The sequence below is a fragment of the Microcoleus sp. PH2017_08_TRC_O_A genome, assembly GCF_020738665.1.
Taxonomy (GTDB): Bacteria; Cyanobacteriota; Cyanobacteriia; order Cyanobacteriales; family Microcoleaceae; genus Microcoleus.
On record NZ_JAEQCE010000006.1, the window covers coordinates 1 to 87,684 of the forward strand.

The window sequence follows — 87,684 nt, forward strand, 5'->3', positions numbered from 1 at the left end:
TATTCCTGTAGTTTTAGGACTGTGGACTAAAATTACTAACGTAGATGTCTAACATTGACTACTTTTGGGTAGCTTTGTCCAGGTTTTTACGAGCGGTTGGTTAACCAATATCTTCGATTGACATCCAGATATTTGTAAGCCAACCCTTCCCACGCGCTAGATCGAGTGCTTGTGGCTCACCCGGAGCAACTCAAAACTATCGATACTATCCGTTCAAATACTCGTCCACTTCTTGAGCCCGCTCAAAACCTCTCCGCACGCAATCTCCCAAAGCCACACCGCCAAAGTAGTTGGTGCACAAATACAGCCCCGGCAAAGATTTTAAGCCCCGATCGATCTGTTGCAGGCGATCGAAATGACCCAAATTGTACTGAGGAATCGCCCGCTTCCAAATTTTCACAGTCAACACTTTCGGCTGCGCCGCCTCCGGCTTCAGCAAAATCTGAGACAAATCTCGGTGCACCTCCCCAACAATTTGTTCGGCGTCAAGATTGCCAATTCCCGAATCAGTAGCCCCGCCGATATAACTGGTGAGAGTTTGCCAGCCCGCAGGCGCGCGATCGGCAAATAAACTCGATGTCCAAATCGTCCCCAGAGTGCGAATTCCCTGCCCCCTCGGAATTAAATTTCCAAATCCCACTAATTTACCCTTGAGATCCGACATCGGATATGCCAATACAACGGAGGCAACCGTAGGATAAGTAAAAGCTTGTAAAGCGCTGCTAACGGACGGTTGCAGAGGCTCCAACAACTCGGCTGTAACATAGGCCGGTGTTGTCAAAACTACGGTTCGGGCCTCAACTTCCTGCTGTCCGTCGGGCGTAGAAAATACAGCTATGTAAGTGTCGCGTTCCGTGCGATCGAGTCGAGTCAGGTGCCAGTTGAGTTTCAGTCGATCGCCCAAGTTCGCAGCGATCGCCTCTGGCAGAGCCTGCAACCCCCCTTTAAACGAACCCAACTCCCCCGGCTTAGTCTTCGGAATATTCGGGTCTGCAACAGTCTTTAGCCCCCCCTTGGTAAGGGGGGGTTGGGGGGGTCTTTTCCTAGCAGAAAGCAGCGCCCCCGCCACCAGCCCGCCACCCGCATCAGCCATCTTTGTTACCCGGCCAAAAGCAGCCGCCGCGCTAAGTTGTTGGGGATCCCCCGCATAAACCCCAGACACAAAAGGTTCCACCAAGCGCTGCATCACTTCCTTTCCCAGATGACGGCGGAAAAATTGAGAAACAGTTTCCTCATCACCCTGCTGCGAAAGTTGAGAACCCATTGCCGGCCCCACAAACCCCAAAGCCCCGAACAGCGCCCGCAGTTTCCCCGGAAAACTCAGCAACTGAGACTGAATCATCGCCCCAGGAGTCATCGGCACCGGTTGCAGCTTCTTTTCCCAATAAACATAACGAGGCAATTTGCGATCGGCAAAAATCAACTCCTGCTTCAAACCGACATCCACAGCCAACTTCAGCAACTCCGGCGTCGGCGAAAAACTATTCGGGCCCTCCTCCCAGAGAAACCCCTCCCCTGTCGCAGTCGTGATATTCCCGCCCACACGTCCCTGACTCTCAGCCACCAAAATCGCCCGTGGCGATGCACTCGTTGCTTCTTTTTGAAGTGCGTGCGCCAAACTCAAACCGCTAATCCCCGCACCCACAATCAAGGTATCTAAAACTTCCATGTTACATATATAAAAATATCGCAATCTTTATGTTACATGGGTTTGCACGGCTTTCGCTCTTTGCTGGGCATACCGCAAAACCGCTTGCAGATTAACGAATTGGGAATTGGGAATTGAGAATCGGGAATTGGGAATTGGGAATCGGGAATCGGGAATCGGGAATCGGGAATCGGGAATTGGGAATCGGGAATCGGGAATTGGGAATTGGGAATCGGGAATTGAAAATCGGTAAATTCTCCCGTATTTCTAAAGCATTTTTCTCAAAAATTGTCGATTAATCTTCCCCTCTCCCCCTCTCCCCCTCTCCCTCTCTTTAACTAAAAAGGACTTACATTATTGCTGTGCAAGTCTTGAGGCGATTGAAACAGAGTTTCCAGATAAACCCTGGCAGCTTGGCGGTAGCTGCGGGAAGCTTCCGGCGTACCGCTATCGGCATTCTGCAACAAAAACAGCGACAGGGAGGCGGAGAATACTCGATCGAGATCCCATTCGGGATGAGTTTCCAGGTAAATTTTGAGAGAATCGTGCAGCGTTTCGGGAATTTCGGCAAAAATACTGACTGTTGGGTTCATCATTTTTTAGTCTCGCTAATAAATTGAAAATAGAACCCCCTTTTCGGCCGGATACAGGTACAGGCACAGCCGAAATCAGAGCGCTTTTTTTAGGTCGGTCGCATCATTGTGCGTATCAATAGGTGGGTTTGTCAATGTTGCAAAATATTACAAACTCCTTTATGTAAAAAAAAGATTTACGCAAAAATAAGCCTTTTGAGGCTTTTTTGTTACATAAGTTTACATATGAGAGGTTTATATCAGGGATTTGGCAAGAGGTTAACGAAATCCCCAATTCCGCAGCAAGATCCGACCGTACCGTTAATTTCTGTGGAAAACTTTTTGAAATCTGTGGAAAACCTCAGACTTGCCTGTGGAAACGCTGTGGAATGTTGAGGGAAAAGTCAGGGAAAAAATAAGAATTGCAAAGGCGATTAATGGGTCATGGGTCATGGGTCATGGGTCATGGGTCATTGGTCTTTTCAGGCATTTTCGCCCGATCGAGCCCGATCGAACTTGCACCCCCGACCCGACAATATAGCCTTTCTCAAAAAGATGAGGTACATAAGGCATAGGCCTGGAGTGGCTTCCGTGGGCATACTTTACTTTTTCGAGAACCGCCATAGCCTTTCGAGCGCCAAACGCCAACAGTCATTTTATTTTTGAATCTGAAATTTATCTTTTACTTGGACTGATGGCTGATTGTCAATTAAGGAAATTAATTCGGCTGACTGAGCGCCACTAAAAACAATAAAAGTTTATAAATTTTCAGATTTTTCTTTGAATTTACTAGAACATAGCATTGATTTCCAAAGATAGGGACACCGACCAGCAAATTTAAAATTAATGTCGGTATATCCTTCTGTAGTCAATAATTTAGTCAGGGTCTTTACTGAAAAGAATTTAATGTGTCCGTTGTCCCAAAGCACGGTAAAATGTTTTTCTAACTTGCCGGAAATAGCTAATATCAGGTTTTTTAAATAGCCGTGATAGGGTGTGGAAATAATTAGCATCCCTCCCGGCTTTAGACATAATTTGGCATTTTTAGCCAGTTCTTTCGGATAAAGTAAGTGTTCGATTACTTCAATGGCTAAGACAACATCAAATGAGTTCAGCATATCGGTATCGGGGAGTTCATAAATATCTGCTTGGATAAACTGACACTCTGGGAAACTTTGACGGGAGATGGCAATTCCGGGTGCAGAAGTGTCAACGCCGACAACTTCGCAGCCGTACTCTGCGATGACGTGACTGAGGCTGCCATTGCCACAGCCGAGATCCAAAACTCGGAGTTTTGTCGGGCTGGCATCCTGAAGTGTCGCCAGCATTTCTAGAAGGGGAGATACCAAATAAGCGTGATGATATCTGGGACGGTTGTTTGTGTAATAATACGTATAATTGGTGGAGTTTTTTTTCATCGCTCTATGAGACTATTGTCGAGGTCGCAAATTGACGTGGCGTGGATGCACTGTTTGGGCTAATGTTCGTCAGAATTACGGTTGTGAGAGTCGATCGGCGACTCGATCGTCTCATTGTTTGACAGGTAAATTATTGTTACCGCATCAATCCTATGTCACAAAAAATCTTTCCCAGGGTGCAAAATCTCGCATCGCCCATTTGATGGGGTATCCCTCGAAGGCATTCGCGACCCAAAGTGCGATCGAGCCAGAAGTCTCTCTCGATCGCTAGCCCGAGACACAAGTTTTTGCCTCTTACCTTCGGTCGCAACCGTGCATCTATGCCATTCTACCTTCAACCCACTGCCGTCTGTCAGCCTGAAAGATTTTACCCCTGGGCGATCGGCTGCAAATCGAGCCGAGAATTGAAAATGGAAGTGTGATTCAAATCACAGCCATTTGCCCAACAAATTGCTGAGCATCTTTAAGTAAAGACTGGTCACCAGACGTGCAAAATTTCTGCCTAAATCCCTCAAATCTCCGTATCTCGCTCCCATTATTGCAGCCATTCATCCAATTTTTGTCTCAGACGGTTGTGCCAATCCCCTCTCGCCTTTATTTTCGATCTCACACCTACTTTTACATTGGCTTGTAGTGGAATTTTATCAAATGGTTCTTCATTGTGTGGGAGGAAACCTAATCTATTGTGCCTTTTGAAAGTCATTGACATTTTCTATTAGCTGTTGATATATTTGCAGATATACCTGCAAATAGGGTAAAACAATGTACAGTCTGAAACAAGAGCTAAAACTGAATAATAAAGAACGCTCTTTGCTAGATGGCTGTGCAAGTTTGGCGAGGCTTGTTTATAACTTGCGATTATCCATACTAACCCAGTCATGGCAATTTGAAGAAATCAAAGCCAGTGATTCTCAACAATTAGCTGATATTCAGAAAGTCTTTACCAATCAGGTAAAAATCAAGCCTGAGTATGCTTGGATAAAAGGCTATCCATTAGCTATCTATCCATCAGCACTGAATAATTTAGGTAAAGCTATCCAAGGGTGGCGACTAGGTAAATCAGGCTTGACTCGATTCAAATTTAAAAAGAAAGGTGATAGTTTCACCAGCAAAAACAAATCAGGAGTATATCCTGCAAAGGGTGAAGCAATGATGCCATTTACTAATCGCCAAGTCCGACTCAAGAGGAAGCAAAGCACAATCCCTGGTTTGGAAAAATTCAGACTCAAGCAACCAATAGCATTTGTGAGTTATAGCAAAACATTCACTATCTCTAGGGCAGCAGACAAAGGGTTGGTCTCCTGGAATCTGCCTGTTGATGACAAAAATTTACACAGAGTGCATCAAGTTCAGACTGTTGGTGTTGACTTAGGTGTCAAATGCTTTGCCACGTTGTCAGATGGCTTATTCACGATCGCACCACAAATCCTGAAAATATCAAAAATCAAGTCGATCAAGAATCGGTGGTACAACCGCAACCAGAAATCAGGGAACCGTACTCAAACAATTAGAGCATCTAACAATGGCTGGAAATACTACCAAAAATTACCAATAAAACCCGCAGATATTGCTAACCTCAGACGAATTTTGGGGCAAAAAAAAATAACAACTGATATTATCAGCCGAAAATACTACCAGATTCGGATTGAAGACCTCAATATCTCTGGCACGATCGCTAATCAAAAATTAGCGATCGACCTGGAGAGCTTAGGTATTGATGAATTCCGCAGAATTTTGACCTACAAAGTGGCATTTTGGGGAACCAAGGTAGAACTGGTTGACAGGTGGTCTCCTTCGTCTAAAACCTGTTCTTGCTGTGGCAATATTCAGCAAATGCCTCTCAAGGAACCTGTATATAGCTGCGATCGATGTGGTGTTTCCCTCAATTGCAATCTAAATGCAGCAATAATTCTGGAAAATGCCCGCCAGAGCATTGTACCTGAGGCAAGCGCCCAATTAAGGCCTGCGAACAACAAGATGCCGTCATCCTTGGTTGAAGCAGGAAGCAAACGTCAATTTAAGCCAAATGCTTGATTTGAGTAAGTTTTGTGTTGCACACTTAGAATCGAGATTACTACAGTGGCTTCTATAATTGTGTTTAAATGTTGTTTTGAAGCTGTGTTGTCTGGTCAGCAGGGCACCCTAGACCGATTCGCGCTTTCCGTCTGGTTGATTGCACTATGGTCGCTGTTGGTGTTGCACCTTAATTTTGATATGTCCTATGGTTAAGTTAGGTCAATCCTCCTTTCGCCGTATTTTACTGTCGCGGATTTTGTTGCTCAGCGTACCTGTTCTACTGGTGGGGGAGTATGTTACCTATCGCAAGGCACGCTCGACGCTTCTGGAAACTGCTCGTCTAAACTTGACAGAAAGTGCAGTCAGAAAAGCAGAAACTATTGAACAGTGGTCGAAATCGCTGAAGTCCAATCTGATCGGCGCTTCGGAAAACTCAATGTTGCAGTCTGTAGAGCCGAAGGATTATCAAAAGTTTATCGCGCAATTAGGGCAGCGGTTGCCAGCCCAGGTTGATTGCTTGCAATTGACTAATGTACAGACAAATCAAGTGATAGCTAGCACTTGCGGGCAGCAGCCGATTCAGTCGCTACCTGCCAAGTTTTGGCCGCCTGTGCAGCAGCAGCAAACTCTGCTGGATGACAAGAGCGTTTACATCAGTCTGTCGTGGCCTCTCCAGCGACAGGGAAAAGCCAGCAGCAAGAAGGTGGCTTCGGGTGGTGAGGATTTTCCAGATGCGAGTAAAGAAGCTCGCGACAGCCAAGTTAGTTTGGTGCTGAGCGCTCCAGTTTACACTCGTCGGGGCAACACCCGGCAGTTGAGTTATGCTTTGAGTTTGCAGTCGGCCCTGCCGGTGCAAACCAGTGCTCCGAAGGGTTCTCTAGCTGGCTATACGGTGGCGATCGACCAAGATGGGACGATTTTGGCGCATCCGAATATCAACCGCGTGGGCCGCAATATCGATGCTGAGGCAGATGCCGATCGACTAAAAAGTATTCTCAGAAGGGCGATGGCTGGCGGACAGGCTTTTCTCCACCTATTTTCCTTTGAAAGAAATGGCGTAGAGTTGCTAGCAGGATACGCTGCTATCCCGAGTCCTTCAACTAGAAAGGAGAACAGCAAGTGGATTATTTTAGCTGTCTCTCGTTTAGATTATGCTCTGTCAGGTTTGGAAGAAATTCAGCAAGTTTTATTTAATTTAATTGTGGGTTTGGTTGCTGCTAGTATCATCGCGACTTTATATCTGTCTCGCGACTTAGCGCGTCCTTTGGAAAAACTGAGAGACTACGCGCAGACAGTGGATACAGCAGAAGCGCCCCTAGCAGTGCCGGAAAATTTTCAAATTAGAGAATTTAATCAACTATCAGAAGCTCTCAACAGCATGGTGCAGCGCCTCAGAACCTGGGCAGGAGAATTGGAAATCGCAACCAAGGAAGCGCAAGTTGCCAATCAGTTAAAAAATGAATTTTTGGGAAATATTTCTCACGAATTGAGAACGCCACTCAACGGAATTATTGGTTTTATTCAAATTGTGCGTGACGGCTACTGCGATGACCGAGATGAAGAGATGGAGTTCTTGCAGCGCGCCCATGACTCTTCAATGCAATTGCTCAATATTATTAATGATATTTTGGACATTGCTAAAATAGAATCCGGCACTTTCTCCCTGATGTTAGAAGTAGTTGATATTACTCAGGTACTTGAAGACGCGATTGATTTGCAAGCGGCTCAAATTGAGGAAAAAGGTTTAAAATTAAACTTGCCACCTGCTCACGATCCGATTATTGTTCATGCGGATCCGGAGAAGCTAAAACAGGTATTTTTAAACGTGTTGAGCAATGCCGTTAAGTTTACAGAGTCGGGCAGCATTAGTATATCTGTGCGGTTAGAAGCCAGGACTAATTCTGGTAGTTTTAACGGGAGTGTGCCGGAAAATGCGTTAGCGCAGCCCTCGGAGAGGATCGGCAACAACACCCAAAGCGATTGGGTTGTGGTGACAATTAAAGATACCGGAGTTGGTATAGATCCCGAGCAGCAGCAGAAATTGTTTCAACCTTTTGTGATGGCGGATGGTTCTACAACTCGCAAGTTTGGCGGTAACGGTTTGGGCTTGGCTATCTCCCGAAGGATCATGGAATCTATGATCGGAAGCATTACCCTGCACAGCGCGGGTGTGGATCAAGGTACTGCGGTGATGATTTCTTTGCCTGTCAATCAGCAGTCAAGTTTTTATTTTCACAGCCCGGACTTGGTAAAGGAAAAGGGAAATTTCAAAAGTTATGACTGATATAGCAGTTCTCCAATAGATTGGGAATTGGGAATTGGGAATTGGGAATTGGGCATGGGGCATAGGGCATGGGGCATAGGGCATGGGCCAAACAGGTCATGGGGCATTGGGAATTGGGAAGAAGGCCCGCGCAGGGAATTGGTTATTAGAAAAATGACTAACAAGTAACCACTAACTATTACCCATTATCCTATGCCCATTATCCTATGCCCTATGCCCTATTACCCATTATCCTATGCCCAATGCCCTATGCCCTATTACCCATCTATGCCCTATGCCCCATGACCTGTTTGCCCCATGCCCCATGCCCTATGCCCTATTCCCAGTCGTACCTCATATGGGAGATCGAAAGGCTATATGTCTGGTTAATTATCCTTAATCAAAGGTTCGCAGTGAGGATGTTAGTTATGAGATTTTTATGAGGAATAAGTTATACCAATAAAAAAACCTTGCTACAATACTCTTAGTTAAGTTGGTTTACTCAAATATTGTGGCTGGTGCGTCGCTCGCTCAATTTTCTGTTTTTTTTCGGTACTATGAATGGCGACACACCCTACGAATATTGTTGCATTAATTCTTCAAATGGGTATTACTCACTAGAAACCAATTTTAGGGCGATCGTTCCAACGGACACGATCGGATTTTCTTAATCTAAAATGGTATCAGGGGTTGTCCGCCAAGTTCGAGGGATTTGCTCAAAGTGCCCAGAATGCGGATTAATTCGACGGAAGCCGCACCGGAAGAGCTAGGACAAGGGGTATTTGTTTGCACGCAGTTGAGGAAACGATCGCACGCTCGCCGCAGTGGCTCTGCTGGTTCTAAATTTAAGACTTCCCGGTACCTGAGACTTGTGGGTGGCGAAAGTGCGATCGCACTTTCGCCAAAATTATCCTCATCGCCCCCCCGATTTGAACCACCACGCTGCAAAATTAGAGGAGTTTCCGGCGACATTTCATCAAAAATCAAAGTTCCCAAACTGCCAACAACTGTTAACCGCCGCTGTTTGTCAGGATTTAGCCAGCACAGGTGAATGAATGCTTGAAATCCGTCGGGATAAGTCAGCGTTACCCAAACTAAATCTGCTAATCCTTCTGCTTGATTTATTGCTTCTTCCCCCTGACTTTTGACTTCTGACTTCGGAAATACAGTACCAGTCGCCCTGACTTGAATAGGGGTTTGTTCCAGCCAAGTATTGAAAATAGCGATATCGTGAACGGCCAAATCCCAAAGGGCATCAACATCATGCCGCACGGGTTCAAAATGGGTGCGCTGGGCGTAACCGTAGCGCAAGGTTCCGAGTTGATGCTGCTGAATAATCGTTTGGCCGCGATCGACTGCGGGATGAAACAGATAAGTGTGATCGACGAAGAGTTGTCGCTGCTGTTTTTGGGCTAATTTACAGAGTTCTATTGCTTCACTGAGGTTGAGGGCGAGGGGTTTTTCTACTAAGACGTGGTAGCCTTGTTGCAGCGTGGCGGTTGCGAGGGTGTAGTGTGTGGAGGCTGGAGTGGCGATCGCCACAGCATCTAGTCCCGGCAATGCTTCTATTTGTGACCAATCGGTAGCTAGAATCACCGAGGGATGCAGATGAAACTGTTTTTGGACAGCCACCAATGAATCTCGATTCGGGTCTACCACCGCTAAAACTTCGCTGTTGGGATGTTCGAGAAAGTTGCGAATTAGGTTAACTCCCCAGCGTCCGGCACCCAATACAGCTATTCCGATTTTCATTGATGATAATTTCAAGAATCGCACACCCATTATAGCATTATTGGTAATAATTGGATCTCTTTGAATCCTAAAAAATGCCAATTCCAATCCCCAATCCCCAAGGGTGCATCTGGTTTTTGAAGAGGGTGAAGCATGACCGCATATAATTTATTAGTTATAATCTCATATTGACGGAGGTCATGCGATCGCCCCTACAAACATATTTGCTTGCACAAGCCGCTGCACCCAATCCCCAATTACCAATTACCAATTACCAATTACCAATTACCAATTACCAATTACCAATTACCAATTACCAATTACCAATCCCCAATCCCCAATTACAACTGTCAACTGTCAACTGTCAACTGTCAACTCACTACTGACTAATTTATTGAAAGCTGCCTGAGCCGCTGCTTGTTCGGCCGCTTTGATCGATCGACCTTTTCCCTCTGCTACCAACTCTCCCTGAATGTGAACCTCGGCGGTAAAACGATCCTCGCCGCCCTGAACTGTCCCGGTTTCTCGCACGCTATATTTGGGCAAAGTTTTATATTTGCCTTGAGTCAACTCCTGGAGGGCAGCTTTGTAGTTTTGGCGGGCGGGATCGCTGCGAATTTCCGCCGCTAGGCGCTGAAAGTGAGGATCGAGCCAAGGGCGAACTAATTCTAACGTCTGGGCACTCAAATAAAGGGCGGCTAGCAAGGCTTCCAAAGAATCTGCCAGCCTGGGCACTGCGCCTGTTTTGTCCGAGGCGGCGCTGCTGGAAACGATTAAATAGCGATCGAACCCGTAACTGTCAGCGATTTTAGCAAGGATGCGATCGCTCACCAAGATCGATCGAATAGCAGCAAATTCCCCCACCGCACAGTCAGGATAAATTTCAAACAACAATTCCGAAGCCGCCAGCCGCACCACAGCATCGCCGACAAACTCTAATTGCTCGTAATTTGCCTTAGCAGACGCACTAGCATGAGTCAAAGCTAAATCTACAAGATGCCATTTGATCGAAGCATCCTTCGGTAGCCCCAATTTTTCAATTAATATTTCAAGTTGCTTTTGGCGACCTGGATAAATCATACGATTTTAGATTTTAGATTTTAGATTTTAGATTTTAGATTTTAGATTTAGGATTTAGGATTGGGGATTGGGGATTGGGGATTGGGGTGCATCTGGGTTTTGCAAATATGTTTGTAGGGGCGAAGCATGACCTCCGTAAATATGAGATTATAACTAATAATTTATATGCGGTCATGCTTCGCCCTCTTGAAAAACCAGATGCACCCTAGGATTGGGGATTTAGGATTGGGGATTGGGGATTGGGGATTGGGGATTGGGCATTTAGGATTTTATTATAATTGCGAATTTCCTTTGCTGATGACTATCCAGGTTTAGAGCTTGTATAAAGTAGCATGAATTGTTGAAAAGAATATCAAATTCATTTTAAGAAAAAAGCTTGTCATTACAAAACCAAATGTTCCGTTACCCAAATATTTGTGCGGGTGCTGATGGGCGAACCTTACCGAAAAATTGGAGGGGAAAAAGTCGGACATAAGCCGGGTTCTGTTCTCTCAACTGCAAGCAGTTTTCGAGGGCAGTTATCTATCTGGGACGCCTGTTACCAGACGCCTCAAGCGGTACCAAAGAACGGAACCGGTAAAAAACCAACCATAGTCCCTCCGACCTTGCTCCCAACCGGGGTTTACCTAGCCAGCACCTCTCGATGCTGCTGGTGCGCTCTTACCGCACCTTTGCACCCTTACCCCTAACACTTTGCGATTTTTGACGATCGATTTTTGATGCAATCTCCAATCTCCAATCTGCAATCTCTAAATGGGGGGCGGTATCTTTCTGTGGCACTATCCTCACGATCGCTCGCACTGGGCGTTACCCAGCAAGTTTGGTTTTTCGGGAGCCCGGACTTTCCTCAGACTAGCTTTCGCTAATCCGCAACCGCCTGCGCCTACTTTTTCCCCAGATTTATTGTACCTGAACCGAAGCATCTCCCATTAAAATAAATCAGAGCTAACAAACATATCAACACCCTCTCCCGAAAAATGTCCTGGGTGGCGATCGCATTCTATCGAATTCCTGGGTTCAGTCATCCTTAAGAGTAGAAAAATTCTCAAACCATCCGCGCCGCCAAAAGAAGTAAACTAAAGTAGAGGCGATCGCTAGCATCAGCCCCCAACAAAGTGGATAGCCAAAATACCAATTCAGTTCCGGCATATTCAACGGTGATTTCTCTGTATTGAAATTCATCCCGTATACTCCCGCCACAAAAGTAAGAGGAATAAAGATACTCGAAATCACCGTCAGCAATTTCATGATTTCATTCATTTTATTCCCCACTGAAGACAAGTAAACGTCCATCAAACCCGAAGACAACTCCCGATAAGTTTCCACCATATCCATCACCTGCACCGTGTGATCGTAACAATCGCGCAGATAAATTCGCACCTCAGGACTAATCAAATCGCTGCTATCGCGAATCAAAACATTAATTGCATCCCGCTGCGGCCAAATGGCGCGGCGCAGCGTCAGCAATTCTCGCCGGATTTTATAAATTTTTTCAAGAGTTTTTCGCGTTGGGCGCACCACCACTTCATCCTCTAACTCTTCAATCCGCTCTCCGTAAACTTCTAATACAGGAAAAAATCCATCTATAATCGAATCTAGGAGAGTATAAGCCAGATAATCTGCTTTGTGCTTGCGAATAGTTCCTTGTCCTTTGCGAATGCGAACTCGCACCGGGTCAAAACAATCATAATCCGGTTCTTCTTGAACAGTTAGTAGGTAATGCTTGCCCAAAATAAAACTTACTTGTTCTTTATGAAAATTATCTGAATTTGGTTTAATCATCACCATCCAAGCAATGATTAAAAGGTGTTCTTCATAGTCTACAACTTTCGGTCGTTGAGGAACATTAACTACATCTTCCTGAGCCATAACGTGCAAATTAAATACTTCGCCCATTTGTCTCCAGGTTTCTTTGTTTCCCAATCCCAACATATCCACCCAAGAAACAGATTCTGTATCTAAATAGGCAGCAGCTTCTCTAGGATTTGCCAATTGGACTCGGGTAGCTCCTGTCTCGCAATAGTCAATTAATACAATCTCAGGAGGTGGCGCATCGGGTTCTAAATCGAGAGTTCCCGGTAGCGCTCCCGGATCGTCATAAAAATAGTCAACGTAGGAATCATCATCATCTTTAATTGGTTTGGTGACGGCACTAGAAGTATGTATGCTTTTGTATACCATGTTGATATTCCTTACTTTTAGTATCTTTAATTAGGTTATCATTTTTTTTGGATAATTACCAATTAAATCTGGCATGAATAAGTTTGAATGTGACTTATTAGGGAGGTATCGAAAACCAGTTTTTTTTGTATAATTATCGCAGCCAAATAAATGTTTTATAATAAATCTGTTGTTTTGCCTCCGCTATATTAAATAACCAATCACCAATCACCAATCACCAATCACCAATCACGGGTGCATCTGGTTTTGGAAGAGGAAGAGGGCGAAGCATGACCGCATATAAGTTATTAGTTATCATCTCATATTGATTGCGGTCATGCTTCGCCCCTACGGATATATTCGCCTTGCGCCAGATGCACCCCCAATTACCAATTACCAATTACCAATTACCAATTACCAATTACCAATTACCAATTACCAATTACCAATTACCAATTACCAATTACCAATTACCAATTAATTACCAATTACCAATTACCAATTACCTTTGCTTAATAGGAATCTCGATCGCAAATTCAGTGCCACCACCGGGCGCGGAAATACAGTCCAGCTTGCCCCTGTGTCTTTCCACCACAATCTGATAGGAGATAGACAGCCCCAAACCAGTACCTTTACCGACTGGTTTGGTAGTAAAAAACGGGTCAAATATCCGAGATTTAACAGACTCTGCCATTCCCGACCCGTTATCCGAAATTGCGATCGCCACTCGATTGTTATCCAACACCTCCGTGCGAATCCGAATCAAAGGAAATGCGTCACAAGCCAAAGGTAAAGTAGGAAAATTTTGCCGTTCCCCATCCGTTGCACTCGCGAATTCCAATTTTCTATTTCTAACATTTGCCAAAGCATCAATTGCATTACTTAGTATATTCATAAACACTTGATTTAACTGTCCGACATAGCACTGTATCGGTGGCAGTATTCCATATTCTTTGACTATTTCAATCTGGCGATTTTTACCATTTTCTTTGATTTTGTGTTGCAAAATTAACAGCGCGCTGTCAATTCCTTCGTGAATATCAACACGCTTAATATCAGATTCTTCCAGCCGGGAAAAATTTCGCAAAGACAGAACAATTTCGCGAATGCGATCGGCTCCATTTTCAATTGAATTCAGCAGGTTCGGGAAATCCTCTTGCATAAATTCTACTTCTATTTCTTGAGCAAAATTCGCGATTTCCGTCACTGGTTGCGGGTAATTTTTTTGATACAAACTACACAGTTGCAGCAAATTTTTTGCATACTCGTTAGCGTGAATAATATTGCCGTAAATAAAACTAACAGGATTATTGATTTCGTGAGCAATTCCGGCTACTAGCTGTCCCAAACTCGACATCTTTTCTGCTTGAATTAATTGAGCTTGAGTCCGGCCTAATTGTTCCAAGGTTTGCTCTAGTTCGCGATTTTTATCTTTTAATTCTGATTCGGCTTGTTTGCGCTTGGTAATATTGCGGGCGATAACTATTGCCTGATTCGAGTTAAAAGGTAGCAATCTCGCTTCATAGGTTTCTTCCCCAGACGGCATGGATAGGGAATACTCTAGACTAACTGGAGTTCTATTTTTGGCAACTTCCAGTAGAGCCTGTTCTAGCTGGCTAGCGGCGGTTGTTGGCAATATATCGGTCACTTGTTTGCCAAGAAAAGAGTCGGAATTCAGGTACAAATCCCCTGAATTTCCTGACAAATAATCCAAAATAATGCCGTCAGCATTGAGGCGGAAATACAGATCCGGCAATGCTAGAAAAACAGATTCCAACTCAGAAGTTTTTTGGCGCAATGCTTCTTGGGCGTAGTAGCGATCGCTAATATCCAAAATTACCCCATCCAAACAGGAAACGCTCCCATCGGCGTCGAACACTGGAGAACCTTTATCCCACACCCATTTAACGGTGCTGTCTGCTGCTAGCAAGCGGTATTCTAAATTATAAGACTGTTTATTTTCTATTCCTTGCCGAATAGTTGCTTCTACTTTTGCCAAATCTTCGGGGTAAATAATGCTAGCAAAAGTTCTGCCTTTGCTGTCCAAACGCGAAATAAAATCCCCAGCCGGGTAGCCCGCTATTAAGTAAATTGCCTCGCTAATAAAACTTGTTGAAAAATCGCACTGCCAGCGATAAACCACCCCGGGAATATTAGCAACCAAAGACCTAAATCTGGCTTCACTCCTACGCAAAGCTGCTTCCGATTCATGGCGTTTTGTAATATCGTTAGTAAAACCTAGCACTGCAAATATATTACCTTCAGTATCGCGCAGAGGGACTTTTTTGGTATCTAAAATATGTATTGAACCATCAGCAACTGTTGCGGCATCGCAGGGATTGTGGATGATTTCGCCTGCCAGTACAGCAGAGTCGTCTGTGCGAAATCCTCGGATATTTTGTGCGGAATTTCCAAATACTAGCTCTTCTGAGAATCCTAATTCTAAATCTGATTTGCCAATTATTTCTTCGACTGTTTTACCGATCGCTTCGGCTAAACTGTTGTTGGCCAAAATGTAGCGAAATTGTTTATTCTTGGCAAAAATCCAGTCACTGGTTTTGTCGATTACCGTCCGCAGAAGTTGTTCCGAACGTTCGGTTTGTGCCAATGCTACTTGCAGTTCTACTTCCAGGCACTTGCGATCTGTAATGTTTTCAAATGCCACGCCTACGGAGTTGTTAGGTAACGGAAAAGCTTTAATAGAAAAAGCACGAGTTATTTTTCCCGATTCGTCGCTGTCAATATCTTCAACTTCTACAGCTTTTTGGTTGCGAATTACTTCAGCAAATGCTTGGGGAATGTTTTTCGATCGCAAATGCGGAAAAATCTCGTCGATTGTCATGCCCAAAACGTCGGCCATTTCTAGCCCGGTAAACCGCGTAGCAGCGGGATTCGAGGCGATCGCCCTCAAGGTGCTATCATCGTCTATATTTTCCAAATGGTAGACGTACAAACCAATTTGCATATTCTCGACAATTTGGTCGTAGAGGCGCACGCTTTCGTCTACCTGCCTGCGTTCGGTGATATCTTCTGTAATCCCCAAAACGTACTGAGGCTCGCCCTGAGCGTCGAGAATTGGCACTTTGCGGGTGTGCAGTATTCTCATACCTTTGTGGCGAGTTTGGATCGGCTCTTCGGCTATTTCTTTAACCAGAGATTGGTTGTGATGGCTGGTCAATATTTCCCTGTCTTGAGCGGTAAAAACGTCAGCTTGCTCTTTCGGGTAAATATCGTAGTCATTTTTGCCGATCGCCTCTTGAGATGTCACACCTGCGATCGTTTCCCCCGCCTTATTCCACAGCACGAATTTTAGCGAAGAAGCATCTTTAGCAAAAACTCCCAACGGCAGATTTTCTACTACGGAATTGAGGAACCCTCTAGCTGATTTTAATTCAGCTTCTGCACGCTTGCGTTCGATGCCTAAAGCGATGACATCGGCAACGGATCCTAAAGTTTCTTCAAAGGGTACTGTCAGCGACTGGTGGCTGACAATTACCATGACTCCCACTAGCCTTTCTTCGACAATTAAAGGATAGCCGGCGAAGGTAAGAATTTGCTTGGGGATTTGGCAATTTCCCCGATTGTGACTGCTGTCGATAATTGCTAATTGCGAACTGTGTGCTGGCGTGGCTTCCCCGCATTCTTGCTCCTCTAGCCCCAAATGATTCAGTTCAAATCGGCAGTCAAATAGTGGTTTTTGCTGTTCGGCGATCGAGTTAACCTTATTTTGAATAAATCTAGCAACCTCGTCTGTGCGGCTGTAGATTCCAGAGGTTGCTTGCAACTCGCAAATATTGTATTGAGAGTTAAAAGTCCAAATTTCAGCAGAGGCGACATCGAGATTTCGTACCATTGCCTCGCAACAGGGAAGCAGGATATCTTGAGGGTGTTTGGTGAGGGCAATACCGACATCGGCTACCATTGCTGTGAGGCGAGAAGCTTGGGCTTTTTCTGCTTCCAGCCGTTTGCGATCCGTGATATCTTCCACCAAAGAAAGCACTGTAAAAGTGTCGCCGCTGCGAATAATCGAGTTGAACCAACGACACCAAATAACTTGTCCGCATTTGGTTTTATTTTGATTGATTGAAGTATTGCCGTTACCGGAGGCTAGTTCGAGTTCGATCGCACTTACAGCCTCTCGATCGTCCTCGCAAACCAAATCCAAATCGCCGAAATGCTTGCCCAGCATATCATCGGAAGTCCAGCCAAATATTTCTTCAGCACGTTTCGACCACTGAACGATCCGAAAATTCTCATCCCAGCCTACCATTGCCAGGGGACTGTTAGCTGCATTCAACCACAGTAAATGATTCGAGCGACGCAACTGTTGAGTTTTCTGCTGCTGCCAGCGGTAGTGCCTGGTTATATCTCTACCGACACCCAACACCCGCATCTGATTGTTAGCGACATCCAGCGCTGGCGTGTAAGCCGTTTCGTAAATTTTAATCCCGCCATCTGCCGCCGTCACCTCGTGAATTGCCAGCTTTTTTTCCCCTGTGATAAATACTTGTTGCAGGCAGGAATCAATCTGAGAGATTATATTTTTTAGAGCTGTATTATTGGGATATAATTTCAACAATTCCCGATTCGTTTTGTTGACTGCTTCAGCCGGATCCAATCCCATCCAAGCAGCAGCTACAGGATTAATCGATATGTACTTTTGCTGTCGATCGCACTCTAGGAAAGCATCAACAGAGTCAGAGAAAAAAGACTGTAACGAGTTGATAACTTCCTGCATGGGTATTTTTTGATCACTTGCAAGTTAAGCTTTAAATTTTTCCTAAAGTTAGTTTAACTCACTCAAATATTTTTTCGCACTTTACTGCTGGCGTTCCCGGTACAATTTTCGGCCCGTTCCCTATAATACAAAAAATTTCAGGAAATAGTATGTTTTGGAATATAACTTAATTAGAGCATCTGCTCTTTTTTTCAACAAGACGCATCGGATACAAAAGGAGAAGAGGGAGGGGGAGAGGGAGATGGGGAGAGGGGGAGATGGGGAGAGGGGGAGAGAGGGAGAGGGGGAGAGGGGGAGATGGGGAAAGAGGCGTTTGCTTGGAAAAATCTTTAATAGCTTCAGGTGGGCAGTGCGCACCCGAAAGACGCTAGAGACATTTTTGGGATCAAAAGCCAGCAGTCACCAGGCAGTTTTTAGCTGCTAACTGATGACTGATGACTAATAACGTTCGCTCGGGAGCATCTCATTTTTGCAAAAAGCATTTTTTCTTTCAGTGCTGTCCCCGCTCGCGTGCTTTATAAAGCACGCGAGCGGGACAGCACTACAAATGCAAAACCCAGATGCTCCCCGTTCGCTCGGGGGGGGGACGTTCGCACTAATGACTGATGACTAATGACTACATCATGCCCATGCCGCCCATGCCGCCCATGCCGCCCATGCCGCCCATGCCGCCCATGCCGCCCATGCCGCCCATGCCGCCCATGCCGCCCATGTCGCCCATGTCGCCACCAGCTTTTTTCTTCTCGGGTTTTTCGACAATTACAGCTTCAGTGGTCAAAACCATGCCAGCAATGGAACCGGCATTTTGTAAAGCCGATCGCACTACCTTAGCCGGATCGATAATTCCAGCGGCAATCATATCTTCGTAAACGTCGGTGAGAGCGTTGTAGCCAATGTTCAGCTCGCTAGCCCGCACTCGCTCGATCGCGATCGAACCTTCAACACCGGCATTATCAGCGATTTGACGCAAAGGTGCTTCCAAAGCTTTTGCAACCAAATCAGCGCCAATTTGCTCTTCAGCGTCTAAAGTGCTTCTGATGGCATCAATTTTTGTAATCAGGTGAATCAGCGTCGTACCGCCTCCAGCGACGATACCTTCTTCCACAGCAGCTTTAGTAGCGTTGAGGGCGTCTTCAATGCGGAGTTTGCGATCCTTGAGTTCGGTTTCGGTAGCTGCGCCTACTTTAATTACAGCAATACCGCCAGCAAGTTTGGCAATGCGTTCGGTTAATTTTTCCTTATCGTAGTCAGAATCCGTCGCTGCTAGCTGCTTGCGGATTTGCTCGATCCGTGATAACACGTCTGCTTTGTGTTCGTCGCCAGCGACAATGATGGTGTTTTCTTTGTCGATCGTAATTTTGCGGGCGGTACCGAGCATTTCTAGTGTTGCGGTATCAATGCTGAGTCCGACTTCTTCAGAAATCAGTTGACCGCCGGTCAGAACGGCGATATCTTGTAGCATGGCTTTGCGTCGCTCGCCAAAACCAGGAGATTTGGTAGCTGCGATATTCAATACACCGCGTGCTTTGTTGATGACCAAAGTTGCCAAAGCTTCACCTTCAATATCTTCGGCGATAATGATCAGCGGTGAACCGGTGCGGGCAACTTTTTCAAGAAGCGGAATTAGTTCTTGAATGGAGTTAATTTTTTTGTCGGTAATCAGGATGCGAGCGTTTTCGTACTCAACTTCCATGCGATCGTTGTTGGTGACGAAATACGGGGAAAGATATCCGCGATCGTACTGCATCCCTTCGACAACTTCCAATTCTGTCAACAGAGATTTCGACTCTTCAACAGTAATGACGCCATCTTTGGTGACTTTTTCCATTGCTTGAGCAATCATGTCGCCGACTTCTTCGTCGTTACCGGCGGAGACAGTGGCGACCTGAGCAATGGCAGATCCTTCGACTGGTTTCGCTAATTTAGCGATTTCTAGGACTAAATGGGCGATCGTTTTTTCAATCCCGCGGCGCAGTGCGACTGGATTGGCGCCTGCTGCGACATTCTTCAAACCTTCGCGAATGAGGGATTGGGCAATCACGGTAGCGGTGGTGGTGCCGTCGCCTGCGATATCTTTAGTTTTGGAGGCGACTTCTTGAATTAAGCGAGCGCCAGCATTTTCTAGAGGATCTTCGAGTTCGATTTCCCTAGCAACGGTGATACCGTCGTTAACGATTTGGGGAGTGCCGAATTTCTTTTCGAGTAGGACATTCCGGCCTTTGGGGCCCAAGGTAATGCGGACTGCATCGGCGAGTTGATTGACGCCGCGTTCCAGTGCCCGCCGAGATTTGTCGCTAAATGCAACTATTTTGGTCATGTTTGTCTCCTTGCGCTTACATTAGCAAATTTAGCACTCTCTGACTCTGAGTGCTAAGTCGATCGACTTTAGATTGTAGCGTGTCCCTCAGAAGTGTGGGGCTGGCGGGGGCGGATTTGGGGAAAAGGGCGGGCCCCAACGGTGGCCCAGGACACGTCACTGCCGTGTCCCTACATACCCGCTGTAGGGACACGGCACTGCCGTGTCCTCATAGATATAATGTGGTTTGTGACATATCGCCCGATCGGATATTGGAGTGCCCCCTGTCAACTGTCAACTGTCAACTGCTATACGCATCAACGGTTAAATTCGGTACTAACTGTCAACTGTCAACTGTCAACTGTCAACTGTTATACCTATGGCTCGTTATTCTCGACTGCAAAAACTCATTTCTTATATGCGCCCGCACTGGAAACCGACATTCTGGGGCGTTTTTTCCTTATTAATTGTCAATGCTGTGGGCGTTTACATTCCCCTACTGATTCGGAATGCAGTTGACACACTCCAAGTGGCGACTAAATTTGACCAAGTTTTCAACTACGTGATACTGATTCTCGTACTAGCTTCAATCATGTGGGGAATTCGGATGGCATCGCGGATTCTGCTGTTTGGCGTCGGGCGTCAAGTAGAATTTGACCTCAAACAGCAAATATTTAATCATTTATTAACATTAGAACCGTCTTATTTTGCTGCCAATACTGTAGGGGATTTAATTAATCGCGCTACTTCCGACTTGGACAATATTCGCCGCTTGGTGGGTTTTGCAGTGCTGAGTTTGGCGAATACAGCCTTTGCTTATGCTTTGACTTTGCCGGTGATGCTGGGGATTAATGTACGGCTGACGCTGTTGGCGATCGCAGTTTATCCATTAATGCTAGTTTTGGTACAGTTATTTAGCGACAAACTTCGCATCCAGCAACTAGCAGTCCAAGAAGAACTATCGGCGATGAGCGATTTAATTCAAGAGGATATGAGCGGAATGTCCGTAATTAAAATCTATGCTCAAGAAGAAAACGAACGTCGAGCTTTTCGCGATTGTAACGCCAAGTTGCTATCAGCAAATTTGACATTAGCCCAAACTAGAAACTTTATTTTTCCACTACTGGGCGGTTTAGCCAGCATCAGTTTGTTGGTACTACTTTCAGCAGGTGGCGGAGCAATTGCTAAGGGCGAAATTAGCATCGGCGATTTTGTGGCATTGCTGATTTATGTCGAGCGTTTGGTATTTCCGACGGCGCTGTTGGGTTTCACCATTACTGCTTACCAGCGCGGAGAAGTCAGTGTCGATCGCATAGAATCAATTTTGACTGTGGAACCGCAAATTAAGGATGCTCCCGATGCAGCGGACTTGCCAACTCCTGTCAAAGGTGAAATAGTCGCTCGCAATTTGAATTATACCTATCCAGGCGCTAAGATACCCGCGCTCAAAGATGTCAATTTTACCATCAAACCGGGCGAAACAGTCTCGATTGTTGGGGCGATCGGTTCTGGCAAATCAACCTTGGCTAATGCCCTGCCGCGCTTGCTGAATATCGATGCGGGTGAGTTGTTTGTAGACGGGCAGGATATTACCGAGGTGAAGTTGAGGGAGTTGCGCGGGGCGATCGCCTACGTGCCCCAAGAAAGCTTTCTGTTCGGTACTACCATCAAGAATAACATCCGCTACGGCAATCCTTTAGCAGAAGAACCCCAGATTGAAGCAGCCGCCAAACAGGCACAAATCCACCCCGAAATCCTCAACTTTCCGCAACAGTACAAAACAGTTGTCGGCGAGCGCGGCATTACCTTATCCGGCGGACAAAGGCAGCGAACAGCACTAGCTAGAGCCTTGTTAGTTGACGCTCCCGTGCTAATTTTAGATGACGCTCTTTCCAGCGTGGACAATCAAACTGCTACCGATATTTTGCAGAACTTGGCAACCGGAACCGATCGCAAAACCGTAATTTTTATCTCGCACCAAATGTCAGCAGCCGCGAGTGCCGATCGCATATTCGTCATGGAAAAGGGAGAAATAGTGCAAAGCGGCACTCACGCAGAATTGGTAAAGGAAACAGGGCTTTATCAGTATTTGTGGAACCAGCAAAAACTAGAAGAATTGCTGCACTGACAGGTTCGTAGTGAGGACTTTAGTCCTTCTTCATCCAGGTTCGTAGTGAGGACTTTAGTCCTTCTTCATCCAGGTTCGTAGTGAGGACTTTAGTCCTTCTTCAGACAAAGGGAAAAGGACTGAAGTCCTCACTACAAACTGAAGCGTAGTTAACTTAGTTATTTATCAAACATAGTCGTGGAAAATCAAAATCCCGATCCTTCAAGCCTCTCCAGCAACACTGATTCACCGGGAAATAGTCCCATCAAAATAATGCCCCTAGGTGACTCAATTACCGATGGATACTTCGTACCAGGAGGATATCGCATCGATTTACAGCCTGCAATGGAGAATCGAGGCTATGCTATTGAGTTTGTCGGTTCCCTAAGCAATGGCCCCGATACCTTACTCTCTCAGCATCACGAGGGACATTCCGGTTGGCTGATCGAACAAATTTGCGATCGGGTTGTGGAGTGGCTGCAAACCTTCCAACCCGATATTATTTTGCTCCTCATCGGCACCAATAATATCGGACAATGGTATCAAGTAGAAACTGCAAGCTATCGCCTCAACCAATTAATCGATCGCATTTTTGAAACTGCACCCAATGTTAAACTCTTTGTCGCTGCAATTCCGCCAATGTCTGAACCCACCTTAAATCAGCGAGTTAAACTATACAATCAAAACAGCGAGGAGTTAGTCAAGGAAAAACAACAAGCAGGGAAGCCCATAGATTTTGTTGATTTATATAATATCCTCAGCCTTGACGATCTCCCCGATGGCGTTCATCCCAACCGAGAAGGATTTCGGAAAATTGCTGGTGCTCTTGAAGCTTGTCTGTCAGCGCACCTAAGTTAACAAATTCCTCGTCTGCGATTCCACGCAGTCTACAATCGTCGTCAAGAAAAATAGTATAATGAATATATCTAGTCCACCCCAATAATCCCCAATCATGCTCGCAGAAGCAAACGCCACACTCTGGCCTAGTCTAATAACTGTTTCAGCATTAATTCTATACTTCGTTGTTACCATCAACGTTGGCAGAGCCAGATTCAAATACAAAGTTTCTCCCCCGCAGATGACAGGAAACCCGGACTTTGAACGAGTAGTGCGAGTTCAGCAAAATACCCTAGAGCAAATGATTCTATTTTTGCCCTCGCTATGGCTGTTTTCGCAATTTGTCAGCCCAATTTGGGCAGCCGGTATCGGTGCAGTTTGGATAGTTGGACGCATTTTGTTTGCTTGGGGTTATTACCAAGCGGCGGAAAAACGAGCCGCAGGATTTGGTATTAGTACCTTAGCTACTTTAACTTTGCTTGGCGGTTCATTGATTGGCATCATCATGTCCCTGGTAAAAGTTTCACAGCTATAATTTATATTAGTAGGGTGCGCCGCGCGCACCTTTTTATGTAAATCTAACTCTTTCAATCTCGTTCAGGAGTCAATATGTCTGAAACTAACAAACCTGTATTTCAAATTAACCAGCAACTTTTTCAACAGCTTACCGAGTGGCAACAAAAACTCGCACTAGAAGATGAATTAGCCAGCGAGTCAGAAGACGAGAAACCAATAGAGGTAAAAAGTCCTCCCGATAGTGATGAACAGCATTCTCAAACCAATAATTCCTAGCTTGTGGCTGGCAGTATTCTTTTTTGTATTTCCGGCTGCTGTCTCGGCTCAATCGTTGACAATCAGCCAAGTTCAACAAGTTAATAGCGGTTTATTTCGTTCTAACTCTCAAGATTTCTTCGAGCAAGGAAATCGCCAACTGGAACGGGAAATCGCAGCTTTGTTGCGAAAAAATGTTGCTTCCGAAGGCAAGATTCTGGAGATTGATGAAAAATTGCGCTCTCAGCTTTGTCGGGAAGATTTTTTAATCTCCTCGCGGTATCATGATACAATCAGTGCTGCTGAGATTGCCAGTTTTCAGCCAAAATTAAATGAGATTTGCAGGCAGAAATAAAGTCAAAGTGAGGTCAAGATTAAAGTTTTAGCGTTAATGGATAAAGAAGTAATGACTAAATTGAAACTAGCGCTGCTGGAAGCGAAAACGGTGGCTCAGTTGGCTGCGATTATTATTGATTACACTCATGAGGAAATGATGCTAGTTTTTGATGAGCTGGAATGGGAACAGCAGGCAAAAATTAAGGATATTTGGAAGAGTGTTTGAGGGATGGCCTGTTTATAAAGTTGTAGGTTCCAGCACCGGACACGGCATTGCCGTGTCCCTGCGGATATCGCGTAATGCAGCCCTACTTTTTGGGAAGCGATTCGAGACACAATTGACGGAAATGATCGCCGCGTTGCTCGAAGCTTTGGTATTGATCGAAGCTGGCGCAAGCTGGCGAAAGCAGTACGACTTTAGCTTTGTTTTGTTTGCCTAATTCTGCGGCTCTGGGAATGGCTCTTTCCATTGTTTCGACGATTTCCCAAGCGTTATAATCTGCTTGTTCTAGCCGATCACTAAAAAGGCCCGCTGCATCCCCAATTAACAGCACTGCAACAGCCTTCGCCTTGATTGTATCAATCCAAGCATTATCATCGCCCTCTTTGGGATCGCCGCCCGCAATCAAAATCGCCGGCGCGCTGACAGCAGCTAACCCGACTTGCGCTGCGTCATAATTAGTCGCTTTGCTGTCGTTGATGAAATCTATGCCTTCCCAGGTGCGGATGTGTTCGAGGCGGTGCGCCACTCCGGGGAATTTCGCGATCGCCCGGGCGATCGCACTTTGATCTATCCCTGCCAAATTAGCCGCTGCCACAGCCATCAACAAATTTTGCAAATTGTGTTCGCCCACCATCCGCAAAGACTCAGCAGGCAAAATTTTCTCGCCTTGAGCAATTACCCAACCGTCTTCGATGTACGCTCCAAAAGCGTGTTTTCCCAACAAATCTTTTTCACCTTTAACACTCGTCCAACACGCATCCGGCCAAATGTCAACTCCTTGCTGTCGCAAACCAGGATCGTCACCGTTGATGATTTGCAATTCCGAATTTTTCAGCAAATGGGCTTTAATGTTGTAGTAATTTTCTAAAGTTTTGTGGCGGCTGAGGTGATCCGGCGTCAAAGTCGTCAAAACTCCGATGCGCGGCGCTACCGACGGCGATGATTCTATCTGATAGCTGCTGATTTCTGCGATTACCCAATCCGGCGGTTTCTCGGAAGCAGCTAATTCGCACGCAGCATAACCAATGTTGCCACAAGCGGGAGCATGAAGCCCTGCTTCGGCAAAAATCGCAGCAATTAAAGCAGTAGTTGTAGTTTTGCCGTTAGTACCAGTAATTGCTACCCAAGGAGATTTGAGATAGCGCCACGCGAGAGCCATTTCTCCGATTGTTTCAATTCCCAATTCTCGGGCGCGTACTAATGCTGGAATATCCCAGGGAACGCCCGGACTTACTACTACTAATTCTATGGATTTGTCAGGTTCAAAAGATTTACCTAACTCTAGATTGATGCCTTCGTTAGCTAGTTGCTGTTGTTGTTCGAGTAGGTTTGGGGCCGATGAGCGATCGCTCAGCGTTACTTCCCATCCTTCGCGTTTGAGCAGTCTGGCGGCGGCAATCCCTGATTTTCCTAATCCAATTATATGAGCGATCGGCATACGTTATGTGTGTGATGGAGCGAATTTCCCTGGTTTTCTAAGTTTATATCTTAACCTTGCATGAATTTTTGCCTATTGGCCATTATGCTTAATTTACGAAAAAAGGTATGTTGTTGCGCTTAAGCGCTCTTTCATCTATGTATGAAAGGGGAGTATCTCAGTTTTGCATTTATTATAGTGCGAGCACCTCAAAGAAAAAATGCTTTTTACAAAAATGAGATGATCCCGCAGGAAAGAGCGCTGAAGCGCAACAACGTACCTTAAAAATTTAAAATCGATTGACGATCGCCCCAAAGTCAGCCAACACCCGCGCGTGATTCCGCAACAAACCCAGTAAATTCAAGCGATTGCGCTTAATTTCCGGGTCAGAATCCATCACCAAAACGCTTTCTGGCCCGTCAAAAAAGCTGCTCACAGCCGGAGCAATCTCCGTCAAACTATCTACCAACTGTTGGTAATTGCGAGTTTGCTTCGATAGCAGCGTTTGCGGCACTAACTGCACCACAGCATCGTAAAAAGCTTGTTCGGAAGACTTTTGAAATAACTCGGGTTTCACCGCCGTTTTCGGTTCCAATTCTACCTTATCCAAATCACCTTGAGCCGCCAAACGAGTCGAACGGTTGACTGTTTCGTAAATCAGATCCAAAGTCTTGTCATTGCGGATTTGTTGCAGGAAAATTGCTCTTTCCAGCGCGTCCAACAAATCTCTCAATGCTCGTTCAGTATATTCTGGGTCGTTTTCTCCCAAAACTGCATTCACCAAATCATAATCTACATTCTTTTCTTCTTGCAGCAAAGTGCGAATTCTTTGCAGGAAAAACTCGTATAATTGCGATAGCAACTCCGCCGATGTTTGGGGGCGCACCGCGGTAAATTCTGCGACAACTTCTGCAAGTAGTTGGTGCAAATTGATTGGCAACTGAGCCGCCCAAATAATGTTAGTTATTGCATTGGCGGCGCGGCGCAGGGCGAAGGGATCGGAGGAACCAGTCGGCAGCATTCCTAAGCCGAAGATGCTGACTAATGTATCTAATTTGTCAGCGATTGCGACAACTTGACCTGTGAGAGTTTGCGGCAAATTATCGCCCGCACCTTTGGGCAAATAATGCTCGAAAATTCCTGTTGCTACGGCTTCCGGTTCGCCGCAAGCTAAGGCGTATTTCTGCCCCATAATTCCTTGCATTTCGGGAAATTCGTAAACCATTTGGGTTACAAGGTCGGCTTTGCAAAGCAATGCTGCTCTTTCTATGTAAGCTTGTTCTGCGGCGGTGATTTGCAGTTGCTTGGTGATGAGAGAGGCAATCTTGCACAGTCGATCGACCTTGGCGCGCACTGTACCCAAATCTTCCTGGAAAGTGACCGTCTCCAACTTTGGCAAATAATCCTCTAGAGGCTTTACCAAGTCTGCTTTGTAGAAAAACTGACCGTCTGCCAATCTCGCCCGCACGACTCGCTCGTTACCTGCGGCAATAATCGCCGATTTTGCCGGATCGCCGTTGGAAATTGTAATGAAATAGGGTAGGAGTTCGGGGAATTCTGGGCTTTTGAGAATTGGAAAATAGCGCTGGTTGGTGACGATAATTGTGGTGATTACTTCCGGCGGTAACATCAAAAAACCGTCGTCAAATTTGCCGACTACGGCGTTGGGCCATTCTACTAAGTCGGTGACTTCTTCTAACAAATCTTCGGTAATGTCGGCGTAACCGCCTTGTTTGGTGGCGGCGGCTTCTACTTGTGCTTGAATTTGGATTTTGCGCTGTTGTCGATCGACTTCCACGCCAGCAGCCCGCAGACACTCGACATAATCCTCGGCTTGCGGAATCGAGACCCCCCCCATCTCCGGTGTAGGGGGGGTGTGCAACACCCGATGTCCTTGGGAAATGCGATCGCTCTTGACGGTATCTGAACCGCTGACCAATGCGATCGGCAGTACAGTATCATCAAACAGCGCTACGATCGATCGAATCGGGCGCGGAAACTTCAAATCTCCGTCAGCCCACCGCATAAATCTTTTGCCTTCTAACTTGTTAATCCACTGCGGCACAAGTTCGACCAAAATATCCGCCGTCATCCGCCCCGGAATCTGTTTGAGAACAAACACAAAATCGCCTTTATCGGTAGCGCGAACTTCCAAAGCATCGATTTCTACGCCTTGTTTTTTCGCAAAACCTTCGGCTGCTTTCGTCGGTTTGCCATCTTTAAAAGCCGAACTTGCGGGCGGCCCTTTTACCTCTTCTTCTCTGTCTGATTGCTTAACTGGCAGTCCTTTAACAAGAACGGCCAAACGCCTCGGAGTTGCGTATACATTAATTGATTCATTTGTCAAAGATTGTTCTGCCAGAGTTGCAGGTACGAGTTCCTGCCACTGTTGGACGCTGCCTGCGACAAAAGATGCGGGCAATTCTTCGGTGCCGAGTTCTAATAAAAAGTTAGGCATATAGAAATTGTGAAGTGAGGGAGCTACGGATTGGTAATGGGTAATGGGTAATTGGTAATTGGTAATCGGTAATTGGTAATCGGTAATCGGTAATCGGTAATTGGTAATTGGTAATTGGTAATTGGTAATTGGTAATTGGTAATTGGCTGGTGAGTGCGTTAGTTGACCTAAAATTTTTACATAACAAAGTTTGGTGTTTTTGTCAAGAGGCAATTCATCTCCCGATTCGATCGTTACAAAAGTTATGGATCGGCCGTCAAAATAGCCTGGAATTGCGATCGCGATAATAACATCACAGAATTATTTTACCGGTCACAGGTCTGATTAGAGCTAAAAAACACTCAAATGATCAGCATAGCACTTAAAATCGGGGGTGAAAGATATTCTCAGCAGCTCATGACCTTGGCGGAAAGACTAGCAGAAGATTGGAAGTCGCGACTCGAACAAGATTGCCCCGACGAGAGCTCTAGCACTCGCGAGAGTGTTGTTCGCTGGCTGTTGGGAGACAAGCCAGAAAGATTTGACACTCTAAATCCGACTCAACTCGCTGTCGCTTCTGGGGCGATCGACTTTTTATATCGAATTTTGCAGCAGCGCTATCTGGGAGTAGCGCCAGAAAGAGCTTACCGCAACTTGATCGGGCGCCTGGGCGGTTTGGTGGTGCTCCGGCAAAAAATCCAAGCGTGGGTTTCATTGAGTCGCGACAGACAGCGCAGTGCGGTAGAGGTACTGCAAGAAGTGATTCAGGAAATGCTGAATTCCGATCGCTACCTCCAGCAGCAAGTCGCCTGGATTGCCGAATGCACAACAGATAAGCGCTTGCGAAATGCTTTGCTGCTAGCGAGCACAGAAGAATACTGCTTGCGGCCGATCCGCAACCAGCCGCTGCTGGTGTACCGCTTCGTCAACTACCTGCGGCGTTCCCAGCGGGGCGGGTTGACGCAAGTCCCGGCGGGAGATTGGGTGCGGCTGGTGTCGGAACAGGTTCTGCCTGACGATACAGACGAACCGCTCAGCTTGCTAGACGAACAGGCGATGTCGGATTATCGAGAACATCAAGCTTGGGAAGAACGGCAAACTCAGCGGCAGATTGTCCAACAAGAATTTGAGAATTACTTGACTGCTGAAGTCGATCCGCTGGCTTCGCGATGGCTGCGGCTTTACCTGCAAGGCCGTTCCCAAGAGGCAATTGCTGAGGATTTGAAGGTGCCAGTCAAACAAATTTACCGCTTGCGAGAAAAAGTCAGTTACCACGCGATTCGGGTGTTTGCAGTCAAACAAGCACCAGAATTAGTCGCTAACTGGCTGGAAATTTCGCTCAAAGAACACAGTTTGGGCTTGACTCCCGCCCAGTGGCAGCAATATTTACAAGATCTCACGCCGGTGCAGCGACAGTTGATAGAATCGCTCAAAGCAGGGAAAAGTGTAGAGACGATCGCCTCTGAATTAAAGTTAAAAACCAATCAAGTCATCGGCGAGTGGAGCAAACTCTATTTAGCTGCTCAATCCCTCCGAAACGAGTAGATTGGTAATGAGTGGCGGGCGAAGCGTAGCGGAGGGAATTGCTAATTGTTAATTGGCGGTAGGAATTTTCCGAATTCGCGCTACAAATCAATTCCCGAACAGCCAGATTTGCTGCGAGTTTCCCCGTGGAAACCGCGCGATCGAATCAGGTAATATCGATCGGGATATCGCGCGTGCTGCCGCGATCTCACCCAAAAACGGATACCGTCCCACGTACTTAAATCGCGCTGATCCCCAAATTTTAGACCAAAGATCCACATCCCAGATTCATCTAGAGGAGTCAATCTCAAATCTCAAATCTCAAATCTCAAATTGACTGACGCTCGCGATCGGGGATGCTCACCGTGAACTTTGTGGAGTAAGATATTAGTAGGACGATCGACTCTTCAGGATTTTTTAACCAATCCTCAGTTCAGCAGTTGCACGTCAATCATCAGTTCTGGTGTATCTGTCATACTTGGGCATTCAGACAAAATTCTATCTTTGCCAGCCATAGGAATCAATCTTGGGCGATAAATGATAGTTAGTCGATAGTCCGCCCGCGATCATCTAGTTGTCAATCTTTCTGTAGAATTTGAGACTGGAATACAGAAGAGAGAAAATTCTGAGACCCAATATTTTTCTTTCATAAAAGCTTCCGGGTTTCAGATGCCTAGCTACGTCAGGGAAGTTGCATGGTTTAATTTTATAAATCAGGTTGGTATAGCGCGATCGCGCTTCCGACTACAGAGAAGCTAATGGTACATACATCTTCAACAGACTCGGCGACTACAATGGACTCCGATCGAATATTTCAACTAATCGATACAGTTGTTCCCTTTGAAGCTTGCCTTTACTATCAAGTTTTGCCTTTATCTCTAGAAGGCAATCTATTTAAATTGGGCGTAGTCGATGTGCAAGATGACTCCGCTTTGGACTACGTGCAGCGGATTTTAGCATACATGAATTGCTCGGTGACAACGGAGCAAATTGCCCCGGAAACTCAGCGTTCGATGCTCTCAGCTTACTTGCTCCACGGGAACCAAGTCAGAGAACCCAGCCTGACAGAAACCACACCAGCCCCAACACCGATACCAGCCCCAACACCAATAAATCCCGCACCAACAACATCAAGCTCCGAAGCAGACACCCTGCTGTCTGTACCCGAACCCTCCATTCGGGTTCCCGATCGGTTGAAACCTCCCGATGCTGAGGTTTTGCTGACGCCGACAGAACTTTCGGTTTTGGATGTCGAGGCCGTGCACTTGTCAAGCCCCGTCGAAGTTTTGGCAACTTTACCCGCGCCCCAACTGCTGCAAGAATTGCTCGGTAGAGTGCTCGTAGACGGTATCGGTAGGCTGTTTTTTGAGAGACACCAGTCCCAAGGTAGGATTCTTTGGAGTCAAGACGGCGTTTTGAAATCGATCCTCGAAGGTCTCTCTCCCTTCCTGTTTCAAGAAGTCATCGACGAGTTGAAACGGCTGACAGATATGCCTGTTTCCCCGGTGGAACATCCCAAACAAGTCGAAGTAGAACGCATCTATGGAAAAACTCATTTGCTGTTGCGCTTGCGAGTAATGCCCGTGGGTGGCAAGGAAGAAGCAACGCTGCAAGTCTTGCGGGGAGCAGCTTTGAGGTTTTACCAGCAGCAGCAATTGTCTACTCTGAGTCGAGATGCACTGCAACTGGCCAAAGAATTGCAGCGGAAAGTGAATCAAATTCGCGATCGCACTCGGCTTTCTCCTTTACCTTTGGAAGGTTTACCCGCTTTGGAACAAGTTGTCAGAAATGTTGACGACCAACTTGAAGCTTTGATGCAAGAACAGAATCCCGAGGATTTCTAATTAGAAATAGTTGTAAGTTTTGAACTTTCTTTAACTCAAATCTAGCCCGATCAAATAAATAACAATAATTAGGTTCGTAGTGAGGAATGCGAGTCCTTCCTTATCCAAAATCTGAAGAAGGACTCGCATTCCTCACTACAAACCTATGTGAGTGCAGTTGTGCGATCGCACCTAAGATGAACCGTGCTCGAAAATCTTATCGTACTGCAACAAATCCAAACTTACAAAAACTGGCAAACACCCAAAACATTGCTGTGCAACTTCCCAGCGTTCCTCTCGCTGCAACATAGCAGTCAACTTTTGTTTAGCGCCCAGCAAATATCGGACATCGTTAGCAGCGTAGCTCAATTGGTCATCAGAAAGATGCTCGGAATTTCCCCAATCCGAACTTTGAGAAGTTTTATTGAGTTCTACTTTTTCCAACTCTTGGATTAACTCTTTAAGTCCGTGTCTGTTAGTATAAGTTCTGGCTAACTTGCTAGCTATTTTTGTGCAGAAAACAGGTGCAATGTCAATACTTAAATTGTAACGCATTGTTGCCAGATCGAAGCGCGCAAAGTGAAATACCTTCTCAATATTTTCAGCTTCCATGAGCTTTTTCAAATTTGGCGCCGCCGTCTGGCCTTTAGCAATCCGCACCGCCGCCACTTTACCTTGCGGATCGCACAACTGCACCAAACACAGGCGATCGCGCCAGGGCATCAAACCCATCGTTTCCGTATCAACGGCGATCGCCTCCGCCGTCAAATAATAAGATAGCAGATCATCGGAGATATCGCGATCGCACACTTGAAAATCTGGAAATTCCATTCTTGGTTATTGGTAATCGGTAATTGGTAATCGGTAATTGGTAATCGGGCATCGGTAATCGGTAATCGGGCATCGGTAATCGGGAATCGATAATTAATCTTTCCTTCTTTCCTCTTCCTTCTTCCTTCTTCCTTCTTCCTTCTTCCTTCTTCTTATCGACTACGGACAAAAAGCTGAGTAAAATAATACTCCCCTTTGGCATTTTTGGCAATCGCAATACCAGTCAAATTAAATTGACTCTCGATATTCTTGCGGTGGCCCTCACTTTTAATCCAACCCTCAACAGCATTGCCAACCGGGTCGCTGTAGCCAAAATTGTAAGCAACATTTTCAGCTACACTTTGATAGGGAACAGTAATTGCTTTCGCCCGCCCTTCAAATCCATCGTGGCTAAATTTAACTTTCCCACTCGCCATATTTTCGCTGTGAATTCTGGCTATCTGACTAATTCGCGGATCGACAGTCAGCGGCGGCAACTTTTTCGAGGCTCGATATTGATTGATCTGTTGGTTAACAGCTTTTTCTAACTCAGCAATTGAACTCGTAGCAGCAATATTAGTATTCATGGAAGTTTCTGGGAGCGATTGTGTAGGAATGAGTTGAGTACAATTAGGTAGGATTGCCAGGAATCCTAGAGACATTAAAATCAAAGGTTTGTACATGAACTATTAAAGATAAAGAAGACCGGGCGGTTGAAACCGCGGCTACACAGACAAAACCCGCCTCCGCGGGTTGAAGAACGGATGATGAAAATTACGTTATCTTCTAAGTCGGCGGAGGCGGACATCATTTATATAGACGCGGTTGAAACCGCCGTCTGACCATTCCTACAGGGCGATCGCCCGAAATTCCGGTAAACTAGATATTCAGAACCTTCGCCACAGTGTTCACATCTTTATCACCGCGTCCCGAACAGTTGAGGACAATGCGCGGATTACCGGTTAGCTGCGGACAGAGAGTCTCCAAATAGGCGATCGCGTGAGCAGTTTCCAAAGCCGGAATAATCCCCTCCAACTGCGACAACCGTTGAAAAGCATCCAAAGCTTGCTGATCGGTTACACTGTAATATTCAGCCCTACCAGCATCCTTCAAATAACTGTGTTCCGGCCCCACACCAGGATAATCCAAACCCGCACTAATCGAATGCGGCTCGATGACTTGACCCTCATTATCCTGCAACAAATAACTCATAGCCCCGTGCAGAACACCCACAGTTCCCTTAGTCAAAGTAGCAGCGTGTTTATCGGTATCCACACCTTCTCCCGCCGCTTCAACACCAATTAACCGCACAGTTTCTTCCCCAACAAACTCATGAAAAAGACCCATAGCATTAGAACCGCCGCCCACACAAGCTAATAAGATATCTGGCAAACCATTCCACTTTTCTAGACACTGACTGCGAGTTTCTTGACCAATAATCGCATGGAAATCGCGCACCATCATCGGGTAAGGATGCGGCCCCGCCACCGAACCAAGAATATAATGAGTTGTTTCAACATTTGTCACCCAATCGCGAATCGCTTCAGAAGTCGCATCTTTCAGCGTTCCCGTACCCGCCGCCACGGGTCGCACTTCAGCACCCATCAAGCGCATTCTAAACACATTTAAAGCCTGTCTTTCCATGTCATGAACGCCCATGTAGACAACGCATTCTAAACCGAAACGAGCGCAAACAGTGGCAGTAGCAACGCCATGTTGGCCAGCACCAGTTTCAGCAATTACGCGCTTTTTACCCATGCGTTTTGCGAGCAATGCTTGAGCCAAAGCATTGTTAATTTTGTGAGCACCAGTGTGGTTTAAATCTTCGCGTTTGAGGTAAATTTGGGCGCCAGTGCCGTCTGGTTTAGCATAATGCTCCGTGAGGCGTTCGGCGAAATACAATGGGCTGGGGCGGCCGACATAATCCTTAAGTAATCCTTGAAGTTGCTGTTGAAATTCCGGTTCGCTGCGGTATTTGTGAAAAGCCGCTTCAAGCTCAAATAAAGCCGGCATCAGGGTTTCGGGGACATATTTGCCGCCGAATTTGCCGAATCTACCGAGGGAGTCGGGGCGTTGGGCGGTGGTTTCGGTGGTTTCTGTGGTGAGACGCAGAGGTGTGACAGTCACGGACTTTGTGGGGATAAGGGGACAGATTTTATTATATCTAGTGGATGTGGCGGGGCGGTGGGCGATCGGGTAATTTTGCGAGGGCTGCCAAAAATCGCTAGGATGGCGGAAGTTCGTTGGAGCCTTCGAGATATTGCCCTGTAAGGGTTTCAGGGATTTTTTCTGTAGATGAGAGGTTGTTTGTACAGAGATTTTTGGGAGTCCTCGCAAATAGCCTCTGGACACGTTGCGCTGTATGGGGTTTATAATCGAGGGATCCCCACTCGCTGGGGAAACTAATTGAATGGAAACTAGAATCTCCCGACCTTTACTTTTGGTAGGTTGACGTGTTCCCGCTCGCTGGGGAAACTAATTGAATGGAAACTTCGTAATGGTGAACAATTATGAATTCAAATCAGCAGTTTCTGCAAAATTTATACGATGCTTTTAACAAACGCGAAATTGAAACAATCATCTCGTTGATGCGCCCAGACGTGAAATGGGCGAACGGAGTGGAAGGCGGTTTCGTTTATGGACGCGATGCGGTGCGCGAATATTGGACAAATCAATTTAAGGATATTCAACCGGAGCTTGAAACGTTAAAATTCGAGACTGACGAAAACAATCGGAACATTGTCACCGTTCATCAAATTATTAAAGATTTGCAATGCAATGTGCTTGCGGATGCAACAATTCATCAAATCTTTACCATTGAGGATGGTCTGATTTGTCTTTATGAAATTGGCGAAACCGAAACAATAGAGGAGATGATTCAAAAGACAAAAAGTTCCAACTAGCAATGATGTCCTTGGGCGGGGGCGGGTTTTACAAATAATATTTAATACCAACAAACAATCTACATAAACCCGCCCCCTTATGCAATATGTTAAAATTATTGAAGAACGCAACAGTTGACTCATTCAATCGTAGTAAACTAAAAGCGTAGACCTACAATTCTCACTTCCTTTAGTTATTGTTACACAACAGGAAACCAAAATCGTGGATATCGACATTCGTTATAAACCTTCCTTTGCCACAATTTTTCTTACACTCGAACCTGGAGAAAGCATTATTGCTGAATCAGGAGCGATGATCGCAATGGATGCAGCACTCACAATGAAAACAGAATTTAATGGAGGTTTTTTGTCAGGTGTATTGAAAAAGTTTTTTGGTGGTGAATCGCTGTTCGTCAATCGATTTATCAATCCAACACGGCAGTCTCTCCAAGTCGTTCTTTCTCAATCTACAATCGGAGATATTGCCGAAGCTCAAGTCTATGAAAATAACCTCTGTTTTCAACCCGGTGCTTATATTGCCAGTACCCCCGATATCAAATTAGGCGTGCGCTGGGCTGGATTTGCCAGTTGGTTTTCGGGAGAAGGCTTATTTAAATTGCAAGCCAGCGGACAGGGAACAGTATTTTTTGGTGCCTATGGTGGTTTGACTAGCAAGCAAATCAATGGTGACTTCATTGTCGATACAGGGCATTTAGTAGCTTACGAATCGGGAATGAAAATGTCGATAAAAATGGCAGGCGGATTATTAGGTTCGATTACATCCGGGGAAGGGTTTGTGAATAAAGTGACGGGTAAAGGAACAATTTACTTGCAATCCAGAAGTATCGATGGTTTGGTGCAATTTTTATCAAGTAAAGTTTGACTTGCGAGCGAATATATCCATTACCTACTACCAAATATGAAAATTGAACTTTTACAACAACCCGACAGCACGATCGCCCGAATCACTCTAAATGTCGGTGAAGAAATCGTTGCTGAGGCAGGTGCAATGGTGGCGATGAGTGGCAATCTACAAGCAAGTACGACATTGCGCCAAGGCAAAGGTGGCGGTATTTTCGGCGGACTCAAACGCATGATTGCCGGAGAGTCGCTATTTTTAAGTGTATTTCGATCGCCAACACCGGAAAATACCTTGTTTTTAGCACCCAAAATGTTGGGCGATATGCTGCACTATCAAATGGGCAAAAGTGGCTTAGTAGTACAAGCAGGTTCTTATTTAGCTAGCACACCAGATGTTAATATTGACTTGGGTTTTCAAGGCTTCAAATCGATGTTTTCTGGAGAAAGTATTTTCTGGCTAGATATGGGGGGTCAAGGAGATGTACTATTGAGTTCCTTCGGCGCAATTTACGAAGTTCCAGTCAAAGGAGAATACATTGTTGATACAGGTCATATTGTCGCCTTTGAGAAAAGTTTAAAGTTTGAAATTACTAAGCCCCCAGGAAGTAGTTGGGTGAGTGCATTTCTCGGTGGAGAAGGTTTAGTTTGTCGATTTAAAGGTAACGGTCGCCTGTTCTGTCAAACCCACAATACCATAGCATTCGGTCAAGCCGTCGGCAATCGTTTACCTCCCAGGTAGCAAGCGTGGAGACTCGCGATATGCAAAACATAAACGGAGATTGCTTTCATAAAAGGGTGCATCTGGTTTTTGAAGAGGGCGAAGCATGACCGCATATAAGTTATTAATTATAATTTCATATTGATTGCGGTCATGCTTCGCCCCTACAGACATATTTGCCAAACTGAAATACACCCTCATAAAACATCGCATTCATGTAAAGTGTTCCTCGCAACGATCATTCTAACTGAACGTTATTGAGCTATCAACTGCCAACTGTCAACTGTCAACTGCCAACTGCCAACTGTCAACTGTCAACTGTCAACTGTCAACTAACTTATATGCCTAAAAACATCTCATATACAATCGAACATTCTCCATCCTATGCCCAACTAAAACTCAAAATTCCTGCCAACCAAACGGTGTTGGTAGAATCTTCGGGAATGGCAGCAATGGATAGTCACATCACCCTGAAATCAAAAGTCAAAGGAGGTTTGATGAAAGGCCTCACGCGAATGTTAGCAGGTGAGTCTTTGTTTATCAGCGAATTTACTTCGCCGGAACGTTCTGGAATACTTTACGTTTCCCCTGGAGTTCCTGGCGATATTCAACATTATCACCTCGATGGCAATAGCTTGATGCTGCAATCTTCTGCTTTTGTGGCATCGAGTTCTACTGTAGACCTTGATACTAAATTTCAGGGATTAAAAGGTTTCTTTAGTGGCGAATCATTGTTTTTTCTCAAAGCAACTGGACAAGGCGATATCTGGTTTAATTCCTATGGCGCAATTCTGGAAATTCCAGTCAATGGAAGTTATATCGTGGACACCGGTTATATCGTTGCCTTTGAGGATACGCTGAAGTATGATGTTGAAGTCCTGGGCGGACTATCCTGGAAAAATTTGAGAACGGGAATTTTAGGTGGAGAAGGCTTAGTTTGTCGTTTCAGTGGACAGGGGAAACTGTGGATACAGTCTCGCAATCTGTTTCCTCTGATTAATTTTTTAAATCCCTTCCGACCGACAAAGAACAATTAGTTTGGTGCTTTTATATACAGCATATTCCATGTATATTTGGTACACACAATTTTGGGAAATTCCGTGTAAGGTGCGTCGCCATATAATCTGCCACTGCTATTCAATAACTCGTAGCGATGCACCCTACAAACTCACGCAAGTCAATCCAAAATCTAAAATCTAAAATCTAAAATCGAATGACCGATCGCAATCCACCCACAAGCAACAGGCAACTGCTAACCTTATTAGGAATCTTTTTAGCATTAGGATGTTTATTGCTTTGGGGAAGCCTCAAACTGGTAGATGGGCTGATTTTATTAATTCCCCCCGAACTCGAACAGCGCTTGGGGGCGTTAGTTATCCCAGCTTATGAAAGTCTTGCGGAATCTTCTCCAGCACAAGATACCCTCAATCAACTTCTCGATCGCCTGGAAACTAAATTACCTAAACAAAAAAATATCGATCGCAATTATCGCCTACTTTACATTCCCGATGATACTGTAAACGCGCTAGCCTTACCTGGAGATACAATTGTTGTTTATCGGGGTTTAATAAAGCAATTGGAATCGGAAAACGAGTTGATGATGATCTTAGGTCATGAGTTGGGTCATTTCGCCAATCGCGATCATTTGCGGGGAATTGGACGGGGATTGGCGTTACAGTTTGTGGTGGCGGTGTTCGTAGGCGATGGAGGTGGGTTGGTGAATGTTGCTACTGCGATCGCTTCCAATTTAAGCAAAGCCCAATTTTCTCGTAGTCAGGAAGCCCAAGCCGATGAATTTGGCTTACAACTGCTGGTTTCCCATTACGGGCACGCAGCGGGCGCAGCAGACTTTTTCCAGCGATTAGCGCGAAAATCTGGTCTAGATATTGCTTTGTTATCGACTCATCCGGCACCTGGCGATCGCAGTTTAACGTTAACACAAACGATCGCCCAACGCCGCTATCCGATTCAAGAGCGATCGCCTTTACCCGCAACACTCAAAAGCGATCGATAACAATCAGACACTTAATAATTCCCGCTCTCCCTTGATGGGCTAATACAATAGGTATAATATCAGAGTCTCAACGAGCGATCGCAACCTTACACCAATCCACTAAAACTAGAAATACCCTTCAACAGTTGACAGTTGACAGTTGACAGTTGACAGTTTGAGAGCGACCTCTACCTAGAAGGAAGAGGATTGGAGTAATGAATAGTCTGATTTGTATTTCTCCCGAGCAGGCTTGGGGCTTTCAACCAATTATTTCTGGTAAAAAAAGTTCAGGCAGTATAACATATGGCAGCATCCAAGCGCAAAAATTCTGACAACAAAACAACCGACGGTAAACGAGTAGTTTACTCTGAGTTTGGTAACTACGAAAACTCGGCTGCTCTCGAACGAGGAACCCCGGAAGTTCCCCAGAATCAACAAACTTTGAAAGTAGAAGCATCCCGAAAAGGACGCGGTGGCAAAACAGTTACAGTCATCAGCGGATTTCAAGAAAAACCCGAAACTTTAGCAGATTTAGCCAAGCAGCTAAAAGCCCAATGCGGCACAGGCGGCACAGTTAAGGATAATGAAATTGAAATTCAAGGCGAACACAAGCAAAAGCTACTCGAAATTCTCAAAAAATTGGGCTACAAAGCTAAAATTAGCGGAGGTTAATTGGGTGCATCTGGGTTTTGAAGAGGGCGAAGCATGACCGCATATAACTTATTAGTTATAATCTCATATTTACTGCGGTCATGCTTCGCCCCTACAGATATATTTTCATGCGCCCCAGATGCGCCCGGTTAATTTCTGTTATTCTTCCCTCTTCCCTCTTCCCTCTTCCTTCTTCCCTCTTCCTTCTTCCTTCTTCCCTCTTCCTTCATTTTATGTACACTCGACCCTTAGCCCGTTTGATCGAACAATTGCAGCGCTTGCCCGGAATCGGCCCAAAAAGTGCACAGCGACTCGCTTTACATATTTTAAAGCGACCGGAAGAAGACGTGCAAGCCCTAGCTCAATCATTGATTGATGCCAAAAAACAAGTCGGTTTTTGCAAAGTATGCTTTCACTTATCCGCTGAACCTGTTTGCGAAATTTGCCGCAACACTAACCGGGACGGTTCTACTATTTGTGTTGTGTCAGAATCCCGCGATGTAATCGCCTTAGAAAAAACGCGGGAATACATCGGCAAATATCATGTTGTCGGCGGTGTCATCTCGCCGATGGATGGAATTGGCCCGGAACAATTGAACATTCAGCCATTAGTCCGCCGCGTCAGCCAGCAAAAGATCGCTGAAGTTATTATTGCGATTAGTCCTAGCGTGGAAGGCGAAACTACTACTCTTTATATCGGTCACTTATTAAAGCCTTTTACCAAGGTTACGCGAATAGCTTTTGGTTTGCCGATGGGGGGAGATTTGGAATATGCTGATGAGGTAACTTTGGCTCGTGCTTTGGAAGGAAGGAGGGAATTGGATTAGGTGAATTGAAAGAGAAGAGAAATGAACCGCGAAGACGCTAAGGACACGTTCGGCGAAGCCGTTCCCGAAGGGTAGGAAGATGGGAGAGAAGAAAGTGCGATTGCTTTATTGAGGTTCGCAATGACAATTTTGTAAAAAAGGTTAAACTGAATAAAGTTACTGAGAGTGAAAAATATGACTCAATTCGATCGCCCTTTAAGCTACCCCACAACCCGCAAAGCCGAGCAAACAGACGATTACCACGGCGTCCAAGTATCCGACCCCTACAGGTGGCTGGAAGACCCGGATTCAGAGGAAACTCAAGCCTGGGTGGAAGCTCAAAACGCAGTCACTTTCGGCTACCTCAGCCAAATTCCGGCGCGGGAAAAAATCAAACAGCGCCTGACTAAACTGTGGGATTACGAGAAATACGGCATACCTTTTAAACAGGGCGATCGCTATTTTTACTACAAGAATGACGGTCTGCAAAATCAATCCGTACTCTACACTTTAACATCTCTCGACGGCGAACCAAAAGTATTAATTGACCCGAACACTCTCTCAGAAGACGGAACCGTTGCTCTCGGCGGCATAGCTCTCAGCGAAGACGGCCAACTTATGGCCTACGGTTTGTCAATTTCTGGCTCGGATTGGCAGGAATGGAAAGTTCGCGATGTGGAAACTGGGGAAGATTTATCAGACCATTTAAAATGGCTGAAATTCTCAGGTGCAGCCTGGACTCACGACGGTAAAGGTTTTTTTTACAGCCGCTACGATGAACCCAACGAAAAAACCAAACTCGAAGATGTTAACTATTACCAAAAGCTATTCTATCACAAGCTCGGTACTCCGCAATCTGAAGATGTATTAATTTGCGATCGCCCTGACCAAAAAGAATGGGGATTTAGCGGTGGTGTTACGGAAGACGGCAAGTATTTGATTATATCAGTCTGGCTCGGCACTGACCCGCAAAACCTGATTTTTTACAAGGATTTAACCGCGCCGGAATCAAGCATTGTCGAACTGATTAACAAATTCGAGGCTGAGTACAGTTTCATTGATAACGAAGGCTCATTGTTCTGGTTTCAAACCGACTTGAATGCACCGCTGGGCCGCGTAATTGCGATCGACACTAACAACCCTCCTCCTTCATCCCTAGCGGGCGCTGACACCCCCCTGAATCCCCCCCTTACCAAGGGGGGGTTCACCGAAATCATCCCCGAAGCAGCCGAAACCCTGGGAGGCATTAGCCTTCTCAACAATCAATTTGTCGCTTCTTACCTGAAAGACGCCTACACTCAGATTAAAATCTTCAACTTAGATGGCTCTTTTGCGCGAGAAGTAGCCTTGCCGGGAATTGGTTCGGCAGGAGGTTTTGGCGGCAAGCGGCACGACACCGAAACCTTTTATGCTTACACCAGCTTCACGACTCCGAACACAATCTACCGTTACAATATGCTGACTGATGAAAGTAGCATTTATCGGCAGCCAAAGGTTGATTTTAATCCAGAGGATTACGAGACAAAACAAATATTTTATCCCAGCAAAGACGGTACGCAAGTACCGATGTTTGTCACGCACAAAAAAGGCTTGCAGCTAGATGGCAATAACCCCACTTACCTGTATGGTTATGGTGGTTTTTCTATCTCGCTGACTCCAAGTTTTTCTCTTAGCAGGCTGGTTTGGTTGGAAATGGGCGGAGTTTATGTGACAGCTTGTTTGCGGGGTGGTGGCGAGTACGGCGAATCGTGGCACCAAGCTGGGACAAAGTTGAAAAAGCAAAATGTGTTTGATGACTTTATCAGCGCTGCGGAATGGTTGATCGAGAATAAGTATACCAAACCTGCTAAATTGGCGATCGCAGGTGGTAGCAACGGCGGCTTATTGGTGGGGGCTTGCATGACTCAGCGGCCAGAATTGTTCGGTGCAGCATTGCCCGCCGTCGGCGTCCTAGATATGTTGCGCTTCCATAAGTTTACCATTGGTCATGCTTGGGTTCCTGAATATGGTTCGTCGGACAATCCCGCAGAGTTTCCCACAATTCACGCCTATTCTCCGCTGCACAATCTGAAAGCGGGAACTGCTTATCCGGCGACAATGATTACAACTGCGGATCATGACGATAGAGTGGTTCCAGCCCACAGTTTCAAGTTTGCTTCGGCTTTGCAAGCAACGCACGCAGGAGAAAAACCCGTGTTAATTCGGATTGAAACAAAAGCGGGACATGGGGGTGGCAAACCTACCGCTAAAGTCATTGAAGAATTGGCAGATGAATGGGCTTTTTTGGTGCGCGAACTCGATATTAACGTTTAACCAGCGCGGGATTGGGTGCGCCTATTCCCTAGGCGCGCACCCGCACTCCTCTCTTCAACTGCTGGTGAACACCACTTACCTGATGGTATGATCTGACACATCTTTTGCTGCTAACCTGATGTTCAATGTGGAAATTGTGCGATCGTTTCATGGCCTGTGGCTGCGGACAACCGATCGCTACAGCATAAATTAGTGTAACTTGTCAACTCCCACTTGTCTTAATTTGCCTGACATTCTGTAACTTTTTGTATGGTTTAGCCTTGGTTCTGAGCTTTTTAGAGATGAAACCCTATTAAGTAAAGTTCGTGGCAATGTCAACTCCCACAAGTAGTAAATCCAAGCTACAATCAAAAAATTTTCTAATTCTCGGAAACGTTTTTTTCAGTGGATTTACGGTCAAGATTTCAGAAAAAATTACACTCCCAACTGTACTGAGAAGCATCCCGTTACCGGAATCACTGCCTTTTTGTCAGCAATACGTAAGTAAGTGCCGATCGCAATCTCAAGGTTATGGGATTAATTTCTTTTCAAGAAAAATACTTGAGTGGCGCAATCAAAACCAGATAATGCTTGCATATCTAAGGGTGTAGTGATTTATTACCTAGGTTAATGCGCGAAGCTGATACAGCATTGTCTATCCAATCCTTCCCTCACATCTTAACTTCAACAAAACACGTAAGTGTTTAATTTATTTCGTAAATATAATTTACAGTAAATTTATATTTCCGTGTATATCGAATGTTCTCAAAGGGGGTAGTTTAAAACTAAGTAACTAAATCAGCGAACTATGAAAACGAGCCCCAATACGTCGAATGTGTCAGCCGTAAAAATACGCAAATCTACTAATATTACCACTACCAACAACTTATTTTTTAAGCCAGCAAACTCTACAGCGTATCTAGAATCGAAAACATATCTAGTCGTTGTTGACTCCCGAGTAGAAAACTACGAGGAATTGATCCGTGGAGTCAAACCCGGAAGCGAAGTATTGGTGCTCGATCCAACCAGAGATGCGATCGCACAAATCACCGAATTTTTGGGGCATTACCACAGCATCAACAGCCTGCACGTAGTTTCTCACGGCCGAGAAGCAGCAGTCGCGATCGGTCGGACAGAACTGAATATTGATAACCTAGAAACCTACAGCAGTCAATTGCAGCAGTGGGGAAAAGCCCTTAACAAACCCGGTAGCATTTTACTTTATGGATGTAACGTAGCTGTCGGCGAATCGGGCATTAAATTCATACAAAAACTCAGCGAATTAACTGGAGCAAATATTGCTGCTTCTAACAACTTAACTGGGAGTGCAGCACTAGGCGGCGACTGGGAATTAGAAATTACCACAGGACAAATCGATGCCGAACTAGCCTTTAAACCAGAAGTCTTAAAAACCTACAATCATGTCCTCGGAACATTAGTTACCGAAAGCTTTCAAAATCCCACAGCATTAGGGCCTTGGATCTACGGAACTAGCGGCGGTGCAATTCAACCGGGATTAACCTCAGGTAGCGGCCCCGGCATCATTCCCAGTTTAGGGCTGGGCGATCCTCCGGGCAGTGGCGCTTTAAGATTAACATCGAATGCGAACAACCAAGCAGCTTTTGTCATCTACAACAACCCAATTTCTTCGACTGACGGCATCAGAGTTGCCTTTGATTTATTTGCCTATGACGGCACCGGTGCCGACGGCATTAGTTTCTTCTTAATTGACGGGGCTGCTACACCAACTCAAGCAGGTGGATTCGGCGGTTCTCTCGGTTATGCTCCCAACAACAGTTCTGGTATACCGGGGATTGTCGGAGGTTATTTAGGTGTTGGATTTGACGAATATGGCAATTTTTCAGATCCGAGTGAAGGGCGTTTAGGTGGCCCGGGATCGATACCTGATGCGGTAGGAATTAGAGGCAGCCAAACCGGAGAATATAAGTTTTTAACTAACAATGTAATTCCCGGCGGCATAGATAATCCTACCGTTACCGATCGCACTCTTGCCAGAAAAAGAGTTCAAATTACTTTACAACCGTCTACTCCCACAATACCCAGCCGTTTTTTCGTTAACATCGACTTAAACGGCGACAACTTATTTAACGGCCCGGGCGAAAGTGCGATCGACATCCCAAATTTGGCGGCTGTAAATGGCACAATTCCGCCGACTTTCAAATTTGGTTTTGCTAGTTCGACAGGGGCAGTGACCAACATTCACGAAATTCGCAATCTCAGCGTTGAAACTGTCACAGCACCTACCATCTCAGCCGATATTGCCACGGTTAAAACTGGCCCCGCATTTGCCCTACCCAACAGCAGTATTACTTACACCATTACGTCCACCAATAACGGGCCCAACGACGCTACCAACGTCCTGATTCAAGATCCCCTGCCTCCGGGCTTAACTTTCAGCAGCGCCGATAATGGTGGGATTTTCAACCCGACAACGCGGAGTGTCAGTTGGCCAGTGATTTCGACTCTGGCTAACGGTGCCAGCGTTACCCGCAGTATTACCGTGACTGCACCTGCCACAATCGGATCGGTAACTAACCTGGCATTTAGCAGCAGCAGCACTTTCGATCCCAACCTGATTAACAACACCGGTGAAGGGGTAGTATCTCAAGCTACAACTGCGATCGTTCCCGCTACAGCCGACATCATCACCTCAAAAACAGGCCCGACAACAGCCGTGGCTGGATCGACGGTCACCTATACAATTACCTCACAAAACAGCGGGCCGAGCAGCGCTACCAATGTGACGGTAACAGACGCTTTGCCCGCAGGCTTAACTGGAGTGACAGCCTCCGACGGGGGCAGTTACAATCCTGCCACAGGTGTTGTCACTTTCCCGGCGATCGCAACTTTGGGCATCGGTGCGGCTAACGCCGTCAGCCGCACAGTCAGCTTCAGTACCCCAAATACCGGCACTGTCATCGACATTGCCAGGAGTACAGCCGAAACTCCCGATCCCAATAGTGCCAACAACAACGGCACGGCTGCGATCGCTCAAGTCAGCACCACGATAACGAGCAGCGCCGACGTAGTTACCACCAAAGCAGGCCCGGCATCTGTCACGCCCGGAGCCACTGCCACTTATACGATCACCGCCCAAAACGTCGGCCCTTCGGCTGCCGCCAACGTTTCCATCACCGATACCCTGCCTGTGGGCTTAACCGGAGTGACAGCCTCCAACGGCGGCACTTACAACCCAGCCACAGGTATTGTTAGCTGGACGGCGATCGCAAGTTTGGCAAGCGGGGCAGCCAACGCCGTCACCCGCACAGTCAGCATTGTTGCTCCTGCCAGCGGCACAGTTGCCAACACCGCCAGAAGCACCTCCGACACCGCCGATCCCAATACTGCCAACAACAACGGCACGGCTGCAAACGCGCAAGTCACCACCACGATCACTCCCAGCGCGGACGTAGTTACCACCAAAGCAGGCCCGGCATCGATCGCGCCGGGAGCCACTGCCACTTATACCATCACCGCCCAAAACGCCGGCCCTTCCAGCGCCACCAACGTCGTCATCACCGATACTCTGCCTCTGGGGTTAACGGGAGTGACAGCTTCCAACGGTGGCAGTTACAACCCTGCCACAGGTGTTGTCACTTGGACGGCGATCGCAAGTTTGGCAAGCGGGGCAGCCAACGCCATCACCCGCACTGTCAGCGTTGTTGCTCCTGCCACTGGCAGCGTTGTCAACACTGCCAGAAGCACTGCCGCCACCGCCGATCCCAACAGTGGCAACAACAACGGTACGGCTGCGAACGCTCAAGTGACAACTGCGATCGTTGCCGCGAACCAACCTCCGGTAGCCAATAACGCCAACAGCGCGATCGCACCCAGCAGCACCGTTTTACTGACCGGATTGGGAGGCACAGATCCCGACGGGACGATCGCCTCCTTCACCATCAACACCCTACCGCCAGCAGCCCAAGGAACCTTGTTTCTGGGCAATCCCGCGTCTGGGGGAATTGCCGTCACAGCGGGTCAAACTCTCACACCCGCTCAAATCAATCAATTATTTTTCCAAGCGACCAACTCCTTTGCCGGAGCGAACTTCACCTACAGCGCTACCGACAATCAAGGCCTCACCAGTCCCGGCACCGCTACCGTCTCTGCGGTACTGCCGACACCCAACAAACCTCCTGTAGCCAACAACGCCAACATCAGCCTACCTCCGAACAGCACAGCCAACATTGTCGGACTCGGAGCAACCGACCCCGACGGAACGATCGCCTCCTACACAATCAACACCCTGCCGACAGTCGCTCAAGGGGTGCTATTTTTAGGCAATCCCGCCTCTGGGGGAATTGCCGTCACCGCAGGTCAAATTCTCACGCCCGCTCAAATCAATCAATTATTTTTCCAATCTACAGGCACTTTTACCGCAGCCAACTTCAGCTACAGCGCCACCGACAATCAAGGCGCTACCACCCCCGCCAGCGCTAGCGTTGCCGCCGCCATTCCAGTACCATCGCCAACACCCGCACCGGTCAACAAACCTCCGGTTGCCAATCCTGTCAACAGCAGCCAGCAGCCCAGCAGCACCGCTTTATTGACCGGATTGGGAGGCACGGACTCCGACGGGACGATCGCCTCTTTTACGATTAACACCGTGCCACCTGTCTCTCAAGGGCAGCTATTTTTAGGCAATCCCGCCAGCGGAGGCGTAGCGGTGACACCCGGCCAAGTTCTGACTCCGGCACAGATTCAGCAACTATTTTTGCAAGCCACAGGCAACTTTACGGGAACCAACTTCAGCTATACCGCCACCGACAACGGCGGTGCCACCAATGCTGCTACCGCAACTGTAGCGGCAATCCCTCTGCCAGTGCCGACACCAACTCCTGCACCGGTGCCGACACCAACTCCTGCGCCAGTGCCAACACCGACTCCTGCACCAGTGCCAACACCGACTCCTGCACCGGTGCCAACACCGACTCCTGCACCAGTGCCGCCTCCCAACCAGCCGCCAGTTGCCACAAATGTCAACTTCACTGTTCCCCCCAACACCAGCCCGCGAGTTCCGGGATTGGGAGGAACTGACCCCGACGGGACGATCGTCTCTTTCACCATCAACAGCCTGCCCCCATCAGACCAAGGACAGGTATTTTTAGGAGATCCTGCCAACGGAGGCGTTCGACTCACACCCGGTCAAGTTCTGACTCCGGCACAGATTCAGCAAATATATTTCCAAACGACGGGCAGCTTTACGGGAGCCAATTTCACCTACAGCGCCACCGACAATCAAGGCGCAACCAGTCCCGCCAATGCTACAGTTACCGCTTTGGTTCCGGTGCCGAACCAACCGCCAGTTGCCACAAATGTCAACTTCAGCACTCCGCCCAACAGTAGCAGGTTAGTCACGGGATTGGGCGGAACCGACCCCGACGGATCGATCGCCTCTTACACCATCAACACTTTGCCACCGGCAGACCAAGGAGTCCTATTTTTAGGAGATCCGGCTTTGGGCGGAGGCGTTCGCGTCACAGCCGGCCAAGTTCTGACTCCCGCACAGCTTCAGCAAATATTTTTGCAAACGACGGCCAACTTTACAGGAGCGAATTTTAACTACAGCGCTACGGACGATCGCGGTGCTACCAGTCCCGCTAATGCTACAGTTGCTGCCATAGCTCCAGCTCCGGCACCGACTCCAACTCCGACTCCGACTCCGGCGCCAATTGTTCTCAACCAACCTCCAGTTGGCATAAATGTCAACTTCAACATTCCGCCCAACAACAGCGTGCGGGTTCCAGGATTGGGAGGAATTGACCCCGACGGGACGATCGCCTCTTTCACAATCAACACTTTGCCACCGGCGAACCAAGGAACACTGTTTTTAGGAGATCCTGCTAACGGTGGGATAGCGATCGCACCCGGTGAAATTCTCACTCCCGGACAGATTCAGCAACTATTTTTCCAAACGACGGGCGAATTTACGGGAGCCAATTTCACCTACAGCGCCACCGACAACCGCGGGCTGATTAGTCCCGGCACCGCTACTGTTGCTGCGATTCGCCCGACGACCAACTTACCGCCATTGGTGAACAATGCTAACTTCAGTATTGCTCCCAGTGGCAGCGCCCAGGTTCCGGGATTGGGAGGCAGCGATCCCGACGGGTCGATCGCCTCTTACACCATCAACACCCTGCCCCCAGCCAACCAAGGAGTTCTATTTTTAGGAGATCCAGCCAACGGCGGCGTTCGCGTCACACCAGGCCAAGTCCTGACTCCGGCACAAATTGAGCAATTATTTTTCCAAGCCACAGGAAGTTTTACGGGAGCCACTTTCAGCTACAGCGCTACAGACGATCGCGGCGGCATTAGTCCCGCTACCGCTACTGTGGCTGCAATCTTGGGGCAGGTGGCGCCAACACCAACCCCAATATCAAATCCGATCGCCGAACCAGATACCGACTGTCTGTGCGAACCCATTGTAGAAAAACCAGGAATTAACTTTGCACCGCCGCCACCAGCGCCCGGAGTTCGATTTGTCCGGCCAATTTCGCAACTGGGAGAGGGACAAACCACCAAAGGTACAGACGGCAATGACTCGATCGCAGACAACAAAGGCAACCAAAAAATCGTCGGTTTAAAAGGGAACGACCTGATTTTAGGCAAAGACGGCGCCGACGAAATTTACGGCAATGAAGGCAATGACAGGATTTTTGCGGACACTGACACGGATATTGCTTACGGCGGCGAGGGCAACGATATCATCCATGCCGGCAAGCAGAACGACTGGATTGCAGGCGACTTAGGCTCTGACACCCTGTTTGGAGATGAAGGTGCCGATACGATTTTGGGAGATAACGGCCGCGATAACTCTAGCAGCGCTGCGGACGATCGCGATTTGATCTTCGGAGGTAACGGCGCAGACATCATTAACGGCAACGAAGGCGACGATACCATCCATGCCGGCAAAGGTAACGATCTTGCCCTTGGAGGCAAAGAAAATGACATCATTTCGGGCCAAATCGGCTCCGATACGTTGATTGGGGGCACCGGCAATGACACCTTGTTTGGCGGTTTCAACGGCAACACAGACTTCGATTCCCAGGGACGCGACTTGCTCTATGGAGGCGACGGCAACGACTTCCTCAGCGGCCAAGAAGCCAACGATACCCTGGTTGCAGGCAAAGGTAACGATCGCGCTTACGGAGGTAAAGGCAATGACCTAATCTACGGTCAATTAGGCTCTGATACCCTCTACGGCGGCGCAGGCAACGATACTCTGCTAGGCGACAAAGGCGGTTCCAACTCAGTTAACGGTGCTAGCGAAGGAGATTTAATCTTTGGCGACACCGGCAACGACATCATCGCCGGTGGCAACGGCAATGACACCGTGCAAGCAGGCAAAGGCAATGATTGCGTTTGGGGCGGCAAAGAGAATGACTTGATTTGGGGCGAATTAGGCTCCGATACCCTTGTCGGCGACAGTGGCGATGACACGATATACGGTGGCGCTCGCAGTCGAGCTCAAGATATCAACGGCCAGGACTTGATCTTTGGCAACATTGGTGCTGACGTACTCTTCGGCGATGAAGCTGACGATACCATCAGTGGCGGTGAAGGCGATGACAGCATTTACGGCGGTAAAAATAACGACCTCATCCACGGAGATCTTGGCAACGACAAGATTTACGGCGGTGACGGGGGCGATGAGCTCTGCGGTGGCGAGGGCAACGATACCATTTATGGCGATCGCTCCGATAACCGGGCTGTCTCGGTGGGCGCAAACGACCAGCAAGACTGCATCAATGGCGATGCTGGCGATGATTTGCTCTACGGCAATGAAGGGGAAGATACCCTGAATGGAGATGCTGGCACCGATACCCTAATTGGCGGTAAGGATAACGACTTGCTCAATGGGGGTGATGGTGATGACTGGCTGTTTGGTGGCTTGGGCGACGATACTTTAATCGGAGGTATTGGGAGCGATCGATTTGTCTTGGGTGCTGACAGTGGTACTGATACTGCGATCGGTTTTGAGGCCGGTGTCGATAAGTTTATTTTGATTGGCCTGAGTTTTCAGGAGTTGCAATTGAGCACCACTCCCGAAGGTACGTTGCTGCGAGTCGCAGGAACCGATCGGGTTTTAGCGAATCTGGTGGGGATTAATGGGGCGATCGGATCCTCGGATTTCCTGTCATCAATTATCTTGCCTTCTTAGGGTGAGAATTGGCGGCGAAAGTCCCCTATTCTCATAAGAAAACGCCACAGCAACTTACAAGTTCTGTGGCGTTTCGATAATTTTCAATAATCTAAAACTCGACTGTAGCAAGGTTTGTAGTAAGGACTTTAGTCCTTCTTGCTTGCAAGGTTTGTAGTAAGGACTTTAGTCCTTCTTACTTGCAAGGTTTGTAGCAAGGACTTTAGTCCTTCTTGCTTGCAAGGTTTGTAGTAAGGACTTTAGTCCTTCTTACTTGCAAGGTTTGTAGTAAGGACTTTAGTCCTTCTTGCTTGCAAGGTTTGTAGTAAGGACTTTAGTCCTTCTTGAATGTGGGCTAAAGTCCTCACTACAAACCAAATTCGATCTGATAGAACTCAGAAGTTTACTTGCACATGATCAAGTTTCCAGCCGAGATGAATCCCGGAACAGGGGCTGAAATCTCAACCCAATTGCGGTCTTCTCCATTCTTATCTTTGACTAACTGGAAATTCGGCACAAGCGTTACTTGACCGTTAGCGGGTACGCCGCCTTTAACTGTCGCAGTCTTTGAAGGCTCCGCACGAATAGCCAGACCTTTCGGTGCTACGCGAGGTTCTACTTGGCGGCACAGGCTGACGGGGCCCGTTGTTGGTGCGGGTGTTGGCGCAGGTGCTGGCGCAGGTGCTGGCGCTGGTGTTGGCGCAGGTGCAGGTGCTGGTGCAGGTGCTGGTGCAGGTGCAGGTGCAGGTGCAGGTGCTGGTGCTGGTGCTGGCGCTGGTGCTGGCGCTGGTGCAGGCGCTGGCGCTGGCGCTGGTGCAGGTGCTGGTGCAGGTGCTGGTGCAGGTGCTGGTGCAGGCGCAGGTGCAGGTGCTGGTGCTGGTGCTGGACTTGGGGAAGGAGCTTGACTAATTGTGCACGAAGCTAAATTAGCCTCGTTGTTCGGGTATCCGGTAGCTATATACCCTTTTACGGGAGCGGTAATTTGAATCCAGAGGCGGCCGTCGGAGGCTTTAACAGAAGTAGCGCCTTGGAACAGCGTTACCTGAGTATTCATGGCTACACCGCCAACTCTCACGGATTTGGGGTCTGGGTTCTGGCGAACTGTCAAACCTTCTTTGGGAGTTACTTTGCGGCAAAGGGTGTCAGCTTGGGCGATTTGAAAGGTGGCGCTATCTTCAAAGGAAATTTTTTCAGCATCCTGACTGGTAGTGGATGCTGGTGAGGTGGCAACACCGATCGCAGTCGCCTGCACACTTCCGGCTACAATGGCGATCGCACCCAGCAATGCAGCGGGTTTGTTCCAGCAATTCAAGTTTTTCATCCGTTCAACTCCTCAATCTAATCAAAACCATTATCTTTATTGCTGGTCAATATAGCAAAAAAAGCGATTTGTCTTCCAGAAAAATACTGTCTATAACAGAATACTGCCTGCAAGTCAATTTTTATTTGTATAAATTAATGCAGCGTAAGATTTAAGCGAGGAAAAATTAAGCTGCTGCACCTGTAAATTGCTCGTTATGGTAGAACCCGAGAAGGCGAGAGGGAGAGAGGGAGAGGGGGAGAGGGGAAGAGTCAACCGTCTACAGTTCACATGTGTGGCAGGCGATCGCACTTTACCTTAAAATTACCGCAAAGAGCGCCAATCGCTAGCATTAGTTGAAGTCCCCTAATCGCGGCTGTGGAGTCAATTTTTGAATAGCAAATAACAAATCTAAAATAGAGTGTTGAATCCCCAAATCTCGGCTGTGGAGTCAAATCTCAAATCTCAAATCGACTGACGTTTTTTGCTTCAATCTATCAAAAGACGGATTTATTCTAAGAAGTGGGCGCAGGATAACCTCTATCTGGAGAATGGTTTAGCCGATCGCCCAAATCGAGTACAAATAGGATGTTATATCTCATTTTGTATTCTATGAAACTGAATTATTTTACCAAACGGCTTTCGACGGTAGGGCGCTGGATAGCTGCAACTGTGCTTTGCGTGTCAGCGATGGCATTTGTTTGGCAGGGTGCGTTTTTCTCGAACACCGCAGCAATGGCCTCTCCTACTGTAAGCTCGATCGCAGCAGCAGATATAGGCGATAAAGTTCAAGACAAAGCCAGCACAGATACCGGAAGAGCCAAGAACTTCATCCGAGATACAGAAGAGAAGGTGAAGGAAACAGCCAAGACAAATGCTGCTAAAGTCGATCGAGCATCAGAAGATGGTAGTGTAGTCGAGCGCAAAGCCAAGAAAGATGCAGCTACAATTGAGAAAAGAGCAGAAGAAGATTCAGCTCGCACACAGAAAGCAGTAGATAACACAAAGAATGCTGTGGAGCGCGCTGTTGACAGTATCAAAGGTGCTTTTAGCAAGTAGAAAATAAATCATACTCAGTAGGTTTGTAGTGAGGACTTTAGTCCTTCTTTTCCCGAGGACTTTAGTCCTCACTACAAACCAAGATGACCGCGCTCGCTCTCTTCGGACAGGATATTAGGTTTTTTCGCCTTGTCAGGTCGATCGAAACTCAAAACATCGATCTACATTAACCAAAACCCCTACAGTCAGAGTAAAACCCAGGGCGGTTTTATTGTCGTCAGACAAATTAGGTACGTTGTTGCGCTTCAGCGCTCTTTCTAATATTAGCTAAAGAGCGCTGAAGCGCAACAACGTACCTTCAGAGTAAAACCGACCTCAAGCCACTACTTAAAACTGCCGCAAAAATCGTAAATCGCTAGCATAAACCCGGCGAATGTCATCAATTTCATAAAGTACCATAGCGAACCGCTCCACCCCAAAACCGGCTGCAAATCCAGTATACTTTTCTGGATCTAAACCGACTCCTTTAAGAACATTAGGATCTACTACACCGCAGCCCAAAACTTCCAGCCATTTGCCGTTCCACTGCAAATCAACTTCAGCAGAAGGTTCTGTAAACGGAAAGTAACTCGTGCGGAAACGAATCGGCAAATCTTGCCCGAACATTTGTCGCAAAAACTCTTTAATTGTGCCTTTCAAGTCAGTAAATGTCAGATTTTCACCAATAGCTAAAAGTTCAATTTGGTGGAATACTGCCGCGTGAGTAGCATCAACAGTATCGCGGCGGTAAACGCGGCCGGGTGAGACAATCCGAATCGGCGGTTTGTGCTGTTCCATGTAGCGAATTTGCACCGAGGATGTTTGAGTCCGCAGCAAGTCGCCACCGGGCAGGTAAAATGTATCTTGCATATCCCGCGCCGGGTGATCGGGCGGAGTGTTCAGCGCCTCGAAGTTGTAATAATCTGTTTCCATTTCCGGGCCGTTGGCGACGGTATAGCCCAGGCCGACAAAGATATCGAGAGCGCGGTCTATGACGGCGTTTAAGGGGTGAATTCTGCCTTGGGGGCGAAAAATCCCCGGCATGGTGACATCGAGGGTTTCTGAGGCTAATTTGGCTTCAATTTGGGCGTTTTGGAGGGCGGCGCGCTTGTCTTCTAAGTCGGCTTGTAGGGCTTCTTTTACAGTATTGGCGATCGCGCCTACTTTTGGCCGCTGATCGGCTGACAGTTTCCCCATCATGCCTAAAATTTGAGAGAGTTGGCCTTTTTTGCCTAGGTAGCCGACGCGCAACTGTTCGAGTTGTTCGAGGGTATTCGCAGTTGCGATCGCACTTTTGGACTCTTGGCCCAGGGTTTCTAGTTGAGTTTCAATGTCGCTGAGCTGGACAGTCATTTTGATTTTAGATTTTAGGTTTTAGATTTTAGATTGATGGCGATTTTGGGCCAAGCTGAGTTTAGCGCAATTTTGGTGTGGCTGACTTGTAGATTTTAGATTGATCGCTGGGGAGCATCTCATTTTTGTTTGCAAAAAACATTTCTTTTTACAACAGTGCTGTCCCCGCTCGCTTGCTTATAGAACCAAGCGAGCGGGGACAGCACTGTTAAAAGCAAAACTGAGATGCACCCGGTGGCTGCTTAATGCGTAATAGGTAATAGATAATTGCAAGTAAAACCGATCGCCCTACTTGAATCTAGTTTAAGATTATTCTCAGGCCTCTAAAAATTTCAATGAAACTTTTAATTAGCAACGACGACGGCATCTTTGCACAAGGCATCCGCAGCCTCGCCAACGCTCTCACCGCCGCCGGTCACTCTGTGAGCGTTGTTTGTCCCGACAGAGAGCGCTCCGCTACCGGACACGGCTTGACATTGCACCAACCCATTCGCGCCGAAATTGTCGAATCTGTTTTTGATCCCGCCGTCAAAGCTTGGGCTTGTTCGGGTACTCCCGCCGACTGCGTTAAACTAGCTTTGTGGGCTTTACTTGACAAACCGCCCGATTTTGTCCTTGCTGGCGTCAACCACGGGCCGAATTTAGGCACGGACATCATCTGTTCGGGGACGGTTTCGGCTGCGATGGAAGGAATTATGGAAGGCATTCCCAGCATTGCTTTCAGCCTCGCCAGCTATACTTCGCAGGAATTTGGGCCGGCAGTGGATTTCGCTGTCACCTTGCTACGACAGTTGGAAAAACAGCCAATGCCAAAACCGACACTGTTGAATGTCAACATACCAGCAGTCTCACAAGCAGAAATTACCGGAGTTGCGATCGCCCGTCAAGGCATTCGCCGCTATTTCGACATATTTCAAAAGCGCACCGATCCGCGCGGCAAAACTTATTATTGGCTGGCTGGGGAATTGTTAGAAGATGTGGAAGAAACCTCCGAATCGGCAGTTTGGCATGATATTCCTACAGACGTACAAGCTATTCGCGACAATAAAATTACCGTTACTCCGCTGCAATACAATCTCACCTGTGTTCCCGATTTGCACTCGTTACGAGATTGGCAATTTGAAAGTTTTCCCAAGCAGTGAGCTCCGATCGACCCGATCGCCGCTGTAAACTAGGAATTAAGGATAAAGTGCCTATGAAGGTATATGCCCTAGGCGTTAACGCAGGCTCTCAATTGGTTGTTGGTTTTTTACTCAAGAAAAGCAGTTATGAACGCTCCCACCTATAACACTCATTCTGTCACTTGCCCGATTTGCAACCGTTCCAGCGTCGTGGGCCCAGTCGGAATGGTCAGCGGACTATTCACCTGTCCCCACTGCCATTCTCATATGGTAATTAGCTGGAGCGGCCATTTTGTCCGCGATCCTTTTAGTCTCAAACAACTGACGGTGGGAAAGATGCTCAGGCGCGAGAGCAGGCCGTTAGCTCGCCTTCAGCGGGACTTTGGGCTGGGCAAGCATTTTCCGTTACTGGCAATTTTGGGAAGCGTGGTATTTTTGGGATGTGCGATCGCAGCTACAGAACAATCGCTACCCCGACAGAGTTCATTTCAAGGATTTTTAGAGTGGGTGAGCGGAACTGGCAATTCCCAAGATGTCTCACCTTAACATTTCAACATAAATTGTGACAGATATTACTGGTAAATATCTATTCCGTTAGGTAGAGATAACGAGAGAATACTTACGCATTCCGACTGCTGGAAACCGGGTTTTTAGGGTTTTGATTGGCTGTAACGAAGTTTTTTTGTGAAAAACCCGGTTTCTGATTAGGTGTGCCTCAGTTCTAGCAGTTTCAGCTTATACCAATTCTCATAAGTAGGGCTACTTTTAAGAATTGGTAATTTTTCGTTAGTTTCATCTACTTATACTCAGGCTGCGGACTGAAGTCCGCACTACGAACGAATCTTACTGCGGTTAATTGAGCCGGCACGAGATGATTTAATAAATCTTGGATTGATAAATTAACCGCAGATATAGGTAGATAAACGCAGATAAACGCAGATAATTTCAAGAGAGGAGAGTGCATGAATACAATCTTTTTAACTGAGCAATTAATTGAGAAATTCCGCAATTTTTCTAACCGCTGCTTCCAAAATTTCAGGTGACTCAACTAAGGCAAATCGCACGTAGCCTTCTCCTGATTTCCCGAAACCGGCGCCGGGGGATGCTGCGACTCCTGTACTCTGTACTAGCTGAGTGCAAAATTTCACCGAATCCGACGCCCAAGGTGCTGGTAGTTTCGCCCAAACGTACATGGTGGCGGGGGGTACGGGCACTTCCCAGCCGATCGCCCTTAGCGCATTTACAAAGGTATCCCGGCGTTTTCTGAAGGTTTCGACGCTGGTGGTGACGCTATCTTGGGGGCCCGTTAATGCCGCGCTGGCTCCGTTCAAAATCCCTAGATATTGGTTGAAGTCTACGGCGGCTTTTACTTGTCGCAGGGCTGTAATTAGTTCGGGATTGCCGATCGCATATCCAACTCGAAAGCCTCCCATATTGTAGGATTTTGATAGCGTGAAAAACTCGATCGCCACACTCTTATCTCGATCGGCTTGAAAAATCGACGGCGCCATCAATTTACGAAATTCCTGGATATCGGAGGGCGGGCACGCACCATCCACCGCCCCTACGGAATCGTCAAACACCAAATCGACATAGGGGAAATCGTGAACTAAAACGAGCTCGTGTTGGCGACAAAAATTCACTGCTTTCTCAAAAAATGCCAGCGGGGCGATCGCAGTTGTAGGATTGTGAGGATAGCTCAAAACCATCATCTTCGACTGAGCCAAGACGGGCATCGGAATATCTTCAAAAACAGGCAAAAACTGATTTTCTGCTAGTAGGGGCATCGGGTAAATTTGACCGCCCGCCAAATACACACCTCCCGCGTGGGAAGGATAGCCCGGATCTAGCAGCAAAGCAAAATCTCCGGGGTTGAGCACAGCTAAAGGCATATGCGCGGTGCCTTCTTGGGAACCAATTAACGGCAGCACTTCTGTTTCTGGATCGACCCAAATCCCAAATTTTTGCTCGTACCAGGAAGCTGCTGCTTCCCGGAAAGAGCGGGTTCCGTTAAACAGTAAATAGCCGTGGGTGCTAGGATCTGATAGGGAATTGGCGATCGCATCTGTAATGTGAGCAGCCGCAGGCAAATCGGAAGAACCCAGAGACAAGTCGATCGCATTTTGTCCGGCGGCTCTTGCTAGAGCTTTTGCCCGATCCATATCGGCAAATACATTAAATTTTAGGGGTTGTAAACGTTTGGCAAATTGCATATTTTTTGTATTTTTCTTGATATTAATCAATCATTTAAAATTGCTGAAAACTGATTATTTTTGATGTTTTTCAGACATTTTTTTTTAACCGCAGAGAGCGCAGAGGGCGCAGAGGAAGAGAGAGATTGAAGAGAAAGGAGAGATGTTGAAAATTTATTGGGGATGGATCTAGTTGTGGGTGGGGAGTTGGAAACTCCCGAATCATTTCAAAATTTTATAAGTGACCTTCTAGCAAACCGAGCAATGTTTGTTTGGTAATAGCTCCTTCGTGGGAAAGGACTACTTCGCCATTTTTAAACAGTCTGAGTGCTGGAACTCCTTCTACTTTATACTGTTTGACAGTAACAGGATTGGGGTCAATTTCCATTTTAACCACTTTTAGGTCGCTGTAGTTGGCAGCCATCCAGTCGATCGAGGGCGCGATGAGTTTGCAAGGCCCGCACCAAGATGCCCAAAAATAGGCAAGCACTGGTTGCTCTGCTTTCAGGACTTCTGTTTCAAATTTTTCGTCGTTAATGACAATTACACTGTTGCTCATGGTTGTACGATGATTTTTCCTGATTATTTTTAAAGCACGGGCGGGCGTTAAACTTGCACCAAATTAAAAGACAGGCACAAAAAACTGTTTCTAATTTTAAAACATCCTGCGAACTTATTGAGTATAAACTCAGGAATGGGGACTGATGGCTAATTCTGTATGGCGTTTAATTCCGCTGCTGTCCGCGTCTGGTAGGGTGCAGATGGCGATCGACAAATGGCTGCTAGAAAAGCATCTAGCGGGGAAAAATCCGCCAACTCTGCGATTTTACACCTGGGCACCGACGGCGATTTCCTTGGGCTACCACCAGCAGCGCTGGCCGGAATTTTGGCAGCAGCTATCTTGGGAGGGACAGCCTCTGGAGTTGGTGAGACGCCCTAGCGGTGGGCGCGCTGTGCTCCACCAAGGGGATTTGACTTATGCAGTTGTGGCGTCGGGATTTGAGAGCAGCCGCTTGAAAGCTTATCACACTATATGCGAGTTTTTGATTGAAGGTTGGCGGGCGATCGGTGTGGATTTGCACTACGGGGAAGCTGGGCGCGGTTACATTCACAATCCCAATTGTTTTGGTACGGCGACGGGTGCGGATTTGGTGACGGTTGATGGCTGCAAGTTAATTGGTAGCGCGCAATTGCGCCGTGGTGATGCTATTTTGCAGCATGGTTCGATGCGTTTGCAGCCGGATATTGGTTTGTTTTCTCAGGTTTTTGGGGAGGAATTAATTCCTGTGAAATTACCTCTATCTGAAGGGAGAGATGATTTGATTGCAACTGTAATTGATGCTTTGAGTGCGGCGGCTTGTCGCTGTTTTGATATTGATTTGGAGGTGCGGCCACTTTCGGAGGAGGAATGGGAGGATATTTGGGAATTGACTCAAAAAAAATCTATTTGTTGATAGCTGAAAGAATTCTATAGAATTTAATCTGTAATCTCCTACAGGTCGATGCCGTGAAATTGTCGATTTTTTTGAGGGATTGTTGGTGGCGACGCACCCTACGAATACTGTTACTAAGAGGGCTGAAGCCCAACAACGTACCTCATCTTTTGGGAACAGCCAAGATGGCCGTTCCACAAAAGATTTTTGGTATCATGCTTGTGGGGTGGGCGCTCTTGGCAACACCCAAAAAGTTAAATTTAAATGCTGTAGAGCTTATGGTTTTGGCTCAGTTTGCACTTGGACGATCGGCTGTTTGGCAATTTTGGTCAATTTCACTGCATCTAGCAAGCTTTCCCAATCAGCATCCAGCATTGTATCCGAAGGGCGATCGCGACGAGCAGCAGCTAAATTGCTGAGAGCATCTTGCCAAATCCCATTTTCAGCATAAATAGCTGTTTTCCGCCGCGGATCTGCCTTTTCTAATTCACTGCGGATATCTGCACTGAGATCAACTCGCCGTATAGTACCAATTTCGAGCAGATCGGCAGATCTCTCTTCAGCCTCGCAAATCACTGTAAAATTCCAAGTGTATTTTTTGCCTACTTCCAAGGGAGGCACATTCTTGTTAGCGGGGATACTAACGCCGATTACTCCTGATAAATTGGCAACTTTGAGAGTCTGTTTATAAATCTGCTTGCCGCTTGGATCTAGTAGGATAAATTCGGCTGATTCCGCCCTTGTTGGAGGCAAGTAGAAAAAGAATGTTGGATATTCGGAAACAGTTCGTGAGATTTTATTTTGAGGGACTAAGCCTGTGAGATTTATTGCATTTAGCTCGCTGTTGCGACAGTTACCGCGCGTCGTCGATCTGGGCGATCGAGGGGGCGATTGCTCCATATCTTCACGGGGCTGAGCGAAGCGCGGCCCTCCCGGTACAGTATTGCGCGGCTGGCCCACATTATCTGGCGTTGGCTGTCCCACACTTGCAAATTGGCAAGCATTAAATGCTCCTATCAACAATATGGAACTAAAGACGAGGGATTTTAGTGTAAATTTAGTCATTTTTTTTCTAGGATTTGCATGATGTTTGTAAGATATGTTGTCTATTTTTACTTGGACGATCTTTCTCCTCCCAAGACGCGATAGACATTAACTTTTTGCTCCCTGCCTTTTAAAGGTAAAGCTCCCCAAGATTCTACCTCAAATTTTCCTTGAATATGCACTAAGGTTTCTTCGGCAATTAAAATGCGGCAGGTGTCCTCTTGCCGATCTTTTTCACAGCTTTCCAGGCGAGAAGCGATATTGACACTATCGCCGATTACTCCATATTCTAAACGGGTTTTGCCTCCCAAACTGCCCACCATTATCGGCCCTGTAAAAATTCCGACTCGCATTTTTGCCGACGGCAAACCGCGATCGATCCAACTTTGATTCAGGGCTGGTAAGCACGCACTTATAGCTAGGGCGCAAGATACCGCAAGGCGAGCATCTTCGGCAATTTCTTCGGGAGTTGTGCGGGGGATAGGAACACCAAATACAGCCAGCATTCCATCTCCAGTAAATTTATTAATCACCCCATGATGTTTTTGCACTTCCTCGGCCATTGCTGATAAATATTCATTTAACCAAGGCATTACTACTTCTGGGGATAATTTTTCGGAAATAGTGCTAAAGCCCTGTAAGTCTGTCAGGATCATTGTAGCAGTTAGTCTTTGCCCCGGCAATAGGCCCGACTGGAGGAGATGGACGCGCTCTTTCCACAGGGCATTGGCGATCGCCGGTGAGGTTTGCTGTCCTAATAATTTCATCACAATTTCTTGCTGCTGCTTTGACTGCTGGTACTTGTATGTGATGATAACTGCTGGGGCGATCGAAAGTGCTAGTGTCGGTGAGGCCAGTGATATCCACCCCTGTTGAGTGAATAGAAAAAATGTGAATCCCCATAATATGCAGCCAAGCGCGATCGCGCTGACTATGAAATTGATCGTATTTTCTAGCCGCCAAGCTAAACAGCCGCCAACTGCTCCCCAAACAGCTATCCAGAGCATTTCTTGCCATTCATCCCAAAACCAAAATAGATTTTTGCCATCTAAAGCTGCGTTAATAATTTGGCTAGTTGCCGCTGCATGAATAAAGACTCCAGGCATCATGCGGTTGTCGCTGGCAGTGGCGCTGTAAGGGGTAGAAAAGACATCTTTTGTAGTTGGGGCTGTAACCCCGATTATCACTATTTTACCCTTCACCAATTCGGGGTCTAGTTTTCCCTCCAAAACTTGAGTGAGTGTCACGGTTTTTGCCGTATTTTCAGGAGAGCGATAATTGAGCAAGATTTGATAGCCTCCAGTGTCAATTGTCTGATAACCTCCTGAGTCCGATCGCAGTCGCGAAAAGACTGTGTTTCCTGCTTTTATTTCTTGATCTTTTGTGAGTGTTGAAGGAATTTTTTTACTGTCAATATATTTGAAAGCCAGCCGGAGCGCAAATGAGCTGAGAGTGGATTGTCCGTTGGAACGAAAGATCAAGCTCCGGCGAATTATGCCGTCTGGATCGATTACTAAATCGTTAAATCCTATCCGTGCTTTGGGTATGTTGGGAGGTGGTAGAGCGCGATCGTACTCTGACTTGCCGATGAAAGTAATCGGGATGAGTTTGGGGTTTGTGAATTGAGCTGCCAATTCTGCGTTTCCTGGTTCGTAGGGGATATCGCGGATTATATCCAGACCAATAGCGACGGGTTCGAGACGCGCTATGGAGGCGATCGCCTTCGCTAAAACTCCATCAGAGATTGGCCATTTCTTAAAAGTATGAATGTCCAGTTCTGTGACTGTCACTACTAGCAACCTCGGGTCAGGGCCTGCATCGGGGCGCAACTGTACCATCAAGTCAAAAGCCTTCAATTCCAAGGGCTGCAACCAACCTAAATGTCGCACTCCTAAGAGAGTTCCTGTCACGACAATGCAGGTGACGGCAAGAGGTTGTAAATCAGCGAAGGGTAAGGAAAAACTTAACTTTTTCCAACTACAACGTTTCTCTCCCAATTGATGAAATATCTTAAAAAGATTGGGCATAAGAATTTTTGTTTTAACCATCTTGGACAAAAAAATGTGCTATGTAGGCGGTCATAATTAACAGAACAATACCGTGGGTCATAAGTTCCTGACAGCAAGGAAATTAGCTTTTTAGGTTGAGTTTATTTATGCACGCCTATTTAGCAGAAATAATTGGTTTAAAGCCTCTCCCCCCATCGGGATAACTTTAAAAAAAGAAGACTATTCATTATTCCAATTCTCTTCCTTCTAGGTAGATGTCGCTATCAAGCTATCAAGCTATCAAGCTATCAAGCTGTCAACTGTCAACTGTCAACTGTCAACTGAATGAAACCTGAAATTGTGACTAATCTGGATTATTGATGCCCCATTTTAAATTAATTTTCTTGTACGGTTTTAGCGATCGCACTTAACTGCAATCCCTGCGGATAACTGTTTTCTTCTTTGCTGTGCTTGATATCAGCTTCGGAAATCTTGGGTTTGAGGTATTTTGCCATAACTTTCATCACGTCGCCCCGATCGATCGTCCCTACGACTGCACCAATGGACGAAAGGACGAGGATTCGCGGGAGTTGGCGGGCTTCCATGCTGTTAATTACTTCTGCAATGGATGCTTTTTCGGAGACTGTGGGGGTTTTTTCCAGGGGTTGCAAAATGTTGTGCAAAGTCTGAATTTGCCACTGACTGCGCTCTGTGCAGCGGATATCGTCGATCGACACTAAGCCCAAATCCCGCCCGTTGGTCGCAGCGATGTAAAATGGAAACGGATTGACTTCTAGCAAATAGCGATCGGCAAATTCTCGCAAACTCAAATTTGCATCGACAACTCGAAACTCGCGGCTCATTGCATCGGCGGCCTTAGTTTTGAGCAGCGCTTCTTGCAACGAAGTAAAGCGACTGTAGCTACTAGCATTCCGAATCGCAAAAGAGCCGATCAGCGCCATCCACAAACCGCCGTACTGGCGCGCTAACAAACATAAACTGACACCGAAAGCAACAGCCAACCAACCCAAAATTTGTCCTGTTTTTGCAGCCCAACGCACGCCGGCAAATCGAGAACCAGTGATTTTCCAAATTGCTGCTTTTAAAACTTGTCCTCCGTCCAAAGGCAGCCCGGGAATCAAGTTAAATAATCCCAAAACTAGATTGATTACTGCTACTTTTTCTGTAATAATTGATAGCAAACTTGTCTGGGGGAAAACTTGAGAACCCAAACCGAGGATTAAAAACAGCGCAAAGCTGACGAGAGGGCCAGCAATAGCTACTTGAAAAGCTTGACCCGGAGTTTTTGATTCAGAGTCGATCGAAGCTACTCCGCCAAATAAGAATAGAGTAATAGAATTAACTTTAATGCCTTGCGACATCGCCGCCAAGCTGTGCCCTAATTCGTGCAACAGTACGGAAGCAAATAGTAGCAAAGCTATTGCGAACCCGGCACTCCAGGAGAGCGCAGATCCCCACAATCGGTAACTGCTGGCGTATTCGCGGGTTGCTAGGGCTAAAATTATAAACCACGAATAATCTATGAGTAGCGGGATGCCAAATAAAGAGCCGATTCGCCAACCTGTCTGCATGAAAGTTTCCTGGGAAAGGAGAGGAAGAATGAATTTCTATTATATCTTTTCAAACCCTTGCCTTTCCCAAACCGTGATTTTTAAAGCACTCCGGCGTTACCCAAGCCCAAGATTACTCCTGCCCCGAGCAAGTGGCCCAAGCTGGTTGTGGCCAGCAATTCTGGGATGCCGAAGCCTTTGAACATTCCAGGGACTGCAACGGGTAAAGCTGGGCCCTTGCCTCGGTTTTGTTTGTTGATGCCGTAGTAGCCGATCGCGATCGCCAGCAAGTTGCATATAATCATTGTCAGTCCTACCATTGGTGTCCACTCCACCGTTAAGGCAGTGGCAGATGGTACGGCTAACAGCAAAGATGAGTTAATCATGTTTATATGCTCCGGATTTCACAGATTAATTGATTTAGAAAATTATAAAAAGTATTTTGCATTAAACTAAGATTTGTTTTAATAGTTAACAATTCGTTTATATTTTGATACAAATTCAGCACAGAGGAAAAAGAGTGCGGGTAAAAATTTGCGGAATCACTAAATTAGACCAGGGAATGGCGATCGCCCGTTTGGGAGCCCAAGCTTTGGGGTTTATCTGCGTACCCGCTTCCCCGCGCTATGTCAGCCCCGAAACCATTCGCCTGATTGTCGAACAGTTGCCGGAAAATGTCGATCGCATTGGCGTGTTTGCAAATACCACAATAGAAAATATCTGTCAAGTAACGGCAGAGTCAAATTTAAGTGGGGTGCAACTGCACGGAGATGAAACAGCGGAATATTGCGATCGGCTGCGCGAGTTTTTGCCGGGAATTGAAATTATCAAAGCTTTGAGAGTTAAGAGTCATGAAACGTTAGCCACCGCTGCAATTTACGCCCTGCGTGTCGATACTTTACTGTTGGATGCTTACCATCCGGCTCAACTTGGCGGTACTGGCAAAACTATAGATTGGATGATGTTAGCAGAGTTTAAACCAGCTTGTCCTTGGCTGCTGGCGGGCGGCTTAACACCGGATAATATTTTAAATGCGATCGATCGCGCGATCGGCAATAACTTCAGCGGTGTTGACCTTTCGAGCGGCGTAGAAATAGCGCCGGGAGATAAAGATTTGACCAAAGTTGCTCAGTTATTCGATCGATTAAAAGCTTTAAAATAAACGGTAGTATCTCATTGTTGTAAAAAGCATTTTTTGTGTTTGAGTGCTGTCCCCGCTCGCTTGTTGATAGAACCAAGCGAGCGGGGACGCTCGCACTATAAAAGCAAAACTGAAATGCTTCCTTTTCTCTCTTTATTCTCGCTTCTTCCCTTCGACTTGCTAGCACGCCGCCTCACCCACGCTTTTTTAACTATTCCCGATTTCACCGATTGGCTGGTTGTAGCTCTGCTGGTGCTAGTTTATAGCGCGATCGCACTTCCCATCGGTTTTTGGTCGGGATTTATCAAAGTAGACGTGCAAACCTCCGGGCCGATAATTGCGGGCGTGCTCGCGGGCTGTTTGTTAAGTCCGGGGCTGACTGAGGAAGTTTTTTTCCGCGTGTTAATGCTCCCGCACGCTTTTGAGAACCCTTCTGGGCTAATGCTGTGGTTTTGGGGATGCTCCAGTTTGGTGCTGTTTGTAGTTTACCACCCGCTCAACGCACTGACTTTTTATCCGATCGGTCGATCGACCTTTATCAGAAAAATGGGTTTAAAACCCCGTCCTTTTAGGACGGCTTTGTGCTAAAATAGAGAAGTCTACAGGCTCAAGACACGTTGAAATAGCTACGATGAGAGCGTACCTAGACAGTTCCGAGGGGCAATGTTTAACTACATCCCTGAAGACAATAAGCTTTAGGCTTGAGTACAATGAAACATAGTCGCCACAGGGCATTGGGAGACTCTAAACGGACGCAGAGCGAGGGTAAGACTACTTCGGTAGCACATTGCTGTGAAGCGTCAAGGAATCCTCGCTCCTTCAGGACGAGGAGGTATGTCAAGAATCCCGTGTTTTTGCTACTCGCCGCTGTTTTGGGAGTAGCGTGCTCCATCGCATACCTGCTCATCGGTTCCATCTGGCCTGCGGTGGTGATTCACTGGCTGGGAGTGACAGTCTGGCTGCTGCTCTTGGGCGGTTATAGGAGGCTATATGGGTGAATTACCCAACTCTCACCTTGCGGTAGAGAGTGGGCTTCCAGCTTCCACCGCAACAGCATCCGAAAGAACCGAGATTCTTCCGGGTTGACTTACATTGCGTCCACTGGCAGTAGCGCTGATTCCCAACGCCAAAAACCGCAAGCCTTCGTCTCTAATGTTTAGCGCTGCGTTGATATCTCTATCATTCACAGAATCACACTTAGGACATTTCCATTGGCGTATTTTCAAATTCATTTTAGAAACTTTGAACAAGCAATGGTTACAAGTTTTGGAGCTAGGAAAGAATCGGTCAATCTCTAAATAGACCTTGCCTTCTGCCTCGGCTTTATACTTAAGCATTGTTCCAAACATTCCCCAGCCAGCATCAGAGATAGCTTTGGCTAGGCAATGGTTTCTTACCATTCCTTTGATATTTAGATCTTCTACTACAATTACTTGGTTTTCGTTGACTATCTTGCGGGATAGCTTGTGCAGAAAATCCTCACGCACTCTTTTGATTTTAGAATTCACCTTGGCTACTAACTTCCGGGCTTTATTCCGTCGGTTACTGCCTTTGACTTTTCGGTTTAGCTTCTGTTGCTTGCGCTTCAGATTTTTACGATGTTTAGCGGTTGCTTTAGGATGCTTGTACTTAGAGCCGTTAGACGTGACCAAGAAATCAGTTAGCCCAACATCTAAGCCAATTGCTTTTCCTTCGAGATTAGCATCTGGAGTGACAATTTTATCATCAACAAGTACCGATGCAAAATACGAACCATCTCGGTTTTGGGATACCGTTACAGTTTTGATCGTGCCATCATACTGGCGATGAATCTTGGCTTTGACTTCACCAATAATCGGAAATTTTATAGTGTCCTCCAGAATTTTCACATTCTGGGGATAGCTGACAGATTGCCTGTTGTGCTTGGATTTGAAGCTAGGAAACCCACCACGTTTCTCAAAGAAGTTTTTGTAAGCAGTTGATAGATTCAGTGCTACTACTTGCAAGCTTTGTGAGTATGCCCCATCTTTCAACCAAGGGTATTCCTTCTTGAGCGCTGGTAGCATACCTTGAATAGCCAATCTGCTCAATCCCTTACCCGTTTCCTTGTAGGTTACTTGGCTCTTATTCAAACTATAGTTCCAAAACCATCGACAACAACCAAAAGCGCCAGCAAAATACTGTTGCTGGTGGGCGCTGGGATAGATTCGGAACTTGTAAGCTTTCGGCATTTATCGGCTATCGGCATTTCTGGTAAAAAATTAACACAAGGATTTTGCGGTTGTCAATAAGTTGGCTCGTTTTCTCATCAAGCCTCAAACCTCAAACGCTGCGCGTTGTGCGGCTCGGCTGTAATCGTCAACTCGCTCGCCTTTGAGCCCGACGCTCACGGATTGTACAGGTAGAGCGCGGGACTTCCCGGCTGTATGGTTAAATTGTAAAAAGTCCAGCATCACTATATTGTCCGGAGGAGCTCAGTTGTGGAAATCATAGGAGCGATCGTAGGTTTTTTGGCGGGGATAGCAGCGGCTTACTGGTTAGTGGAAAAGCGGTTGCACAAGCAAAAGCAAGAACACTTGCTGCAAACTCGCAGAATAGCTCAGGATATAGAACTAGCTCAGATATCTCGAATGCAACAAACTACCGAATCTCCACACCGAGAAGGAGAAGATCGGTTTAGAAGCGCTACTGTTGAACACGAAAATTTACTCAGACAAGTTACAACTCAATACGAAAATCAGATTCAACAAGTTGCGACTCAATACGAAAATCGACTCCAACAAGTTCTAGCAGAACGCGATCGGCTCCAACAAGTTGCAGGCGCCCACGAGCAGCAGATGCGACAATTCACCCAGGAATTAGAGGCCGCTCACAATGCTAGGCTTCAGGAAAATATACAATCTTTGCAAGCCGAACACGAACGTCATATACTCACACTTTCTGACGAATTGCATGACAGTTATCAAGCTCAGATGGATGAACATTTTCAAAACCTGCAAAAACAACACGAAATTCAATTGAGACAAGCTGCCTCGCAATATGGGAACAGCGAAGTTGACATACAATCAACGACGGAGGCTTTGCAACAGCAATACGAAAGTCAGTTGCAAGCCGCTCACGAGCAGTTTCAAGCTCGCGAAGCTCAGATGCAAGCTACTATCAGGTCTTTGCAAGAGCAATACGAGAGTAATGTACAACAACAAGAAATCCCGGAGCAACAGTTCAGTCAGTTAAATCCAACAGAATTTACATCGGATTTACCACAACAAGAAGTTTGGCAAGAAGAACCATCAAGTGAGTTCAATCAACCTGAGTTCAATCAACCTGAGTTCAATCAACCTGAAGTTGAACAAGAGTTAAATTACACAGAATTTTCCGAACCACAATCAATTGATTTAGAACAACTCGAAATCAGACAAACGCTTGAATCTCCCAGACAAACACCAAACTACTCATCGGTGGCGCAGTTGATGGGATGCGTTCAAAGTCAGGACACAGAAACTCGCAAATTTGCAGCGTCTGCTTTAGGTAAAATGGGTGCGGCTAATGCTTTGAGAACCGATGGTCAGCGAGCCATAGAAACCTTGGGTAAATTAGCTCAAGATTTCAACCCGGAAGTGCGCGAAGCTGCTGTGGAAGCACTAGCAATGATTAAGTCTGAAAAAGTGATTCCGCTCTTGCAAAGAGCTTTGCGAGATACAGATAGCGGTGTGGCCAAATCGGCAAGTGCGGCGCTCAATAAGTTTAAGTTTTACCCGCGCACTCCGGCGGTGAAACCGAAACTGATGGATATCAAGAAACCAAAGCGTTAAGCAGTTACGAGCCTAAATATAGCAATTTTCAATTGCCTAAAACAAATTAGGTACGTTGTTGCGCTTCAGCGCTCTTCATAAATATCAGGAAAGAGCGCTGAAGCGCAACAACGTACCTTTGTACCTTTATCGTCAACTGTCAACGAAGAGGGCGGGCACGGGGGCACCGCCCCTACAACTATCAACTATTTAAAATCGCTGTTTTGTACCGAGTACAAATTTGATTTCCCCGTCATCGCTGACACCCATATCCAAGCGAATTAATCCCAAGGACGATCGCACTCTAACACCCAAACCAACACCCGCCCCAGTCCCAGGTTTATCCCTGACTACCGCCGGTTTTCCCAACACGCTGTCACCCGTTCCCAAATCCGACGCAAAATCAACAAATATCACGCCACCCACATCCCTACCAACCGGAAACCGATACTCGCCGGAAGCCAAAAAATAACTCCGCCCGCTGCCAATTTCCCCGCCGTCGTAACCCCGCACAGAATTGCGGCCGCCCAGGCGAAACGCTTCCGTCGGTGGCAAATCTCCAATTACCGTCCCCCCTTGCAGATTAAAAGCCAACATTTCTGGCAAAGCTTCCGACTCGCTGATGCCCAGCAAAGTTACTGGTACATATTGTATATAATTTGCTAACAGTCGGTTGCTCACAATGTTGCCGCGTCCGAGAGGTATCGACTGTTCTGTACTGAGGCTGAGAATCGAGCCGCTGGTTGGGTTGAATGGATTGTTTCGCCGATCGAGCGTAGCGCCAAAAGAAACAGTATACAATTCGTCAACACCCGCACCGCTGAATGTGAGAGGATTGCCGAGTACGTCCCGGCGGGCAAGATTTAAATTGCGATCGCGCGTGCTGATATTGGTATAATTCAGTCCCAAAGTTCCCCGCCAATCGCCCAAAGGCCGCGTAACAGCGAGATTTCCGCCCATCCGAATTTCTCGAACTCGATCGCCATTGGGCAAATTAATATCCTTGTTGAAAATTTCCGAGATTCTGCGATCGCCAAAAGCTCTCACACTGTATCCCAAACGGTCATCGGCCGCAACGTAAGGGCTGACAAACCGCACATCGTACTCCACACCTCGGAGGCTGGGCTGAATTTCCACCGACAACCGCTGGCCGTTTGTGCCGAAAGTGCGATCGACATAGGAAAGAGGAACAGCCACACCAACATCATCACTCAAAGTGACACTCGCCCCAACAGAACGAGCCGATCGCTCTTCGACATTGTAAATTACATTAATATCCGTCCCAACTTCTTCAGTAGAAACCGTCACCTTGTCAAACAATCCCAACTGTTGCAACTGTTGTAAATCGAGTTGTACAACTTGCTGGCTGTAATTATCCCCCACCTTGAGTTTGAGCTCGCCTCGGATAAAATCTTCCGAAATTCTCCCCTTAATCGGATTCCCTTTTTTATCAACAGCTTCGCCTCGGGAATTAACAAAGCGAATTTTCACCTCTGCAACGTAAACGCCCTCAACATTTCTCCCTTGACTGATTGGTAGAGTACCGCCTAGCTGTTGCGCGTTGCCGTTGACTGCTTCCGGGATTTCGGCTTTGGTGGCGATCGTCCCCGCAGTTGGTAACAGAGATGTAAAATCTTTATGGCGATCGTCCTGGGCTGAGGGCGATCGAACTTCAGGAGCAACAGCAATCTCATCAGATGTTGGCAAATCCCGCACAATTGCACTCACCTCATCGGATTGATGAGAACTTAAGACTGAAACCGATAATAAATGTCGCTTGTAGTCGAGTCTAGATCCCCCTAAATCTCCCTTAATAAGGGGGACTTTGAGAATATCTCTTGTCCCCCCCTGATTAAGGGGGACTTTGAGAATATCTCTTGTCCCCCCCTGATTAAGGGGGACTTTGAGAATATCTCTTGTCCCCCCCTTATTAAGGGGGGTTAGGGGGGATCGAGACTCGGCTACAAACAAGAGAGACGGTGGGTTTGACGTTAAGTTATCACCAATTACCTCATCCTCCTCCCTCTGCGCCTCTGCGGTTCCTTCTCTAACCTCCACCTCAGTCGGTACGACACCCAGATCGATCGCCCGCGCCGCCAATTCCCCACCAGCCACCTGCGCCAAACTCAAAAATGCAATAATCGGAATTCGCATAAACATAAAACTAAAGCATACTCAACGCATCTTACTCAAATTCGGTTCTCCTGCCTATTCCGCAACAACAAACCCGGTATTTTTGAAGATACCGGGTTTCTGGGATGCCCTGAAAACTTGGGGGAAAATCGATCGCGGGCGATCGTAACAATTGGGAAACCGAAAAATTCTTTAAAGAGATTGGCGAGAAACACGCTTCTCAAAATGAGCCTGAGTCTGCTGCAACAGTTGTTCGCGGCTGTCCTTAGCAGTAGTAATCGTAGGGAGCAAATTTCGAGCTTGTAAAGTCATGTGAAGCTGTAGGTGTGCTACGTACTCACTGACATCTTCGCGCAGGGAGCAAGCCGGGTAACGTTTTAAAGTAGAGTTCAAAGTGTTCTCCTGCTTTGAGTTTGCAGTATTTTTGAAATAATAATAGAGACTATCACGCTCTATTTCTAATTCTGTACTCTGTAATGAAGTTTAACCTTTGGACTGCTCTTTTGTTACAATTATTTACAAGTATTGCTTAAATTAAGTAAATCCACCTCATTAAAAGTAAAATGCCGATCGCGCTCAAGCCTGCCGTGTATATCTTCTTCCTTCTCTCACGACAATAAAAAAAGCCCTCTTCCTTCTTCCCTCTTCCCTCTTTTTACCTAGAGCGAAGCCGAAGGGCACTGTTCCCTCTTCCTTCTTCCTTCTTCCCTCTTCCCTCTTCCCTCTTCCCTCTTCCCTCTTCCTTCTTCCCTCTTCCTTCTTCCTTCTTCCTTCTGATCAGGAGTCGATCGCCCATGCAGTCCCAAGCAGCAGTAGCACACAAGCACACATTAAGTACATTTGTCAATAGCCACAGCCAAACAGCCACCTACCTCGACATTGGAAACGGCCCACCCTTATTGTTGCTGCACGGTTTTTTCGGAGAAAAGACTTGCTGGCTACCCTTAATTGAATTATTGCAATCTCAATTTCGGTGCATCAGTTTAGATATGTTAGGTTTTGGAGAATCCAGCAAACCACAAATCCAATACGACGTAGCTGTAGAAGTTGCTTTTGTGCGGCAAGTTGTACAACAACTAAACATCGAACCATGCGGCATCATCGGACATTCTTTTGGCGGTTGGGTAGCATCTGCATACGCCCTAAAATATCCCAAATCTGTCAGCAGTTTAGTGTTAGCAGCACCTGCGGGAATCCGGGACGACAGTTTTTGCGGTCAGTACGATGCTTTGCGACCATTGCTGTGGGAAACACCCGCCGTTGATTGGGCCTTGCAGCTAGCAAAACCTTTTGCTAGATTAGCGGGGAAAAGTGAGAAATTGCAAGAAATTTCCGGGTGGCGCAGGGAGCTAATGTATCAACCAGTAGCAAGGTCATTTTTAATGAGCCGGATGCGACCAGAAGACGCCGTTGACACAGTAGAAAAAGAAATTCACAAATTGCAAATTCCTACCTTAGTCATTGCAGCAGATAGCGACGAAACAATTCCTCTATGGCACTGTCAAACCTACGCCAATGAGATACCGGGAGCTGAGTTAGCAATTATTCCCAACGCCACTCACGGGTTGCCGCAAACTCAAGCTCAAATTATCGCAAAATTGATTAGTAAATTTTTGGATAATTAAGAAAACCTTTGCAACAAGCGAAATTCTAGAAAATTATGATATGGCACGTTCGACGGTTAGAACACTCTGAATAGCCTTTTCCCCATGCAGTTGATTGCTTATTCTTGTTCTTTTTCCTTCTTTTTCCTTCTTTCTTCTGCTACAAGCAAGCAATAAAAAATAATTGTATTAAAGTATACTACTTTAATAGTAAAGACAGCATATATTACTTGCTGTATTGTACAATTTTTTTTATGGTTATACAATCTTGTATCAGCACGAGCTACAAACATTTAGTTGATTCTGGAGTATTACGAATGGCGGCACTGAGAAACTACTTTAATCTGGAAGAAATTACGACAGCCAGAAAAGTTAGTGCAGCGGTAATTAACATCAGCGGCCGCCAGCGAATGCTTTCCCAGCGATCGGCATTTTTTTGCATGAGGTTAGTTGGCTCTGGGAATGCGCCAGAAAGAGCCAAACTGCGCGGAAATTTGTTAGAGGCGATCGAGCTTATGGAAAAATCTCACCACGATTTAATTCATACTGACAGCAGCATCAACTTGGCGAGTCCCCCTTCACCCACCGTCAAAGCGATGTATTTTGAGGCGCCGCTGTATCTAGACAAGCAACTGCGCGAATATATCGATCGCATAAAAGCATTAGTGCAAGTTCCAGACACCGAACTCAGGCAGGAGAATCCCCATCTACAGTACATTATCGAAGCTGCCGGTGGCGAATTGCTAGCAGCTTTCGATGCCGTCGTGAGTCAGTACCAGCAAGAAAGCGAAATCGAACAATTTGAAATCGACCTCAAACAGGTTGAACTCTATCAAGAAAGCTGTGCAGCCACCTCCAAAGCCGAAGCTCAAGCAGCCCAAATCGATCGCGCACTTCGCGAACTCAAGCAAACTCAAGCTCAACTCCTCCACAGCGAAAAAATGTCTTCCCTGGGAGCCCTAATGGCAAGTATCGTCCACGAAATTAATAACCCAGTTAGTTTTATTTACGGCAACTTGAGCCATGCCGAAATTTATACCCAAGATTTACTGAACCTGCTGCGTCTATATCAAGAACACTATCCCAATCCCTGTTCCGAAATAAAAGATCAAATCCAAGACATCGATCTCGAATTTCTAGTTGAAGACTTGCCTAAAGTTATGTCTTCCATGCACATGGGTTCCGATCGCATTCGCGAAATAGTCAAATCCATGGGCAGCTTTTCGCGAACAGATAACACTAACATGAACCTGTGCGATTTGCACGACAGTATTGACAGCACCATCCTAATTTTGCGTAACCGTCTCAATGCTAAAAAAGACCGTCGCGAGATTCAAATAGTTAAAAATTATGAAAAATTGCCTGGTGTAGAGTGTTATGCCGGACAACTAAATCAAGTATTTATGAATCTAATTAGTAACGCGATCGATGCTTTGGACGAGGCAGCAAAAAATCAGCCCGATCCAGCCCTAAGAATTTCGATACGCACAGAACTCGCTGGGCTAGATTGCGTCAGAGTCAGGATTTCTGACACGGGATCGGGAATGACAGCAGAGGTAAAAAAACGAATGTTCGAGCAGTTTTTTACCACCAAGGCGATCGGTAAAGGTACTGGTTTAGGATTATCTATTGTCTACAAAATCCTAGTAGAAAATCACCGAGGAACGCTCAGGTGCGAGTCCGAATTGGGGAAGGGAACCGAGTTTATCATTGAACTGCCAGTACAACAAACTTAAACAGTTGATAAGCATCCAAATTTATGATAAATTGTGGCACGGGCGTCCCGTGAAAATAAGTGTTGCACGGGCGTCCCGTGAAAATAAGTGTGGCACGGGCGTCCCGTGAAAATAATTAATTGTGCTTAAAAATTACACATCACCTACTCCAATTGTAACTTCAAAGTTGGCAATAGCTTTTCTAGATTCTTGAGAGATTTCTGTTGCCAAGGAACATCTTGTGAACCCACTACCAAAAGTTGAATCGTTTTCTTTTTCCGTACACTAATCACAAACTTAGACAGCATATTAATACCAGAACTATTAACAAAATCCAATTTTGTTAGGTTCAAGGTAATAGTAGGCGGTTCGGGATTAGCTACCTCATCTAATAGATCGACGATTGGCTTATAATCTGGCGCTCCATCTAAGCTGAGTTCGCCTTGGAAACAGACTGTCACCGATTTTGGATCGTATTGAATACAGTAGTCTTGACCTTTGATTTCCTGAATATCCATTGTTTTGTCGTTTCCTGAGTGAATTATTGTGGGACAAAAGAATCAGTCGATTTCCATTTTTCGATTTGAGATTGACTCCACAGATCAATTTAGGAGGTTCAACTTCGGTCTAAAATTTGGGGTTAACCACTGAGAAGTGTGGGGGGGGCTTGTATCCATTTGTGAATTCGTCAATCTTAAAAAAATTGAAATTAAACGCTAATTTGAACGATTGTCGTAATAGCTAGCATATTGGAACCATCAGAGATCCTCTCAAATTTCCAACCAATCTTAGCTGAATAGTCATTAATCATCGTCAGCAATCCCAGTCCCGATGTTTCACTTTCAGATTCAGCATTCTTTTCAAGCTGCTGTAAATATAGTTCATCAGAGTCGGAATTAAACAGTTCTGCAATGAATTCCTGCAATTTATTAGCCGCTGGTTGCTGCACATAGTTAGTGGCAAAAATTACGGCAGTCACATCAGATTCTCCTATAAAGTGTATCCCAAACCTTACCTTATGATTGCAATTATCATCAGTAAACTTGATGGCATTTTCTAATAGTTCATTAGCAATGTAGCTCACAGCTCCCTTACTTTGTTTAATCCGTTTCTCGCTGCTAGCATCCTGCTCGTCCACCGGGAGAAAGCTGGACAAATAATCGGCAACAAAATGAGCCGATACCCTATTGTTGCGCCAGCGCTGCTTGATGGGGCGAGAACTTGGCGTAAATGTAAGTTCTAGGGAGTCGTGTTCCGGTGGAAACTGGTCGATGAATTCTCCAAAGACTTGTGTCATAGTTTGTAAACTTCCAGATGTCATTATTTTTCTGCCTCCTGTTAATGTGTCAATGTCACTTCTGGGTAAATTTCCAGACGCCATTCCAGTTAGCGGGAAGACTCTTTTCTAACAATTCTTGGATGCGTCTTAGGTAAATTTGGCTGGGTTTGTCAGCAGGATTTAGCTCTACTATATGTTCAAAACAATCTTGGGCATTAGCAAAATTTCCCTGACAATATTGTTCTAGACCTTCGTCAAAAATAGGCAAAGTTTGAATTTTGAGCGATCGCACAGGTTCTACTTCAACATCTAACACCTCACAAACAGTAATGGCTTCTTGTCTACCTTTGACAATTGCCCGATCCAAAAATCGAATATGATACTTTTCGGGTTGACTCAAACGTTTTACCACATCTCCTGAAATTAATAAAGAGACGCCATAATACTTAGTTAAACTTTCCAGACGAGCCGTGAGATTGACATGATCGGACAGCGCATCAGCTTGCATCCGATTGGCATCTCCAATAATTGCAACCATCGTATCACCGACATGGATACCGATGCCAATATTCAGCGGTATCTCCCCATTTATTTTACGGCTTTGATTTAATTTTTGCAACTGTTCAACCTTCATAATTCCCGCCTGAATAGCATCATCAACGCCGTCGGGAAAAACTGCCATCAGTCCATCTCCCATATACTTGACAATAAAACCGTTGTGCTTGCGAATTTCGGGAATAATTTGCTGTAAGTATGTATTGATGAAATTGAAGTTTTCTTGAGGAGTCATTTGCTCCGCCATCGTTGTAAACGAACGCAAATCCGAAAACATGATTGCCATTTCTTTGCTGACGCGATCTCCAAGCTGGAAATCTACAATGCTTTTCTTTCCAAGAAATTGGAGATATTCATCGGGGACAAAACGTCCGTAGGCTTGCAAAAGTTTCTCTAATTCCTGTTCCCGCGCTTTCACCGTTTGCACCATATGCGAGAACACCTGTGCCAGTTCTCCGAGTGCATCACTGCGGGCTGCAACCTCTGACAATATCTGAGGCTCGAAGCTGTTGTTTTTCACAGCAATAGCTGCATCTATCACCTTTTTTACCTGGTGAATGTAAGTCTGCATTTCTCTATTTTTATGACGGATCTGCTTTTCCAGAGCGGTGGAGTGTTCCGTGATAATGTCTACTAAAGTTTCATAGCTATTTTTTTCCTCTTCGGCTTCCTCAAGTTTTTGCATCAAATCCTGTAGCTGGGTATTGAGTGATTCTGTAGATGTAGATTGTGCTAAATTTATTTTGGGGTTCATAATTTATACTCCCGAATCTGGGAACGCAAAATTGTTTCACTCGCTCGCTGTTCATTACTATAACTTACACGGGCGGCTCTGCAAATCCGGCTTCTGCTTCGATGCTTCGCCACTCAATGAAACAGCGATGTTATAAACCTGGTTGATGACCGTCAATCATAAATTATGCACAAGATTTCCCTGTTGCTTCAATACTAGCAAAGTAATGTCATCAAATACCTTTTGCGCTCCAATGAATTTTCGCAAATCATCGATCGCAGATTGCTTGATTTGTTCGGCGCTCAAATGCCAGTTTTGAGAAACCACAGCACAGAGTCTTTCCAGGCCGTAGAATTGTTTGTGGATATTTCTAGCTTCGGGGATGCCATCAGTGTAAAGCACGACACCATCCCCCGGCTCTAAGTCTACTAAAAGATGACCGATCCAATCTGAAATATCCTCATCTAAGCCTATGGGAAATCCTAAATCCATCATGTCAATGCGTTCAATCTTACCGCCTTTTCGGACTACGAGAGTTTCCTCATGTTGACCGCTAATACTAATTTGGCTGTCTTCGTAATTGAGGAGAGCTAGCGTGAGGTTTTTGTCCGAGTTCATCCGCTGAATATTTTTATAAATAGTGCGGTTCAGGGTATCTAAAAAGCGCACAGGGTCAAGTTCTTTAACTTCCTGGAGAGTGCGAACAGCCGTTTGAGTCATCACCATCAAAATACCACTTTCTAGTCCGTGTCCGGTGACATCACCAATGCAGAGCGTTACCACCCCATCATTAAAAAGTACGTCGTAGTAATCGCCACCAACTTCATCGGCTGCTTCCATAAATCCTGCAATATCTAACTCTGCAATTGCTGCTAATTCCGCTGGCTTTGGTAGAATTAACTGCTGCATTTGTTTGATGATATCGAGTTCTGCACTCATCCGAACATTTTCGTTTTTGAGGCGCTGGTTGAGGGCAGAAATTGCTTGATTAGCTTGAGCAAGTTCGGCAGTACGTTCTTCTACTTTATCTTCTAGAGTTTGATAGAGCAGAGCATTTTCAATGGAGATAGCAGCTTGGGAAGATAGGATTTTTAATACTTCTAATCTGTCAGCAGTAAATGCACCTGTGGCGAGACTGTTTTCTAAGTACAGAATGCCGATCGCTTGACCTTTGTTGACAATGGGAGTACACAATACAGATTTAGGTTGGTGCTGAATAATGTAGGGATCTGCTGCAAAGATATTTTCTACAGCAATATCGTTTATTACCAAGGTTTCTCTGGTACGCCAGACGTAGTTAATGGCTGTGATGGGAAGATCTTGGCTTTGAGAAACTGGAATATTTGGCAAATAAGACTGTTTGTCTAAACATTTAGCAACAATCAATAATTTACTATCCCTTTCTAAGATCAGAGAGCCTTTGGATGCACCTGCATTTTCGATCAGTATTCGGATTAAGGTTGATAGCAGTTCCTCGACATTGATTTCTCCCGATATGGCTTGAGAAGCTTTAATTACTGTTTCTAGGTCGAGGAAATTGGAAACATTTTGGCTGCTGGAAGTAATCTCTGCCACAATTGTTTCAGCAATTGTCTCTCCTGTATAAAAAGTGTTGTCTTGTTGGAGAATGGGGCCGAGCAATTGGGAATATTTTTGTTGTAAATCATGGACTTTGGCCTGGGAACCCCAGCGAGCATAAGCGTAGTAAGCGTCTGTTAGATAGACGCGGGCAATTTTATCTTTGCCTAATTCCAGGTAGAATTTAGCTGTAAGTTCGCTGAAGAGTGCTTCTTCTTGAAGGTATTGGTTTTGTTTGGCGGTAGCAATGGCGCGATCGTACAAATCGATGGCTTCGAGCCTGTCTCCCAATATTCGTGCTATTTCTGCTGCTACTAAGTCGTACTTGTGTTGGTAATTCATCGGTGCGTGGAATGCCCAGGTTTGCATTTTTTCCTGATTGGCTCTCACTTGGGTCAAATATTGCGATCGCGCGATCGGCTCAGCATCGGGATACAGCGCCAGCAGGGCTAGGGAATGGTAAAAGTTGTGCTGCGGTACCATCATCAGCGAACCGACACCAACGACATATTGCTCTGCTAGCTGGGCATTTTCTACGGCACTTTCGCGATCGCCAAACAAATAGTTGACAACCAATTTAGCAAAATAAACTCCAAAGAGGGAAGAAACATTATTGGCTGCTAGCAAAACAGGCAGCAGTTCATCTTCATTAAAACTATCGCCAACTAACCGACATTTGTCCTCAGCTAATCCTTGTAAATTTAATGTTAGCTGTCGCCATATCTGGGTATAATAAGTCTGATATTCTTGCTTGGAATTGAGCATTAATTCAAGATATTGGTCGTATTTTAGATCTACAGATGTTAAATCTTCACCGCTAAAGAAGCTGTAGATGCAAAGATACATAGCAGAATAGCAAGCATACTCGATATCGCCGCTTTCTAAACCGCTGTGGACTGCTGACATCAAAGACGGTATTGTCGCTCGACTAGGTTCTTTCCAATGTCTCACGCAAGCATTGTAGACCATTATAACTTTAGATTCAAATTCTGTGGAGGGAAATTTATCTAATACTTGCAAAGATAGTTGACCGTATTGATAGCCTAATTCAATGTCTCCGATTGTTTGACAGATTAAGCTGCAACAAGCATAGGCATAACTAGCAGGTGGAGAGTTTCCGTATTTGCTGCAAATATGTGCCATTGTAAAGACAACGGCTGGGTAAAGTTCTGGACTAGCTAGATAAGCGGCAGATGCGATCGCACATAAAACCCTCAAAGCAGCAATTTTATAACGATCGTTGATTTCTGCCAGATTAGCTAAAGCGGGTATCTGCACCACCGCCGGCAGTTGTGTTTCCAAAGCAACACCCAGCATTCCCAGAACTTGCAATCCAGTATCCACTGCCGATTTCATCTGATTTTGGGCAATATAAGACTGAATTTGCGCTTCGTAAACTCGGAATTGATCGAGGAGATTGTGCGATCGAGATAGAACTATTTGGGCCAGTTGGTGCGATAAATCGAAATTGGTATTCAAATATTCGGCTGCAACCGCTTCTACATAAAGATCGAGCGTCAAGTCGTATAAATTCGTCCAGCTATCATCTGGTAGCAGATTTCTGCCGGTAGTTAAGTAATCAACAGCAGCAGCATAAGCTGTGGAATTTTTAGCTTTGCGCCCAGCAATTAAATTCAAGGAAGCTAGTTGATGTCTTTCGGTGCGATCGCAAATTAAGTCCACTCCCATGTTCAAGTGGTTGACAATATCAAATATCCGATCTTCCGTAGGGGCGGTGGATGGTGCGTGCCCGCCCTTGTGCAGCAGCAATCTGCCAATTTTTAGGTGAGTTGACTGCTTTGCGTCGTCTGGAATCAAAGAATAGGCCGCTTGTTGAACGCGATCGTGCAAAAATTTGTAACTTGGCAATTGACGATCGGCAACAGGCAATTGTGCAGACTCCCGATCGTCTCCAAAAAATTTGTAAACTTCACTTTGCGGTAAAATTAGACCTTCTTGCAATGCTTTCCACAAGTAGGCTGCGGTGTCTATTTGAGAATTTTCGCAGACTAGCGCTAAAGTTTCTAAATCAAATTGGCAGCCAATACAAGCAGCTAATTTTAAAACATCTTGAGTAGCGATCGGCAATTTCTGCAAGTTATTCGCAACAAACTCGACTACATCATCGCTGACTGCCAATTCTCTGATTTTAGTAAGATCGCACTGCCAACCACCCCTATCTCCCCCTGGCAATCGGGATGCAAAATCGAAATAGATTAACTTATCTTCGTGGAGTTTCTTGAGGAATTGATTGCTAAAAAAAGGATTTCCATTAGTTTTTTTGAAAATGATTTCTGTCAAGGAAAGAGCTCTGTCGATCGCACAACTTAAAGCATCAGCAACCAGACGATTCAAGTCAAATATTGAAAGTGGCGCGAGAGTAATTTGATTAATTATAGTGCCCGAGCGAGCGCTCCCCTGTTTTTGTAGAGAAGATGAACCCCCACCTAGCTTGCGAATCTCTGATAAAGTCAGCATTAATGGATGAACCTTGGACACTTCATTATCTCGATAGGCGCCAATTAGCAACAAATGTTGACCTTCTGATTCGCCCACCAACAATTGCATTAATTTCAGAGATCCTGAATCTGCCCATTGCAAATCATCTAAGAAAATGACTAAGGGGTGATTTTTGGTAGCAAAGACACGAAGGAACTTTTGAAATAATAGATTGAAGCGATTTAGTGCAGAATTTGGTTCTAGTTCCGGTACAACAGGTTGCTTGCCAATCAGCAGTTCTAATTCTGGGATAACATCAATAATTACCTGAGCATTATCCCCTAAAGCTGACAAAATTTGGGCTTGCCACTGCTGAACGCGAGCAGCACTTTCTGTCAGCAATTGTCGCATAAAACTTTGCAGAGCTTGTACCCATGCCGAAAAGGGAATATCGCGCTTGAATTGGTCAAATTTTCCTTTGATAAAGTATCCCCGCTGCTGAACAATGGGCTTGTGAACTTCGTTAATCACAGCGGTTTTGCCAATCCCAGAAAAACCCGTTACCAGCATGATTTCGGTAGTAGCTGTACCGGGGATTTTATGCGGTTCTCGGCTGTTAGAAGAGGAAACCTCCAAATCGGATGCTGGGGGATTTTCCTGGAGACAGGCAACGCGCCCGAAGGCTGCTAACAGGCTCGAAACTTCGCTTTCTCTGCCATAAAGTTTTTCTGGAATCACAAAGCATTCGGAAATGTCTCTGCTGCCTAATTCAAACAGTTGAATAGTGCCACAATCTGAGTATTCTTTTAAGCATTTTTCTAAATCGTGTTTGATACCAAAAGCTGTTTGATAGCGTGCTTCCGCTGTTTTAGCCATCAGTTTTAGCACGATGTCATTCAATACTTGGGGGATGGCAGGATTTAGGGCGATCGGGGGAATTGGATGGCGAGCAATGTGACAGTGAACCAACTCAATCTGCTCCTTAGATTGGAATGGCAATTGTCCGGTCAACAGTTCGTAAAAAGTTACTCCTAGCGAGTAAAAATCGGTGCGGTAGTCAATCCCACGATTCATTCTGCCAGTTTGTTCGGGAGACATATAAGCTAATGTCCCTTCCAAGATATTGGGGTTTTTGATTTCTTGATTTTCCTTAGGCAAAAACGATGAGATGCTAAAATCTATAAGTTTGATTTCTTTGGTTGTAGGGTTGATTATAATATTCTGTGGTTTGATATCCTTGTGAATAATGCCGCTGCGATATATTATTTCTAATGTCGAGCAAATTTGAATGGCTATTTGCAAAAAGATGGCTAGGCGATTGGTGAATTTACCCTGGACTCCAAAAGCATCGTTGGTGATGTATTCAGCCAGAGAAATACCGCCAAAGTCCTCCATTACTAAAGCAAAACCGTTACGATATGTTTCCAGACTTAAATGTTTGACTATACCGGAATTATCAATATTTTTGGCAATGGTGTACTGATTGCGAAACTGCACCAGTTCGGTGAAAGTCGGATACTCAGACTTGAGCAATTTGATGACGACTGGTCGATTGTCTGATTCCGAAACACCTCGATAAACCAAGGTTCGGGTGCCGGAGTAGAGTTGTTCGCTCATGCGGTAGCCTGGAATTGATATTTGAAGCATAGTTGCTAAATCCTAGTCAGCTTTTGGTTTAAGAGTCCTGGACGCACTCTGACCTTCATAACCGGGTTTTTTACCTAATCTGCTGGCTACAACCTCTGTATTGTAGTAAAAAAAACCCGGTTTCTGGCTGCCTGCGCGTAAGTTATGTTTAAGCACTATCAAACTTGTTTGTGTTCATTATTTATTAGTTTACTACTGCTCCCAAGATTTCGGGAAGATTTGACAAAAAATAATGATATGTCGAGGGCTAACCATCGCACGTCTCATGAATTTTGTTAAAAATCTTTGAAGTGCTTGCTTCCGGGAAGCGGGAGCCTGTTCCAGTCACATCTGGGATATCCAGCTTCCTGTTGGTTGAATTCCCTACAAATTTATTAGTGCATCGCTATTTGTTTTGTCGGAAAGGATACAATAATAGCGATCGAGTATGTTGGGCTTGAACGATGAAACATAAATGGCGATCGGGACTATTTGGTGTCATTTTCAGATTGCCAACATTGTATCCAGAACACTCTATGGGATAGACAGGACTTAATCCTTTTTTTTAAGAACCACCAAGGTAATGTCATCAAAAACCTTTTGTTCTCCAATAAATCCCCGCAAATCTTCAATGGCTGATTGCTTAATTTGTTCGGCGCTTTTATGCCAATTAATCGAAACCACTTCACAGAGTCTTTCAATTCCGTAGAATTTTTTGTTGATATTTCTGGCTTCGGGAATGCCATCGGTATATAGCACCACCCCGTCCCCCGGTTCTAACTCTACTACAACCTGGTCAATCAACTCTGAAATGTTTTCGTCTAAACCAATCGGGAATCCCAAATCCATTGTATCTATCCGCTCGATTTGACCGCTTTTTCTAACGACAATAGTTTCCTCATGCTGGCCACTGATGCAGATTTTGCCATTGGCATAATTGAGGATAGCAAGCGTCAAATTCTTATCTGAATTCATGCGCTGAATATTTAGATAAATAGTGCGATTGAGAATATCTAAAAAGCGCACCGGATTTAATTCGGGCATTTCGTGAAGAGTGCGGACAACCGCTTGAGTCATCACCATCAAAATACCGCTTTCTAAGCCATGTCCGGTGACATCGCCGATGCCAATAGTCACCACACCTTCAGTCTGGAGAATATCGTAATAATCGCCACCTACTTCATCGGCTGGTTCCATGAATCCGGCAATATCTAAGTCTTCAATTGCCTCCATTTCTTGGTGTTTAGGCAAAATCAACTGCTGCATTTGTTTGAGGATGTATAGTTCGGCACTCATCCGCATATTTTCGGCTTTTAGTCGGTGATTGAGCGTCACAATTTCGGCGTTAGCTGTGGCGAGTTCAGTGGTGCGTTCTGTAACTTTATCTTCTAGAGTTTCAAAGGATTCTTTGAGTTGTCCTGCCATGCTGTTAAAGGAGTTGGCAAGTTTTTTTAGTTCCATGAGGGAGCTAGTTTTTACCTGTCTGTCGAGAGCGCCGTTAGCCATGTCTTCCGAAGCTTGGGTGATGGCTTCAATGGGGCTAGCAATCCAGCGGGCTGTGAAAATTCCAATTGCCGTTGCCACAGTAAATGCGATCGCACACAATAGAATTGTGGTGCGGGTATTGGCATTAATTTTATCCATGAAATCAGATTCTGGAACCACCGTTACGATCGGCCAGTCCAACCCAAACTTGTCTTTCCACGGAGCAACGAGGACAAAGTAATTTTCACCTTTAATTTTAATATTAATTTTTTGGCTCTTTTTAATATTTTTAAAGCTACCGAACCGTTCTTGCAACGCTTTAGTAGCAGCTTGGATCGCAGGATCGGAGATGTTGAGAGCGCTAAAGCGTTTGACTTGATTATTTACCTTGATAAAAGAGGGTTGTGGGCCAGAATTTCCAATCAATTGTCCGTCTCGTTCCATGATGAAAATTCGCCCGGATTTGCTAAAGTTTAAGTTGTGCAGAAATGTAGTAATATTGGATAGTTGTAAATCGACCCCGATCACTCCGATTAGCTTGCCCTTGGCATACATGGGACGCATTGCCCCTACAGCAATAAAGTTAAGCTCATCTAGCGAATAAACAGAAGTCCAGATAGGTTTCCCGGCTTGAGCTGCCTGAGTGTACCATTCTAATTTCACGGTATCGTAAGGAGCAACCTGTGTTACCTTAATTCGATTGCCCTGGCGGTCGGTTAAATGGGCGTTAATTTTCCAGTTTGTCCTTGCTGAAACTTCGGCAATGCTGATGCCTTCTCCCGGTCTTACTGGCCCAGCACCAATGAAGCGTCCATCTGAAAGTCCATAGGAAATGAAGCCAAGATTATCGAATGCTTGCACCTGTTTCCAAAAATAAAGTCCCGCAATATCTAAGTTATTTATGTCGAGCAATCTGGTTTCGATCGCATCGATATTGATTTGATTAATTTGATGGGGAGTTAAGAGATAGTCATCTAAGTGCCGATAAGTGCGATCGCTCACCTGAGTCATTAACTGGTTAGCCAAATGCGTTACCGCTTGTTGTCCGTTGCGGAAGGAAAGATAACCGACTAAGCCAACTGCTGCAACGATTTGCAGGACAAAGGGAACTACGAGGGCGGTGCGGAGGCGAAATTGCCAAAGAGTTGAGGCCATATGGCTTTTCTCAGATAGATGAGGTACAGGTTCAGATTTGAGATTTTAGCATCTCACTTTTGAAGAGGGCGAAGCATGACCGCATATAAATTATTAGTTATAATCTCATATTGACTGCGGTCATGCTTCGCCCCTACGGATATATTCGCTTGCATTGAGATGCACCCTTCCATTTTTTGCTTTGAGATTGGGGAATTGAGGAATTGTTAATTAACTGCCGAGAGTACCTCAGCTCAATAGAAATGCTACAATAGATAGGTATCTTCAACGGACGGAATTACGTTTTAAAAGCTCTAGCTACAGTTTATGAATTTTTGTGACGGTATTAAGGGGGACTAATAATGTTATCCTATCAAAAATTCTACCAACATCAACAAATCAGCGTTCATCAGCGGTTAAAATAAAAACAAAAATAAATACCAAACAAAAATGCAAATTAATCAAGCCCTCCACAGCGCCCTGCTCGTTTCCAACCTCGAAAAATCCCAACACTTTTACAGCAATGTATTAGGACTGCAAAAAATCGATCGCGAATTAAAATTTTCCGGAATCTGGTATCAAATCGGTAACTTCCAGATACACCTAATTCTAGCGGCAACAATTATACCAGATGCCGTAGACCATGAGAAATTGGGGCGCAATCGACATCTAGCGTTTGCTGTGGCTAACTTAGAGGCAGCCAAAGAGCAATTAATCGCTCACAATTGCCCCGTACAAATGAGCGCGTCAGGTCGATCGGCATTATTTACCCAAGATCCAGACGGGAATATCATTGAACTCAGCGAGTAACAGATGAAAATCATCGCCTACTCTTACACCGAACCGCTGCTAGAAGCCGCACCAGCAGCCGAAATTTGGGGCCAAGAGGTCGATCGCACCTACCAAGACTTAGGAGGGCGCCAGCAACTCCAGCAACTGCTAAAAGACTGCCAAACAGAACCAGTCAAATACCTGCTAATTCAGCGTTTTGAAGAACTCGGCGACACAGTACAGCAAGTGTGCGCCCACCTCGAACAACTAGAAAACCTCGGCATCCAACTAATTGTCACAGACGAAAAACAAACAGAAAATAGAGTTAATTTGCTCAAACTCCTCGCCGAACTCCAGCGCAGCCAACACAGCCGCAGCATTCGCAAAGGACACGCCCGCAACCGCATCAAATCCCTTCCCCCACCCGGAAAAGCCCCCTACGGCTATCGGCGCGGCAAAGACAAATATGCGATCGACAAAACCGCCTCCCCCGCCGTCAAAGACTTTTTTGAACACTTTCTCATCTACGGTTCCCTGCGCGGTTCCGTGCGCCATTTAGCAAAGAAATACAACAAAAAAATCTCCGTCAGCACAGGCCGCCGCTGGCTGACAAATCCCGCCTACCGAGGCGATTTAGAATATCAAAACGGCCAAGTAATTTCTAACACCCACATCCCGATTATTTCCAGAGAAGAAGCCGCCCAAGTAGACAGATTGCTGCGGCGTAACAGTCGCCTTGCTCCCCGCAGCGCCAGCGCCCCGCGTTCCCTCGCAGGTTTAGCAATTTGCGCCGAGTGCAAATCGTCCATGACAGTTGCGAAAGTCACAGCCTACCGCAAAGACAAAGAATACCTTTATTTGCGACCGATTAACTGTTCCCAACAGCCTAAATGCAGCGGCATTTCCTACGAAGAAGTGTTGCAATTAACCATAGCAGGGATTTGTCGCGATTTGCCCGATGCGATCGCCCAGTTGCAAATGCCGGACATCCAAGGAATCAAAGCCGGAATTGCCGGGGCGATCGCATCTAAACAAAAAATTATAGAACAACTTCCCGCCCTGATCGAAAGCGGCATTTTGGACGCAGAAACGGCAGATTTGCGATCGTATAAAATCCGCACAGAAGTTGCAGAACTGCAAAGTAAATTAGCGAAAATGCCCCCCGTAAATTTGCGAGAAACTGCTCAAACTGTTTCTCTTCCCCAATTTTGGCTGGATTTGTCGGAATCGGAACGCAGGTTTTATTTTCGAGAGTTTATCGATCGCATTGAAATAGTCCGGGAAAATTCAGAAGTGGATCTGCAAATTATTTTTATTTTTTAATATTGAAAAATTGACAATTAACAATTCATATCATTGTCGATAGAATGAGTTTGTAGTGAGGACTTTAGTCCTGGCAATCGAAGGAATAAAGTAGTAGTAGGGTGCGTCAGGCACGGATGGCGGACTACCTGAAAATTAGGCTAATCGCTGACGCACCCTACAATATCTTAGACTATTAACTGTCAACTGTCAGGGGTTTTAACTGTCGATCGCACTGCTGCACAAAAGAGGTAACTACAGAGTGATAAAATCGGTAGCGGTGAGAGCATTCGCAGCAACACCGTTAAGCTTCGCTAACAACTGATTGCTACCTGTGACGCTAATCAAGGCTTGATTGTTGCTAGATGTAATGCTGAGTTGATTGAAACTCAAACCGGGAGCCAACCCAATTAAATCCTCGCCCTTGCGGAAATCAGTAATGATGTCACTACCCAAACTTTGATTTAGTAGAAATACATCATTTCCCGAACCGCCAGTCAAAGTATCATCTCCTATATCCCCGGAAAGGAAATCGGAACCAGCACCGCCAGCGAGGAGATCGTTACCCTTACCGCCGAAAAGCGTATCGTTACCAGCATCGCCGCAGAGAAGATCGTTTTCATCGTTACCAACCAGCAAGTCGTTGCCAATACCGCCATCGAGACTGTCGTTTTCTTTGCCGGCATAAACCGTGTCATTTCCTGCCCCACCAAACAGCAAGTCTGTACCTTCATTACCAAACACAAGATCGTTGCCGTTGCCAGCATTAATTGTGTCATTTCCTAAGTTGCCTAACAGGTTGTCG

Annotated in this window: 68 protein-coding genes and 1 other RNA gene; 35 read left to right on the top strand and 34 right to left on the bottom strand. The window is 46.1% G+C overall.

Going from position 1 to position 87,684, the window contains the following annotated elements; all coding sequences use genetic code 11:
* Positions 1–205 precede the first annotated feature (205 nt).
* Positions 206–1,669 carry a protoporphyrinogen oxidase gene (gene hemG, locus JGK22_RS03195; RefSeq protein ID WP_293177955.1) on the bottom strand — a complete coding sequence of 488 codons (1,464 nt, stop codon included), beginning with the start codon at positions 1,667–1,669 and terminating at the stop codon, positions 206–208.
* A 106-nt stretch (positions 1,670–1,775) separates the two neighbouring features.
* Between hemG and JGK22_RS03200 the strand changes: the two genes are divergently transcribed.
* Entirely contained in the window at positions 1,776–1,901 is a 126-nt protein-coding gene (locus JGK22_RS03200) for a hypothetical protein (RefSeq protein WP_293177952.1), read from the top strand.
* 85 nt (positions 1,902–1,986) lie between these two features.
* Here the strand turns inward: JGK22_RS03200 and JGK22_RS03205 are convergent, their stop codons facing one another.
* Together JGK22_RS03205 and JGK22_RS03210 are read right to left on the bottom strand one after the other, a co-directional pair.
* Positions 1,987–2,241, bottom strand: coding sequence for a DUF2811 domain-containing protein (locus JGK22_RS03205; RefSeq protein ID WP_293152247.1), 255 nt, complete (start codon positions 2,239–2,241; stop codon positions 1,987–1,989).
* A 737-nt stretch (positions 2,242–2,978) separates the two neighbouring features.
* Positions 2,979–3,638 (bottom strand): class I SAM-dependent methyltransferase, encoded by a 660-nt coding sequence (locus tag JGK22_RS03210; protein WP_293216777.1) that lies wholly within the window; start codon positions 3,636–3,638, stop codon positions 2,979–2,981.
* A 31-nt stretch (positions 3,639–3,669) separates the two neighbouring features.
* Between JGK22_RS03210 and JGK22_RS03215 the strand changes: the two genes are divergently transcribed.
* The 3 genes from JGK22_RS03215 to JGK22_RS03225 all read left to right on the top strand — a co-directional run bounded on the left by JGK22_RS03215 (position 3,670) and on the right by JGK22_RS03225 (position 7,938).
* Positions 3,670–3,909: a hypothetical protein gene (locus JGK22_RS03215; RefSeq protein WP_293177946.1), complete on the top strand. Its 240-nt coding sequence runs from the start codon at positions 3,670–3,672 to the stop codon at positions 3,907–3,909.
* A gap of 491 nt (positions 3,910–4,400) precedes the next feature.
* Positions 4,401–5,672 (top strand): transposase, encoded by a 1,272-nt coding sequence (locus JGK22_RS03220; protein WP_293177943.1) that lies wholly within the window; start codon positions 4,401–4,403, stop codon positions 5,670–5,672.
* A gap of 187 nt (positions 5,673–5,859) precedes the next feature.
* Positions 5,860–7,938, top strand: a complete 2,079-nt coding sequence (locus tag JGK22_RS03225) for an ATP-binding protein (RefSeq protein ID WP_293312320.1) — start codon at positions 5,860–5,862, stop codon at positions 7,936–7,938.
* A gap of 651 nt (positions 7,939–8,589) precedes the next feature.
* Here JGK22_RS03225 and JGK22_RS03230 read toward each other — a convergent pair.
* Positions 8,590–9,669, bottom strand: coding sequence for a Gfo/Idh/MocA family oxidoreductase (locus tag JGK22_RS03230; RefSeq protein WP_293204820.1), 1,080 nt, complete (start codon positions 9,667–9,669; stop codon positions 8,590–8,592).
* A 179-nt stretch (positions 9,670–9,848) separates the two neighbouring features.
* Here JGK22_RS03230 and JGK22_RS03235 point away from each other — a divergent pair, with 179 nt between their 5' ends.
* The gene (locus JGK22_RS03235) at positions 9,849–10,034 is read left to right on the top strand and encodes a hypothetical protein (RefSeq protein ID WP_293196537.1); all 186 of its coding nucleotides are present in this window, start codon (positions 9,849–9,851) and stop codon (positions 10,032–10,034) included.
* Here the strand turns inward: JGK22_RS03235 and rnc are convergent.
* The 3 genes from rnc to corA all read right to left on the bottom strand — a co-directional run bounded on the left by rnc (position 10,006) and on the right by corA (position 12,909).
* The gene (rnc, locus tag JGK22_RS03240; protein ID WP_293177931.1) at positions 10,006–10,728 is read right to left on the bottom strand and encodes a ribonuclease III; all 723 of its coding nucleotides are present in this window, start codon (positions 10,726–10,728) and stop codon (positions 10,006–10,008) included. The two genes, JGK22_RS03235 and rnc, sit on opposite strands and share 29 nt — an antisense overlap.
* Positions 10,729–11,184: 456 nt before the next feature.
* An RNA gene (rnpB, locus tag JGK22_RS03245) (RNase P RNA component class A) lies at positions 11,185–11,619 on the bottom strand.
* Positions 11,620–11,745: 126 nt separating this feature from the next.
* The gene (corA, locus tag JGK22_RS03250; protein WP_293177927.1) at positions 11,746–12,909 is read right to left on the bottom strand and encodes a magnesium/cobalt transporter CorA; all 1,164 of its coding nucleotides are present in this window, start codon (positions 12,907–12,909) and stop codon (positions 11,746–11,748) included.
* Positions 12,910–13,225: 316 nt separating this feature from the next.
* Here corA and JGK22_RS03255 point away from each other — a divergent pair, with 316 nt between their 5' ends.
* Entirely contained in the window at positions 13,226–13,369 is a 144-nt protein-coding gene (locus JGK22_RS03255) for a hypothetical protein (RefSeq protein WP_293238998.1), read from the top strand.
* A 21-nt stretch (positions 13,370–13,390) separates the two neighbouring features.
* Here JGK22_RS03255 and JGK22_RS03260 read toward each other — a convergent pair whose 3' ends face one another.
* Positions 13,391–17,626: a PAS domain-containing protein gene (locus tag JGK22_RS03260; RefSeq protein WP_293177921.1), complete on the bottom strand. Its 4,236-nt coding sequence runs from the start codon at positions 17,624–17,626 to the stop codon at positions 13,391–13,393.
* A 616-nt stretch (positions 17,627–18,242) separates the two neighbouring features.
* Positions 18,243–19,943 (bottom strand): chaperonin GroEL, encoded by a 1,701-nt coding sequence (gene groL, locus JGK22_RS03265; RefSeq protein WP_293152181.1) that lies wholly within the window; start codon positions 19,941–19,943, stop codon positions 18,243–18,245.
* Positions 19,944–20,301: 358 nt separating this feature from the next.
* On the opposite strand from groL, the gene JGK22_RS03270 reads away from it, so the two are divergent.
* From JGK22_RS03270 to JGK22_RS03295, 6 genes are all read left to right on the top strand, one after another.
* Positions 20,302–22,050, top strand: a complete 1,749-nt coding sequence (locus tag JGK22_RS03270; protein WP_293177918.1) for an ABC transporter ATP-binding protein — start codon at positions 20,302–20,304, stop codon at positions 22,048–22,050.
* A 177-nt stretch (positions 22,051–22,227) separates the two neighbouring features.
* Positions 22,228–22,887: an SGNH/GDSL hydrolase family protein gene (locus tag JGK22_RS03275; RefSeq protein WP_293196543.1), complete on the top strand. Its 660-nt coding sequence runs from the start codon at positions 22,228–22,230 to the stop codon at positions 22,885–22,887.
* Between the two features lie 94 nt (positions 22,888–22,981).
* Entirely contained in the window at positions 22,982–23,401 is a 420-nt protein-coding gene (locus JGK22_RS03280; protein ID WP_293177912.1) for an MAPEG family protein, read from the top strand.
* A gap of 74 nt (positions 23,402–23,475) precedes the next feature.
* Complete coding sequence (locus JGK22_RS03285) at positions 23,476–23,658, top strand: hypothetical protein (protein WP_293204826.1); 183 nt, start codon at positions 23,476–23,478, stop codon at positions 23,656–23,658.
* Positions 23,627–23,992 (top strand): hypothetical protein, encoded by a 366-nt coding sequence (locus JGK22_RS03290; protein WP_293204828.1) that lies wholly within the window; start codon positions 23,627–23,629, stop codon positions 23,990–23,992. The genes JGK22_RS03285 and JGK22_RS03290 overlap by 32 nt, the downstream gene beginning before the upstream one ends.
* A 51-nt stretch (positions 23,993–24,043) precedes the next feature.
* Positions 24,044–24,199 carry a hypothetical protein gene (locus JGK22_RS03295; RefSeq protein WP_293177903.1) on the top strand — a complete coding sequence of 52 codons (156 nt, stop codon included), beginning with the start codon at positions 24,044–24,046 and terminating at the stop codon, positions 24,197–24,199.
* Between the two features lie 82 nt (positions 24,200–24,281).
* Here JGK22_RS03295 and murD read toward each other — a convergent pair whose 3' ends face one another.
* Positions 24,282–25,634: a UDP-N-acetylmuramoyl-L-alanine--D-glutamate ligase gene (gene murD, locus JGK22_RS03300; protein ID WP_293196545.1), complete on the bottom strand. Its 1,353-nt coding sequence runs from the start codon at positions 25,632–25,634 to the stop codon at positions 24,282–24,284.
* A gap of 268 nt (positions 25,635–25,902) precedes the next feature.
* Positions 25,903–28,284, bottom strand: a complete 2,382-nt coding sequence (glyS, locus tag JGK22_RS03305) for a glycine--tRNA ligase subunit beta (RefSeq protein ID WP_293312322.1) — start codon at positions 28,282–28,284, stop codon at positions 25,903–25,905.
* A 132-nt stretch (positions 28,285–28,416) separates the two neighbouring features.
* Here glyS and JGK22_RS03310 point away from each other — a divergent pair, with 132 nt between their 5' ends.
* Positions 28,417–29,595 (top strand): HetZ-related protein 2, encoded by a 1,179-nt coding sequence (locus JGK22_RS03310; RefSeq protein ID WP_293191216.1) that lies wholly within the window; start codon positions 28,417–28,419, stop codon positions 29,593–29,595.
* An 80-nt stretch (positions 29,596–29,675) separates the two neighbouring features.
* On the opposite strand, the gene JGK22_RS03315 is transcribed toward JGK22_RS03310, so the two are convergent.
* Positions 29,676–29,879: a hypothetical protein gene (locus JGK22_RS03315; protein ID WP_293177892.1), complete on the bottom strand. Its 204-nt coding sequence runs from the start codon at positions 29,877–29,879 to the stop codon at positions 29,676–29,678.
* 453 nt (positions 29,880–30,332) lie between these two features.
* Here JGK22_RS03315 and JGK22_RS03320 point away from each other — a divergent pair, with 453 nt between their 5' ends.
* Positions 30,333–31,418, top strand: a complete 1,086-nt coding sequence (locus tag JGK22_RS03320; protein ID WP_293177889.1) for a hypothetical protein — start codon at positions 30,333–30,335, stop codon at positions 31,416–31,418.
* A 171-nt stretch (positions 31,419–31,589) separates the two neighbouring features.
* On the opposite strand, the gene JGK22_RS03325 is transcribed toward JGK22_RS03320, so the two are convergent.
* The 4 genes from JGK22_RS03325 to trpB form a co-directional block, all read right to left on the bottom strand.
* A complete protein-coding gene (locus tag JGK22_RS03325; RefSeq protein ID WP_293177886.1) occupies positions 31,590–32,228 on the bottom strand; it encodes a ribonuclease D in 639 nt (212 codons plus the stop codon).
* On the bottom strand, positions 32,182–32,397 hold the full coding sequence (locus JGK22_RS03330; RefSeq protein ID WP_293177883.1) for a hypothetical protein: 216 nt from the start codon (positions 32,395–32,397) through the stop codon (positions 32,182–32,184). Before JGK22_RS03330 ends, JGK22_RS03325 begins: the two co-directional genes overlap by 47 nt.
* Positions 32,381–32,794, bottom strand: a complete 414-nt coding sequence (locus JGK22_RS03335) for a CAP domain-containing protein (protein WP_293191212.1) — start codon at positions 32,792–32,794, stop codon at positions 32,381–32,383. The genes JGK22_RS03330 and JGK22_RS03335 overlap by 17 nt, the downstream gene beginning before the upstream one ends.
* Positions 32,795–33,086: 292 nt before the next feature.
* A complete protein-coding gene (gene trpB, locus JGK22_RS03340) occupies positions 33,087–34,334 on the bottom strand; it encodes a tryptophan synthase subunit beta (RefSeq protein WP_293312324.1) in 1,248 nt (415 codons plus the stop codon).
* Between the two features lie 383 nt (positions 34,335–34,717).
* Between trpB and JGK22_RS03345 the strand changes: the two genes are divergently transcribed.
* The 9 genes from JGK22_RS03345 to JGK22_RS03385 all read left to right on the top strand — a co-directional run bounded on the left by JGK22_RS03345 (position 34,718) and on the right by JGK22_RS03385 (position 50,595).
* Positions 34,718–35,110 carry a nuclear transport factor 2 family protein gene (locus tag JGK22_RS03345; RefSeq protein WP_293177873.1) on the top strand — a complete coding sequence of 131 codons (393 nt, stop codon included), beginning with the start codon at positions 34,718–34,720 and terminating at the stop codon, positions 35,108–35,110.
* Positions 35,111–35,312: 202 nt separating this feature from the next.
* A complete protein-coding gene (locus tag JGK22_RS03350; RefSeq protein ID WP_293177870.1) occupies positions 35,313–35,972 on the top strand; it encodes a TIGR00266 family protein in 660 nt (219 codons plus the stop codon).
* A gap of 36 nt (positions 35,973–36,008) precedes the next feature.
* The gene (locus JGK22_RS03355; RefSeq protein ID WP_293204832.1) at positions 36,009–36,689 is read left to right on the top strand and encodes a TIGR00266 family protein; all 681 of its coding nucleotides are present in this window, start codon (positions 36,009–36,011) and stop codon (positions 36,687–36,689) included.
* A 320-nt stretch (positions 36,690–37,009) separates the two neighbouring features.
* Positions 37,010–37,705 (top strand): TIGR00266 family protein, encoded by a 696-nt coding sequence (locus JGK22_RS03360; RefSeq protein ID WP_293177961.1) that lies wholly within the window; start codon positions 37,010–37,012, stop codon positions 37,703–37,705.
* Positions 37,706–37,881: 176 nt separating this feature from the next.
* A complete protein-coding gene (locus JGK22_RS03365) occupies positions 37,882–38,682 on the top strand; it encodes a M48 family metallopeptidase (RefSeq protein WP_293312326.1) in 801 nt (266 codons plus the stop codon).
* 282 nt (positions 38,683–38,964) lie between these two features.
* Complete coding sequence (locus JGK22_RS03370) at positions 38,965–39,333, top strand: translation initiation factor (protein ID WP_293177861.1); 369 nt, start codon at positions 38,965–38,967, stop codon at positions 39,331–39,333.
* A 212-nt stretch (positions 39,334–39,545) separates the two neighbouring features.
* Positions 39,546–40,139 (top strand): recombination mediator RecR, encoded by a 594-nt coding sequence (gene recR / locus JGK22_RS03375; protein ID WP_293177858.1) that lies wholly within the window; start codon positions 39,546–39,548, stop codon positions 40,137–40,139.
* 174 nt (positions 40,140–40,313) lie between these two features.
* Positions 40,314–42,431 carry a prolyl oligopeptidase family serine peptidase gene (locus JGK22_RS03380; protein ID WP_293177958.1) on the top strand — a complete coding sequence of 706 codons (2,118 nt, stop codon included), beginning with the start codon at positions 40,314–40,316 and terminating at the stop codon, positions 42,429–42,431.
* Between the two features lie 787 nt (positions 42,432–43,218).
* Positions 43,219–50,595 carry a DUF4347 domain-containing protein gene (locus tag JGK22_RS03385; protein WP_293312328.1) on the top strand — a complete coding sequence of 2,459 codons (7,377 nt, stop codon included), beginning with the start codon at positions 43,219–43,221 and terminating at the stop codon, positions 50,593–50,595.
* 382 nt (positions 50,596–50,977) lie between these two features.
* On the opposite strand, the gene JGK22_RS03390 is transcribed toward JGK22_RS03385, so the two are convergent.
* On the bottom strand, positions 50,978–51,895 hold the full coding sequence (locus tag JGK22_RS03390; RefSeq protein ID WP_293191201.1) for an SH3 domain-containing protein: 918 nt from the start codon (positions 51,893–51,895) through the stop codon (positions 50,978–50,980).
* Positions 51,896–52,486: 591 nt separating this feature from the next.
* On the opposite strand from JGK22_RS03390, the gene JGK22_RS03395 reads away from it, so the two are divergent.
* On the top strand, positions 52,487–52,933 hold the full coding sequence (locus JGK22_RS03395; RefSeq protein WP_293312330.1) for a hypothetical protein: 447 nt from the start codon (positions 52,487–52,489) through the stop codon (positions 52,931–52,933).
* A gap of 327 nt (positions 52,934–53,260) precedes the next feature.
* Here the strand turns inward: JGK22_RS03395 and pheS are convergent, their stop codons facing one another.
* Positions 53,261–54,265: a phenylalanine--tRNA ligase subunit alpha gene (gene pheS, locus JGK22_RS03400; protein WP_293193472.1), complete on the bottom strand. Its 1,005-nt coding sequence runs from the start codon at positions 54,263–54,265 to the stop codon at positions 53,261–53,263.
* 335 nt (positions 54,266–54,600) lie between these two features.
* Here pheS and surE point away from each other — a divergent pair, with 335 nt between their 5' ends.
* Complete coding sequence (gene surE, locus JGK22_RS03405; protein WP_293196557.1) at positions 54,601–55,407, top strand: 5'/3'-nucleotidase SurE; 807 nt, start codon at positions 54,601–54,603, stop codon at positions 55,405–55,407.
* A 126-nt stretch (positions 55,408–55,533) separates the two neighbouring features.
* A complete protein-coding gene (locus tag JGK22_RS03410) occupies positions 55,534–55,932 on the top strand; it encodes a hypothetical protein (RefSeq protein ID WP_293152109.1) in 399 nt (132 codons plus the stop codon).
* 443 nt (positions 55,933–56,375) lie between these two features.
* Here the strand turns inward: JGK22_RS03410 and JGK22_RS03415 are convergent, their stop codons facing one another.
* The gene (locus tag JGK22_RS03415) at positions 56,376–57,599 is read right to left on the bottom strand and encodes an LL-diaminopimelate aminotransferase (protein ID WP_293312332.1); all 1,224 of its coding nucleotides are present in this window, start codon (positions 57,597–57,599) and stop codon (positions 56,376–56,378) included.
* Positions 57,600–57,813: 214 nt separating this feature from the next.
* The gene (locus JGK22_RS03420) at positions 57,814–58,137 is read right to left on the bottom strand and encodes a thioredoxin family protein (protein WP_293196559.1); all 324 of its coding nucleotides are present in this window, start codon (positions 58,135–58,137) and stop codon (positions 57,814–57,816) included.
* A gap of 145 nt (positions 58,138–58,282) precedes the next feature.
* Between JGK22_RS03420 and JGK22_RS03425 the strand changes: the two genes are divergently transcribed.
* On the top strand, positions 58,283–59,032 hold the full coding sequence (locus tag JGK22_RS03425; RefSeq protein ID WP_293193475.1) for a biotin/lipoate A/B protein ligase family protein: 750 nt from the start codon (positions 58,283–58,285) through the stop codon (positions 59,030–59,032).
* Positions 59,033–59,287: 255 nt separating this feature from the next.
* Here JGK22_RS03425 and JGK22_RS03430 read toward each other — a convergent pair whose 3' ends face one another.
* The 4 genes from JGK22_RS03430 to psaK form a co-directional block, all read right to left on the bottom strand.
* The gene (locus JGK22_RS03430) at positions 59,288–60,076 is read right to left on the bottom strand and encodes a DUF928 domain-containing protein (RefSeq protein WP_293177831.1); all 789 of its coding nucleotides are present in this window, start codon (positions 60,074–60,076) and stop codon (positions 59,288–59,290) included.
* Positions 60,077–60,123: 47 nt separating this feature from the next.
* Entirely contained in the window at positions 60,124–62,082 is a 1,959-nt protein-coding gene (locus tag JGK22_RS03435; RefSeq protein ID WP_293204840.1) for an adenylate/guanylate cyclase domain-containing protein, read from the bottom strand.
* Positions 62,083–62,438: 356 nt separating this feature from the next.
* Entirely contained in the window at positions 62,439–63,635 is a 1,197-nt protein-coding gene (locus JGK22_RS03440) for a site-2 protease family protein (protein WP_293312334.1), read from the bottom strand.
* Between the two features lie 80 nt (positions 63,636–63,715).
* The gene (psaK, locus tag JGK22_RS03445) at positions 63,716–64,000 is read right to left on the bottom strand and encodes a photosystem I reaction center subunit PsaK (protein WP_293177824.1); all 285 of its coding nucleotides are present in this window, start codon (positions 63,998–64,000) and stop codon (positions 63,716–63,718) included.
* 134 nt (positions 64,001–64,134) lie between these two features.
* Between psaK and JGK22_RS03450 the strand changes: the two genes are divergently transcribed.
* The 3 genes from JGK22_RS03450 to JGK22_RS03460 all read left to right on the top strand — a co-directional run bounded on the left by JGK22_RS03450 (position 64,135) and on the right by JGK22_RS03460 (position 65,753).
* Positions 64,135–64,776 carry a phosphoribosylanthranilate isomerase gene (locus tag JGK22_RS03450; protein ID WP_293177822.1) on the top strand — a complete coding sequence of 214 codons (642 nt, stop codon included), beginning with the start codon at positions 64,135–64,137 and terminating at the stop codon, positions 64,774–64,776.
* A 114-nt stretch (positions 64,777–64,890) separates the two neighbouring features.
* The gene (locus JGK22_RS03455) at positions 64,891–65,343 is read left to right on the top strand and encodes a CPBP family intramembrane metalloprotease (protein ID WP_293312336.1); all 453 of its coding nucleotides are present in this window, start codon (positions 64,891–64,893) and stop codon (positions 65,341–65,343) included.
* A 260-nt stretch (positions 65,344–65,603) separates the two neighbouring features.
* Positions 65,604–65,753 (top strand): hypothetical protein, encoded by a 150-nt coding sequence (locus tag JGK22_RS03460; protein WP_293204846.1) that lies wholly within the window; start codon positions 65,604–65,606, stop codon positions 65,751–65,753.
* Positions 65,754–65,765: 12 nt separating this feature from the next.
* Here JGK22_RS03460 and JGK22_RS03465 read toward each other — a convergent pair whose 3' ends face one another.
* Complete coding sequence (locus JGK22_RS03465) at positions 65,766–66,965, bottom strand: RNA-guided endonuclease TnpB family protein (protein ID WP_293204848.1); 1,200 nt, start codon at positions 66,963–66,965, stop codon at positions 65,766–65,768.
* Between the two features lie 249 nt (positions 66,966–67,214).
* Here JGK22_RS03465 and JGK22_RS03470 point away from each other — a divergent pair, with 249 nt between their 5' ends.
* Positions 67,215–68,546 (top strand): HEAT repeat domain-containing protein, encoded by a 1,332-nt coding sequence (locus JGK22_RS03470; protein ID WP_293187178.1) that lies wholly within the window; start codon positions 67,215–67,217, stop codon positions 68,544–68,546.
* A gap of 189 nt (positions 68,547–68,735) precedes the next feature.
* Here JGK22_RS03470 and JGK22_RS03475 read toward each other — a convergent pair whose 3' ends face one another.
* From JGK22_RS03475 to JGK22_RS03485, 3 genes are all read right to left on the bottom strand, one after another.
* On the bottom strand, positions 68,736–70,679 hold the full coding sequence (locus JGK22_RS03475) for a BamA/TamA family outer membrane protein (RefSeq protein ID WP_293312338.1): 1,944 nt from the start codon (positions 70,677–70,679) through the stop codon (positions 68,736–68,738).
* 171 nt (positions 70,680–70,850) lie between these two features.
* Positions 70,851–71,051 (bottom strand): hypothetical protein, encoded by a 201-nt coding sequence (locus JGK22_RS03480; RefSeq protein ID WP_293155365.1) that lies wholly within the window; start codon positions 71,049–71,051, stop codon positions 70,851–70,853.
* Positions 71,052–71,313: 262 nt separating this feature from the next.
* Positions 71,314–71,454, bottom strand: coding sequence for a hypothetical protein (locus JGK22_RS03485; RefSeq protein ID WP_293185919.1), 141 nt, complete (start codon positions 71,452–71,454; stop codon positions 71,314–71,316).
* Here JGK22_RS03485 and JGK22_RS03490 point away from each other — a divergent pair.
* Positions 71,453–72,283 carry an alpha/beta hydrolase gene (locus JGK22_RS03490; protein ID WP_293226064.1) on the top strand — a complete coding sequence of 277 codons (831 nt, stop codon included), beginning with the start codon at positions 71,453–71,455 and terminating at the stop codon, positions 72,281–72,283. The two genes, JGK22_RS03485 and JGK22_RS03490, sit on opposite strands and share 2 nt — an antisense overlap.
* 296 nt (positions 72,284–72,579) lie before the next feature.
* Positions 72,580–73,998, top strand: coding sequence for an ATP-binding protein (locus JGK22_RS03495; RefSeq protein ID WP_293198701.1), 1,419 nt, complete (start codon positions 72,580–72,582; stop codon positions 73,996–73,998).
* Between the two features lie 143 nt (positions 73,999–74,141).
* Here JGK22_RS03495 and JGK22_RS03500 read toward each other — a convergent pair whose 3' ends face one another.
* The 5 genes from JGK22_RS03500 to JGK22_RS03520 all read right to left on the bottom strand — a co-directional run bounded on the left by JGK22_RS03500 (position 74,142) and on the right by JGK22_RS03520 (position 84,827).
* Positions 74,142–74,495, bottom strand: coding sequence for an STAS domain-containing protein (locus JGK22_RS03500; RefSeq protein WP_293185925.1), 354 nt, complete (start codon positions 74,493–74,495; stop codon positions 74,142–74,144).
* A gap of 191 nt (positions 74,496–74,686) precedes the next feature.
* On the bottom strand, positions 74,687–75,274 hold the full coding sequence (locus JGK22_RS03505; protein WP_293185927.1) for a DUF6272 family protein: 588 nt from the start codon (positions 75,272–75,274) through the stop codon (positions 74,687–74,689).
* Between the two features lie 55 nt (positions 75,275–75,329).
* Complete coding sequence (locus JGK22_RS03510; RefSeq protein ID WP_293185929.1) at positions 75,330–76,565, bottom strand: adenylate/guanylate cyclase domain-containing protein; 1,236 nt, start codon at positions 76,563–76,565, stop codon at positions 75,330–75,332.
* A gap of 156 nt (positions 76,566–76,721) precedes the next feature.
* A complete protein-coding gene (locus JGK22_RS03515) occupies positions 76,722–82,208 on the bottom strand; it encodes an AAA family ATPase (protein ID WP_293312340.1) in 5,487 nt (1,828 codons plus the stop codon).
* A 531-nt stretch (positions 82,209–82,739) separates the two neighbouring features.
* Positions 82,740–84,827 carry a SpoIIE family protein phosphatase gene (locus JGK22_RS03520; RefSeq protein WP_293185932.1) on the bottom strand — a complete coding sequence of 696 codons (2,088 nt, stop codon included), beginning with the start codon at positions 84,825–84,827 and terminating at the stop codon, positions 82,740–82,742.
* Positions 84,828–85,256: 429 nt separating this feature from the next.
* Here JGK22_RS03520 and JGK22_RS03525 point away from each other — a divergent pair, with 429 nt between their 5' ends.
* Both JGK22_RS03525 and JGK22_RS03530 read left to right on the top strand, forming a co-directional pair.
* A complete protein-coding gene (locus JGK22_RS03525) occupies positions 85,257–85,616 on the top strand; it encodes a VOC family protein (protein WP_293185933.1) in 360 nt (119 codons plus the stop codon).
* Between the two features lie 3 nt (positions 85,617–85,619).
* The gene (locus JGK22_RS03530; RefSeq protein WP_293198706.1) at positions 85,620–86,900 is read left to right on the top strand and encodes a recombinase family protein; all 1,281 of its coding nucleotides are present in this window, start codon (positions 85,620–85,622) and stop codon (positions 86,898–86,900) included.
* Between the two features lie 234 nt (positions 86,901–87,134).
* Here the strand turns inward: JGK22_RS03530 and JGK22_RS03535 are convergent.
* Positions 87,135–87,684 (bottom strand): calcium-binding protein (locus JGK22_RS03535; protein ID WP_293312342.1); only part of this gene is annotated, 550 nt, incomplete at its 5' end.

Excerpts from the sequence above, each read along its gene's own strand:
- hemG (WP_293177955.1), bottom strand. The coding sequence starts at position 1,669 with ATGGAAGTTTTAGATACCTTGATTGTGGGTGCGGGGATTAGCGGTTTG.
- JGK22_RS03205 (WP_293152247.1), bottom strand. The coding sequence starts at position 2,241 with ATGAACCCAACAGTCAGTATTTTTGCCGAAATTCCCGAAACGCTGCAC.
- JGK22_RS03210 (WP_293216777.1), bottom strand. The coding sequence starts at position 3,638 with ATGAAAAAAAACTCCACCAATTATACGTATTATTACACAAACAACCGT.
- JGK22_RS03220 (WP_293177943.1), top strand. The coding sequence starts at position 4,401 with ATGTACAGTCTGAAACAAGAGCTAAAACTGAATAATAAAGAACGCTCT.
- JGK22_RS03225 (WP_293312320.1), top strand. The coding sequence starts at position 5,860 with ATGGTTAAGTTAGGTCAATCCTCCTTTCGCCGTATTTTACTGTCGCGG.
- JGK22_RS03230 (WP_293204820.1), bottom strand. The coding sequence starts at position 9,669 with ATGAAAATCGGAATAGCTGTATTGGGTGCCGGACGCTGGGGAGTTAAC.
- JGK22_RS03235 (WP_293196537.1), top strand. The coding sequence starts at position 9,849 with ATGCGATCGCCCCTACAAACATATTTGCTTGCACAAGCCGCTGCACCC.
- rnc (WP_293177931.1), bottom strand. The coding sequence starts at position 10,728 with ATGATTTATCCAGGTCGCCAAAAGCAACTTGAAATATTAATTGAAAAA.
- corA (WP_293177927.1), bottom strand. The coding sequence starts at position 12,909 with ATGGTATACAAAAGCATACATACTTCTAGTGCCGTCACCAAACCAATT.
- JGK22_RS03255 (WP_293238998.1), top strand. The coding sequence starts at position 13,226 with ATGCTTCGCCCCTACGGATATATTCGCCTTGCGCCAGATGCACCCCCA.
- JGK22_RS03260 (WP_293177921.1), bottom strand. The coding sequence starts at position 17,626 with ATGCAGGAAGTTATCAACTCGTTACAGTCTTTTTTCTCTGACTCTGTT.
- groL (WP_293152181.1), bottom strand. The coding sequence starts at position 19,943 with ATGACCAAAATAGTTGCATTTAGCGACAAATCTCGGCGGGCACTGGAA.
- JGK22_RS03270 (WP_293177918.1), top strand. The coding sequence starts at position 20,302 with ATGGCTCGTTATTCTCGACTGCAAAAACTCATTTCTTATATGCGCCCG.
- JGK22_RS03280 (WP_293177912.1), top strand. The coding sequence starts at position 22,982 with ATGCTCGCAGAAGCAAACGCCACACTCTGGCCTAGTCTAATAACTGTT.
- JGK22_RS03285 (WP_293204826.1), top strand. The coding sequence starts at position 23,476 with ATGTCTGAAACTAACAAACCTGTATTTCAAATTAACCAGCAACTTTTT.
- JGK22_RS03290 (WP_293204828.1), top strand. The coding sequence starts at position 23,627 with ATGAACAGCATTCTCAAACCAATAATTCCTAGCTTGTGGCTGGCAGTA.
- JGK22_RS03295 (WP_293177903.1), top strand. The coding sequence starts at position 24,044 with ATGACTAAATTGAAACTAGCGCTGCTGGAAGCGAAAACGGTGGCTCAG.
- murD (WP_293196545.1), bottom strand. The coding sequence starts at position 25,634 with ATGCCGATCGCTCATATAATTGGATTAGGAAAATCAGGGATTGCCGCC.
- JGK22_RS03310 (WP_293191216.1), top strand. The coding sequence starts at position 28,417 with ATGATCAGCATAGCACTTAAAATCGGGGGTGAAAGATATTCTCAGCAG.
- JGK22_RS03320 (WP_293177889.1), top strand. The coding sequence starts at position 30,333 with ATGGTACATACATCTTCAACAGACTCGGCGACTACAATGGACTCCGAT.
- JGK22_RS03325 (WP_293177886.1), bottom strand. The coding sequence starts at position 32,228 with ATGGAATTTCCAGATTTTCAAGTGTGCGATCGCGATATCTCCGATGAT.
- JGK22_RS03335 (WP_293191212.1), bottom strand. The coding sequence starts at position 32,794 with ATGAATACTAATATTGCTGCTACGAGTTCAATTGCTGAGTTAGAAAAA.
- JGK22_RS03345 (WP_293177873.1), top strand. The coding sequence starts at position 34,718 with ATGAATTCAAATCAGCAGTTTCTGCAAAATTTATACGATGCTTTTAAC.
- JGK22_RS03355 (WP_293204832.1), top strand. The coding sequence starts at position 36,009 with ATGAAAATTGAACTTTTACAACAACCCGACAGCACGATCGCCCGAATC.
- JGK22_RS03360 (WP_293177961.1), top strand. The coding sequence starts at position 37,010 with ATGCCTAAAAACATCTCATATACAATCGAACATTCTCCATCCTATGCC.
- JGK22_RS03365 (WP_293312326.1), top strand. The coding sequence starts at position 37,882 with ATGACCGATCGCAATCCACCCACAAGCAACAGGCAACTGCTAACCTTA.
- JGK22_RS03370 (WP_293177861.1), top strand. The coding sequence starts at position 38,965 with ATGGCAGCATCCAAGCGCAAAAATTCTGACAACAAAACAACCGACGGT.
- recR (WP_293177858.1), top strand. The coding sequence starts at position 39,546 with ATGTACACTCGACCCTTAGCCCGTTTGATCGAACAATTGCAGCGCTTG.
- JGK22_RS03380 (WP_293177958.1), top strand. The coding sequence starts at position 40,314 with ATGACTCAATTCGATCGCCCTTTAAGCTACCCCACAACCCGCAAAGCC.
- JGK22_RS03385 (WP_293312328.1), top strand. The coding sequence starts at position 43,219 with ATGAAAACGAGCCCCAATACGTCGAATGTGTCAGCCGTAAAAATACGC.
- JGK22_RS03390 (WP_293191201.1), bottom strand. The coding sequence starts at position 51,895 with ATGAAAAACTTGAATTGCTGGAACAAACCCGCTGCATTGCTGGGTGCG.
- JGK22_RS03395 (WP_293312330.1), top strand. The coding sequence starts at position 52,487 with ATGAAACTGAATTATTTTACCAAACGGCTTTCGACGGTAGGGCGCTGG.
- pheS (WP_293193472.1), bottom strand. The coding sequence starts at position 54,265 with ATGACTGTCCAGCTCAGCGACATTGAAACTCAACTAGAAACCCTGGGC.
- surE (WP_293196557.1), top strand. The coding sequence starts at position 54,601 with ATGAAACTTTTAATTAGCAACGACGACGGCATCTTTGCACAAGGCATC.
- JGK22_RS03410 (WP_293152109.1), top strand. The coding sequence starts at position 55,534 with ATGAACGCTCCCACCTATAACACTCATTCTGTCACTTGCCCGATTTGC.
- JGK22_RS03415 (WP_293312332.1), bottom strand. The coding sequence starts at position 57,599 with ATGCAATTTGCCAAACGTTTACAACCCCTAAAATTTAATGTATTTGCC.
- JGK22_RS03420 (WP_293196559.1), bottom strand. The coding sequence starts at position 58,137 with ATGAGCAACAGTGTAATTGTCATTAACGACGAAAAATTTGAAACAGAA.
- JGK22_RS03425 (WP_293193475.1), top strand. The coding sequence starts at position 58,283 with ATGGCTAATTCTGTATGGCGTTTAATTCCGCTGCTGTCCGCGTCTGGT.
- JGK22_RS03430 (WP_293177831.1), bottom strand. The coding sequence starts at position 60,076 with ATGACTAAATTTACACTAAAATCCCTCGTCTTTAGTTCCATATTGTTG.
- JGK22_RS03435 (WP_293204840.1), bottom strand. The coding sequence starts at position 62,082 with ATGCCCAATCTTTTTAAGATATTTCATCAATTGGGAGAGAAACGTTGT.
- JGK22_RS03440 (WP_293312334.1), bottom strand. The coding sequence starts at position 63,635 with ATGCAGACAGGTTGGCGAATCGGCTCTTTATTTGGCATCCCGCTACTC.
- psaK (WP_293177824.1), bottom strand. The coding sequence starts at position 64,000 with ATGATTAACTCATCTTTGCTGTTAGCCGTACCATCTGCCACTGCCTTA.
- JGK22_RS03455 (WP_293312336.1), top strand. The coding sequence starts at position 64,891 with ATGCTTCCTTTTCTCTCTTTATTCTCGCTTCTTCCCTTCGACTTGCTA.
- JGK22_RS03465 (WP_293204848.1), bottom strand. The coding sequence starts at position 66,965 with ATGCCGAAAGCTTACAAGTTCCGAATCTATCCCAGCGCCCACCAGCAA.
- JGK22_RS03475 (WP_293312338.1), bottom strand. The coding sequence starts at position 70,679 with ATGCGAATTCCGATTATTGCATTTTTGAGTTTGGCGCAGGTGGCTGGT.
- JGK22_RS03490 (WP_293226064.1), top strand. The coding sequence starts at position 71,453 with ATGCAGTCCCAAGCAGCAGTAGCACACAAGCACACATTAAGTACATTT.
- JGK22_RS03485 (WP_293185919.1), bottom strand. The coding sequence starts at position 71,454 with ATGGGCGATCGACTCCTGATCAGAAGGAAGAAGGAAGAAGGAAGAGGG.
- JGK22_RS03495 (WP_293198701.1), top strand. The coding sequence starts at position 72,580 with ATGGCGGCACTGAGAAACTACTTTAATCTGGAAGAAATTACGACAGCC.
- JGK22_RS03500 (WP_293185925.1), bottom strand. The coding sequence starts at position 74,495 with ATGGATATTCAGGAAATCAAAGGTCAAGACTACTGTATTCAATACGAT.
- JGK22_RS03505 (WP_293185927.1), bottom strand. The coding sequence starts at position 75,274 with ATGACACAAGTCTTTGGAGAATTCATCGACCAGTTTCCACCGGAACAC.
- JGK22_RS03510 (WP_293185929.1), bottom strand. The coding sequence starts at position 76,565 with ATGAACCCCAAAATAAATTTAGCACAATCTACATCTACAGAATCACTC.
- JGK22_RS03515 (WP_293312340.1), bottom strand. The coding sequence starts at position 82,208 with ATGCTTCAAATATCAATTCCAGGCTACCGCATGAGCGAACAACTCTAC.
- JGK22_RS03520 (WP_293185932.1), bottom strand. The coding sequence starts at position 84,827 with ATGGCCTCAACTCTTTGGCAATTTCGCCTCCGCACCGCCCTCGTAGTT.
- JGK22_RS03525 (WP_293185933.1), top strand. The coding sequence starts at position 85,257 with ATGCAAATTAATCAAGCCCTCCACAGCGCCCTGCTCGTTTCCAACCTC.
- JGK22_RS03530 (WP_293198706.1), top strand. The coding sequence starts at position 85,620 with ATGAAAATCATCGCCTACTCTTACACCGAACCGCTGCTAGAAGCCGCA.